The sequence below is a fragment of the Sorangium sp. So ce726 genome (assembly GCF_051521405.1).
In the GTDB taxonomy this organism is placed as follows: domain Bacteria; phylum Myxococcota_A; class Polyangia; order Polyangiales; family Polyangiaceae; genus Sorangium.
The window spans coordinates 12,059,657-12,174,999 of sequence record NZ_CP150349.1 but is presented as its reverse complement, the minus strand read 5'-3'; the positions used below and the strand labels follow the sequence as shown (position 1 = coordinate 12,174,999).

At 71.5% G+C, this 115,343-nt stretch carries 89 protein-coding genes, 1 tRNA gene and 1 pseudogene (2 of these 91 running past the window's edge); 46 read left to right on the top strand and 45 right to left on the bottom strand.

Annotated elements, in window-relative coordinates:
• Positions 1-535 carry the 5' portion of a type VI secretion system Vgr family protein gene (locus tag WME79_RS45410; RefSeq protein ID WP_437528420.1) on the bottom strand. Its footprint begins 1,643 nt before the window's first position, so 535 of the gene's 2,178 nt are visible here — the first part of the coding sequence; it begins with the start codon at positions 533-535; its stop codon lies beyond the left edge, outside the window.
• A gap of 196 nt (positions 536-731) precedes the next feature.
• On the opposite strand from WME79_RS45410, the gene WME79_RS45405 reads away from it, so the two are divergent.
• The 4 genes from WME79_RS45405 to WME79_RS45390 all read left to right on the top strand — a co-directional run bounded on the left by WME79_RS45405 (position 732) and on the right by WME79_RS45390 (position 7,043).
• Positions 732-2,204 (top strand): hypothetical protein, encoded by a 1,473-nt coding sequence (locus tag WME79_RS45405; RefSeq protein ID WP_437528419.1) that lies wholly within the window; start codon positions 732-734, stop codon positions 2,202-2,204.
• A gap of 278 nt (positions 2,205-2,482) precedes the next feature.
• The gene (locus WME79_RS45400) at positions 2,483-3,445 is read left to right on the top strand and encodes a hypothetical protein (RefSeq protein WP_437528418.1); all 963 of its coding nucleotides are present in this window, start codon (positions 2,483-2,485) and stop codon (positions 3,443-3,445) included.
• Positions 3,446-3,474: 29 nt separating this feature from the next.
• Positions 3,475-4,422 carry a glycosyltransferase family protein gene (locus WME79_RS45395; protein WP_437528417.1) on the top strand — a complete coding sequence of 316 codons (948 nt, stop codon included), beginning with the start codon at positions 3,475-3,477 and terminating at the stop codon, positions 4,420-4,422.
• Positions 4,423-4,643: 221 nt separating this feature from the next.
• Positions 4,644-7,043, top strand: coding sequence for a glycosyltransferase (locus WME79_RS45390; protein ID WP_437528416.1), 2,400 nt, complete (start codon positions 4,644-4,646; stop codon positions 7,041-7,043).
• Between the two features lie 181 nt (positions 7,044-7,224).
• On the opposite strand, the gene WME79_RS45385 is transcribed toward WME79_RS45390, so the two are convergent.
• Positions 7,225-8,229, bottom strand: a complete 1,005-nt coding sequence (locus tag WME79_RS45385) for a terpene synthase family protein (RefSeq protein ID WP_437528415.1) — start codon at positions 8,227-8,229, stop codon at positions 7,225-7,227.
• Between the two features lie 945 nt (positions 8,230-9,174).
• Between WME79_RS45385 and WME79_RS45380 the strand changes: the two genes are divergently transcribed.
• The gene (locus tag WME79_RS45380) at positions 9,175-10,065 is read left to right on the top strand and encodes a terpene synthase family protein (protein WP_437528414.1); all 891 of its coding nucleotides are present in this window, start codon (positions 9,175-9,177) and stop codon (positions 10,063-10,065) included.
• 46 nt (positions 10,066-10,111) lie between these two features.
• Complete coding sequence (locus tag WME79_RS45375; protein WP_437528413.1) at positions 10,112-11,299, top strand: cytochrome P450; 1,188 nt, start codon at positions 10,112-10,114, stop codon at positions 11,297-11,299.
• Between the two features lie 132 nt (positions 11,300-11,431).
• Here WME79_RS45375 and WME79_RS45370 read toward each other — a convergent pair whose 3' ends face one another.
• The gene (locus WME79_RS45370) at positions 11,432-12,340 is read right to left on the bottom strand and encodes a LysR substrate-binding domain-containing protein (protein WP_437528412.1); all 909 of its coding nucleotides are present in this window, start codon (positions 12,338-12,340) and stop codon (positions 11,432-11,434) included.
• A gap of 113 nt (positions 12,341-12,453) precedes the next feature.
• On the opposite strand from WME79_RS45370, the gene WME79_RS45365 reads away from it, so the two are divergent.
• Both WME79_RS45365 and WME79_RS45360 read left to right on the top strand, forming a co-directional pair.
• Positions 12,454-13,326 carry an alpha/beta hydrolase fold domain-containing protein gene (locus tag WME79_RS45365; RefSeq protein ID WP_437528411.1) on the top strand — a complete coding sequence of 291 codons (873 nt, stop codon included), beginning with the start codon at positions 12,454-12,456 and terminating at the stop codon, positions 13,324-13,326.
• Positions 13,327-14,131: 805 nt separating this feature from the next.
• On the top strand, positions 14,132-14,608 hold the full coding sequence (locus WME79_RS45360; RefSeq protein WP_437540068.1) for a glutathione peroxidase: 477 nt from the start codon (positions 14,132-14,134) through the stop codon (positions 14,606-14,608).
• Between the two features lie 40 nt (positions 14,609-14,648).
• Here the strand turns inward: WME79_RS45360 and WME79_RS45355 are convergent, their stop codons facing one another.
• Both WME79_RS45355 and WME79_RS45350 read right to left on the bottom strand, forming a co-directional pair.
• Positions 14,649-15,698 carry a hypothetical protein gene (locus tag WME79_RS45355; protein WP_437528410.1) on the bottom strand — a complete coding sequence of 350 codons (1,050 nt, stop codon included), beginning with the start codon at positions 15,696-15,698 and terminating at the stop codon, positions 14,649-14,651.
• A 362-nt stretch (positions 15,699-16,060) separates the two neighbouring features.
• Positions 16,061-17,155, bottom strand: a complete 1,095-nt coding sequence (locus WME79_RS45350; RefSeq protein ID WP_437528409.1) for an endonuclease/exonuclease/phosphatase family protein — start codon at positions 17,153-17,155, stop codon at positions 16,061-16,063.
• Positions 17,156-17,516: 361 nt separating this feature from the next.
• On the opposite strand from WME79_RS45350, the gene WME79_RS45345 reads away from it, so the two are divergent.
• Complete coding sequence (locus tag WME79_RS45345) at positions 17,517-18,338, top strand: aldo/keto reductase (protein ID WP_437528408.1); 822 nt, start codon at positions 17,517-17,519, stop codon at positions 18,336-18,338.
• 40 nt (positions 18,339-18,378) lie between these two features.
• Here the strand turns inward: WME79_RS45345 and WME79_RS45340 are convergent, their stop codons facing one another.
• Positions 18,379-19,383, bottom strand: a complete 1,005-nt coding sequence (locus WME79_RS45340; protein ID WP_437528407.1) for a hypothetical protein — start codon at positions 19,381-19,383, stop codon at positions 18,379-18,381.
• A 1,368-nt stretch (positions 19,384-20,751) separates the two neighbouring features.
• Here WME79_RS45340 and WME79_RS45335 point away from each other — a divergent pair.
• From WME79_RS45335 to WME79_RS45285, 11 genes are all read left to right on the top strand, one after another.
• Positions 20,752-21,264 (top strand): DUF2505 domain-containing protein, encoded by a 513-nt coding sequence (locus tag WME79_RS45335; protein WP_437528406.1) that lies wholly within the window; start codon positions 20,752-20,754, stop codon positions 21,262-21,264.
• Positions 21,261-23,957 carry a signal peptide peptidase SppA gene (gene sppA, locus WME79_RS45330; protein WP_437528405.1) on the top strand — a complete coding sequence of 899 codons (2,697 nt, stop codon included), beginning with the start codon at positions 21,261-21,263 and terminating at the stop codon, positions 23,955-23,957. Before WME79_RS45335 ends, sppA begins: the two co-directional genes overlap by 4 nt.
• Positions 23,958-23,961: 4 nt before the next feature.
• Positions 23,962-24,960, top strand: coding sequence for an ABC transporter ATP-binding protein (locus tag WME79_RS45325; protein ID WP_437528404.1), 999 nt, complete (start codon positions 23,962-23,964; stop codon positions 24,958-24,960).
• Positions 24,961-24,990: 30 nt separating this feature from the next.
• Positions 24,991-25,644 carry a hypothetical protein gene (locus WME79_RS45320; protein WP_437528403.1) on the top strand — a complete coding sequence of 218 codons (654 nt, stop codon included), beginning with the start codon at positions 24,991-24,993 and terminating at the stop codon, positions 25,642-25,644.
• Positions 25,637-26,800, top strand: coding sequence for a glutamate 5-kinase (gene proB / locus WME79_RS45315; protein ID WP_437326018.1), 1,164 nt, complete (start codon positions 25,637-25,639; stop codon positions 26,798-26,800). The genes WME79_RS45320 and proB overlap by 8 nt, the downstream gene beginning before the upstream one ends.
• A 223-nt stretch (positions 26,801-27,023) precedes the next feature.
• Positions 27,024-27,560, top strand: coding sequence for a hypothetical protein (locus tag WME79_RS45310; protein WP_437528402.1), 537 nt, complete (start codon positions 27,024-27,026; stop codon positions 27,558-27,560).
• Between the two features lie 301 nt (positions 27,561-27,861).
• A complete protein-coding gene (locus WME79_RS45305) occupies positions 27,862-28,689 on the top strand; it encodes a trypsin-like serine peptidase (protein WP_437528401.1) in 828 nt (275 codons plus the stop codon).
• Positions 28,690-28,761: 72 nt separating this feature from the next.
• A complete protein-coding gene (gene lepB, locus WME79_RS45300) occupies positions 28,762-29,400 on the top strand; it encodes a signal peptidase I (RefSeq protein ID WP_437528400.1) in 639 nt (212 codons plus the stop codon).
• A 224-nt stretch (positions 29,401-29,624) separates the two neighbouring features.
• Complete coding sequence (locus WME79_RS45295) at positions 29,625-30,683, top strand: FHA domain-containing protein (RefSeq protein ID WP_437326014.1); 1,059 nt, start codon at positions 29,625-29,627, stop codon at positions 30,681-30,683.
• A 34-nt stretch (positions 30,684-30,717) separates the two neighbouring features.
• On the top strand, positions 30,718-32,574 hold the full coding sequence (locus WME79_RS45290) for a DUF2169 family type VI secretion system accessory protein (protein WP_437528399.1): 1,857 nt from the start codon (positions 30,718-30,720) through the stop codon (positions 32,572-32,574).
• Positions 32,575-32,600: 26 nt separating this feature from the next.
• Positions 32,601-33,152: a DUF3540 domain-containing protein gene (locus WME79_RS45285; protein ID WP_437528398.1), complete on the top strand. Its 552-nt coding sequence runs from the start codon at positions 32,601-32,603 to the stop codon at positions 33,150-33,152.
• Between the two features lie 562 nt (positions 33,153-33,714).
• Here WME79_RS45285 and WME79_RS45280 read toward each other — a convergent pair.
• The 7 genes from WME79_RS45280 to WME79_RS45250 form a co-directional block, all read right to left on the bottom strand.
• Entirely contained in the window at positions 33,715-34,170 is a 456-nt protein-coding gene (locus WME79_RS45280) for a hypothetical protein (protein WP_437528397.1), read from the bottom strand.
• A 623-nt stretch (positions 34,171-34,793) separates the two neighbouring features.
• Positions 34,794-35,357 carry a hypothetical protein gene (locus WME79_RS45275; RefSeq protein ID WP_437528396.1) on the bottom strand — a complete coding sequence of 188 codons (564 nt, stop codon included), beginning with the start codon at positions 35,355-35,357 and terminating at the stop codon, positions 34,794-34,796.
• Entirely contained in the window at positions 35,347-35,664 is a 318-nt protein-coding gene (locus WME79_RS45270; protein ID WP_437528395.1) for a hypothetical protein, read from the bottom strand. The genes WME79_RS45275 and WME79_RS45270 overlap by 11 nt, the downstream gene beginning before the upstream one ends.
• 244 nt (positions 35,665-35,908) lie before the next feature.
• On the bottom strand, positions 35,909-36,868 hold the full coding sequence (locus WME79_RS45265) for a S41 family peptidase (RefSeq protein WP_437528394.1): 960 nt from the start codon (positions 36,866-36,868) through the stop codon (positions 35,909-35,911).
• Between the two features lie 20 nt (positions 36,869-36,888).
• Positions 36,889-38,628, bottom strand: a complete 1,740-nt coding sequence (locus WME79_RS45260; RefSeq protein WP_437528393.1) for a pentapeptide repeat-containing protein — start codon at positions 38,626-38,628, stop codon at positions 36,889-36,891.
• Complete coding sequence (locus tag WME79_RS45255) at positions 38,625-40,862, bottom strand: pentapeptide repeat-containing protein (protein WP_437528392.1); 2,238 nt, start codon at positions 40,860-40,862, stop codon at positions 38,625-38,627. The genes WME79_RS45260 and WME79_RS45255 overlap by 4 nt, the downstream gene beginning before the upstream one ends.
• A complete protein-coding gene (locus tag WME79_RS45250) occupies positions 40,862-42,061 on the bottom strand; it encodes a hypothetical protein (RefSeq protein ID WP_437528391.1) in 1,200 nt (399 codons plus the stop codon). Before WME79_RS45250 ends, WME79_RS45255 begins: the two co-directional genes overlap by 1 nt.
• A gap of 53 nt (positions 42,062-42,114) precedes the next feature.
• On the opposite strand from WME79_RS45250, the gene tssI reads away from it, so the two are divergent.
• Complete coding sequence (gene tssI, locus WME79_RS45245; RefSeq protein ID WP_437528390.1) at positions 42,115-44,151, top strand: type VI secretion system tip protein TssI/VgrG; 2,037 nt, start codon at positions 42,115-42,117, stop codon at positions 44,149-44,151.
• A gap of 12 nt (positions 44,152-44,163) precedes the next feature.
• Here tssI and WME79_RS45240 read toward each other — a convergent pair whose 3' ends face one another.
• From WME79_RS45240 to WME79_RS45220, 5 genes are all read right to left on the bottom strand, one after another.
• The gene (locus WME79_RS45240) at positions 44,164-44,862 is read right to left on the bottom strand and encodes a GbsR/MarR family transcriptional regulator (protein ID WP_437528389.1); all 699 of its coding nucleotides are present in this window, start codon (positions 44,860-44,862) and stop codon (positions 44,164-44,166) included.
• A 111-nt stretch (positions 44,863-44,973) separates the two neighbouring features.
• Positions 44,974-45,624 (bottom strand): TlpA family protein disulfide reductase, encoded by a 651-nt coding sequence (locus tag WME79_RS45235; RefSeq protein WP_437528388.1) that lies wholly within the window; start codon positions 45,622-45,624, stop codon positions 44,974-44,976.
• A gap of 76 nt (positions 45,625-45,700) precedes the next feature.
• The gene (locus tag WME79_RS45230; protein ID WP_272101817.1) at positions 45,701-45,949 is read right to left on the bottom strand and encodes a glutaredoxin family protein; all 249 of its coding nucleotides are present in this window, start codon (positions 45,947-45,949) and stop codon (positions 45,701-45,703) included.
• Positions 45,950-45,987: 38 nt separating this feature from the next.
• Positions 45,988-47,478, bottom strand: coding sequence for a B12-binding domain-containing radical SAM protein (locus tag WME79_RS45225; protein WP_437528387.1), 1,491 nt, complete (start codon positions 47,476-47,478; stop codon positions 45,988-45,990).
• 84 nt (positions 47,479-47,562) lie between these two features.
• Complete coding sequence (locus WME79_RS45220) at positions 47,563-50,112, bottom strand: DNA internalization-related competence protein ComEC/Rec2 (protein ID WP_437528386.1); 2,550 nt, start codon at positions 50,110-50,112, stop codon at positions 47,563-47,565.
• Between the two features lie 270 nt (positions 50,113-50,382).
• Here WME79_RS45220 and WME79_RS45215 point away from each other — a divergent pair, with 270 nt between their 5' ends.
• From WME79_RS45215 to WME79_RS45190, 6 genes are all read left to right on the top strand, one after another.
• Positions 50,383-51,552, top strand: a complete 1,170-nt coding sequence (locus WME79_RS45215) for a trypsin-like serine peptidase (RefSeq protein WP_437528385.1) — start codon at positions 50,383-50,385, stop codon at positions 51,550-51,552.
• Entirely contained in the window at positions 51,545-52,567 is a 1,023-nt protein-coding gene (locus tag WME79_RS45210) for an ABC transporter substrate-binding protein (protein ID WP_437528384.1), read from the top strand. The genes WME79_RS45215 and WME79_RS45210 overlap by 8 nt, the downstream gene beginning before the upstream one ends.
• Positions 52,564-53,310, top strand: coding sequence for a TlyA family RNA methyltransferase (locus WME79_RS45205; RefSeq protein ID WP_437528383.1), 747 nt, complete (start codon positions 52,564-52,566; stop codon positions 53,308-53,310). Before WME79_RS45210 ends, WME79_RS45205 begins: the two co-directional genes overlap by 4 nt.
• A gap of 330 nt (positions 53,311-53,640) precedes the next feature.
• Positions 53,641-54,837, top strand: a complete 1,197-nt coding sequence (locus WME79_RS45200; RefSeq protein WP_437528382.1) for an ABC transporter substrate-binding protein — start codon at positions 53,641-53,643, stop codon at positions 54,835-54,837.
• A gap of 85 nt (positions 54,838-54,922) precedes the next feature.
• Positions 54,923-55,807, top strand: a complete 885-nt coding sequence (locus WME79_RS45195; protein WP_437528381.1) for a branched-chain amino acid ABC transporter permease — start codon at positions 54,923-54,925, stop codon at positions 55,805-55,807.
• 111 nt (positions 55,808-55,918) lie between these two features.
• On the top strand, positions 55,919-56,485 hold the full coding sequence (locus WME79_RS45190) for a hypothetical protein (protein ID WP_437528380.1): 567 nt from the start codon (positions 55,919-55,921) through the stop codon (positions 56,483-56,485).
• A gap of 11 nt (positions 56,486-56,496) precedes the next feature.
• Here the strand turns inward: WME79_RS45190 and sdhB are convergent, their stop codons facing one another.
• Genes sdhB through WME79_RS45175 form a run of 3 tightly spaced genes read right to left on the bottom strand, consistent with a single transcriptional unit; the run spans position 56,497 to position 60,230 of the window.
• Complete coding sequence (sdhB, locus tag WME79_RS45185) at positions 56,497-57,318, bottom strand: succinate dehydrogenase iron-sulfur subunit (protein ID WP_437528379.1); 822 nt, start codon at positions 57,316-57,318, stop codon at positions 56,497-56,499.
• A gap of 1 nt (position 57,319) precedes the next feature.
• Complete coding sequence (gene sdhA, locus WME79_RS45180; RefSeq protein ID WP_437528378.1) at positions 57,320-59,353, bottom strand: succinate dehydrogenase flavoprotein subunit; 2,034 nt, start codon at positions 59,351-59,353, stop codon at positions 57,320-57,322.
• 55 nt (positions 59,354-59,408) lie between these two features.
• Positions 59,409-60,230 (bottom strand): succinate dehydrogenase, encoded by an 822-nt coding sequence (locus WME79_RS45175; RefSeq protein ID WP_437528377.1) that lies wholly within the window; start codon positions 60,228-60,230, stop codon positions 59,409-59,411.
• A gap of 176 nt (positions 60,231-60,406) precedes the next feature.
• Between WME79_RS45175 and WME79_RS45170 the strand changes: the two genes are divergently transcribed.
• The 5 genes from WME79_RS45170 (at position 60,407) to WME79_RS45150 (ending at position 65,930) form a co-directional block, all read left to right on the top strand.
• A complete protein-coding gene (locus tag WME79_RS45170) occupies positions 60,407-62,332 on the top strand; it encodes a hypothetical protein (protein ID WP_437528376.1) in 1,926 nt (641 codons plus the stop codon).
• A gap of 148 nt (positions 62,333-62,480) precedes the next feature.
• The gene (locus WME79_RS45165; RefSeq protein WP_437528375.1) at positions 62,481-63,620 is read left to right on the top strand and encodes a hypothetical protein; all 1,140 of its coding nucleotides are present in this window, start codon (positions 62,481-62,483) and stop codon (positions 63,618-63,620) included.
• 3 nt (positions 63,621-63,623) lie between these two features.
• Positions 63,624-64,175, top strand: a complete 552-nt coding sequence (gene tsaE, locus WME79_RS45160; RefSeq protein WP_437528374.1) for a tRNA (adenosine(37)-N6)-threonylcarbamoyltransferase complex ATPase subunit type 1 TsaE — start codon at positions 63,624-63,626, stop codon at positions 64,173-64,175.
• 175 nt (positions 64,176-64,350) lie between these two features.
• Complete coding sequence (locus WME79_RS45155; protein WP_437528373.1) at positions 64,351-65,151, top strand: MlaE family ABC transporter permease; 801 nt, start codon at positions 64,351-64,353, stop codon at positions 65,149-65,151.
• A gap of 89 nt (positions 65,152-65,240) precedes the next feature.
• Entirely contained in the window at positions 65,241-65,930 is a 690-nt protein-coding gene (locus WME79_RS45150) for a class I SAM-dependent methyltransferase (RefSeq protein WP_437528372.1), read from the top strand.
• Between the two features lie 105 nt (positions 65,931-66,035).
• Here the strand turns inward: WME79_RS45150 and WME79_RS45145 are convergent, their stop codons facing one another.
• Complete coding sequence (locus tag WME79_RS45145) at positions 66,036-66,944, bottom strand: hypothetical protein (protein ID WP_437528371.1); 909 nt, start codon at positions 66,942-66,944, stop codon at positions 66,036-66,038.
• Positions 66,945-67,107: 163 nt separating this feature from the next.
• Here WME79_RS45145 and WME79_RS45140 point away from each other — a divergent pair.
• Positions 67,108-68,128, top strand: a pseudogene (locus WME79_RS45140) (NADP-dependent oxidoreductase).
• A gap of 2 nt (positions 68,129-68,130) precedes the next feature.
• Here the strand turns inward: WME79_RS45140 and WME79_RS45135 are convergent.
• From WME79_RS45135 to WME79_RS45125, 3 genes are all read right to left on the bottom strand, one after another.
• Positions 68,131-69,231 carry an LLM class flavin-dependent oxidoreductase gene (locus WME79_RS45135; protein ID WP_437528370.1) on the bottom strand — a complete coding sequence of 367 codons (1,101 nt, stop codon included), beginning with the start codon at positions 69,229-69,231 and terminating at the stop codon, positions 68,131-68,133.
• A gap of 259 nt (positions 69,232-69,490) precedes the next feature.
• Entirely contained in the window at positions 69,491-70,699 is a 1,209-nt protein-coding gene (locus WME79_RS45130; protein ID WP_437528369.1) for a hypothetical protein, read from the bottom strand.
• A 9-nt stretch (positions 70,700-70,708) separates the two neighbouring features.
• Entirely contained in the window at positions 70,709-71,695 is a 987-nt protein-coding gene (locus tag WME79_RS45125) for an ArsA family ATPase (RefSeq protein WP_437528368.1), read from the bottom strand.
• Positions 71,696-71,773: 78 nt separating this feature from the next.
• Here WME79_RS45125 and WME79_RS45120 point away from each other — a divergent pair, with 78 nt between their 5' ends.
• The 3 genes from WME79_RS45120 (at position 71,774) to WME79_RS45110 (ending at position 74,989) form a co-directional block, all read left to right on the top strand.
• Positions 71,774-72,541 (top strand): phosphoadenylyl-sulfate reductase, encoded by a 768-nt coding sequence (locus tag WME79_RS45120; RefSeq protein WP_437528367.1) that lies wholly within the window; start codon positions 71,774-71,776, stop codon positions 72,539-72,541.
• Between the two features lie 129 nt (positions 72,542-72,670).
• On the top strand, positions 72,671-73,333 hold the full coding sequence (locus WME79_RS45115) for an HAD family hydrolase (protein WP_012240903.1): 663 nt from the start codon (positions 72,671-72,673) through the stop codon (positions 73,331-73,333).
• Between the two features lie 75 nt (positions 73,334-73,408).
• A complete protein-coding gene (locus WME79_RS45110) occupies positions 73,409-74,989 on the top strand; it encodes a lactate racemase domain-containing protein (protein WP_437528366.1) in 1,581 nt (526 codons plus the stop codon).
• Positions 74,990-75,074: 85 nt separating this feature from the next.
• Here WME79_RS45110 and WME79_RS45105 read toward each other — a convergent pair whose 3' ends face one another.
• Both WME79_RS45105 and purB read right to left on the bottom strand, forming a co-directional pair.
• Positions 75,075-76,871: a DUF885 domain-containing protein gene (locus WME79_RS45105; RefSeq protein WP_437528364.1), complete on the bottom strand. Its 1,797-nt coding sequence runs from the start codon at positions 76,869-76,871 to the stop codon at positions 75,075-75,077.
• Positions 76,872-76,918: 47 nt separating this feature from the next.
• Positions 76,919-78,217 carry an adenylosuccinate lyase gene (gene purB / locus WME79_RS45100; protein WP_437528362.1) on the bottom strand — a complete coding sequence of 433 codons (1,299 nt, stop codon included), beginning with the start codon at positions 78,215-78,217 and terminating at the stop codon, positions 76,919-76,921.
• A 182-nt stretch (positions 78,218-78,399) separates the two neighbouring features.
• Between purB and WME79_RS45095 the strand changes: the two genes are divergently transcribed.
• On the top strand, positions 78,400-79,146 hold the full coding sequence (locus WME79_RS45095) for a universal stress protein (RefSeq protein WP_437528360.1): 747 nt from the start codon (positions 78,400-78,402) through the stop codon (positions 79,144-79,146).
• Positions 79,147-79,210: 64 nt separating this feature from the next.
• Here WME79_RS45095 and ggt read toward each other — a convergent pair whose 3' ends face one another.
• From ggt to WME79_RS45075, 4 genes are all read right to left on the bottom strand, one after another.
• Complete coding sequence (gene ggt, locus WME79_RS45090) at positions 79,211-81,103, bottom strand: gamma-glutamyltransferase (RefSeq protein WP_437528358.1); 1,893 nt, start codon at positions 81,101-81,103, stop codon at positions 79,211-79,213.
• 155 nt (positions 81,104-81,258) lie between these two features.
• Positions 81,259-81,930, bottom strand: a complete 672-nt coding sequence (locus tag WME79_RS45085) for a hypothetical protein (RefSeq protein ID WP_437528356.1) — start codon at positions 81,928-81,930, stop codon at positions 81,259-81,261.
• Between the two features lie 379 nt (positions 81,931-82,309).
• Positions 82,310-83,338, bottom strand: a complete 1,029-nt coding sequence (locus WME79_RS45080; RefSeq protein WP_437528354.1) for a WD40/YVTN/BNR-like repeat-containing protein — start codon at positions 83,336-83,338, stop codon at positions 82,310-82,312.
• Positions 83,339-83,447: 109 nt separating this feature from the next.
• Positions 83,448-84,548 (bottom strand): hypothetical protein, encoded by a 1,101-nt coding sequence (locus tag WME79_RS45075; RefSeq protein ID WP_437528352.1) that lies wholly within the window; start codon positions 84,546-84,548, stop codon positions 83,448-83,450.
• Positions 84,549-84,705: 157 nt separating this feature from the next.
• Here WME79_RS45075 and WME79_RS45070 point away from each other — a divergent pair, with 157 nt between their 5' ends.
• A complete protein-coding gene (locus WME79_RS45070) occupies positions 84,706-84,927 on the top strand; it encodes a hypothetical protein (protein ID WP_437296083.1) in 222 nt (73 codons plus the stop codon).
• A gap of 91 nt (positions 84,928-85,018) precedes the next feature.
• A complete protein-coding gene (locus tag WME79_RS45065) occupies positions 85,019-86,224 on the top strand; it encodes a protein kinase domain-containing protein (RefSeq protein WP_437528350.1) in 1,206 nt (401 codons plus the stop codon).
• A 189-nt stretch (positions 86,225-86,413) separates the two neighbouring features.
• Here WME79_RS45065 and WME79_RS45060 read toward each other — a convergent pair whose 3' ends face one another.
• Entirely contained in the window at positions 86,414-87,715 is a 1,302-nt protein-coding gene (locus tag WME79_RS45060) for a citrate synthase (RefSeq protein ID WP_437528348.1), read from the bottom strand.
• A 76-nt stretch (positions 87,716-87,791) separates the two neighbouring features.
• Between WME79_RS45060 and WME79_RS45055 the strand changes: the two genes are divergently transcribed.
• Positions 87,792-88,463, top strand: coding sequence for a hypothetical protein (locus tag WME79_RS45055; RefSeq protein ID WP_437528346.1), 672 nt, complete (start codon positions 87,792-87,794; stop codon positions 88,461-88,463).
• A 78-nt stretch (positions 88,464-88,541) separates the two neighbouring features.
• On the opposite strand, the gene WME79_RS45050 is transcribed toward WME79_RS45055, so the two are convergent.
• The 6 genes from WME79_RS45050 to WME79_RS45025 form a co-directional block, all read right to left on the bottom strand.
• On the bottom strand, positions 88,542-89,972 hold the full coding sequence (locus WME79_RS45050) for an ABC1 kinase family protein (protein WP_437528344.1): 1,431 nt from the start codon (positions 89,970-89,972) through the stop codon (positions 88,542-88,544).
• Positions 89,973-90,118: 146 nt separating this feature from the next.
• Positions 90,119-90,454: an HU family DNA-binding protein gene (locus WME79_RS45045; protein ID WP_012240887.1), complete on the bottom strand. Its 336-nt coding sequence runs from the start codon at positions 90,452-90,454 to the stop codon at positions 90,119-90,121.
• 502 nt (positions 90,455-90,956) lie between these two features.
• Positions 90,957-91,904, bottom strand: coding sequence for an NAD(+)/NADH kinase (locus tag WME79_RS45040; protein WP_437528341.1), 948 nt, complete (start codon positions 91,902-91,904; stop codon positions 90,957-90,959).
• Complete coding sequence (locus tag WME79_RS45035) at positions 91,904-92,566, bottom strand: NUDIX hydrolase (RefSeq protein ID WP_437528339.1); 663 nt, start codon at positions 92,564-92,566, stop codon at positions 91,904-91,906. Before WME79_RS45035 ends, WME79_RS45040 begins: the two co-directional genes overlap by 1 nt.
• Positions 92,567-92,668: 102 nt before the next feature.
• Complete coding sequence (locus WME79_RS45030; RefSeq protein WP_437528337.1) at positions 92,669-93,409, bottom strand: CPBP family glutamic-type intramembrane protease; 741 nt, start codon at positions 93,407-93,409, stop codon at positions 92,669-92,671.
• The gene (locus tag WME79_RS45025) at positions 93,409-94,476 is read right to left on the bottom strand and encodes a decaprenyl-phosphate phosphoribosyltransferase (RefSeq protein ID WP_437528335.1); all 1,068 of its coding nucleotides are present in this window, start codon (positions 94,474-94,476) and stop codon (positions 93,409-93,411) included. Before WME79_RS45025 ends, WME79_RS45030 begins: the two co-directional genes overlap by 1 nt.
• A 372-nt stretch (positions 94,477-94,848) precedes the next feature.
• On the opposite strand from WME79_RS45025, the gene WME79_RS45020 reads away from it, so the two are divergent.
• Genes WME79_RS45020 through WME79_RS45010 form a run of 3 tightly spaced genes read left to right on the top strand, consistent with a single transcriptional unit; the run spans position 94,849 to position 99,216 of the window.
• A complete protein-coding gene (locus WME79_RS45020) occupies positions 94,849-95,814 on the top strand; it encodes an AAA family ATPase (RefSeq protein WP_044967114.1) in 966 nt (321 codons plus the stop codon).
• A gap of 10 nt (positions 95,815-95,824) precedes the next feature.
• A complete protein-coding gene (locus WME79_RS45015) occupies positions 95,825-97,045 on the top strand; it encodes a DUF58 domain-containing protein (RefSeq protein ID WP_437528332.1) in 1,221 nt (406 codons plus the stop codon).
• Positions 97,042-99,216, top strand: a complete 2,175-nt coding sequence (locus tag WME79_RS45010) for a transglutaminase TgpA family protein (RefSeq protein ID WP_437528331.1) — start codon at positions 97,042-97,044, stop codon at positions 99,214-99,216. Before WME79_RS45015 ends, WME79_RS45010 begins: the two co-directional genes overlap by 4 nt.
• A 109-nt stretch (positions 99,217-99,325) precedes the next feature.
• Here WME79_RS45010 and WME79_RS45005 read toward each other — a convergent pair whose 3' ends face one another.
• Entirely contained in the window at positions 99,326-101,371 is a 2,046-nt protein-coding gene (locus WME79_RS45005; RefSeq protein WP_437528329.1) for a hypothetical protein, read from the bottom strand.
• 155 nt (positions 101,372-101,526) lie between these two features.
• On the opposite strand from WME79_RS45005, the gene aspS reads away from it, so the two are divergent.
• Complete coding sequence (gene aspS / locus WME79_RS45000) at positions 101,527-103,476, top strand: aspartate--tRNA ligase (RefSeq protein ID WP_437528327.1); 1,950 nt, start codon at positions 101,527-101,529, stop codon at positions 103,474-103,476.
• Between the two features lie 210 nt (positions 103,477-103,686).
• Positions 103,687-105,072, top strand: coding sequence for a DUF4388 domain-containing protein (locus tag WME79_RS44995; protein WP_437528325.1), 1,386 nt, complete (start codon positions 103,687-103,689; stop codon positions 105,070-105,072).
• Between the two features lie 196 nt (positions 105,073-105,268).
• On the opposite strand, the gene WME79_RS44990 is transcribed toward WME79_RS44995, so the two are convergent.
• The 6 genes from WME79_RS44990 to mxcH all read right to left on the bottom strand — a co-directional run bounded on the left by WME79_RS44990 (position 105,269) and on the right by mxcH (position 111,937).
• Positions 105,269-105,355, bottom strand: a tRNA-Ser gene (locus WME79_RS44990).
• Positions 105,356-105,678: 323 nt separating this feature from the next.
• Positions 105,679-105,957, bottom strand: a complete 279-nt coding sequence (locus WME79_RS44985) for a hypothetical protein (RefSeq protein WP_437528323.1) — start codon at positions 105,955-105,957, stop codon at positions 105,679-105,681.
• Positions 105,950-106,297 carry a hypothetical protein gene (locus WME79_RS44980; protein ID WP_437528321.1) on the bottom strand — a complete coding sequence of 116 codons (348 nt, stop codon included), beginning with the start codon at positions 106,295-106,297 and terminating at the stop codon, positions 105,950-105,952. The genes WME79_RS44985 and WME79_RS44980 overlap by 8 nt, the downstream gene beginning before the upstream one ends.
• Positions 106,290-107,903 carry a PepSY-associated TM helix domain-containing protein gene (locus WME79_RS44975; protein WP_437528319.1) on the bottom strand — a complete coding sequence of 538 codons (1,614 nt, stop codon included), beginning with the start codon at positions 107,901-107,903 and terminating at the stop codon, positions 106,290-106,292. Before WME79_RS44975 ends, WME79_RS44980 begins: the two co-directional genes overlap by 8 nt.
• A gap of 48 nt (positions 107,904-107,951) precedes the next feature.
• Positions 107,952-109,250, bottom strand: coding sequence for a hypothetical protein (locus WME79_RS44970; protein ID WP_437528317.1), 1,299 nt, complete (start codon positions 109,248-109,250; stop codon positions 107,952-107,954).
• A gap of 53 nt (positions 109,251-109,303) precedes the next feature.
• Complete coding sequence (mxcH, locus tag WME79_RS44965; RefSeq protein ID WP_437528315.1) at positions 109,304-111,937, bottom strand: TonB-dependent siderophore myxochelin receptor MxcH; 2,634 nt, start codon at positions 111,935-111,937, stop codon at positions 109,304-109,306.
• 605 nt (positions 111,938-112,542) lie between these two features.
• On the opposite strand from mxcH, the gene WME79_RS44960 reads away from it, so the two are divergent.
• Positions 112,543-115,343, top strand: partial view of an amino acid adenylation domain-containing protein gene (locus WME79_RS44960; protein ID WP_437528313.1) — the 5' portion only. The gene runs 2,557 nt beyond the window's last position; only the first 2,801 of its 5,358 coding nucleotides appear in the window; the start codon lies at positions 112,543-112,545; its stop codon lies beyond the right edge, outside the window.

Genomic DNA, 115,343 nt, shown 5'->3' with positions numbered 1-115,343 from the left:
GCACGTGGTTGTCGGCCTTGTGCTCGAAGAAGCAGAACATGCCTGTCTCTTCCATCAGGCGGCTGATGAACGCCCAGTCGGTCTCGGCGTACTGCACGCTGTACTCTCGCCGATCGTGGGTCATCGCCGTCGAGATGCGGAAATCCTCGGAGGACAGGCCCGCCGCGCGGAGCACCTTGTCGATGATCTCCGGCGCCGTCGCCTCCTGGAAGATGCGGTAGTCGTGCCGGTGCTGCAGGCGCCACGCCCGCGGGACGACCGTCGCCAGGTACGTGGTGACCGAGCGCCCCTCCTCGTGCTGCTCGAAGCGCGCGACGATGCCGTGGATGTACCGAGTCGACGCGTCGTTCCGGATCGTGAGCAGGCACGTTTGCCCGACCAGCCCGTCGAACGCGAGCGCGGCGTCCGTCGACGCGAGGGTCACGCGGAAGTGGAACAGCCGCGATATGCCCTCATGACCTTCGATCCGCGCGACGCGCCACGGATCGGTCGCGCCTTCCACAGCGAAATCAAACTCGATCGCACCGTCCGTCATCGGCCGCCTCGCCTCGCCCGTCCCGGAGCCCGAGCCTTCGAGCCTACCATCGCTCGCCGACCGGGTGGGCACATTCACGCGGGTCTACGCTGTCGACATGCCGGCGCGCTGCCTGACGAACGGTTGACGCACGGCGAGGGCGGGCATAGTCAGATCGGGCGCCGGGGGAACAGCGCACAGCGGATCGCGCGGATTCATGGGCAACGTCTGGCAGGTCGTCGATGCGTACGGAGACGTCGGCTTCGTCCGCGCAGCCGGCGCGGTCCTGCCCGAGGGCGCGGAGCCGATCGAGCCTCACCTGGCCGCCCTCGAGGTGCCCGCGTGGTTCCCTTCGGAGGAGCCGGACCGCGACCGCGTCGATCTCCTGAGCGAGCTGTGCGCCGCGGGCGCCGGCATCGTGTCGCTCGACGCGGCGCGCGAGCTCGACCTGCTCCGCGAGCGCGTCGCCGAGCTGCTCCGGACGGGGTGCATCCTCGCCTTCCGCGGCCCGCCGCCGCGCGCCCCGGAGGCGCGCAGGCCGCTCGAGGTGCCGCCGCCGGTGCAGCCGTCGCCGAAGGCGCCCGACATCGTCCACGCGCTGGTCGGCGTGATCCAGGTCGACTTCACGGCGAACCACATGGTGGAGCGCGATTCCCTCGGGAACTTCGCCTCCCCTGAGTGGCTGAGCACGCGGCAGGCGGCAGATCAGTCCCCCGTCTGCTACGTCCGCGGCGCGCGCGTCCCGCTCGCCGTGGTGCTGCGCGTGCTCCGGCCGCCCACCGGGACCGAGTCCGTGCAGCTGCGCGGCCGCGCCATGGCCGGCGGCGCGACGCTCGAATGGACGTGCACGGTCAGCGTGTCGCCCGGGTCGGTCGACGTCTCCACGCCCTCGATGACGAGCAGCGCGCCGCTGCCGAACGTCGTCGCCTGCTACGATCGGCTGACGATCGCGTGGGAGGCGAACGCCGCCGGCACCGGCTGGGTCGGCGCGGGCACGACGACGCACCTCGTGTACGCGGTGCTCGGCGCGCCGGCCGGCACGGTCCACTGGACGCTCGTGGACATCTCGTGCCGCGCGGCCCAGGGCGAGACGATCGAGGGGCGCGTCGTGTCCCAGAGCTTCGCGCCCTTCGCGACGCGGGCGCTCACGCGCAAGCGCGACGGCGTGGGCCTCACGTACTGGAACCCGAACACGACCACCTGCACGAACACCCGCCTGCTCCTCGCGAGCGCCGACGGCAGCGGGCAGTGCGGCTCGTGGGCCGAGTTCTTCATCGACATGCTCAAGGTCCACGGCATCACCAGCGCCGACAAGGTGGTGGTCGTCGTCACCGTGACGGCGTGGACCTCGGGATCCCAGGGGTTCCTCGTGAAGAACTGGCAGTGGAACGCGGCCACGCGGCCCGCCCCGTGGACCCACCGCATGGGGACCGACGTGGTCAACCTGCCGGGGATCCCCGGCCAGCGGAACCCCGAGCCCCCGCCCGCGTTCTTCAACCATTTCATCGTCGTGCACGGCGGCCAGCTGTACGACCCCTCGTATGGCGGCGGGCCGTTCGCCGACGCGGCCACGTGGGAGACCGGCGCGATCGACGGGCTGTTCGCGGCCGCGCTCGCCGGCTATCCGAAATCGTCGAACCCGCAGGCCCTCGTGCAGCTGTGGAACATGCGCACGAACGCCCGCATCTAGAGCACCGACCAGCTTGGAAACCAGGGGAATGGACCGCCAAGGCGCCAAGGACGCCAAGAAGACAATAAAATCTTGGCGTCCTTGGCGCCTTGGCGGCTCAATTTCTTGCTGTTTGCATGCGATTTCAACCCGATTGTCGCGCTAGCGCGGCGCGGAGGTCGACCGGCATGCCCTCGCCCCGCTCGACCAGCACCCCCAGGAGGCCGCGCCGCGGGCCTCCCGCGCTCCTCGTCTGTCTCGCCGCCGCCGCGTGTCGCCCCGCCCCCGGATCTGCGCCCATGAACGAAACGCCCCCTCCGCCTCTCGCGCTCTCTCCCGCCGCGCTGCCCGACGCCCCGCTCGCGGACGCCTTGCGCCTCGTCGCGCTCGACGGGGCGCCGGTGCTGCTCGCGTCGTCGACGCACAGCGCGGCGCCGCCGCACCGCACCGACATCTGGGCCTTGCCGCTCGCGGGCCGCGGTCCGTCGGGCGCCGTCGCCACGATCCCGCAGCTCTTGCCCGCGCTGCCCCGCTGGGACGCCGCGGCGGCGGACGGCGGCGCGCTCTCGTTCGTGGTGGAGGTCGCCGGCGGCGCGATGAACGCGCTGGTCCGGCTCGACGGCGCCTCCGGTGTCCGCACCTCGCTCACGGCGCACCGGCCGTTCGCGAGCTTCAGCGGGCCTCGGTTCGTGCGCGGCGCGGGCGCCGGCTCGCTCCCCGCGCCCTCCCCGGGCGCCGTGTCCGCCGTTGTCGACAACGCGACAGGGGTCGTGCTGGAGGCCGCGCCGGCCGGCGGTGCCTCGGTGGAGCGCCCGCTCGGCGAGTGCATCGATGTCGTGGTCCTCGCCGGGTCGCCGGGCCCCACCGCGGTCTGCAAGCGCGTCGCCCCCGGCGCCTCGCGCGGCGGCGCGCTGCCCGGCACCGTGCGCGTCTCGGCCCGCGACGCGGCGTACGGCCCTGCCGGCGCCGAGGACGCGCCGTTCGGCGACCGCCGCGTCTTCGAGCTCGACGCCGACCGCGCGGCCGGCGGGCTCGTGATCGTCGCGACCTCCGCCGCCCATCTCCTCGTCGCGCACCGGCCGGCTCCTGGCGCCGCGTTCCGCGTGCTCCCCGTCGACGCTGGCGGCGCCGATCCAGCGACGTTCTCGGCGCCGTGCGTGCTGGTCACGGATCGCACCGTCACGATCGCGGTGCTCTCGAAGGCGCGCACGCCCGACGCGCGCGCGCTCGTGGCCACGTGGCCGCTGGACCCGCCGCCCTGACGGGCGCTGCCGTCGTGGCCCCCTCACCCATGCGCCGTCGCATCCTGTACATCGGCAATTTCGGCCCGTCGTTCTCGACCGAGAACCACGTCGGCGAGAGCCTGCGAGCGCTCGGCGTCGAGGTCGTCCAGGCCCAGGAGAACGCGTTCACCCTGCAGGAGCTCGACGGGATGGCGCGCGACGTCGATCTGCTGCTCTACACCCGCACCTGGGGCCTGCGCGGCGACGCGCTGCGCTGGATCACGCAGCTGCCCATCGCGACGGCCTCGTACCACCTCGACCTGTACGCCGGCCTCTCGCGCGGCCGCGATCTCCGGTTCGACCCGTTCTGGCGCACGCAGCACGTGTTCACGCCCGACGGCGGGAGCGAGGCGTTCTTCCGGGCGCAGGGGATACGCCACCATTACCTGAAGCCCGGCGTGTACGGCGCCGAGTGTTATCTCGCGGAGGTCGACCCCGGCGCCGCGGCCGACGTCTGCTTCGTGGGCTCGTACGATTATCATCCGGAGTGGCCTTATCGGAGGCGGCTCGTCGATTTCCTGTCGGAGACGTACGGCCGCCGCTTCGTGAAGCACGGCTCGCCGGAGAGCACCGTGCGCGGCGACGCCCTCAACCGCCTGTACGCCTCCTCGAAGGTCGTCGTGGGCGACAGCCTGTGTGTCGGCTTTGATCACCCGCATTACTGGTCCGATCGCATCTACGAGACGCTCGGCCGGGGAGGCTTCATGATCCACCCCTACATCTTCGGCCTGGAGGAGGAGTTCCGGGATCGCGAGCACGTGGTCTTCTATCCGTTCGGCGACTTCGCGGCCTTGCGGCGCCTCATCGACTATTATGTGAAGCACGACGACGAGCGCGAGGCGATCCGGCGGGCCGGGCACGCGCGCGTCAAGGCGAGCTTCACGTATGTGCACCGCATGCGCCAGATGCTCGGCATCCTCGGCGAGCACCACGCGGGGCTGAGGGGCTGGGTGTGACCCTGGCGTGGTGGAGGCCGCTCGCGGGGCCGGCCTGGCCGGACGATATCGGGCTGAGATGCGGATCATGACCAATCCCCTCATCATGACAGAGAATTAAACAGGGAGGCGGGGAGACGGGGAGATTGATGGGATTTCATTCCCCATCTGTCCTTCTCCCCGCCTCCCCGCCTCCCCGCCTCCCTGTGAATCTTCCCGAAAAATTCGACGGGATGCTTCCGATGCAGATCCACATCGTCACCAACATCGACAACGGCAAGGGGCTCGAGCGCGACTACCGCCTTCTCGGCAGCCTCCTGGAGAGCTGGGGTCACCGGGTCACCGGCGTTCACTTCCAGCGCTCCGAAGGCGTGGGTGGCGCCGATCTCGTCATCTTCCTCGAGGTCTACGAGCCGCGCCTCGCCGAGGGCACGCCGCGCCGGTGGCTGATCCCGAACGCCGAGTGGTGGCGGCCGGAAGCCCGGTCCGCGCTCGACGATTTCGAGCTCGTCCTGTGCAAGACCCGGGACGCGCTGTCGCACTTCGCCCCGCTCACGCCGCGGGCCCGCCAGCTCGGCTTCTTCTCGGAGGACCGCTGGGACCCGGCCGTGCCCCGGGCGCGGCGCTTCCTGCACGTCCCTGGCGGCTCCGACGCGAAGGGCACAGACTCCGTGCTTCTGGCCTGGGAGCGCCACCGCATCCCGTATCCGCTGACTGTCGTGTCCTCGCTTAGCTGGCCGCTCAGGCCGCGGAACGTCGAGTTCGCGGGGCGCGTCGACGAGCGGCGGCTGCGCTTTTACCAGAACGCGTCTCGATTTCACCTCTGTCCGTCCCGTTACGAGGGCTGGGGCCATGCGCTCCATGAGGGCCTCTCGGCCGGCGCCGCGGTCCTCGTGCCCGACACCGAGGCGATGAGCGAGATCGACGGCTGTGCGCTGCGCATGCCGGCCGCGCCGCACGGCGCGCAGGGCCTGGTGCGCACGCACGCGGTGGCTCCCGAGGACGTCCGCGATGCCGTCGAGCGCTGCATGGCGTTCACGGAGGCGGATCTCCGGCGCATCCAGGAAGCGGCGCGGGACGCGTACCTGAGCGAGCGCGAGCGGTGCCTCGCCAGCTTGTGGGAGGTGCTCGGCGAGCGGCCGGCGCTGAGGGGCGGCTCCGCTGCGGGTGCGGGCGTCAGAGGTGCGTCCGCGGGCGATGCGGCCGTCGGAGGCAGCGCCGCGCGCGACGCGCCCGGCGCGCCCGGCTCGGCTGTGGAGGCCCGCGCGACAAGCGCCGCTCCCCCGCGCATCGCCCTCGTGATCCCGTGCCAACCCTCGACCGCGCCCCTCCTGCGGCGCGCCGTGCTCGCGCTGCGCGCGCAGACCGCCGCCCCGTCGTCCTTCGAGGTCGTGGTCGTGTGCGACGGCGGCGACCCAGGCGGCGCGATCCGCGCCGCTGCGGAGCCGGGCTCTCACCCCTTCCGGGTCGAGATCATCGACAGCCCGCGCCCGCGCGGGCAGTTCCCGCACTGCAGCCATGCCAGGAACGCGGGCTTTCGCGCCGCCCGCGCGCCCTTGATCTGGTTCCTGGACGCCGATGTCCTGCTCCCGCGCGAGGCGGTCGAGCACGCGCTCTCGGAGCACGACGCGGCGCTCGCGCGCGGCGTGCCGGCCGTGCTCACGCCGGTGCTGGCCCGCGTCGCCTTGCCGCCGGCCCTGTGGATCGAGCGCTCGGCCGCGTGGGCGGCCTCGGGCGCCGTCGAGGGGCTCGCTCCGCTCCTCTCGGCCACGCCGCTCGACGGCGGCGTACCCGGCGCCCAGGGGGATCAGCTCCGCCCTGGCGCCCCGGGCTCCGAGTCGCTCTCCGACGTGCGCGACGGGCTACCCATCGTCTGGCGAGGCCTCGTCGATGCGCTCGGTGGCTTCGACGAGTGGTTCATCGGCGGTGGCGCCGAGAAGGGAGCCTTCGTCGATCTGCTGGAGGGCGTGCGGCGCGCGGACCTCATCGACATGCGCCTGCTCACGAGCGTTCGCGCCCTGCGCCAGCCGCAGAAGGCCGCCACGGAGGCGTTTCAGGTCCACGTCCATCGAGGGCGGGAAGAGCGCGAGCGCCGCGCCCGGGAGATCGGGTATGGCGCGCGGTGGTGGCGGGCGCGGCTCGCCGCGATCCGGGCGGCGCTGTCGTCGGCGGTCATGGCGGCTGCCCCGGACGCGCCGGCGGCGGAGCGCCTGCCGGACTGCTCGCCCGACGCGATCGAGGCGCGCGCGCGGCTCGTGCGCGGCGTCAGGGCGGTCGCCGCCCCCGCCTTGCGCGGGCTGTACGGCGGCGTCGTCGTGGTAGGCGAGGCGGCCGAGCTGCTCGCGCGCGACGTGGCGCAGGGTTGCGGCCTCGCGGCCCGCGTGGTGACGGCTGCCGGCCTCGCCGCGCTGCCGGCGAACCGCGCCTGCGGGGTCATCCTCAGCGGCGTCCTCGACGGCGCGACGGCGGAAGAGAGGGCGCGCGTGCTGGCTCAGGCCCGCCGCATCGTCAAGGCGACGGGGCCGCTCCTCATCGCGGAGATCGCGGGCGGCTCCGGGCCGCTCGGCGCCGCGCCGGAAGGTCAGGATGCAGCACCAGCGGCGGTCGAGGTCCGGGTGCGCGTCGAGCGCGTCGGCCTGTGAGCCACATGGCGCGGCTCTTCCTCCTCTATCGCTCGGGCCTCGCTCAGACACCGCAAACAGCGAGAAGTTGAGCCGCCAAGACGCCAAAAGACGCCAAGATTTTTATTATTTTCTTGGCGTCTTTTGGCGTCTTTTGGCGTCTTGGCGGCTCATTCCTCTGGTTTCCAAGCGGATCGGTGCTCTAGCTCTCGGCGCGGGAGACTTCAGGAAGTCCAAAGGAGATCATCCCAGCGCTCTCGGCGATCGCCCGGCGATAACGCAGCGCCGTCCACGACCAGTCCAGGTTGGCGCGCATCCAGTAGCGGAGGCAATCGACGTAACGGCCGAGCTCCGCGTCCACGTCGGGGTCAAAGCCCTCCAGCGCTGTCGCCTGCTCCACGAACGCTCGAACGGTCCCGTTGTGCACGCGCACGGCTTCGCGCACCGCCTCTTCGTCGCTCAGCCGATGCTCGTTCTTCAGGACGATCACCAGGTTGTGCACGTCCCCTTGCCTCGACTCCTTGTTCACCGAGAGGATGTCGTTGCACCAGCAGATGACACAATTGGCGAGCAGCGCCAGCCGCTGCACGCCCATGTGCTGGCGCACCCCGGCGGGGAGCCTGATACCGTCCGTGATCTGGGTCAGCTCGAAACAGGCGAACACGGCGCCGGTGTGCGCTCGCATCGCCTGGTAGTCCGACACGCTCGGGATGACGCCGCGGAGGCGGTTCTCGGCCTCCCAGCGGTTCGCCGTGAAGTACTCCTCGACCGCATGCGCGAAGCGGGATAACCACGACGAGGAGTCGCACTCGGCCATTCGCGTCCTCAGATCATGCAGTGAGCGCACGAGCTGATGATCGCTCGTGGACGGCGGCGCGCCTCGAAGGACGGCGAGCAGCCGCTCGTGCACGCGCATGAGCAGCGCGGGATCGGCGCCGACGCCCGTCTCGTCACACTCATCATCCATCAGAAACAGCCAGCTGACCCAGTCAGCCGCGATCTGGAGGCGCCCCCTCTCGGCTCTCGGGTAGGCGCGAGCGGCCAGCAGTCCGTACTCGAAGGACCGCGCGGAGCCCGAGGGTCGGCTCCGCTTGATCAGGTTGAACTTACGGGCCCACTCCCATGACCCGCGATCGACGTCAGCGGCGTGGGGGCTGATCTCGGCGCCGAACGGGCACCAGAGCTCGTGGTCGCTAGAGTGAACCATATGCGGACTGCGCTCCTGAGCATTTCAACGCAGGAAGTGGTGAGCATGTTCATGAGCCACACCCCAGGGACCGCCAGGAGACCCTGGCGACCCCGGTGGCCATGAACGCTTCGCGGACACCGGCCCGGCGTTGGTGGCGGGCAGCGGTCCGGAGGACGGCGCGACGCGCCCACAACGCCTGTCCGGACGGCGCACCTGTATCCCCACGTCCGGCGCATGCACCTCCGTGGGTCTCACTCTTCAAAGTAGCATGGCCCCCGCTCCACGGAAGTCGAAATCCGTCCACGAATGGAGTTTCACTGTGCCGTAACGACGCGGCCATCGTCCAGGATCGTTTGCGTTGATGAGCCTCGACGCCCTCCTTCATGAGAGCGCGCACACCGCCCTTTTCAAAAGGCGCCTCTCCGCCCCGCCACCGCATCGAGCGACATCGACATCAGAGCGCTCCGAAAGCGGCCCAGGACACGGCCATGGCCGAAACGTTACGACGTGACGACATCCGCCCCGGCTGTCAATCATTGGTTGTTCCGTCCGCCGGGCCGGTGCTACGATGAAGATGTCTCGGACGGTCCGAGCCAGGAGCGTCATCGCCGCACTCTCATGCCCAGGGTTCCTGGCGTATTCCAGGACTTTCCCTGCCGGAACTTCAGCCTCGTGCTCGCCGACCTACCGTGACGGCGCAGCCGGAGCACGCGTTCACGAGCGCGTCACGCCATCTGGCGTCGGAAGGTTTCGATCAGACAACAATGGCTTCGATCACCCAGACCGTCGCGATTTGCGCGCGATCTTACGCGGAGAGTGAGCTCGATGTTTCAAGGCGTAAGTGATGTCGAGGCCTTCTCGGCGGCCGGCGGCACGGGCGCCGCGCGGCTGTCCGCCTTGACTTGTCTCGGGAAGACGGCCGCCCTACGTCAAGATTGTGAGCGTGTCAGCGCGCAGACCAAGATGGTCCTCCTCGGTCTAGGCCTGCTGCACGAGGAACACCTACGGACGTACGACGCGGCGAACATCGTCTCGCTCTGCGCTCATGTGTACCCAGCTGCGTCTCTCGAGCAGCTGCAGGCATGCCACGACTGGAACATGTGGCTGTTCTGTTTCGACGACATGGTGGACAACATCCGCGGCCGCTATGCGGGCAGGCTCGACGAAATGAAGCGGGTGGCGATTGATTCGCTCATCTCGCTCCGCTATGGCGTCGAGCAGAAGGAGCCGCTGGCGAGGTACGCGCTCTACATCAGGCGCTCGCTCCTCGACCTGGTGAGCGAGCGGTGGCTGCTCCGCTTCAGCGACGCGGTCGAGGATTACCTCTTCAACGGCACGTTCAAGGCGGCTCAGAACAACCTGTACAGGCACGTCCCCGGCGTGCCGGAGTACGTCGCCATGCGCGTCAAGGACAGCGGTCTCGGGACCGTGATCCGCATGGCTGAGATGGCCTGCGGCGCCGAAATCCCTGACTGGCTGTGGCACGACCCCTACGTGCTCAGGATGAGAGCGCTGTGCGAGGAAGCGAGCAGCCTGCACAACGACCTCTTCTCCTATGAGAAAGAGGTGCTCTGGAACCGCAACCCCAACAACCTCGTGCACGTGGTGATGGTCAACCGCAGGGTCGGGTTCCAGGATGCCGTCCGGCTGTGCATCGACATGATCAACATGCGTCACGACGAGTTCTTGCGCATGGCCGCGAGCGTGCCTTCCTTCGGTCGCGAGATGGACGGAGCGCTGCAGCGGTTCATCGCGGGGATGACGAGCTGGATCGAGGGGAGCGCCGATTGGCAGGTGATGTCGGGCCGCTATTCATCGCCGACCTCGCCCTTCCTCGAGCTTCTGCGTCCGTGATCTCCTCTTTCATTTCTCTTGAATTGCGGCCGACAGGAGTCCTTGCATGTCATACCGCTTCAATCTCCTCGCGCCTGAGGTGCGGAACGATCCATACCCCATGTACGCGGAGATGCGCCGGAGCGCGCCGGTATGTCAGGTAGAGCCTGGCGGAATGTGGGCCGTCAGCCGCTACGCCGATGTCGCTGCTGTCCTGAGCAACAGCGAGGTGTTCTCGTCTGCAGGTCTGCGCGAGGCGACGAGGCCGTCATGGCTCGGGCACAACCCCGTGGCGGACTCGCTCGCGCTCCTGGACCCGCCGGTGCACACCAAGCTCCGCGCCCTGGTGAACAGGGCGTTCTCGATCCGCGTCGTCCCCCGCGTCGAGCCGCTGGTCCGCGCCGCCGCCCGGCGCTTCGCCGAGGGCATCGTCACCGGCCAGCCCATCGAGGTGCAAGAGCATTTCAGCAGTGAGCTCCCTGGGGTCGCCATCGCCGAGCTGCTCGGCCTGGACCCGGCGCTGCGCCGGCTCTTCTTCTCGTGGTCGGAGGCCCTCTTCAGCATTCATCCCGCCACCCCGCCGGAGCACCACGCGCGCATCCGCGCCGTCATCGCTGACATCGAGTCCTACCTGAGGGAGGTGCTGGCCGACCGGCGGCGCAGCCCGCGTGACGATCTGGTGAGCGATCTGCTCGACGCCGAGGTCGACGGCGAGCGGCTCAGCGAGGCGGAGCTCATCAGCTTCCTCGCCATCGTCCTCCAGGGCGGGCACGACACGGCCGCGAGCATGCTCGCCTCCTCGCTCCGCTGCCTCGCCGCACGCCCTGATCTGCTCGCCCGGCTGCGCGCCGAGCCGGCGGCGATCCCCTCCTTCGTCGAGGAGATCCTGCGCTTCGACCCGCCGCTGCAAGCGTCGACACGCCTGACCGTCTCCGACGCCGAGCTCTCCGGCGTGCCGCTGCCGCGGGGCTCCATCGTCCTCGCCTTGATCGGCTCCGCCAACCGCGACGATGGTCGCGTCGACGACCCCGACCGCGTCGACCTGAGTCGCAAGCGCAACGCTGGCCTGACCTTTGGCCTCGGCGCCCACTTCTGCATCGGCGCAGCGCTGTCGCTGGCGGAGGGGCGCCTCGGCCTCGAGGAGCTGCTCCCGCGCATCCAGGGGCTCCGCATGCACGAGCGGGGCTCCGCGTGGAGCACGTCGCTGTTCTCGCGCAACCAAGCCTACCTGTGGATGGAGTTCGACCGCGCGTAGGCGCTCAGCCGGGGAGGTGAGCGCGGACGGCGAGCCCGAGTCCGCGGTCGCGATGCGCGAACATCGAAATCGCGATCCCTCGATATCGCCGCCGGACGGCGGCTGCTCCCCGCGGTGAAGCCGGGGGCCGGCTCAGCGCCCCACGTGCAGCAGCGGCTCGCGCGCGAGCTCACGAAGCAGGAACTTCTCCACCACGCGCACGCGGTCCGGCGGTCGCTTCTGAGCCGGCCGCACGAAGAAGAGAGGAATGGGCTCGGGCTCGTGTCGCCGCAAGACGGCCCTCACGGCGCCGGTCGCGAGATCCTGCGCGACGAGCCACCCCGGCACCTGGGCGAGGCCGACGTCGGCGAGCACCGCCGCGCGGATGTCGTCCGCGTTGCTCGAGAGGAAGGTCACACGTGAAGGGTGGTGGCTCGTCGCCGCCGGCCGCCCGAATCGCCACGCGCGCCGCACGCCTCGAGTGAAGAACACGACGCACTCGTGCTCCTCGAGCTCGGGCAGCTCACACGGCTCGCCGTGGCGCGCCAGGTACGCCGCCGAGCCCACGGTGAGCAGCGGCGTCTCCCCCACGCGCCTCGCGACGTGCCCCGAGTCACCGAGCGCCCCAGCTCGAACGGCGAGGTCGATGTTGTCGGCCACGAGGTCCGCGAGCCGATCGGAGACCGCGAGCTCGACGGAGACGCCCGGGTGCTCGGCGCGGAGCGCCCGCAGGAGCGGCACGACACAGGCGCGGCCGAAGCCTGGGGCGACCGCGATACGCACGGTGCCGCTCGGCGCGCGATCGCCGCGCGCGAGCCGCGCGATGCGCTCATCGAGCGCTCGGACGAGCGGACCTACCTCGTCGACGAGGCGCTGCCCGGCCGGGGTCGCGCTCACGTGTCGCGTCGTGCGCCCGACCAGCCGGAGCCCGAGCTCTTCCTCCAGGCGCGCGATCGTCTTGCTCACGGCGGGCTGACCCACGCCGAGCTCGCGCGCCGGCACCGAGAAGCTCCTCGTCTCGACGACCCGAAGGAGGGTCTTGATCGCGTCCAGCCTGTCCATGCGCCGCTCCGGTTATTCCGACGAGGAATGGATCCTACCCTCCGCGACGCCGTTCTCAAGCCACGTGGGAGGTCCTATTCGTTCACGGCGTCACCCTTCTGCCGAGGTCCCCGATGCCGCAAATCCATCACCCGCTCTCTCCCGCCGACCGCGCCGCGATGACCGCGCTGCGCTCCCAGCTCGCGACGAGCCGCGCCGCTCCGACGCGAGCGTCGTTCGACCAGCTCATCGAGCTCACGCCGCCCGGCGCGGGCGTCGAGCACCGCGAGGCTCGCGTCGGTGGGGTGCCGGGCACCTGGTGTATTCCGCCGTCGCCGCGGCCCGGTCGAGCGATCCTCTACTTGCACGGCGGTGCGTTCATCCTCGGCAGCGCCCGCGCGTTCCGCCACTTCGCGGGCCAGCTCGCGGTCCGCGCAGGCATCTCCGCGTTCGTTGCCGACTATCGTCTGGCGCCGGAGCACCCTTTCCCTGCCGCGTGGGAGGATACGAGGGATGCGCACCTCGGCCTCGCCACCGAGCTCGGCGTGGAGCGGGTCGCCATCGCCGGAGACTCGGCGGGCGGCGGGCTCGCGCTCGCCCTGCTGGCCGCGCAGAGCAAGGCGCCCTGCGGCGTGCTCCTCTCGCCGTGGACCGATCTGGCCCTGAGCGGCGCGAGCATCGAAGCCAAGGCCCTTGAAGATCCGCTGCTCTCCCGTGCGGCGCTCGAGGCCGGCGCGCGTCACTACCTGTGCGGGCAAGACCCTCGCGATCCGCGCGCCTCCGCGCTGTACGGCGCGATGGAGCGCCTGCCGCCTGTGCAGGTTCACGTGGGCACGGCCGAGATCCTGCTCGACGACTCCGTTCGCCTCGATGCGCTCGCCGGCGCTGACGTCCACGTCTGGGAGGGCATGCCCCACGTGTTCCCGAGGAGCGTCGCGGCGTTCGAGGCCGCGCGCGACGCGCTCGACCTCGCGGGCGCGTTCTTGCGCCAGAGCGTCGACCGGTAAGAGCGGAGGACGGAGGCGAGAACGAGGTTCATCCTTTCACCATCTCGCAGCTGCGTTGGATACCCCCTCGCAAGCCTTCCGGAAGAGGTCGGCCGCGCGCACGTCGTCCTTGGGCGCGGCGCACGAGCTGGGTGTGCTCCCAGCCCGACGGGCGCAGCAGGATGGGCACCACCTGCGCGTCACCACGACGCCAGCGTTCGAGGGCCCGCCCCATCTCGCGATCGTGGCAGTCGTCGGACGCGAAGAAGGAGGCGCTGACGAGCAGAAGGATGAGCTGCGTCGAGCGGACCTGACCGTCTTGTCGCCGCAGTATGGAGAGGTGCTCCTCGAGCTCTCGCCGGAGCTCTGCGTCCTGAGGAGCATACGAGATGAACACGTCGATCGGTCCAGGCACGGTTTCAGCTCCCCGGCGACAGAGGCACAGCACCCCGCGCTCATGGTACGCCGCTGTTTTTCAGGCTGTCCAGCCCGAGCTGCGGGCACCTGAGCTCAGCCTTCAAGTCGACAGCGAGCGTCGTGCCCGTCCACCCTGCAAGGCCGTCGCGGTGGCCTCCCTACAGCGAGCTAGATCACCGAGCCGAACCGCCGGGTCGTTCACGCGGCGATGCGTCGGCGGAGGCGTTCCTGCTCGACGCGGCCCGGACGCGCGTCTATCCATGCCGCCATGGAACGCTCGCCGCGCGTGCTCCGGTGCGGACTCGCCCTGACCACCTCGCTCGCCCTCGCCTGCATTTCGGGCTGCGGAAAGGACGTCGAGCGCCCCTCGCCGGAGCACACGCCCGGCGCTGCTCAGGAAGGAAAGGCCATGTCGCTCTACGACTTCACCGTGAAGACCATCGACGGACAGGACCGCTCCCTCGGCGACTACCGAGGCAAGGTGCTGCTCGTGGTGAACACCGCTTCGGAGTGCGGCTATACGCCGCAGTACGCGGGGCTCGAGGAGCTCCATGATCGGCTCAAGGATCGCGGCTTCGCCGTCCTCGGATTCCCGTCGAACGATTTCGGCGCGCAGGAGCCGGGAACCGACGCCGAGATCGCCGCCTTCTGCTCCACGAAGTACGGCGTCAGCTTCCCGATGTTCTCGAAGATCCCGGTCAAGGGGGGCAGCAAGCACCCCCTCTATGCCTTCCTCACGCAAGCCGCACCTGCCGGTGAGGTGAAGTGGAACTTCACCAAGTTCCTGATCGGCAAGGACGGCTCGGTGATCGAGCGGTTCGAGTCGTCCGTGGCGCCGGGCGACCCGAAGCTCACGCAGGCGATCGACAGGGCGCTCGGCGGGTGAGCAAGGCGGCGCGCGAGCCACCGGCCAGACGAGACAGCCATCAATTGCAGTCGAGGCACCTCCACTCGACCTGTCCAGACGCCGAGACCCCGAACCGCTGAGCGGTGTACTTCTCGATATCGATCAGGTACCCCGACGGTTGCGCGTTCCGCGTGCAGCACCCGCTGCAATCGGAGTCGGCGCACATGTCATACACCTTGACGTCGATCTCCTTGCCGTTCTTTCGAAGGCGCAGGGTCTTGAGCTTGTACTTCTGAAAATCCTTGGAGTGCACCGCGGCGATGTTGTTCTCTCTGACCCAGCTCTCCGGCTGCTTTCCGTCGAGGGCCGCGAACTGACCGGCCCACGTGCACCCGTTGTACTCGATGCACTCCTCGCTGCCGGGGTCGGGGTAAGACTCGAACTCCGTCAGGCTGGCCGTCTGCCACACCACGCCAGAGCCGCCGCTACCGCCGCCGCCCGTTGTGCTGCCGCCGCCCGTGCCCGTGGTGCTGCCGCCGCCCGTGCCCGTGGTGCTGCCGCCGCCCGTGCCCGTGGTGCTGCCGCCGCCCGTGCCCGTGGTGCTGCCGCCGCCCGTCGTGCTGCCACCGCCCGTGCCTGTCGTGCTGCCGCCGCTCGTCGTGCTGCCGCTGCTGGAGCAGCTGGTGTCGCGGAGCTCGATGCGAGACGGGGTGAACGAGGACACGGAGTCGGTGGAAAAGTTGAGTGTGAATGACGCGTTGCGGGCGATCGACACGTTCGATGTCCTCGAATAGGTGCATCGGGAGCCGGCTTGTGTGTGGGTCCAGCCCGGCTCGTGATGATCGCACGTGACACCGCTCGGCACGTCGAAAGCCACGATCGGCTTCTTCAGCGCGCTCGCGCCCGTGTTCTTGACCTTGATGGTTCCCCAGTACTCCGGGGCTCCTTCGTACGAGTTCGTCGTGACCGCATACGAACAGGCTGCAAGATTCTGGTCCAGCTCGCCCATGTCTTCGGCCGTGGGGCCCGTGTCGGCCGAGCACGCTGCGAAGCAGAAGGCTGCTCCCGCAGACGCAGACGCGAACGCAAGCTGAGCTGCCCGCAGACCTCGGATTCGATTGATGCGCATACGGCGATCCTTTCCTGCGTGCATCGGCGACAGGTCATGATGTAATGACATGTCCTCCCCAACCCAGCGCCGGACACGTAAGATGGGTAGCACTGCCGCATTGAGCTGTCGAGACGAGGAGGTTGGTATTTGCAGCCAGGCGCCGCGTGAGCCCCTGAATACACGCGAATGTGACCTTCGCTCGTCATCCTCGCCGCGTCGTCGCGTGGAGGGGATCAACCCACGTTCTCTGCCATGCAGCCTGCGCCGCCAGCATCGGATCGCTCAATCGATCTGCCAGGGTTTATTTTATGTAGTCTCGCTGCACTCACATCGTTCGCCATCGCCGGTTCGCCCCCAACCCCCGGGGACGCGCTCCGGATTCAGGGCTGAAGGCGCAGCCTGGCGGTGACGGGGAAGTGATCCGACGGATAGAAGCCGTCGCGGTGTTCGCGGATGATCTGGGCCATCAGCACCTCCGTGACCGGCGCCGGCTGAGCGAAGATGAAATCGATCTTCTCTCCGTCCTCGTCTCCGCTGAACGAGTGGAATGTGCCGACCGGCGCCTCGTCCGGGTAGAGGACGCGAAACGTGTCCACGAATCCCGGAGGGGCCGGCACCGGCGCGGTCCCTTCGCTCGCGCGCGTCGCCTCTCCCTTGACATAGAGGACGGCTGGATTGCGCTCGCCCGCATTGAAATCGCCCGTGAGAAACACCGGGTCGGCGTGGGCACGCTTCGCGATCCTGTCGGCGATGAGCTCGACGCTCCGCGCGCGCGATGGCTGGGACTCGTGGTCCAGGTGTGTGTTGAAGAGATAGAAGGCGCGGCGGGAGCTCTTCTCGACGAACCTCGCCCATGTGCAGATCCGCACGACCACGTTCCCGAAGCTCGCCGACCCAGGCACCTCCGGGGTGTCGGATAGCCAGAATGTGCCGCTCTCATCCACATCGAATCGATCTGCGTTGTAGAGGATCGCCGAGTATTCACCCGCCTCGACGCCGTCATCCCTGCCTACCCCGATCTCCGAGTACGGGAGCGCGCCGCGGAGATCATCGAGCTGGGACCTGAGCGCCTCCTGAAGCCCGAGCACATCGGGGTGTGCGTCACGGATGACCTGATAGAGCATGTCGCGGCGATTCGGCCAGTAGTTGTCGCCGTCCGCGCGGTTTGCATAACGGATGTTGAACGTCATCAGGTCGAGCGTCATCGGCTGGGCCGCGACGGCGCCGCCCGCGCCGCCCATGCCGCCCGCTCCGCCTGCGCCGCCCGCGCCGCCCATGCCGCCCGCTCCGCCTGCGCCGCCCGTGCTGCCCGCTTCGCCTGCGCCGCCCGCTCCGCCCTGTCCACCCATGTCGTTCCTGCTGCCTGTGCTGCCCGTGGCGCTGGGCTGCTCCCCACCGCCAGGCTCGCTGCTACATCCGGATAGAAAGAGGAGTGCCCCCGTTGCGAGGAGTAGAGCTCCCTTCGATGTCGTCATTGCGCCCTCGTTGTAGAATATGTCCACCCGCCCGCGATCTGCGCCGAGGCGCGAACTAAAGCGCAAGCGCCGGCGCTCCTGTCAAGCTTTGTCGTGCGACAGGCATGTGTCAGCAAGGCGCCGGGGTTTTCGTCGGCGGAGTGGCACCGACCCGACGCTCACCTTTGAAGCCCATCATCTTCTGCACGACGCGCTCGATCTCTTCAGCGATATCGGCTTGCTCGCGCGCCCGGCCCGCACCGTCTTCACGTAATTTTTTCGCTCTTGCCGTCGACCTTCACCGTCACTAGCTTCTCGGCTTCGTCAGCAGACTCTTGCACTCGGCCATGCCGAGCGATGAACGAACTCAGGGGGCCCGCCAATGATCGAATCACCACGCCTGCAGATGATCGACGGTCGGCACATTCCGCAGCTCGGGCTCGGGGTGTATCAATCGGCGCCCGGCGAAGAGACCGAGGGCGCCGTCCTCGAAGCGCTGCGCCTCGGCTATCGCCACGTCGACACCGCCCAGTACTATGGCAACGAGGCGGACGTTGGCAGCGCGTTGCGCAAGAGCGGCCTCGGGCGCGACGCGGTGTTCATCACGACGAAGATCGCGAATTTTAACCAGGGGCGTGACACGACGCTGCGTTCGCTCGAGCGTTCACTCAAGGAAGCCGCGCTCGACGCCTACGATCTCGTGTTGATTCACTTCCCCGTCACCGGCAAGCGCAGCGACACCTGGCGCGCGCTCGTCGACGCGCAGAAGCAAGGCCTCGCCAGATCGATCGGCGTCAGCAACTACACCGTGCGACACCTCGAGGAGCTCCTCGGCGAGAGCGCGGTGGTGCCGGCGATCAACCAGGTCGAGCTCAGCCCGTTCCTCGGGCAGGCTGAGCTGCGCGCGTTCTGCGCGAAGCACCGGATCCTCGTGCAGGCGTACAGCCCGCTCACGCAGGGCGTGAAGCTTCGGCACAAAGACATCGTCTCCACGGCGACAAAGGCCGGGCGCACACCAGCGCAGGTGATGCTGCGCTGGGCCGTGCAGCATGGCTTGATCGTTCTGCCGAAGTCGGTCACGCCCGCGCGTATCGCCGAGAACGGCGCGATCTTCGACTTCGCGCTCGACGCCGACTCGATGCGCACGCTCGACGGGCTCGATGTCGGCTTCCGCGCGAGCTGGGACCCGACGGACGTCCCCTGATCCACACGGTCAGCGAAAGGCAGCAAGCGACGCTAGCCGCTCATGGACACGTCTTCGGGCGGACCACCGCATAGACGAAATCGTGGAATCCGGCGGCCATGAACCCACCGCCGGGGAGCGACGTGACCGCATTGAACCGGCCCGGCGTGCCAACATCACCTTCGAACTCCCAGCGCAACTCCCCGTCGGTGTCGACGGAGAGCAGCCAGGTCCGCGCCGTTCCTCCGTCCGTTCCCCGCGTCCTCCCGCCGAGGTGCAAGAGCCCTGTGCTCGGATCGTACGAGATGGCGTGAAGCTCGGTGTCGAGCTCAGGGTGATAGGTCCTGGCCCAGATCACCGTTCCGTCGGCGTCCAGCAGGATGACATGACTCTGACCGAGGCTGATCGCGGCGATCGCGATACGCCCATCGGGCAGGGCCGCGATATCCTGTGGCCACGCTTCGCCGACCTCCTCCAGCACACGGTCGAACACGGGGGCCGTCTGCTCGGTGCTGCGGACGACGCGCAGGTACCCTGCGTGCGCGGTCAGCTGAATCACGTCACCTCCGGGCAGCAGCGCGGCCCCACCCCGACTCCAGGACTGCGTGATCGCGGACTCGGGATCGATCGGCATGAACCGTTCGTGGACGATCTCGCCCGCGTCGTCCAGCCGCACCAGGCGCAGCCGAAACGCCACGTCCTGAGCCTCGCTGTCGTGGGTGGAGAGGACGTATCCCCCGGTCGGGTGCCGGAGCAGCTCGATGTCGACGTGCGCGCTGTAGGCCGATGGTCCGAGCAGACGGCTCTCGAGCAGCTGACCGGCTCCGTCGAGCCGACCGAGCCACACTCCCGTGCGGGTGGGAGACGTCGAATCATACACCTGGCCCGCGACCATGAGGCCCCCGTCCTCGGTCTTCGCGCCGGTCTTCAGAAATCCGTCGGGGAGGGGGACCGAGCTCCACGACACGTTGCCCGCCTCGTCGAGCTCCGCGACCCCCCCGTTCGCCGGTGCTCCAACCGCGATGAACCGTTCCCCACCGACCGGAAGAAGCCAGTCGGCGTCCATTCCCGAGGGCGCAAAGAACGAAACCTCCGTGCCTTCAACGCAGCTCTCGGGCTCGCTATCTACAGGGCCCGGTGGCTCGCTATCCACAGAGCCCGAGGACTCGGCATCTTCAGGGCCCGGTGGATCGACATCCTCGGAGTCCGGTGGATCGACATCCTCGGAGCTCGGTGGATCGACATCCTCGGAGCCCGGTGGATCGACATCCACAGAGGCCGGTAGTTCGACCGTGACTTTGCCACAGCCCGCAAGCATCGCGAGCGCGACGAAGGAACCCGCAGAGAAACCAATGCGTGCCGAGGTGGTCTTCATGAAGCGGCTCCTGCAACCAGCGTGCTCTACATTCAAGGATGGCGTGAGCTGTGAAGAGCTGGACTAGTGGATCAACGCAACCCCAGGTGAGCCGATCCAGTCCAGCGGGAAAGGGCGCCGCGGGGGGCGATCCGTGCTCCGCGCCGACCTGGGTGGAGCGTATCATGCGTTGCTGCGAGGAATGAGCCCCCGCGCCGCGGCGGATTGCTGCTGATCGGGGCCACCCCGCGAGCGGGTGAGGGAGCGGGCGAAGGGGCCGCGAGCGCGGGTGGACAGCGGCGGCTCTCGGCTGGGCTAGGCATCATCGGGACGTGGCGTCCGCAACGTTGCTCGTGCTGGCTCCCGCGCATGCCGACGGGGCGCCGCGCGTCCGCCGGATAGCTCGCGTGCTCGCCGGAAAGCTGCGCAATCTGCCGTGATGCGGGCCGCCATGCGATGTTCTCACGATGAAGCTGGACCTTACATCGCTCGCAGCGTCCATCGTGATGCTGATGAGCACGTTCATCTTGGGCTGCGGAGCTGACTGTAAGAGCAACTGCGAGAGAGCACAGGAATCAGGCTGCGGACATCTCTGGGTGAAGCGAGAGGCGCTCGACCCCGCTTCGCCGCCGCGGGCGACGGCCGTGGACTGCGGGAGCCTGTGCGAAGACCTCGAGGCAACGAGCGAGGCAGCCGAATGCACGAGCCGCTTCGACGAGTACTTCGGCTGTCTCGACGACCAGCGTAACGTCTGCGAGACCGGCTCGTGCGGCTCCGAACAGGGTCGTCTCGCCCTGTGCTTGTTCCCTTATTGCATGGAGCACTCGGGGGGAGCATGCCCGCGTTGAGCGAGGCTTGTCTGTAGCTTCGGCCGACGTGTCGGCGCCCTTCTCAGCAAGGCGCGCCTGGTTGCCGACGCAAGATCTGTTGAATTGGCGGCCAGCTATGTCCGGCATCTCCCGTCATGTCAACACCCGCTCCGATCCTCTCACGCTCGCGCCCGATCCTCCCGCGCCCGCGCTCGATCCTCCCACTCCTGCGTCCGATCCTCCCGCCCCGCGCCTGGTCCTCGGAGCGGGCGTGTTACAAGGCCGCGTGCACTTCACCATCTCGCACGAGCTCGACGCGCCCCTCGACGCCGTGGAGCTCGCCGTGCTCTCGCCGGACCTCGGGCCTCGGCTCGCCACGCGGGTCGCCTCCCTCGAGAGCGTCGTGACCGTCGAGCACGCGCTCCGCGACGGCGAGCTCCTCCGCATCCTGCGCTTCCAGGCGAGCGCGCCGCTGCCGATCTTCCGGGGCTACCCCGTGGCGAAGGACGCCATGTCCTGGGAGGAGCGCTCGACGTACCGCCTCTCGGACCACGCCTCCACGTGGCAGGTCAGCCCGAAGGAGCAGTGGCGCAGCTACTTCCGCTCGGCGGGTACGTACCGGCTCGAGCGCCTGCCGCAGGGCCGCACCCGCCGCCGGGTCGATGGCGACATCCAGATCCGACTGCACCTGCTCGGCCCGCTCGTCGAGCGCCTCGCCCTCGCCGAGGTCCAGCGGACGTACGACGCAGAAGCAGATACGCTCCGGGAGCTCATCCGCGCATGAACAACCTACCCCGCCCCCAAAGCCACGCCCGCTCCCCGCGTCCTGCCCGGCTGGGGCGGCTCGCCAGCATCACTCACCCCGCCGGCCCCGCTCGCCCAGCCAGCGCCGCTCGCCCCGCGAGCGTCACCGCCGCGCTGCTCGGCCTGTGCGCGGGCCTCTGCGCGACCGCCGCGCACGCCGCGCCGGCCGACGGCCCCTCGCAGCCGCTCCCCGATCCTGGCAAGCCCGTCGCCAGCAGCGACGACACCTCGGCCATCGCGGTGAACCCCGCGAACCTCTCCTTCCTCCCAGGCACCGAGCTCCGGTGGACCTGGGTCTCCATGGGCTCCGCCTCGCCGCTGCCCGCCCGTGGCCACTCGATCGCGCTCGCCGTGCCGCTCTGGTACGTGTCGACCGGCCTGCGCTTCGACTTCCTCGACCCGCCCGACGCCGCGCCGGCGCCGTTCGACAGCCCGTCGCGCTGGGTCCGCTGGGGGCTCGCGCTCGACACCGGCCCCACCTTCGCCTTCGGCACGACGCTCGGCTGGGGCAGCTCCGACGCGCCGGCGCTCGACGGGTACTTCTCGCTCACGAGCGGCGTGACGCTCCGGCCCGCCACCTGGCTCTCGCTGTCGGCCGTCGCGCGCGACTGGAACCGCCCCGAGAACCGCCTCCGCGAGGCCATCGAGCGCAGCTACGACTTCGGCGTCGCCGTGCGGCCCGCGGGCGGCAGGCGCGCGCTCGAGATCGGGCTCGAGACGTCCTACCTCGAGAACAGCGACCCCGACGAGAGCGGCACCTGGACGCCCCGGGCGACCCTCGGCCTGCGCGTGCCCTACGTGGGCACGCTCCGGGGCGACGTGACGCTGCGCGATCTCACGGCCGACGGCGGCCCGAAGATCGCCGCCATGGCCGGCCTCGACGTCAACGTCGACGAGCTGCAGGTCTCGGCCGGCGGCGTCTTCGGCAACGCCATCACGAAGAGCGGCACCGGCTTCTACGCCGGCGCCGCGCTCCGCAGCTTCTCCGAGCGGGGCGTCCAGCTGCCGGCCCGCGTCGTCCGCGTCCGCCTCGACTCGACGCCGGGCGTCCGCAGGCACACGCGGTTCCTCCAGCAGCTCTGGCGCCTCGCCGAGGACCCGGAGGTCTCCGGCGTCGCGCTCGTGCTCCGCGCGGAGCCCGCCAGCTCGCTCGCCCACGCCGAGGAGGTCTCCGACGCGATCCGCAACCTGAGGAACCACGGCAAGAAGGTCCTCTGCCACCTCGAGGACGCCGGCGGGCGCTCGCTCCACGTGTGCTCGAGCGCCGACGCCATCGCGATGAACCCCGCGGGCGGGCTGCGCTTCGCCGGCATGTCGTCGAGCTACTTCTACTTCGGCGGCCTCCTGAAGAAGCTCGGCGTGCAGGCCGATATCGTCCGCATCGGCGCGCACAAGCTCGCCGCCGAGCAGTTCGCGCGCGAGACCAGCACCCGGGTCGGCAAGGACGATCACCAGGCGCTGCTCGATCAGCTCAACGACGCCTTCCTCGCCGAGGTGAGCGCCGGGCGCCGCATCCCCGTCCCGGAGCTCGAGCGGCGGCTCGCGCGCGGGCCGTTCCTCGCCCAGGAGGCGCGGCAGAGCGGCCTCGTCGACCAGCTCGCCTACGACGACGAGCTCGGCCGCGTCGTCGACGAGGTCATGGGGCGCGCCTCCCGCGTCGTCGATGACGACCCGGGCGACGAGGCGCCCGAGCGCTGGGGCCGCTCGCCCAAGGTCGCGCTCGTCTACCTCGACGGCGACATGATCGACGGCGAGAGCCGATCGATCCCGTTCGTCGGCGTCAAGCTCGCCGGCTCGTACACGGTCGCGGGCGCGCTGCGCCGCGCGCGCGAGGACCGCAGCGTCCGCGCCGTCGTGCTCCGGGTCGAGACCGGCGGGGGCTCGACGCTCGCGGCGGACGTCATCCTGCGCGAGGCGATCCTCACGGCGCGCGTGAAGCCGCTCATCGTCTCGATGGGCTCGTCGGCCGCGAGCGGCGGCTATTATGCATCCGTCGCCGGCGCCCCGATCTTCGCGAGCCGCTCCTCGATCACCGGATCCATCGGCGTCTTCTACGGGAAGGTCGACGTCACGGGGCTCCTGCAGAAGCTCGGCGTCAGCATCGAGACGTTCCGCTCGTCGCCCCGCGCCGACGCCGAGTCGCTCTACAGGCCGTACACCGACGACGAGCGCGAGCAGCTCGGCGTCAAGGTGAAGCAGTTCTACGATCGGTTCGTCGCCCGCATCGTCGAGAACCGGCACATGAAGGCCGAGGAGGTCGACGCGCTCGGGCGCGGGCAGGTGTGGACCGGCGCCCAGGCCCTCGACCGCCGGCTCATCGATCGCCTCGGCGGGCTCCGGCAAGCGATCGACGAGGCGCGCCGGCTGGGCCAGCTGCCCGACGACGCGCCCGTCCTGTCGCTCCCCGAGGAGGACACGTCGCTCCTCGGCTACGCCCTCAGCCTGGTCGGCTTCTCCGCGCAGGCCCAGGGCGAGCTGGCGAGGGCGAGCATCCCGCCCGTGATGCTCGACGCCGCGCGCGCCCTCTCGCCGTTCTTCGTGTTCGGCGCGGACAGGCCGCTCGCGCGCAGCGAGTTCGCCGGCGAGATCTCGTTCGGCGCCCCCGCCACGGCCCGCGAGGACGAGCCCGGAGGATCCGCGCCGCCCGCGTCGCCTGCGTCGAAGGAACGCTGAGCGCATGGAGCAGCTCGAGCCCGCGTCGCCCAGGACCACCGAGCCCGTGGAGCAGGCCGGGCCCGCGGCGCCGCCGCTGCTCCACGCCCGCGCCGCGCGCATCGCGGTGGACGACGTTGTCGCCATCGACGCGCTCACCGCGGCGACGCGCGGCGAACGCGTGCTCTGCGCCGGCGACGCCGGCGCGCTCTTCGCGGCGCTCACGGGCGTCCCGTTCTCGTCCCTCCGGAGGCCGGCGCAGGCCGGCGCGGTGGACGACGCGCGCGGCGGGGCGCCCGGGGAGGCGCGCGTCGTGGCCGGGCGCCTCGAGGTCGCGGGGCGCGACGTGGCGCGCTCCGCGCACCGCGCGGCGAGCGGGGCGGCGCCGCTCGATCCGCCGCTGCCGCTCGCGTGGACCACGGACGCCTACGTCGCCTGGGGCGCGCGCCTCGCGGGGGCCTCGCCGCGCGCGGCCGCCGACATGGTGGCCCCCGCCCTGGCCCGGGTCGGCCTCGCGGCCTCGCGGAAGCGCACGCTGAGCGCGCTCGCGCTGCCCGAGCGCCGCGCGCTCGTCCTCGCCCAGGCGATCGTGACCGCGCCCGCCGTGCTGATCGCCGAGGATCCGCTCGTCGGCCTCGACGGCGCCGCGGCCGCCTTCGTCCTGGCCGCGCTCGCGGGCGCCACCGAGGGCCGCGGCGCGCTGCTCACGGCGGCGCGGCTCGACGTCGAGGGCCCGCGGGGCGCCCTGGTCCGCGGCGCCACCGACGTCCTGGTGCTCGCGGGCGGCGAGCTCGCCTTCTCGGGCACGTTCGCGGAGATCGCCGCCGGGAGCCGCCTCTACGCCGTCACCGTCCGCACCAACGCGGAGCTCCTCCGCGAGGAGCTCGCCGCCCGGGGGATCGCGCTGCGGGGCGGGCCGGTGCGCTTCGCCGCCGCGCTGCCCGAGGGCGCGACCACCCGCGACGTCGTCCTCGCCGCGACGCGCTGCCGCGCCGCGATCGTCGAGCTCACCCCCCTCTTCTGACCTGCCGTCCGCCGTAGTACCGTGCGCGCGATGTCATCCGAACCCGCCGCGAACAAGCCGACCGCCGCTCAGGTCACCCCGGGAGGCCCGCCTCCCGGAGGTCGACTCGCCGTGCTCACCGCCTTCGCGGTGGGCGCCTCGTGGATCCCGGTCCCGGTGCTCCCCGCGCGCATGCTGCTGCGCATCCGCGGGGCCATCGTGCAGGACACGGTCGCCCGCCACGGCCTCAGCCTCACCACCGACGCGCGCGCGCTCCTCGTCGAGCCCGGGTCGGAGCAGACCCCGCTCCGCAAGGCCGCGCAGCTCGTCACGAAGGAGGTCCTCCGGCGGCTCAACCCGGCCCTGGCCCTCGCTGCGGCCGCGCGCGGCCTGGAGGTCTACGCCCTCGGCCACCTCCTCGACCGCTACATCACGCGCTTCCGCCGGAGCACCGCCGTGCGCGTCCACGCCGAGGAGGCGCGCTGGGTCCGCGACGCCGTCGATCGCGCCGTGCGCCGCGCGCTGTCCCCCTCCCTCCAGGCGAGCTTCACCGTCCTGCCGAACGGCACCGAGGACCTGCGCGACGAGTTCACGCGCTGGATCGACGCCTTCCTGCTCGCGGGCGCCTCCGTCCCGGAGTACATCGAGCGCCGCCTCGACGCGGCGTTCGACGAGATCGCCGCCGCCGGCATCCCCCATGACTGACACCGAGGACCGCACCGCCACGAAGGGCGGCGCCGCGGGCCGCCCCGCGGCCGACGCCGCGCCGGAGCTCGATCCTCAGGCAGCGCGCGCCGCGCTCCGGCGCTGCCGCCGCATCATCGTCAAGATCGGCTCGAAGAGCCTCTCCGGCGACGCCTGGGACCGGCTCGCCGCCGAGGTGGCCGCGCTCCGCGGCCGCTCCGGCCGGAGCCTCGTCATCGTGTCGAGCGGCGCCATCGCCCTCGGGGTGGCGAAGCTCGGGCTGAAGTCGCGCCCGAAGGACATGGCCTGGCTCCAGGCCGCCGCCGCCGCGGGCCAGAGCGTGCTGATGCAGCGCTACGAGGAGGCCTTCGGCAAGGTCGGCCTGCTCGTCGCGCAGGTGCTCCTCACGCACGCGGATCTCGCGGACCGCACCCGCACGAACAACGCAAGGAACGCCCTGGCCGCGCTGCTCGAGGCGGGCGCCATCCCGATCATCAACGAGAACGACGCCGTCGCGGTCGAGGAGATCAAGTTCGGCGACAACGACCAGCTCGCGGCGATGGTGACCCCGCTCTGCGAGGCCGATCTCCTCATCCTCCTCTCGGACGTCGAGGGCCTGCTCGACGGCGACGGGCGCCGGGTGCCGTTCGTGCGCAGCGTCGCCCGCGAGGCGCGGCACCTCGCGGGCGCGTCGACGTCCGGCGTCGGCACCGGCGGCATGGCCAGCAAGGTGGAGGCCGCCCGGCGCGCGACGCTCGCGGGCTCGCACGTGGTCATCGGCGCCGCGCGCGAGGCGGGCATCATCACGCGCATCGTCTCGGGCGAGGACGTCGGCACCCTCTTCGCCGCCGTCCCGCAGCGGCTCAGCGCGCGCAAGCACTGGATCGCGTACACGCTGCGCCCGCGCGGCGCCATCCTCGTCGACCGGGGCGCCGCCGAGGCGATCGGCTCGAAGAACCGGAGCATCCTCGCCGTCGGCGTCCTCGGCGTGCGCGGCACCTTCCTCCCCGGCGACGCCGTGGCCGTCGTCGACCCGGACGGCACCGAGATCGCGCGCGGGCTCGCGCGGATGTCCGCGAGCGACGCCGCGCGCACCGCGCGGAAGAAGCGCGAGGAGGCCGGCGATGACGACGTCGTCGTCCACCGCGACGACCTGGTGGTGCTCCCGAGCGAGTAGCCCCGCGGCCCCGGCCGGCGCCTGTGGGTGCGCCGACCACCCGGCCAGTCCCCCGGCCAGCCATCGGGCCAACCCCTGATTGCGCACCGCTCGCGCTTCGCGGGAACCTTCGCGCCGCCCCGCTGTCGCTTGGGTTTACCGCATGTTGACCGCACGCGACTGCCCGTCACCGCCGGCTGCCGCCGACGGCCGGGGGTCCCTGCCGGTTCCTGGAGGTCGGGCGATGCGCTTCGGGTTGTTCGTCGCGAACGGCTTGGTTCTCGCGGGGGTCGTCTGGACGATCGGGCTCGGGCCGAGCGTCAGGGCGTCGCAGCTCCTGCCGCCGCGCGCCGCGGCGGGGGCCGACGAGCTCGCGGCGCTCGAGGCCCGCTACGCCGAGGGCAGGACGCCGGCCAGCGTCACCGCGCTCGCCGCGGCCTACCTGGAGCGCGATCAGCCCGGACTCGCCTCCTCGGCCCTCGACGCGGCGCCCGGCGAGGTGCGCGCGCTCCCGGAGGCGGCGCACCTCTCGGCGCGGGCGCTCCTCCACCGAGGCCGCGTCCGGGACGCCCTCGCCGCGGCCGAGCAGGCGTCGGCGGCCTGCGCGGCCCGCGCCTGCCCCGCGTGGCTCGCGGCGAAGTCCGAGCACCAGCGCGCCTTCCTCGAGCAGCTCGTCGCCGCGGGCGTCGAGGATCCGCAGGTCGACGCGGCCGCCGCCCGCGCCGCGCTCGACGCCTACTCGCGCAGCGCGAGCCAGGTGCGCCTCGTCGCGGTGCGCTAGCGCGACGCGAGGAACATCAACGCACGCGCGAACGTAAGCGCAGGCGTAAATGTACAAGGCGACTACAAGGCGGCGACACGCGCGATGTGATCTGCGATCGTCGAGGCCGTATCCAAGCTTGGAAACCCTGTCGTTGTCGAATGACGGTCACCGTCTTATGTCGTAGTCTTTGGCATTGCTCGGCGCGTTCGTACCGGGGGCGCTGTCCGAGAGAACAACCGGTTGCGCTTGGGAGGGTCTCCCTCAGGTGGAACAGCCGCAAGCTCGCACGCTGGGCGCCCTGGCGACCGCATGGACAGGGTTGTACCGACGCGGCGCCGCCGTAGCGGCCGCGCTCGCCCTCACCGTCGCCGCGGGCTGTGCGCGGCCGATCACCAACGCGGGGCTGCCGATCCCCGCGGCGAAGCCGGGCCTGGAGCAGCGTCCGTTCGAGCTGCGGCCGCCGTTCGAGCTGGCGACGAACGAGGACGCGATCGTCCGGATCGTCACCGACGTGACGTGCACGGGGACGCTCATCACCGAGGACCTGGTGCTCACCGCGCACCACTGCGTCGCGGCGCGGGACGACAACGGCAGGACGCTGCGCCGCGATCAGGATCCCGAGGCGATCTCGATCGAGCTCGGGGGCGACCACCTGCCGTGGGGCGACGTGAAGGTCCGCGCGGTGGTGTCGCCGGACTGCGGGTACACGTCGGGCGAGGGCGACATCGCCATCCTGGTGCTGTCGCGGCGCCTCGTCGGGATCCCGACGCTCCCGCCGCGGATCGAGGGTGGGCCGGTGTCCAAGGAGCAGGTGACGCCCTACGGCTTCGGCCGCTGCGCGCTCTCGCGCGACCCGATCCACCTCGCGCCGCGGCTGGGTGGCACGATCGACGCCGTGAGCCCGGGGAACTTCGTCGCGATCGCCTCGATCTGCCCCGGCGACTCGGGGGGGCCGGCGCGCAGCGATCGGGGGGGCGACGTCGTCGGCGTCATCTCGTCGAGCGTGATGGATGGTGACGAGCACACCACCGGGACCTCGTATTTCAGCCGCCTCGACGTGTGGCCCGAGCTCTTCTCCGCCGCCCGCGAGATCGCGGCGGGCGCGAGCCCGAGCGAGCTGCCGCCGTACCGGGGGTGCCTGCGTTGACGGCGCCGCGGCGTCAGCGAGCTTCGCTTGCCCGCCGCCTGCGACCGGAGCTGCGCTAGGCTGCGCTGCTGCATGCGGAAGCTGTTCAACGGGCTGCTCTGGATCGTGGGGACCCTGCTGTTGCTCGGCGTCGTGCTCCGCGCGCTCGTCCTCGACGTCTGGGTGGTGCCCAACGACCCGATGCTCGGCGCCGCGCTCGCGCCGAGCCTCGCCCCGGGCGACGCGGTCGTCGTGCTGACGCGGGGCACGCCCGGCTTCGGCGAGCTGGTGCGGTGCCCGGATCCCGAGGCCCCCGGCAGCTACATCGTCGGCCGGATCGCGGGCTTGCCGGGCGACACGGTCGACGTCGACCACAACGTCCTCCTCGTGAACGGGCAGCGCTACGACGCCGAGACGGCGTGCGCCGAGCCCAAGGTGACCATCACCGACCCGGCCACGGGCAACCCGGTGCAGGTCTCGTGCGAGATGGTGATGATGGGCCCCGGCCTCCACCCCCGGGCGACGGGGCGCAGGCCCCCGCTCGAGCGCCGCCACCACGTCGAGGTGCGGCCTGACACGGTCTTCCTGCTGAGCGACAACCGGAGCTACCACGACGACTCGCGCGACTTCGGCCTGCAGCCGCGCGCCGCGTGCAACCAGCGGATTGTCTTCCGGCTCTGGGGCGGCGCCGGCTGGAGCGACGACCGGCGCCGCTTCACCTTCGTGCGCTGAGCAGGGCCGGTCGTCGACCTGGCCGGAGCACCTCGAGCTTGACCCCTCCGCTCATCGACGTCTAGAACCGTGTCTCTCTCCACCCGGGTCGGGGATCGAGCGCCAGCAGCGGCCCGGGTTCCCCGTCCTGGCTCGCTTCATCGGTCGGAGGTCCGCCACGGCGGCCTTCCACTGGCGGGTCGGAGAACCGCGAGCCGCGGTCCTCCAATGCACCGAGGAGACGTTTGCACACCGAGCAGAACGAGATTGGCATCGTCTGTGGCCAGTGCGACCTGTGGAGCCCGATGGGCACCGCGCGTTGCCCTGAGTGCGCGAACGACTTGGCCCTGTTCACGCCGCGCCGGGCGAGCTCGACGACGACGCCGGCCCGGCGCTCCCCGACGCCCGCGGCCGGCAGCGCGGGCGCCCGGCTCGACCCGACGAGCGCGCGCGGTCAGGGCCGGGGCCCCAAGACCACCTCGTCCAAGAGCGAATTCGCCGAACTCTCCCAGGAGGAGCTGATGGAGCAAGCCCGTAACTACGTCTGCCGTTCCTGCTCGAGCGGTGTCCCCTCGGGCCACAAGTTCTGTGGGAGGTGCGGAACGGCGGTCCCGCCCGAGATCCTCAACGCGCAGACGCTGTTCTTCGGGGACATGCAGAACCCGGCGAAGGCGAAGCTGATCCTCATCCGCGGCGAGGGCATGGACGGCCTCTCGTTCCATCTCAAGGCGGAGCAGCACATCGTCGGCCGCAACGGGCAGCTCGTCTTCCCGGACGACCCGTTCGTCTCGCCGAAGCACGCGAACTTCTTCTACCGCGACGGCAAGCTGGTGGTGCGCGACGAGGGCTCGCTGAACGGCGTGTACATCCGCGTGCGCGGCACGATCGACATCACGCCGGGCGACACGTTCCTCGCGGGCGAGCAGCTCTTCCGGCTCGATCCGACGCCGCGCGCCTCCGACGGCCAGGATCCGGACGGGACCTTCTTCTACTCCTCGCCGAAGCACCCGAGCCCGTTCCGCCTCACGCAGGTGCTCCAGGGCGGCGCGGTCGGCATGACCGTCTGCGCGCGCGGCACCTCGCTGCAGATCGGGCGCGAGGGCGGCGATCTGAACTTCCCTGTCGACCTGTACATGTCGGGCTCGCACTGCCGCCTCGAGGAACACAACGGCAAGTTCACGCTGACCGATCTCAACAGCCGCAACGGGACCTACGTGCGCATCAAGAGCGAGCGCGAGCTCGCCCACGGCGACTACCTCTTCATCGGCCGCAAGCTCCTGCGCGTCGAGCTCAACACGAACTAGCGCTGGTCTGCAGGCGCGGCGGCGCCCCTCGCCCATGACCACCGCGCGTCTTGCCCTCGACGTCCTCCGCGCCGGCCCGGTCGCAGCGGGCGCGACGCTGTGGCGCAGCCGCGGCCAGCTCCATGTGACCCTCGTCGCCAAGGCGACGTTCGCGCTGGTCCCCGGCGGCGAGGTGCGGCGGATCGAGCCGCTGGAGCTGGTCCGGAGCGAGGTCTACACGCGGGGCAACCCGATGAAGCCGCTGCTCGCGGCGAGCGATCTCGCGCCCTGGCTAGCGCGCGCCGAGGTGGTGCTCACCGGGCACGCGTGGGCACAGGGCGGGGCGCCGGTCCGGGGAATGGCGGTGCGGCTCGCGATCCTGCGCGCGGGGGCGGCGCTCGTGGACAAGCGCATCGAGGTCGTGGGCGATCGGGCGGGCGGCGCAGCGGCGGGGGCGCTGCCTGAGCCGTTCGTGAGGATGCCGATCGAGTACCAGCGCGCGTATGGCGGCCCCGGGGAGCCGGAGAACCCGCTCGGCGTCGGCGCCGGTGAGGGCGGCGCGCTGCCCAACCTGCTGCCGCCCGGCGGGGGGCGCGCGCCGGTCGGCCTCGGGCCGATCCCGCCGATCGTGCCGAGCCGGACGCGGCTGCTGCGCGGGCTCGCGCGCGCCGAGCTGGAGGGGATCGCGTCGATCCCGGACGATTTCGACTGGTCGTACTTCCAGTCCGCGCCTGTAGATCAGCGGTTCGATCGGGTGCTCGGCGGTGAGGAGATCGTGCTGGAGGGCCTGAGCCAGCACCACCCGGCGCTGGCGACGCGCCTGCCGGCGCTGCGGGCGCTCGCGATGATCCTCCTGCCGAACGGCGCGGCGCGCTGGCTGCCGCTCCTGGGCGACACGCTGATCGTGCAGCCCGACGCCGAGCGCTGCGCGGTGGTCTTCCGCGGGAGCTTCCAGGTGGCCTCGGAGGAGGTGCTCTCGGCGCTGCGCGCCGCGGTGGGCGTGGAGGTCGGGGACGAGCCCGTGCCGTGGCCGGACCTCAGCGAGGCGCCCGCGGGCGCGGCGGGCGCGGCGGCGGATGCGGCCGCGGGGGAGGGCGTGAAGCGGACGGACTGGAGCTCCACGGTGCGGCTCGGCGAGGACGATGTTGTGGATGCGCCGGTGAGCGTCGCGGGCATCGCGGCCAGGCGAGCGCCGGTGCGTGAGGGGGCGCACCCGCTCGAAGGCACGTTCCCGCTCGATGACACGTTGCCCCCGTCGGGGAGCCAGCGGAGGCCGCGCGAGACGCAGGCAGCCCCGCTTCCCAGCGTGAGGGTCCGGGGCCCTGGCCAGGAGGACGCGGTGCAGGCGCCGTTTCCGATCGCGCCTGCGGGGGCGCGCGGCGAGCGGGAGGGCGGCGAGCGCCCGAGCGCGCCGTGGGCGGCGGGCGGCGCGGCGGCGGTCCCGGCAATCGCGTCGCCGCTGGAGGGCACGGTCGATCTGAGCAAGCCGGAGGGCGCGCCGGCGCCCGCGCAGACGGCATCATCATCCGCGCAGACGGCACCATCATCCGCGCAGGCGGCACCATCACCCGCGCACGCGGCACCATCACCCGCGCAGGCGGCACCATCATCCGGGCAGACAGCGCCATCACCTGCGCAAGACATCGCGCCTGGGCCCGTGGAGATCGCCACGCCTGCACCTGCGCCAACGCAAGACATCACGCCTGCACCTGCGCCAACGCAAGCCGCCGCGCCTGCGCCGGTCGCCACGCCCACGCCCTCGCGCGCGTCCGAGCCGCTGCCCGCGCCGGAGCGCGATCCGCAGGTCGAGCGTTCGCCCGAACCGCGCGCGCCGCTCCCCGCGCCGTCCGCGCCGAAGCGAGAGCGGCCCAATCTCCTCGGCAGCCTGTACAAGCGCTTTCGCAAGGACTGAGCCGGAGCGAGGATGGAGGGACCACCATGTCGGAGGGAGCCGTGGTTCGGGAGCGCACCACGTCCGTGCGCGCCGAGGAGTACCTGGGGCCGGCGCACGTGCTGGAAGCCCGCGGGCAGGCGGTGGTGGTCGAGCTGCCAGACGGGGAGAGCGCCGAGGCGACGATGGCGCTGGCCCTGCCCTATGCACCGGCGGTGGGCGACGTGCTCCTCGTGATCGGCCGGGGCGCGCGCCTCTATGTCATCGGCGTCCTGCACGGGACCGGCAAGGTGACGCTGGAGTTCCAGGGCGACGTCGACGTCCGGGCCGCGGGCGGGGCGCTCAGGCTGTCCGGGGATAGGGGCGTGGAGCTCCGGGGGCCGGAGGTGGACCTGCACGGCGACAAGGTGCGGGTGTTCGCGGGGGCGCTCGTGCAGAAGGCGGCGTCGCTCGTCCAGCGCGTGACCGACCTGTTCAGCCTGCACGCGCGCGAGAGCCACACGGTGGTGGACGGCTCGGCGACGACGAAGGCGAAGAGCGCGACGGTGCTGACCGAGGAGACGATGACGATCAACGGGAAGGAGATCCACCTCGGGTAACAGGGAGGGCGCGCGTGAAAAGGGTCAGGCGCCTGAGCGACAGCGGTCGCAAGCTGGGGTCCGACGCCGCGATCGAGAAGGAGGGCGGCGCGGTGACGCAACGCAATTCACAATCGATCCAGACGCACGCCGAGGCCCGGGCCGACGCCCTCGATGCGAACCAGATCGGCGGGACGAAGGACGAAGAGAGCGAGCCTGAGCCGCCGGACCGCGACAAGCCTAGCTCCGTGCTGTATCTGGCCCGGGACAAGACGGTCGAGGCGTACCACGCCTCGTCGAACAGCAGCGATACCGGGCTCGAGCTCCGGGCCGACCGGAGCGGCGCTCTCCGTGTTCGAGAAGGTCTCGGTCACGAAGGCGCCGCGCCCCGAACCGACCCCCGCCGGCGAGGCGAACGACGAGCACGACACGGAGGCAGACGACGATCACGGCAAGAAATGCGCCGTCTGCAGTGTCATACGAGAGCGCGGCGAAGCTGGCCGAAGAGATGATGACGGTCGATGGGGAGGAGCCCCACATCGGATAGCGTCCCGGGCGCCGATCGCCCTGGCCACGTGCAGCCTCAGGGGCCTCGGTAGTTCGGGTGGTGCTGGATGATGTGATCGGTGTGGCCAGAGTGCCTCTGGTCATCGTAGTAGTTCTGGAAGTCCGTCCAGGGGCGGTCCGGCCTCTCGAAGCCCGGCGCGAACCGGTTCAAGAGCGCGTAGCCGCGGTCCAGCTGCTCCATCTCCTTCATGATCTGGTAATGGCGCTGCGCCGCCTCCCACTCCGAGCGCTCGACCGCCCTCCCGTAGGCTTCGGGATCGACGAAACGGCTCATGTCGGGCTTCAGGCCCGTCGCGTCGGCCCATGCGTTGCACATCTCGAAGAGGATATCGGAGTCGGTGCGATGGTCGCCTCCGGGAAGATTGAGGCCGATGGAGATGATGCGTCGATTCCCGGCTCGATCGTAGAAAGACACATTGTCGTTGGTGATGATGTATTCGACGTCTCCGTCCTGGAGGACCCGGTCGACCATCGCCCGGAAGCTGGCTGAGCCACGGTAGACCGCGTCGAAGACGCCCTGAGGTCTGCCCGGCGGGATCGTGACGCGTCCGGGCCGCGGATTCGGCGGTGGCGGCAGCGACGGATTCGACGGTGGCGGCGGATTCGGAGACGGCGGCGGATTCGGAGACGGCGGCGGATTCGGAGGCGGCGGTGGCGGCGGCGACGGATTCGGCGGTGGCGGCGAATTCGGAGGCGGCGGTGACGGCTGAACGATCGGAGGATTGCTCGCGGTGCCATTGTGGTACTGGGCGACGAGCGCCGAGTCCACGCGTTGCCGATTGCGCTTCCGGTATCCAGGCTCCGGATCGGAGAAGCCGAACGTCTGTGCGAGCGGGGAACTGCGCCATGTGCCGTCCTCCGCCTTCGTCAACCGCTGGCGGCGTGCTGCGGGCCCGCCAGGCTGCGAGGCAGGCTGGGTGCTGGCGCGCTTCTTCGAGCTTCTGGTGACGGATAGCGTCTTGGTGCCAGACTTTCCCCGACCGCCGGTCGCGTTGTTCCGCGGTCTCGACGTACCCCCGGGGCTCTGCTGCTTCTTCTTCCTGTTCGTCACAGCTACCACCCGCGCCGACCGGCGCCGCGCCGACCTGTCGGATCCTACAGACCGCCTGGACGGGGGGGCACATAGCCTGTCCCCCCATGATCCCACCGGTACGTGTTGTCGGGCAGCTTGTCGCCCAGATCCACCACGTACGGCGTGACCGTTCCGTCCGGCTGCTGGACGTAGATGAACCCTATGCCGCGCGATCCGGTCGAGAGGTGCTGGTGCGACATCCTTCCCTCGGCGGCGCGATGGTGCCGATCGTTGAGCTGGCCGCGCTCGAGGTCTCGCAGGATCCGATCGCCCTCGGGTGACGCCCGGACATCGCCCTCGGTGATGCCGTTCAGGTACTGCACCGGGTTCATATCCCAGGTGTCGGAGTTATTCGGATCGAACCGCGCATGCCGGAGAGCGACGGCGTGAGCGCGCGCGTCCGCCGCGTTTTGCTGGTGCACGAGGTCGTTTCGCAGCTGCTCTAGCTCTCGCCTGGCAGTCGCCTGCTGCCCGGTACCCCAGAAGTAGGCGTTGGGAGCCTTGCTGAGGATGGCGAGCCTGCCCTTGGCCCATGCGCTCAGCGCGGGATCAGCGGATCGCGACGCCGACTCGAGCTCACGTTTCAAGTAGTTGGCCAATCCAACCAGCGCGTGATGCTCGACCTCTTCCGGCGACGGCGGCAGTGGCGCTGTTGTCGGCGGCGGCGGTGGCAGCGGGGCCGGCGCCGTCGTCGTCGACGGCGATGCCAGCGGAGGCGGCAGCGGGGCCGGTGCCGTCGTCGTCGGCGGAGGCGGCAGCGGGGCCGTCGGCGGAGGCGGCAGCGGGGCCGGCGCTGTCGTCGGCGGCCGTGGCAGCGGGGCCGTCGGCGGAGGCGGCAGCGGGGCCGGTGCCGTCGTCGTCGGCGGCTGAGAAGCCGCGCCTCCCCAATACCATCGGACCAATGCCCCGCCGACCCCGCCGGCCAGGATGCCCAGACCCGCGCCAACCGGGCCTGCAACCATCGCCCCCACGGTCGCCAGGACCGTCGCGGGGGCTCCCAGGGTTACCGCCGTCTGCGTGGTAGGGAGGTAAGCGGTGACTGAAAGCGTTCTGGTGGCAGCATTTCCCCCACCGGCTGTCGCGTCGTTGAGCGGTATCGATGTGCCGCCGGGCCTGTTCTGCTTCTTTTTCTTGTTCTTCACCCCGGCCACCCCCTGGCGGCCGTCTCGCCAGGATCCGGGTCCACACCCATCCCCTGCACCTCCGCACCACCCGGCAGCGTCACCCGCACCGCCGCCGCCATCCGCGCGCCCCCATCGCCCGCGCAGAGCGTCTGCCCCACGCCTTTGCCGTAAGTCCTCTCCCCCGCGATCCCCGCCCGCCCGTGCGCCTTCAGGCACCCCGCGAACAGCTCCGCCGCCGACGCGGTCCCGCGGTTCACCAGGATCGTCACCGGCGCCGTATACGGCTCCTCCTGCCGCGAGCGATAGACCACCTCGTCCCCATCGCCGTCCGTCACCGTCGCCACGACGCTCCCCGCCGGCAGGAAATCCCCCGCGAGCTCCACGAACGCCCGCAGCTCTCCTCCGGGGTTGTCCCGTAAATCGATGACCAGCTCCCGCATCCCCTCCGCCTCGAGCGCCCGTATCGCCCGGTACACCAAGGCCGGCACGTCCAGCGAGAACACCCGTATCCGGATCACCCCGATCCCATCGCGTAGCAGCGCATGCGCCACGTTCCCGGCGCCCGGGAGCACCTCCTCAGGCGCCGCCGCGCACGTGTAGAACACGTTCACCGCGCTCGGCACCAGCACCGCGCCCACCGCGTTGTTCCCGGCGTTCCCGGTCGTGGGACAGGTGAGGTTGATCGCCGGCAGCCCCTCGATGATCACCTTGGAATTGCCCGCCACATACGCGCCGAAATCCATGTAGAGCGGGTGCGCCACCCCGGGCTCCATCCCGAAGGTCATCGGGATGGTCGTGCCGAGGTTCAGCGCGTTCATCATCGATACCTTCACCTTCACCGAGAAATTCACCGCCATCGCGTTGAGCGCGAAGTTCGGGTACGGAATCGGCACCACCACCGGCCCCACAGGCGTCAGGCACACGTCCGGGAACCCGATGCTCATCCCGGCGCCGTTGTTGCTCGCAGGCAGCATTCCGTCCGCTCCTTCCGCTGTTATCGCGGCGGCCGCGGGGGCGTGTACGCCTCCGCCTCCAGCCGATCGACGTCCGTCTGGCGCGCGCCGAGCAGCCTCGCGCCGGAGAAGCGCGCGCCCTTGTCGTGGAGGGCGTGCAGGTTGGCGCCGCCGAGATCGGCCTCGCTGAAGTCGGCGTCCTCGACCCGCGCGTGCGACAGGTTGGCGCGCTCGAGGCGCGCCGAGAGGAAGAGCGCGCCGCGGGCCTCGGCCTGATCGAGCATGGCGTCCCGAAGATCGGCGGCGGCGAGGTTCGCGCCGTCGAGGTCCGCTCGGGTGAACGTGGCGTACCGGAGCATCGCCCGCGAGAGCTTCGCCCCGCGCAGCGAAGCGCCGCCGAAATAGGCGGCCTTCGCCGCGACGTTCGGCAGGCTCGCGCCGTCCAGCGCGGCCTCGCGGAGCCTGGCTTGCGTCAGGATGGATCCCTCGAAATCGGCGCCGCGCAGGTTCGCCTTCGAGAAATCGCTGCCCATGAAATCGCAGTCGCGGAGGCTCATCCGCTCGAGGTTTGCCTCCATGAAGGCGCAGCGGTGCACCGTGAGGCCGGCGAACGAGACAGCGCGCAGATCCACGCCGGTGAAATCGACGCGATCGAAGATCGTCTTGCCGAGCACGGCGCCCTCCAGCGCGGCCCCGCGGAGGAGCGCCTGCTGGAGCACCGCGCGCGTCAGGTTCGCGCGGGAGAGCCGCGCCCGGTCGAGGATGCAGCGGACGAGGCGCGCGGCCGTGAGATCGGCCCCCTCGAGATCGGCCTCGATGAGGATCACCGACTCCAGATCGCGGCCGGAGAGGTCCACGCCGCGGAGGATCGAGCGCGAGAGGTCGCAGCCGAGGAGGCTCGCGCCCCGGAGGTCCGCGCCCGTGAGATCGCAGTCCGAGAGGATCGAGCGCTCGAGGCGGGCGCCGCGGAGGCTCGCGCCGCGCAGGTCGGCGCCGCGCAGCGAACAGAGGGAGAGATCCGCGCCCGTGAGGTCGAGGGTGGAGAGATCCGCGCCCGTGAGATCGGTCCCAGCGAGGTCCTTGCCCGCGAGCTCGGGCCGGCCGAGCTTTGCCTCGTCGAGGACCACGCCGTGCATGCGCTTCGGGAAGCGGGCGCCGCGAAGGTCCGCCTTGACGAAGACCGCGCGATCGAGCTCCGCGCCGTCGAGGTCCGCGCCGCCGAGATCGGCCCCGACGAAGGCGCCGGCCTCGACGCGGGCGCGGGTGAGGCGCGCGCGGCGGAGGTTCGCGCGGGTGAACGAGGCGCGCGCGATGCGGGCCTCCGTGAGATCTGCGCCCTCGAGGTTCGCGAGGTCGAGGCGCGAGCCCTCGATCGTCGCGCCGGCGAGCCGGGCGCCGGACCAGTCCGAGCCCACCGCCTCGACCTCGGTGAGCGTCGCGCCGAAGAGATCGGCGCGGGCGAGGCGCTGGTAGGAGAGCTTGGCGCGGGTGAGCGTCGCGCCGGCAAGGCGCGCGCCCTCGAGGTTCGAGCCGAGCACGAGCGCGCCGTCCAGCGCGCAGCCCCCGAGGTCCGCGTCGCGCAGGTCGCACTCGACGAAGTGCGCGCCCGAGAGCGCGCTTCCCGCGAGCCGCGCGCCGCGCAGGCTGGTGCGGAGGAACTTGATGCGGGCGAGATCGAGGTTCGTGAGATCCCTGCCCGAGAGGTCGAGGCCGTCGAGGCGGGCGCCGTGGAGCGGCGCGCCGGCGCGGATGCGGTCGAGGAGCTCCTCGACGCTCTTCACGCGCCCTCCAGGCTGGAGCGACGCAGGTTCGCCCCCTTGAAATCGCAGCCGGCGGCGCTCGCGCCCTCGAGGCGGGCGCCGTACAGGCTCGCGCCGGCGAAGGAGGCGCCGTCGAGGCGCGCCTTGCAGAGGTCGGCGCCGAAGAGGTCGGCCTGCGCGAGGTCGGCGCGCTCCAGGGAGGCGCGGTAGAAGCGGCTCCCACGCAGGACCGCGCACGCGAAGCGCGCGCCCCGGGCCGAGGCCCAGGAGAGGTGCGCCCGCGGGAGGGACGCATACCGGAGGTCGGCGCCGTCGAGCTTCGCCCGGAGCAGCGCCGCGCCCTCGCCGCGCACTTCCACGAGCGTCGCGCGCTCGAGATCGGCGTCGGCGAAGCTCGTGCGCGGCAGGGACGCGCCCGTGAGATCCGCGTCCGTCGCGGAGGAGCCGGCGCACATGCACCCGACGAGCGCCGCGCCCCGCAAGGAGGCGCGATCGAGCTTCGCCCCCTGGAGGACGGCGCCGTCGAGGTGGAGCTCCTCCCCGTCGATCTCGCGGAGATCGGCCTCGTCGAGCAGCGCGCCGCGCCCCCGCGCCCTCGCCAGGCGGGCGCGGGCGAGATCGGCGCGGGTGAAGACGGCCTGGTCGAGCGTCGCGCCGCGCAGATCGGCGCCCGCAGCGCGCGCGCCGGTGAGGTTCGCCTGGGAGAGATCGGCGCCCGAGAGCGCGGCGCCCTCGAGGTTCGCCTCGAACAGCACGGCCCGCGAGAGATCCGCGTTCGAGAGGTTCGCCCCCGAGAGGTTCGCCCGCGAGAGGAGCGCGCCCGAGAGCTTCGCCCCGGAGAGGTCCCGGCCCGAGAGGTCCTGCCCGGAGAGATCGCGCCCCGAGAGATCGACGCCCGGGCCGGGCTCGGGCGGCGGCGCCGCGGCCTCGCCGGGGAGCCGGTAGCCGGGGACGATCTCGCGGAGGCGGGCATCGCGGAGCAGCGCGTCGAGGCGCTCGACGCCCTCGAGCTCCGTCCCGCGCGCGGCCGCGTCCCGCCGGAGCTTCTCGACGCGCGCGACGAGCGCGTCGAGCGCGCCGCCCATGGGGACGCGCGGCGTGCCCGCGGGCGCGGCCGGGAGGTACGCGGCCTGCCGCTGCGCCGGGAGCCGCGCGAGCGCCTGCGCGATCGTGCGCTCGAGGTCCACGCCCTCGGGGGTGCGCAGGGCCCGGAGCTTCGCAACGAGCTGCCGCACACGGTCCTGCTCCGGCGCGTGGAGGCCGCCGAGCCGCTCGGCGAGGAGCTTCGATACCGGATCTGCGTCGTCTGCGACGGCGCGCGGCGGCCGCGGCGCGCCGTCGCGGACGAGGTCGTAGGCGTCGCGCACCTCCGGCGGGAGATCCTCGAGGCCGCGCGGATCGCGGGCGAGCTGCGCGAGCTTCTCCCGGTAATCGTCGAGCGGCAGCGGCGCATCCGAGAGCGGCTCGGCGGCGATGACGACGGCGCGCACATCGGCGAGATCGTCCTCGGCCACCTCGGCGTGGCCGCGCCAGGTCAGGGTCACGAGGCCCGCGTCCGGCTCGACGAAGAGGGTGTCGAGGCTCATGCGCGCGTCCTGCACGCGGCCCTGGGCGTCCTCGACGACCGCGCGGATCCGGAGGCCGGGCAGGCGGAAGGAGGCGGTCTGCGCGGCGGGGTGGAGGTTCAAGAGCGTGACCTCCTCGTCGCCCCGCAGGTGGCCGGCGAGGCGCTGATCCGGCGGGGCGGCCTGGAAATAGGCCCAGTCGAAGTCCTCGGCGTACCACGGGGCGCGGGTCTTCCGGTACGAGGCGCCGTACTCCTTGCCGAGCATCCGGCGGTGCTCGGGTGAATCCGGGTGGATCGGTCCGAAGGGCGCGGGCACCTGGTGGCCCTCGCGCGGAGCCGGCACGAGCAGCGATTTCGACCAGCTCCCGACCGCAAACCCCACGGGGTGCTCGCGCTGCGGCTCGCCGGGGGGCGGGTGGCACGCGCCGCGGAGCAGGAGATCCGCGGCCGGCTTCCAGTCGGCGAAATCGCCTGGGTAGGTACGCTCGCCGTCGCGCTCGCCGTCGCCTCCCTCGAAGGTCTCGGCGGTCAGCGCTCCCTGCGCGAGCTGCCCTTCCAGCGGCGCGAGCGGCTCGCCGAGGCGGAGCGAGAACCGGCCGCGGACGACGAGGACCACCTCGGGCTGCGGCGGCCTCCGCGAGCAGACCTTGGCGCCGAAGGGGAAGGGCGTGAGGTTCCGGGTCTGCATCAGAACAGGTTGATGACGCCGGACATCACGTTGTACGCCCCGGTGCTCACCGACTCGGCCGACGAGACGCTCGAGCAGATGTTCTTCACGTTGGTGCGGAACTGGGAGAGCTCCTGCCGGTTGGTCAGGTTGAGCTCGGCCTTGGGGCCCATGTTGATCGAGACCCCGACCGTGAGCGAGACCTCGAGCATCGCCGCGATCGTCAGCTCGACCAGGCCGCCGATCGTGACCTCCTCGGTGGCGCCGACGGTGATCGACGCCGCATTGCCGATGGTGACGTCGCTTGTATTGCCGATGGTCACCGACTGGACCTCGCCGATGGTCGTATCCGACACGAGCGAGGCGGTCGTCGTGCTGGACACGGTGCTCGCGGCGGTCTCGTCGCTGATCGACGTGGCGCTCGTGGTGCTGGAGATGGTCTGCGCGGTGGTCTCGTCGCTGATCGCGGTCGCCGTCGTCTTGCTGGCGATCTGGTCGGCCCAGGTCTCGTCGAGGATCTGCGGCACAGGGCAGGCCGCCGAGCCGGTGTACGACTCGATCCGCTGCGCCCAGGTGGAGCTCAGGCAGGTGGGGTTCGGTCGCTCGGCCGTGGGGGCCTCGGAGCCGGTGATGCTGGTTTGCTTGTTGCCATAAAAGCGATCGAACGTGTCGCCGTGATAGGTGGTGTCGACGTCGCCCTTCTCGGTCTTCTCGGTGACCTTCCAGGTGCCGTTGTAGTTCTGGACCCATTCGATGGTGGTGGCGGCGGTCCAGAGATCGGTGGCGTCCTGGATATGGCCGCCGGACACGTCCCAGCCGGCGGTGTCTTCCTGCCGGCCGAGGACGAGCATGCGGTAATTGCCCTTGATGACCTCGACCTTGTCGCCGCGCGTGGTCGTGATGCGGTTGCCGTCGGAGTGGTCGCGCCAGCCGCCCTTGGTATGGAGCTTTGCGGTCTCGGCCTGCCGCTCGGCCTCGGGGAGGAAATCGGGGCAGCCGTCGCGCTTCCGGGTGTCGTCGATGAACGAGGTGACCCGGGCAGCGAGGTCCTCGCCGGTCGCCCTCGGCGCGCTCGGGCTGGCGGCGAGGCTCGGGTCCTTGACCGCGCCGAGGCGGAGATACGAGCCCATCGCCTCGGCGTCGGACGCCGCGTCGTTGAAATTCGGGACCTCGATGAGGAGGTATTTCCCGTTGATACCCTCACCCTCGCGCGTACCCATGCGTGCCTCCGCGTCGGGTACAGTACCAGGCGAGCCGCGGAGGAGGCGCGACGATGAACCGAGAGCCGACGGAACCCCTGAGGTGCAGCGAGCCGTCCCCACCCGCCGCCGCCCCGCCGTGCGGTGAGCCCACGGCCGCGACGGCGCACCGCGCGCCCAGCGCCGTGACGATGGCGACGGCGTCCGCCGCCGCGCGCATCCGCGAGGCCCCCGACGCAGGGCCCCCGTGCAGCGAGCCGATCGCGCGCGCGGCGTGCGCTGAAAGCCCGGAGGAGGCGGCCGGGCCGGAGGAGGAGGCGGCCGGGCCGGAGGAGGATGCCCCGCCAGCGCCGTCTCCTGACGACCGAGAGCTCCTCGAGGCGCCGGCGAGAGCGAGCGCCGGAGGGCCTCGCGATGTGCCGCTATCGCCACCGCGAGCGATCCTCGGAGGACCGCGGGAAGCGCCGCCGTTGCGCCAGGGGGCGAGCGCTGGAGGGCCGCGGGAGCTCCCGCCGTCCCAGGGCGGCCCAGGGGCGCCCGATCACCTGCCGTTCCGCCAGCCCGGCGCAGCGGAATCGATGCTCCGTGCCGCGCGCGAGGCGCCGATGGAAGCGCTTCAAGAGGCGAAGGCTGCGCTCCGGGACCGGGCACGGCAGGCGCCGATCCTGCGGCTCGACTCCAACGATTTCTCCTGCGACCTCGTCCGGGTGCGCGGGGTGCACGGCAAAGAGGCCATCGGCCAGCTCTTCTCGTACGACATCGATGTCGTGTGCAGCGACGGCGCCGAGCTCTCGATCGAACAGGTGCTGGGGGCGACGGCGTCGCTCGTGTTCGAGGTCCAGGGCGCGGACGAGCGGACCGTACACGGCATGATCGCCGAGGTGGAGGACCGGCACGAGACGGAGACCGCTCTCCGCTCCTACCGGCTCCGGCTCACGCCGCGGGCGTTCCGCGCGACGCTGGTGGAGCTCCAGCAGGTCTTCCTCGACATCAGCGTGCCAAAGCTCATCCAGGACAAGCTCGCGATGGTGGGGCTCGGGCCCGAAGACGTGGTGATGCGCCTCTACCGAGATCACCCCGAGCGGGAGATGATCGTCCAGTACAAGGAGACGGATCTGGCCTTCATCTCGCGGCTCGCCGAGCACCTCGGGATCTCGTTCTTCTTCGAGCACGAGTCGGGCCGCGACGTGATGGTGTTCACCGACGAGCCGACGGGCTTCCAGCCGCTGCCGGGGGGCGACGCGGTGGTGTTCCGGCCGCGGGGCGAGCGGCGCGACATGTTCGAGCTCAGGGAGCAGGCCAGGGCCTTCCCTGCGACGTACGTCATGCAGGAGTACAATTACCGGACGCCAAGGCTCGACATGACGGCAGCGCACGAGTCGCCGGCGGGCCTCGGGGGCGGCGTTGTCGAGTACGGCGCGCATCACAAGACGCCGGAGGAGGGCCAGCAGCTGGCGCAGATCCGCGCGGAGGAGCGGGCCTCGTCGAGCCGCTATTTCGAGTGCCAGAGCGACGAGCTCCGGCTGATCCCTGGGGCGGTCTTCGCGCTCGAGGGCCACCCGCGGCTCGACGGCGAGCGGTTCCTGGCCGTCGAGGTCGAGCACCGCGCGGTGCAGCCGGTGGCCATCGAGGGCGGGGCCGGCGGCGAGCAGGAGTACGTCAACCGCGCGCGCCTGGTGCGCGCCGCGCAGGCCTACCGCCCGCCGCGGACGGCGCCGCGGCCGAAGATCCACGGGGTGGTGACGGCGCTGGTGGAGCCGCTCCCGGACGGCGAGATCGGGGAGGTCTCGCCGATCGACGAGCAGGGGCGCTACCGGGTGCGCTTCCACTTCGACGCGGGGGATCCCGCGTCGCGCGCGTTCCCCTCGCGGCTCGTGCGGATGATCCAGCCGCACGCCGGGCCGAACTACGGCATCCATTTCCCGCTCAAGCCCGGCATCGAGGTGCTGATGGTCTTCCTCGACGGCGACCCCGACCGGCCGATGATCGTGGGCGCCGCGCCCAACCCGATCACGCCGTCCCCGGTGGCCCGGGAGGTGAACCTGATGCACCGGATCGAGACGTCGACCGGCATCCTCATCGAGATGCGGGACTGCCCGCCGCGCGGGTGACGCGGGCCGCCGCTACTTCTTGCGCCCCGCTCGGCCGCTCAGGCGGCTGATCGCGTCGCCCGCTGCCCATGCGACGCGGGCCGCCGCGTTCAGGGAGCGGACCATCGCCTCGGGCACCTGCGCGATCAGCCGCTCGAGATCGACCGGGCCGTCGATCGACGGCAGGAGCTGCTCCATCAGGTCGGCGAACAGGTCGTACTTGCGCGACAGGTCGTCGAGCCGCGAGCGCATCGCGTCGGCCTCCGCGCCCTGCGCGTCGCCGAGCAGCGAGAGCGCGCGCCGCGCGAGCGCGCGCTTGTCCTGCACCACGCGGCGCAGGCGGCCGAGGTACGCGCCGACGATCACGTCCGGGTACTTGCCGCGCAGCGCGAACGAGTCGTGCCGCGCGCCCGACTCCCGCCGGCGCTCGATGATCCCGGCCGCCTCGAGGCCGCGCAGGTTCGCGAAGATGTTGCTCTTGGAGCGGCCGAGCTCCTGGCTGAGCTCATCCATCGAGCGCGGCACGTCCGCCAGGTAGAGCGCCGCCACGACCTGCCCACCCAGCCGGGTGATGCCGGGGAACGACGCGGCGATCTCGGCGCCGACCCCCTCGAGCAGCGCTTGCCGCGCCGCCGCGACCCGCTCGTCCGAGGCGCTCCCGTCGCCCCCCTCACCCGTTGCGGGCGGCTGCGGCGGGTGCGCTGTCGGCGACGTCGGCCTCCGGGCGGTCATGATGGGTGACTCACATAACGATCTTTCACGAATGCGCCAAGCGGCGAGCGCGCCCCACACCCCCGTGCGCCCCGTACGCCTGGCCTGATTGCCCCCCGCGCGGGAGCCCGCTCAGGAATCGTCGGCGCAGACGTCGACGGATCCGGCGCGCGGCTTGCTCTTGTAGATATCGACCGGGCAGCTGCCCCAGCGCGAGACCATCTCGCCCACCTCGATGGCCAGGCTGCTCGACCAGTCCCGCGCGCCGTCGAAGCGGGCCCGGATGATCCCGTTCGGGTCGATGATCCACGTCTCCGGGTAGAGCTGCGTGCCGTACTGGTCCATCACGACCTTGGACTCGGGGTCGAACAGGACCGGGAACGGCGGGTCTCCGTTCAGGGCCACCTTGAGCGCGTCGCGCACGTCGTCCGGCCCCTCGTCGGTCGAGACCGTGAGGACGACGATGTCGTTCCGCGACTGCGCGATCCGGCCGAGCTCCGCGAGCGCCGGCATCTCCTGCAGGCACGGGGCGCAGGTCTTGGTCCAGAAGTTCAGGAAGACCGTCTTGCCCCGGAAGGACGACAGCCGGACGGGCTTGCCGTTCATGTCCGGCAGCTCGAAGTCCGGCGCGAGCCGGTTCCGGCCGGCATACGCGGGGCGCAGGGCGCAGATGGCCTCGCAGCCGGTGGTGCGTTGATCATTCTGCGCCGCGTGCACGAAGCCGTAGACCGTGACGGCAGCGACGAGGATGAAGGCGAGCTGCGCGATGGTCGTCCACTTCACGGGGATTCGCATAGCGTAGCGCGGCGCAGGGCGAAAGCGGGCCGAAACGCCCGCCGCCGCGCGTCGACGCGGTACTTCACTCCGGGCCGGAGAGCAGCCGCTCGAGCCGCCGCTCATCGACGCGGTACTTCATGATCTTCCGCCCATCGAGCTCGACCACCGGGACCTCCCAGTCGTACAGCGCTCGCTTCTCCGGGCCGGCCTCCCGGTCGAGGTCGACGACGGCGAGCTCGAACGGCAGCCGGGCGCGCACGCGCTCGAGCGCGGCGTGGGCCTCCTCGCAGAGGTGGCAGCGCTCGCGCGTGAAGAGGGTCAGCGTCTTCATCGCCACGTGGCGTCCTCCGGGCCGGGCTGCCGCCCCGCTCACCCCGCCGCGAGCAGCGGCAGGCTCTGCCGGCGCGGCGGCTCCGGCCGCTTGATCTTCTCGAACGCGCGCTCGTAGTCCCGGAACGAGCCGCCGGCGTGCACCGCCTGCAGGACGGCGCGCCCCTCGGCCTCGCCGCCGGCGGCGAGCACCGCCTCGACCCACGCCCAGCGCGCGCTCGTGGCCCGCACGTCCGCGCGGCCCCGCAGCCCGCGGCGGAGCCGGTCGAGCCGCTTGTTCACGACGTCGATCCCGGCGAAGCGCGCGCCGTGGAGCGGCGTGTTGCGCTTCGGGCAGAACGGCGCGATCCCGAGCGCGACCGGCACGATCCGGGACAGCTCCGAGACGAAGGCGACGCACTCGTCGACGTCGGCGTCGGTCTCGCCGGGGACGCCGACCATCAGGTACAGCTTGAGCCGATTCATCCCGTGCTGCCGCGCGAGCTCTGCGGCCCGCTGGAGGTGCCTGGGCCGGGCGCGCCGCTCGAGCGTCTCGCGGACCCGCTCGCTCGTGCCGTCCATCGCCGTCGTGAGCGTCTTGTAGCCCGCGAGCCGCAGCGCGCCGACGAACTCGTCGGTCAGCCGGTCCGGCCGGAGGCTGCTCAGGCCGACCTCGCAGCCCCGCTCGGCGAGCGTCCGGACCACCTCGACGATCTTCGGGTGATCGCTGACCGCGGCGCCGACGAGGCCGACGCGCCTCGCGTCCTCGGGGATGAGCTCGAGGAGGCGCTCCTTCGGGACGATGCGCATGCCGCCGTTGGTCGAGCGGCGCATCACGCAGTAGGTGCACCCGCGCGAGCAGCCCCGCTCCGCCTCGATGAGGAACATGTTCGAGAGCTCGGTCTCCTCGGCGCGGATCGGCGACCAGGCGGGGAGGAGCGCGTTATCGCACTGCGCGACCGGGGGCATCTCCGCGCCGTGGCGCGCGGGGACGAAGACGTGGGGGAGGGCCGCCAGCGCGTCGAGCGCCGCCTCGCGCGACGAGGCGTCCCGCAGCACGCGGAGCACCTCCACGGCCAGGCTGTCGGCCTCGCCCATGATGATCGCGTCGGCGAACACCGCGAGCGGCAGCGGGTTCGAGAACGTGAGCGGACCGCCCGCGAGGACGAACGGATCGCGAAAGGAGCGCTCCTCCCGGAGCGCCGGTATCCCCGCCAGCTCGAGGAGGCGGACGACCCCGGCGAGCTCGAGCTCGTAGGCCACCGAGAGCGCGATGACCGGGAAATCGGAGATGGGGCGGAGCCCCTCGTACGTGATCGGGGGGCCGTCCGTGCCCTGGCCCTCGTCGTCCGGGAGGAAGGCCCGCTCGCACGCCATCCCGGGCTCGGCCTGGATGGTCTTGTAGATCTGGAGGAAGCCGAGCGAGCTCATTCCGGCCCGGTACGGCGAGGGGTAAGACAGCGCGACGCGGAAGGGCGCCTGCTTGTCGATACGACCGATCTCGCCCGCCAGGCGGCGGCGGATCGTGGTCGTCATCGCGCTACGAGACATCGACCCAGCGTCCCTCAGGGGACGTCCAGGCGCAAGGATGGGGAGGCCAACTGACAGCCGTCCGGAGCGGCGATTTTTTCCAGCTTACGGCGCACCGTTCTCCGGGGCGTGTCCGGCGGCCTCCCCGCCGCGGGGACCGGGGGCCGGGCGCGGCGGCTCGCCCGGGCGGGACCAGAGGACGCGCTCGCCGTCGGTCTCCCAGGTCAGGGCGCCGCCGCGGTCCGTGCGCGCGATCGCGACGCCGCGGGCCGAGAGGCGGGAGAGCACCTCCGGGCTCGGGTGCCCGAAGCGGTTGCGGACGCCGCAGGACACGGCGGCGATCGAGGGGTCGACGGCCGCGAGGAGCGCCGCGCCGGTCGACGTCCGGCTGCCGTGGTGCCCCACCTTGAGCAGATCGGCGTGGAGCGCGGCGCCGTAGCGCGCCACGAGCGCGTCCTCGGCCTCGTGCTCGGCGTCGCCCACGAGCAGCGCGGAACGCGCCCCGTAACGGATGCGCAGGACGAAGGAGTTGTCGTTGGCGCCCCGGTCGGGGTGGAGCTCCGGGCACGGCGCGAGCACCTCGATCGTCGCCCCCGAGAGGACCCGCGGCCTGCCGCAGAGCGCGTCGGGCCGCACGATGGGCACGCCGCGCCGGCGCAGGTCGGACAGGAGCTTCCGGTAGACCGGGCCCGCGCCCTCGGCCTCGCCCTGGCCGGTGTCCCAGAGCTCGCCGACCTCGACGCCCTCCACGGTGGCGGGCAGGCCGCCGAAGTGATCGGGGTGCGGGTGCGAGAGGACGACGGCGTCGAGGCGCGCGCGGCGGCGCGATCGCAGGAGCGGCCGGAGCACGCGCGCGCCCGTATCGACGGGGCTGCCCACGAAGCCGCCCGCGTCGACGAGCATCGCGCCGCCCTCGGGGAGGTCGATCAGGATGGCGTCGCCCTGCCCCACGTCGAGCACGTTGACGCGCAGCACGCCGCGCGGCGCGCCCGCGCGCGTGGCGACGCCCTCGAGCAGCAGCCACGCGGCGGCGCCGGCGGCGAGCGCGGCGAGCCGGCGGCCGCGGCGCTCCGCGGCCCACGCGATCGCGATCGCGGCGGCGAGCGCGGCCAGCTGGGCAGGCGACGGCTCGGGCAGGCGCAGCACCATGCCGGTGTCCGCCGAGGCGCGGGCCACGGCGCGGACCGCGAGCAGCGCGCCCGACCCGACGAGCGCGCACCCGCGCTCGACCGGCGGCGCCCACGAGAGCACGGCGTGCGCGAGGCAGAACGGGAGCGCCGCCAGCTCGCCGATGGGCGCGGCGACCACGTTCGCCGCCACGCCGAGCAGCGGGAACGTCTCCCCGTTCATGAGCAGCAGCGGCGCGCACCCGAACATGGCGGCGAGCGTCGTCGCGAGGGGCGCGAGGACCTTGCGCGCGAGCTCCCGCGGCGACGACGCGCCCGGCCCGCCCTCGGCGCCGCCGTCGCCGCGCTCCCGCTCGCCGGGCACGAGCAGCGCGGCGAGCGGCCGCTGCAGCCAGAGCAGCCCGGCGGTCGCGGCCGCGGACAGGCCGAACGAGAGATCCCACGCGACGAGCGGATCCACGGCGGCGGCGCCCGCGAGCGACAGGGCGAAGCAGCGGACGCCCACCGGACGGAGGCCGAGGAGGCGGGCGCCCATCGCGCAGCTGAGCATCGCCGCGGCGCGCATCGCCGAGCCGCCGCCGCCGGCGAAGTCGGCGTAGAGCCACGCGGCCGGCACGCACAGCGCGGCGGTGATCCGGCCCGCGTCCCACCGGGCGGCGATCGGCCCGACGCGGACGAGGATCGCGCGGAGCGCCGCGGCGAAGCCCGCCACCGCGAGGACGAGGTGCGTCCCCGAGACCGCGAGCAGGTGCGCGAGGCCGCTCTCGCGGAAGGCCTCCTGGTCCTCGGGCGCGAGGTCGGTCTCGCCGAGCACGAGCGCGCGCCCGAGCGCCACCGCGTCGGGGTGGAACGTCGCCTCGATGCGCCCGCGCACGAAGGCCCGCGCGCGATCGACGGCCGCGCGCACGTCGATCGCGCGCCCCTCCGACGTCCGCTGCGCCTCGACGATCGTCCCGCTCGCGACGATCCCGCTCCGCGCGATCGCGGCGGTCGCGTCCCGGAGCCCCTCGTTCCGGAACAGGTGGATCGGCGAGAGGTCCACGGTGACCTCGAGCCGGTCGCCCCGCGCGAGATCCAGCGGCGCGCCGTAGAGGCGCGCCCGGAGCGGCCCCGGCAGCGCTCGCCCGCCGCACGTCCCGCCGGAGAGCTCCACGTCGATGCGCGAGGCCGGCGGCTCGTCCTCGCCGCTCGCCGCTGCGGAGCGCCGCTGCGCCGCCCCGACAACGACCGGCGAGCTGACGACGGCGCACGCCACCTCGCAGCGCGCCGGCGGCTGCAGCAGCGCGAGGGCGCCCTCGTAGGCGGCGCCCGCGCCGTCGAGCAGCGCGCGGGCGCGGAGGCCGCTCACGACGAGCGCCACCCCGGCGGCGGCGAGCGCGGCGCGGCTGGCCCGGCGGCGGAGCGCCGCCGCGGCGAGCGCGGCGCCGAGCGCCGTGGCCAGCGGAGAGAGGGCGAGCGGCGCGCCCGCGGCGAGCGCGAGGCCGAAGAGCAGGACGGGATCGATCACGGCCAGGCCGCCCCGCAACACCTGGGCCGCGCTCGTTCCCGCGGTATTTCACGGGGGAACGGCCGCCGCGCCCCTGGCGCCGCCATGGCGGCGCGCGGCGTCGACCGCGTCGACGCGCCGGACGATCCTGCAAGAGCTCTCTGTTGTGTGGGGGGAGCAACGAGCCGAGTCGGTCATCGCGCCCGGCGCGCGTGCGCGATCGCAACTTCGCCTCTAGAATCTTTTGCTCCTTGCGGCACCCACGGCGCGCGCAGACATTGCAGTATCTGGAGGCTTTCGATGTCGTTTTGCTTGCCCAGAGTCACCTGGATTCTCGCCCTGGGACTCGCTGCGACAGCGTGCAGCTCGGCCCTGGAGGCGCCCCCTGACGAGATCGGTGAGGCGCGGGATGCCATTCAGGACGGATATCTCGACGACGGCGACAGGGCTGTCGTGGGCATCTACAACGACGAGATCGGCGCGATCTGCACCGGCAGCTTGATCGCCCCGAACGTCGTGCTGACGGCCCGTCATTGTGTGTCGGACATGGCCAATGAGCTCGACGGCCAGATCACCTGTCGATCCACGAAGTTCACGGACACGCACCTCGCGCGCCGGATCTTCGTGACGACCGACGCGGAGATCGGCAGGTACGCGCGTTTCTACGGCGGCAGCGAGGTCGTGCTGCTCCCCGGCGAGGGGACGGACGCGTTCTGCGGCAACGATCAGGCGATCCTGATCCTGGACGAGCCGATCCCGGAGAGCGAGGCCGTGCCGCTCGTGCCGCGCGTCGACGTGCCCCTCGTCGAGGGCGAGGAGTACTACGCGGTCGGCTTCGGGGCGACGAACGACGAGAGCACGGGCGCGGGCCTCCGGCGGCGCCGCGACAGGCTGTTCATCGACTGCGTGGCTGACGGCTGCCCGTCGTCCCTGGTGAAGGCGACGGAGTGGGTCGGGGACACCGGCATCTGCGAGGGAGACTCGGGCGGACCCAGCCTCGATCTGATGCACCGCGTGATCGGCGTGACCTCGCGCGGGGCCGCGGGCTGCGAGTATCCGATCTACGGCTACGTGTACCGCTGGGCGGAATGGATTAAAGAGACGACCGTGCGCGCCGCCCGTGCCGGAGGATACAAAGAGCCCCCCTGGGCGACCGGCTACCCCACCGATCCCGCCTATTCGGCGGAGGTCGGCGCCACGTGCGAACAGCCGGAGCAGTGCCCTGCGAACGCGTGCCTCGACGGCTACTGCACGCGGCCCTGCAACGAGGCCGCTGCATGCCCTGACGGCTACAGCTGCAACGGCGAGCCCGGCTTCTGCGCGAAGGTCCCTGAAGCGTCCGCAGACGACGAATCGAGCGGGTCCTGCAGCGCCAAACCGCGGCCTGATCCGACGCAGCCGGTCCCCTGGGTGCTCGTGGCGGCGAGCCTGGGCGCTCTCGCGAGCCTGCGGCGGCGGCGCAGCCGGGAGCGGCTTGGCTGACGAGGGGCGCACCTCCACGCGGAACGCCGCCGCGCGGACCGCGCTCCTGCCGGGCGCGCCGGGCCCCGCGCTCTCGCGGCGGGCCGCGCTCGCCGGGCTCGCGGCGCTCGGGCTCGCGGCGTGCGAGCGCACCGCCCCGCCGCGCGCGGCGGGAGCGCGCGTCGTCTCGCTATCGCCCAGCACCACGGAGGCGGTCTGCGCCATCGGCGCCGGCGCGACGCTCGTAGGCCGGTCCCGCTACTGCGACCACCCGCCCGAGGTGCTCCGCCTGCCCAGCGTCGGCGGCTACGCCGATCCGAGCATCGAGGCGATCATCGCGCTCTCGCCGACCCTCGTCGTCGGCGCCCGCGGCCCCGCGGGGCCCGCGCTCGACGAGTCGCTGCGCGCGCACGGGATCGCGACGTGTTTCCCCGACACCGAGTCGCTCGCGCAGATCGAGGACATGCTCACGGAGCTCGGGCGGCGGCTCGACGCGGCGCCCGGCGCGGAGCAGGCGATCGGCCGGATCCGCGCCCGGCGCCGCGCGGTCGAGCAGGCCGTCGCCGCGAAAGGCGCCTCGCGCGTCCGGGCCGCCCTGCTGTTCGACACCTCGCCCCTCTTCGTCGCGGGCCCCGGCAGCTTCCCCGATGAGCTCATCCGTCTGGCCGGCGGCGAGAACGTGATCGCCCGCGGCGGCGCCTACCCGTCGATCAGCGTCGAGCAGCTGCTCGCGCTGGATCCCGATGTCCTGCTCGACGGCACGTCCAGCGACGCCGATGCGCAGGGCGCCTCCAGGCTGGCGGCGCTCAGGGACGCGCCAGGCTGGAGATCCCTGCGCGCCGTGCGCGAGGGGCGCCTGCGCCCGCTGAACACCGATATCGCGCTGCGCCCGGGCCCGCGCATCGGCGACGGCCTCGCCGCCGTCGCGCGGGCGCTCCACGGCGACACGCTGGCGCTCTCCGACGACGCGGCCATCCCTCCCTCCCCCGGCGGCGCAGGCCTCGCGGCGCCCCTGCCCAGGACGGAGGCGCCATGACCCGCGTGCGCGCCGACGCCCTGCTCGTCGCCCGGAAGCTCGTCGGCTCGCGGACCGAGGCGCAGGCGCTGATCATGGCCGGCAAGGTCACCTCGGGGCCGCGCCGCATCGACAAGCCGGGCACGCTGCTCCCGGAGGACGCCGAGGTCCACGTCGCCTCCGGCCCCCGGTTCGTCTCGCGCGGCGGCGACAAGCTCGAGCACGCGCTCGCGGCCTTCGCGGCGCACGGCCTCGATGTCGCCGGGAAGACGTGCGTCGACGTCGGCGCCTCGACCGGCGGCTTCACCGACTGCCTGCTCCAGCGCGGCGCGGCGCGGGTCTTCGCCGTCGACGTCGGCTACGGCCAGCTCGCCGCCAAGCTCCGCGCCGATGCGCGTGTCGAGGTGCGCGATCGGGTCAACGCCCGCGAGCTCCAGCGAGAGGACTTCGACGCCCCCATCGATCTCGTCGTGGTCGACGCGTCGTTCATCAGCATCTCGCGCCTCATCGACGCGATCGCCCGCCTGCTGCGCCCGTCGGGGGATCTCGTGGCGCTGATCAAGCCGCAGTTCGAGGCAGGCCGCGAGGCCGCCGCCCGCGGCCGCGGCGTCATCCGCGACGAGCCGACCCGCCTCGCGGCGATCGCCGAGGGGCGCCAGGCCATCGAGGCAGCGGGCTTCTCGGTCATCGGCCAGGTCGACAGCGCCGTGCGCGGACCGAAGGGAAACGTCGAGCACTTCGTCCATGCGCGCCGCATCGGATAGCCGCGGCGTCGATCGGCCGCCGCGTCGGCTAGCCGCCATGTGCACCCCGTTGACCAGCCGCCGCATCGGCTAGCCGCCATGCGCACCGCGTTGGCTGGCCGCGGCGCGCGACGCCGCGCGCCACGACGCCGGGCTCGGTCGGCGGAATCCGTGGAAAGTCGAACACTTAAGATGCTCCACGCCGACCGCACAGCGGCCCGACGGTGCTGACGTGTCGCGTAGACAATGGTAGACGCGGTGAGTACACGCGCTCTGAGCCGCTCCGTGGGCGGCCATGGCCACCGCGGGCGACCCCACGCGAGGCAGCCCGGCGACAGGGAGGACGACGACATGCTCGGACGACGGGGTTTGGTGAAGATGATCGCCGGGGCGCTCGCGCTCAGCGCGATGACGCTCGGTTGCGACAAGAAGGGCGAGGGGCCGGCCGGCAACGCGGCTGAGCACGCCAAGGACGACGCCGAGTGGAAGGTCGGCGCTTACTTCAGCCTCTCGGGCGAGGAGACGGCGTTCGGCGTCGACTCGAAGGAGGGTATCGATCTCGCGATCGATGAGATCAACAAGGCCGGTGGGGTCAAGGGCAAGCCGATCCACGTCCTCTACGAGGACAACAAGTCGAAGCCCGAGGAGGCGACCAACAAGGTCCTGCAGCTCATCGATCGGGATCACGTGCTGGCCCTCCTCGGCGAGGTCGCCTCGTCGCGGTCGCGCGCCGGCGGCATCGTCGCCAACAAGAAGAAGGTGCCGATGATCTCGCCGTCCTCGACGAACCCGGACGTGACGAAGGTCGGCCCGTTCGTGTTCCGCGCCTGCTTCACGGACGACGTGCAGGGCCAGATGGGCGCGCAGTTCATCGTGAACACGCTCGGCAAGAAGAAGGTCGGGCTCTTCTTCGCCTCCGACGACCTCTACTCGTCGGGCCTCGCCAAGGAGTTCCGCGACGAGGTGAAGCGCCTGGGCGGCGAGATCGTCATGGAGAAGAGCTTCCTCAAGAAGGAGACCAACTTCACGACGTACATCAACGAGCTCAAATCGGCGAACCCCGAGATGATCTACGCGCCGATCTATTACACGAGCATGGCCCCGGTCGCGCGGCAGGCCAAGGCCGCGGGCGTACCAGGGAGCATGTTCGTCGGCAGCGACGGGTGGGACGCGAACGAGCTCCTGCGCGACGCCGCCGAGGAGCTCGATGGAGCGTACTTCACGAACCACTACGCGCCGGACGTCCCCTGGCCCAACTCGCAGGCCTTCGTGCAGAAGTACAAGGACCGGTACAACCGCACGCCGTCGAGCATCGCGGCGCAGGGCTACGACGCGGCCAGGCTGCTCGCCGACGCGATGGGCCGCGCGAAGGCGATGACGCCGGACGACATCCGGGCGGCCATCCAGGACACCAAGGGGTTCCAGGGCGCGACGGGCGTCATCACCATCGATGCCGAGCGCAACGCGGACAAGCCGGTCGTCATCGTCCGGATCAAGGACAAGCAGTTTACCTACTACTCAACGGTCAACGAGAAGGCTGCGAAGTAATAGCGGTCGTTCCCGCGCGCTGGCTCGGACGTGAGCAGCGCGCGGGACGTGCGGAACGTGCGGAACGTGCGGTGAAGAGGTCTCCATGGAGAAGATCGTGAATGCCCTGATCACAGGGCTCGCCCAGGGGTCGATGATCGCGCTGGTCGCCCTCGGCTACACGATGGTTTACGGCATCCTCAAGCTCATCAACTTCGCTCATAGCGAGATCTTCATGATGGGCGCCTTCGCCGGGCTCTTCGGGATCGCGGCGTTCGGCGGCGACAGCGCGCCGCTGTTCGCGGGCGTGGCCGGCACCCTCTGCGCGATGGCCTTCGCGGGCGTCCTCGGGGTCATCGTCGAGAAGGTGGCTTACGCGCCGCTCCGCTCCCGGGGGCGGGGCCTCGCGAACACCCGGATCACGCCGCTGGTCACGGCGCTCGGGATGAGCGTCCTCCTCCAGAACCTGGCGCAGCTCCTCTTCACCGCCCGTTACCGCGGCTATCCGCAGCTCCTGCCGATCGAGCACACGCGGCAGGTGATCTTCGTCACCTCGATCCTCGTGATGATCGGCCTGGAGCTGCTCGTGCGGCGCACCTGGACGGGCAAGGCGATGCGCGCACTCAGCGTGAACGTCGAGGCCGCCCGGCTGATGGGCGTCCGCACGAGCCGCATCATCGCGCTCACCTTCCTCACGGGCTCGATGCTCGCGGCGGTGGGCGCGGTGCTGTACTGCCTCGATCAGTCGCAGGTGTACCCCACGATGGGCGTCGTGATCGGCAACCGCGCGTTCGTGGCGGCGGTCATCGGCGGCATCGGCAACATCACGGGCGCCATGCTCGGGGGCATGCTGATCGGGATCATCGGAGAGATGACGAAGCTCACGCCCTACTCCGGCTTGCAGGACGTCCTTGTGTTCGCGGTGCTGATCGGGGTGCTCCTTGTGAAGCCGACGGGGCTGCTCGGCACGACCGGGACCGAGAAGGTGTAGGGCCGCCCTGGCCCGCCGGCCCACGCGCCGCGCTTCCATCCTCCACAACAAGCAGGGCCGCCCTGGCCCCGCCGGCCCACGCGCCGCGCCTCCTTGCGGTATGCTCGGCGCATGCGACGCCTCGCTCTCGTCGTACCGCTCTCGCTGCTCGCGGCGTGCGCCCCGGTGCCCCCCGCCAACTGGGTGCGCGGCGGCGCGCTGCTCGACATCCCCCGCGCGCGCTGGGCGGTCGCCGACCTCACGGTCGACATCATGCCGGACGGCAAGATCCTCGTGAACGGCGAGCACCAGCTCAGCGTCGATCGCGGCGGGCGCGTGTTCGGCCTGGAGGCCGAGCCGGTGGCGCTGCTCGAGCCGGACGGCCGGGTCACGGGTCCGAACGACGATCCGCTGGGCCAGGTCGGCGTGCTGCACGCCTCGCTGCCGCGCCAGGCGAACGCCTGGATCACGGTCGCCGAGAGCGGCGCGGTGATCCGCTACGCCGAGGACGGCGAGCGGGAGCCGCTCGGCGCCTGGATGGGGTGCGAGGCGACGGCGCGGGCGCACCAGGCCTGCACGCTGATCACGCACGTCCTCGGGATGCGCATGGGCAAGCTGGCGCGGCCGCGCACGCCGGACGCGTTGCAGATGGGGCTCGGGAACGGGCTCGGGCTCGGGACGGGGTCGCTGTTTCCGTAGGTCGGGCGAGACTATTTCAGCAGCCAGCCGAACAGCATGCGCTTCGTCGTGTCGCGGGAGACGGACGCGAGCGAGTCGACGAGCGGGATCTCCTTCGGGCACACCTCGACGCAGTTCTGCGACTTGCCGCAATCGGTGATCCCACCCTCGCTCATCACCGACTCGAGGCGCTCGCCCTCGTGCATCGCCCCCGAAGGGTGCATGTTGTAGAGCCGCACCAGGTTGATGGCGAAGGCGCCGACGAACTTCGTCCCGTCGCTGTACTGCGGGCACGCCTCGACGCAGCAGCCGCACGTCATGCAGCGGGAGAGCGGATATCGCTCCTGCTGCCGCTCCGGCGACTCGCGCGGGCCCGGGCCGAGCTCGTGCGTGCCGTCGATGTCAATCCACGCCCGCACGCGCTTCATGTCCTCGAACATCCGGCTCCGGTCGACGAGCAGGTCGCGCACGAGCGGGAACTTGGACATCGGCTCCAGCGTGATCACCTCGCCCTTCGGCGCGATCTGGTCGATCAGCGCCGAGCAGGCCTGTCGGACTCGACCGTTGATCACCATCGTGCACGAGCCGCACACCTCCTCCAGACACACCGCCTCCCAGACGACAGGCGCCACCTCCTTGCCGTCCACGGTCCGCGGATCCTTCTGGATCTGCTGCAGCGCGCTGATCACGTTCATCTGCGGCAGGTAGGGGACCTTGAACTCCTCCCAGCGCCGCGACTCCGTCCGATCCACGGTGTCCTGCCGCCGCACGCGCAGGTGCACAAGCCGGCCCTCGCCCTTCGGCTGCGCCGGCGCCGCCGCCCCGTTCGCCTCGTCTCCGCTCGCCTTGGCCATCCTACACGCTCTTCTGCGACAGCTTCCCTGTCGCTTGCGCGCTCGCCGCGCTCGCCGCGCTCGCCGCGCCCGCCTGCTCGTACTTGCGCTCCCGCGGCGTCACGAGCGACGTGTCCACCGCGTCCGTCACATGGATCGACTGGCCGGCGCACGCGTAGTCGAACTCGCGGACGAACTTCACCGCGCCCTTCTCCTCGTGGCGCGCCAGCGTCGTGCGCATCCACGAGGCGTCGTTCCGCGCCGGGAACTCCGGCTTGTAGTGCGCCCCGCGCGACTCGTCGCGGTTCCTCGCGCCCTGCGCGATGACCCGAGCGAGCACCAGCATGTTCTCGAGGTGGCGCACGAACTGCGCCCCCTGGTTCACCCGCGGGGCCGTGTCCGTGCACTTGATCCGCTCCGCCCGCTCCTCGAGCTCGCCGAGCTTCTCGAGCACGCGGTCGAGCGTGGCGTTGTCGCGCTCGATCGTGCAGTCGCGCAGCATCGTCTCGCCGAGCTCCTGGTGCAGCCGGTACGCGTTCTCCGGCTGCTTCGCGTCCTGGTTCTGCGTCAGGATGCGCTGGTAGCTCGACTCCGCGCGCTTCTCGGCCTTGTCGAAGATCGAGCGCGGCAGGTCGAGCGCGCTCCGCTTGATGCTCCGCTGATAGGTCGCCACCGCCGGCCCGCACACCATGCCGCCGTAGATGCACGAGAGCAGCGAGTTGGCGCCGAGCCGGTTGGCCCCGTGGTACTGGTAGTCCACCTCGCCCACCGCGTAGAGGCCCGGGATGCTCGTCGCGTGGTTGCGCGGCGACCCGGCCTTGAGCGAGCCCCGCGCGTCCGCCTCGTAGTCGACCCACAGGCCGCCCATTGAATAATGGACCGCCGGGAAGACCTTCATCGGGTTCTTGTACGGGTCGGTGCCCGCGAACTTCTCGTAGATCTCGAGGATGCCCGCGAGCTTCGACCGGAGGAACTTCTCGTCCTTGTGGGTCAGGTCGAGGTAGACCTCGTTCTCGTTCCGGCCCGTCGCGGGGCTCCAGATGCCGCGCCCCTCGTGGAAGCACGTCTTGAAGATCGCGCGCGCGGCGATGTCGCGGGGGACGAGGTTGCCGTAGCCGGGGTACATCCGCTCGAGGAGGTAGTCGCGCTCCTTCTCGGGGATGTCCCGCGGGCTCCGCGCGTCGGTCTTGTCCTTCGGCACCCAGACGCGGCCGCCCTCGCCGCGCGCGCTCTCCGAGATGAGCCGCAGCTTGTCGGCGCCAGGGATCGCCGTCGGGTGCACCTGGATGAACTCGCCGTTCGCGTACACCGCGCCCTGCTGGTAGACCGCCGACGCCGCCGTCCCCGTGCAGATGACGCTCAGCGTGGAGCGGCCGAAGACGATGCCGCAGCCGCCCGTCGCGAGCACGACGGCGTCGCCCGTGAAGGCGCGGATCTGCATCGATTTCAGATCCTGCGCGACGCAGCCCACGCACGTGCCGGAGTCGTCGAGGATCGCCTCGAGGAAGTCCCAGAACTCGAACTTCCGGACCATCTTCTCGCCCGGGATCGCCACGCCGTGCTCGTCGGTCACGTCGGCGAGCTCGAACCGCCGCACCTGCTCGTCGAGCGCGTAGAGCAGCTGCTGCCCCGTCGTGGCGCCGGCGAACGCCGTGCGGTGGTACAGCGTGCCGCCGAAGCGGCGGAAGTCGAGCAGGCCCTCCGGCGTCCGGTTGAACGGCACGCCCATGCGATCGAGCATGTTCACGATGCCCGGCGCGGCCTCGGCCATGCCCTTGACGGGCGGCTGGTTCGCGAGGAAATCGCCGCCGTACGCCGTCTCCTCGAGGTGCACCTGGGGGCTGTCGCCCTCGCCCTTCGTGTTCACCGAGGCGTTGATGCCGCCCTGCGCGCACACCGAGTGCGAGCGCTTCACTGGCACGAGGGAGATCAGGTCGACAGGGACCTTCGCCTCGCACAGCTTGATCACCGTCATCAGGCCGGCGAGCCCGCCCCCGACGACGATCACGCGCCGAACCTTCCCCCCCTCGCTCCTCGTCGTGCTCTTCGCGGCCATGTTCGATCCCGATGCTCCCGCGCCGCTCCCCGGAAGGGCGCGGCCGATACGATGGTCAGTGCGAGGCCGGCGCGCCCACGCCGGCGCCGGCGCCGGCGCCGACAGCCGCGCGCGCGGGGGCGCCGGTGGAACCGGTCGACGACGACGCGATGTCCGCGCAGGTGCGGCCCCCCTCCGCGGACGGGCCCGGCGTCCCGGGGAACGGCGCGCCGGTGGCGAAATAGATCACCGTGTTGGCGCCGAACAGGAAGACCACGAGGCCCACCGCGCCGAAGACCACCGCGGCCATCCGCTGCGCCCGGCGCGAGACGGTGATCCCCCACGAGAAGCAGAAGCCCCAGAGGCCGTTGGCGAAGTGGAACACGCTCGCCGCGATGCCGAAGAGGTAGACGAGCGCGATCACCGGGACGCCGCCCACCGTCGACGCCATGTCGGCGCACAGCCGCGGGTAGAACTCCTCGGGCGCCATCCGGCCCAGCCACTTCTGCGCCCAGTACGACCAGAGGTGGAAGCCGATGAACGCGAAGGCGAGCACCCCCGTGACCCGCTGCAGCGTGTACATCCAGTTGCGCGAGAACGTGTAGCTGCCGACGTTCGGCTTGCCCTCGAGCACCAGCTTGACCCCGTAGAGGGCGTGGAACGCGAGCGGCAGCACGACGAGCCCGATCTCGAGCACGGGCAGGTACGGCATGTGCGAGATCTCGCCGACGGCTGCGTCGAACCGCTCCTGCCCCTGGAGCGCCTTCGCGTTCGTCCAGAAGTGGAACAGCAGGAAACCGCCCACGGGGAGGGCGCCGGTGAGAGAATGCAGCTTGCGCAGGAGAAAGGACCGGCGGCTCTCGTGAAAGAGCGATCTCGCGGGGGTTGCCTCGGACACGCTGACCTCGATGGAAGGCGGGCGCGGCGGGTGTATGGGATGCCCCGGGTGACGTCAAGGTGAACGCAGTCAACAGTTCCGGCCGGTTTTCCGCTGCCTTTGGCGCGTCGATCGGCGGCGCAGCGGCCCGCCCGCGCCGCCGCGCCGCCCGGCAACGTCGGCCACTTCACGCCCGCGTGGCCGCGATCGCGGCCGCGGCCCTGCTCGCGCTCGCCGCCGCGACCGCCGGCGCCGGCTGCGGCGCGCAGGGCGGAGAGCCGGTGAGCCCGGCGCTGGCCGGGTCGCCCGCGGCCCAGGCCGAGCTGCGCCCCCTCCTGACGCGCTTCGCGAACGGCGCGCGCGCGGAGCGCATCGCGCTCGAGCCGGAGCTCCTCGCCTTCCGGGGGCGCCACGCCTCCGACGACCTCGCGCGCGTCGCGAGCGTCCACCTCGCGTGGATCGCGCTGGAGCGGGGGGACCTCCGCCGCGCCGAGGCGCTCGCGGCCGAGGTCGAGGCGGCGGGGCGGAGCGCGATCGGAGATTTCGCGCGCGTGATCCGCGGCGCCGCGCTCCGGCGAGCCGGCAAGCCGAGGCCCGCCTTCGGGGTGCTGCGCCCGCTGGTGAGCAAGATGATCGACGGGTACGTGCGCGCGCTCCTCAACGAGGAGGTCACCGCAGCCGCGATGGAGGCGGGCGCGTGGACGCAGGCGATCGAGCTGATGAGCGTCTGGCTGCGCGAGGCCGACGACGACCGGCGCGCCGCCGTCCGGGCGCAGATCGGGGCGCAGCTGCGCGAGGTGCCGATCGATCACCTCGTCCGGGCGCTCCGCGCCGGGCGGGCGACCGGCGAGGTCGTGAGCCCGGAGGTCGATCTGCGCTCGCTGGTCGCCGAGCGCCTCGCGATCGTCGCCCGCGAGCGCCGCGACGTGGCGCTCGCGAAGGAGCTGCTCGATCGGGCCGACGCGGCGCTCGGCACCCAGCGCGACGCGATCTTCGAGCTCGTGGCCGGCGCGGGCGCTGCGCGCGTCGAGCCGCCCACGGTCGGCCTGCTGCTGTCGACGCGCACAGCCGCGTCGCGCCGCCGGGGCGTCGAGATCGCGGCCGGCGTGGCGCACGGGCTCGGGCTGCTCCGGCCGGGCTCGGACGCGCGGCTCGTGAGCCGCGACGACGGCGGCGAGGGCAGCGTGGACGAGGCGCTGAACAGCCTCACCGCCGAGGGCGCCGCGGTGCTCATCGCCGGCTCCGATCGGGAGCAGGCGACCGAGGCGGCGAAGTTCGCGCGGACGCACGCGATCCCGGTGCTGCTCGTCCACCCGCCGGAGCCGGCGGCGCTGGACGGCGCGTTCGTCTTCGTCGTGGGCGAGGAGCCCGCGCGGAGCATCGAGGTGCTCGCCGCCGCGCTCGCGGAGCGGGGCGCGAAGCCGGTGGCGCTCGTGGGCGGCGATGCCGAGGTCCGGAAGGACGCGGCCCCCGCGCCGGCGGGCGCCGCGGGGACCGCGACGGCGGGCGCTGCGGGGACCGCACCGCCGGGCGCCGCGGGGGCCGCGCCGCTGGCCGAGCACGGCATCGCGCTGGCGCTTCCCTGCGACGGGACCTTCGACGCGCGCGCTCTCCGGCCGCCGGCCATCCGCGGGATGGTCCTCGCCGGCGATGCGCGCTGCGCGGAGCAGGCGCTCCGTGCAGCTCCCCGCTCGGTGACGATCGCGCTCGCCTTTGAAACGGCCATCGCGCCGCCGCCGGGATCGCTCGTCGCGACGGCGGGGCTCTTCCCGCTCCTCGCGGCGCCCTCCGGCGCGCAGCCTCCGCCGGGCGCGGGCGATCCCAAGGCACCTCCCTCGGGCGCGGCGGCCGCGCTCGCGGCCTGGCTCGCCACCCATCCGGCACCGCCGAGCTTCTGGGCGGCGCTCGGGCGCGACGCCGGCGTGCTCGCATGGGCTGGCGTCCAGCGGCTGCCGAAGACGGGCACCGAGGACCCGGCGGAGGTGAAGGCGCGGCGCCTCGCTGCGGCGAGCGCCATGAGCACCGCGACGGCGGAGCTCTGGACGACGGCGGCGGGCGGCTTCGGCGGACGGCGCGTGCTGCCGCGGGTGATCGGCTACCGCGAGAGCGGGAAAGCGCGATGAGCGGGGTGAAAGCGCAGTGAACGAGGCGACTCACCTGGCCGTCGCTCGATCAGCGCAAGGGACAACGCGCGAGGGTGCGCGTGGAGACCGTGCCGGCGCGTCGCCCCGGGGCTGCTCCGGCCTGCCGGCGGGCGTAGCATGGCGCCGCATGATCCGCCGAGCCCTCTCCTGTGCTGCCGCCGCCGCGCTCCTGGCGATCGCCCCTGCCGCGTTCGCCGATCGGGTGGCGCTCCTGCCCGCGCGGGGGGGCACCGACGAGGCCGCCCGGAGCGCCGCCCAGGCCGACGTCGCGCGCGGGCTCGCCGCCCTCGGCCACACCACGGCGCCGGAGGACGCGGTCGCGGCCGCGCTCAAGGACGTCGCCGATGGCGTCGCCGACAGCGCGGACGAGTACCGCGCGGTGGGCGCGCGGACGGGCGCGGACTGGGTCCTGACCGGCACCGTCGATCCTGCGGTCACGACCACCCGGATCGAGCTCACCGCGTACCTCGCCTCGACGGGCCGAGTCGAGTCGGTCGCCAGGGAGGTCGACCGGGATCAAACGGTCCGGCAGACGCAGGAGATGCTGGCCGTCCTGCTCCGCCCGGAGGGCGTCGGCGTCGGCGAGCTCCCCTGGGAGCGCGCCGCGCGCTCCGCTCCGGCGAGCGCGCCCCCGCCTCCGTCCGCGGGAGGGGCGATCGTGCTGCCCCCGGTGCCCGCGCCGCCGCCCGCGCCGCCCGCGAAGGAGGTGCTGATGGCGTATCCCCTCGGGCCGGAGCGCGTGTGGCCCGCGTACACGGGCGGGCGCCGGGTCGCCCTGTCCGCGTCGCTCGGGCTGGCCGTCGCGGCGGCGCGCCTCCCGGGCGCGAGCGGCAGCGCGGCCTCGCTGGTCGGGGAGGCGCGCGTGGCCTATGCGCCCGGCGACCGCGGGCTCGAGCTGTTCGCCGGCGGCGGCGGCAACCTGGCCGGCCCGTTCGCCGGCTGGATCGAGGGCGGCGCGCGCCTGATGCTGACGCCCAGCCTGACGCCGCACGACGGGGCGTGGCGCGCGTTCCCGCTCCACCTCGGCCCGTCGCTCCGCGCGGGCGCGTTCTTCAGGTCCGGCGCCGGCGCCGTGGGCCCCGACCTCACGACGTACAGCGGCGATCTCCAGGTCCACCCGGTGCTCGGGGCGTCGCTCGACGTCGCGCTCGCCCTGAGCCCCTCGGTGCAGCTCGAGGCCCAGCTCGGCAACCTCCGGTGGGTTCCCACGGGGGGCGGCTCCCTGTTGCTGGTCGGCGCGACGCTCGGCGCCGGGGCCCGGTTCTGACGCATGCGCATCGAGCTGCCGAGCCGCCGCAGCACCATCCGCCTGGCGCGAGCGCTCGCCGGGCGCCTCGCGGGCGGCGATCTGGTCGTCCTCGCCGGCGATCTCGGCGCCGGGAAGACGTTCTTCGCCCGCGCCCTCTGCCGGGCGCTCGGCGTCCCGCCGGAGCTCCCGATCACCAGCCCGACGTTCACGCTGGTCCACGAGCACGAGGGCCGGGTCCCCATCGCGCACGCCGACGCCTACCGCCTCGGGGGCGCGTCCTCCGCGGAGGGCGCGCGCGACGACGCCGCCGCGGAGCTCGCCCAGCTCGGGCTGCGCGAGCGCCGCGCGGAGGGCGCGCTCGTCGTGGTGGAGTGGGGCGAGCCGTTCGTGGAGGCGCTCGGGGGCGACGCGCTCCTGATCCACCTCGCCGCCCCCGAGGACGCGGCCGCGTCCGGCCGCGCCGCCGAGATCCGGGCGACCGGCGCGCGGAGCGGCGAGGTGCTCGCCGCGCTGGAGGACGAGCTGCAGCGCGGCTCCGTCGGATCGCGGGGAGCCGGGCCGGGCGCTGCGTGAAGCGCGTCGAGCGGCCCAAGCCTGGCGAGGGCGAGCGGGGGACCGCTGCGCCTTCGGGCGGGCTCGACCAGCGGCTCGATCCACGCACCGGCGCGAAGCGCGGGCGAGCGGGCGCGCGGGGTCGTCGCGAGCCCGGCCCCGTGCGCGGCGGCGTTGCATGGTACAAGAGCGCACCGTGAAGGAAGGCGCTGAGACCAGCCGCGGCGAGCTGCTCAACAGGGCGCTGGAGCCGGTCCTCGCGTTCCTCGACAACATCGGCAACATCGTCACGCTCACCTTCCAGACGATCGTCTGGCTCGTGCGCCCGCCGTTCCGTCCCGCCCAGTTCCTCGCCGCGATGGACTTCATGGGCGCGCAGTCGGTCTTCATCGTCGGCCTGACCGGCGTCTTCAGCGGCATGGTCGTGACGCTGCAGACGTCCTACGCGCTGCGCGCGTTCAGCGCCGAGGGCCGCGTCGGCGGCCTCGTCGCGGTCTCGCTGGCCCGCGAGCTCGCGCCGGTCTTCTCCGCGATCATGGTCACCGCCCGCGCCGGCAGCGCGATGGCCGCGGAGCTCGGCAACATGCGCGTCACCGAGCAGATCGACGCGATCGCGACGATGGGCGTGAGCCCCGTGCAGTACCTGCTCTCGCCCCGCCTCTTCGCCGCGACGGTGATGCTGCCGCTGCTCTGCATCCTCTACACGAGCGTCGGCATGTGCGGCTCGTACCTCGTCGCCGTGCTCTGGCTCGGCGGCGACGCGGGCGCGTTCTTCCAGAGCATCCGCGACTTCGCCCTCCCCAAGGACATCTCCATGGGGCTCATCAAGGCGTGCGTCTTCGGCTTCATCGTCTCGTCGGTCTCGTGCCGCCACGGCTTCTACGCCTCGGGCGGCGCGCGCGGCGTCGGCGTCGCGACCACGCGCGCGGTCGTCGAGAGCTGCGTCACCGTGCTCGTCACGAACTACATCCTGACGCAGCTCCTGCTCGACATGTGAGCCGCAGCGGCGTCCTCCCGGCGCTGCCTGGGTCGCAAACGCTTGCCGCGACGCTGCGGCGCGGCGGCGAGGATGTTACGGTAGGCGGCGTGTCGCTCGAGCGCGCCTCCGAAGTCGAAAAGTTCGATCACTACGCCCCCACCTACCGCGAGGCGCACCAGCAGAGCGTGCGCCTGAGCGGGGAAGGGCCCGAGTACTTCGCCGAGCACAAGCTCGGGTGCCTGGCGCGGGCCGGCGTGTCCAGCGCGCACAGCGTGCTCGACTACGGCTGCGGCACCGGCAGCCTCACGCGCTTGCTCTGCGGTCGCTTCGCCTTCGTCGGCGCCTTCGATCCGTCGGCGGAGAGCGCCAAGCTTGCGCGCGAGCAGGCTCCGAGCGCGACCGTGTACGGCGAGGAGGCCGCCATCCCGAGCGAGCGGTTCGACGCGGCCGTGCTGTCGGGCGTGTTGCACCACGTTCCGCCGCCCGAGCGCTCCAGGCTGGTGCAGACGGTGGCGGCCAAGCTCAAGCCGGGTGGGCGCCTGTTCGTCTTCGAGCACAACCCGTACAACCCGCTCACGCGGCGAGCGGTGCGGCTGTGTCCGTTCGACGACGACGCCATCCTGCTTCCGCCGCGCGAGGTGCGCGCGCTGCTCGCTGGCGCGCTCGCCTCGGTGCGGCAGGACTACGTGCTGTTCTTCCCGCGACCGCTCGCCCCCTTGCGTCCGCTCGAGCCCTGGCTCGCGTGGTTCCCGCTCGGCGCGCAGACCATGACGGTCGGCGTGCGCGCCGGCGCTTGAGGCGCCCTCGCCGAGGCCCTGCCGCCCGTCCTCGCCGCTGCTCGGGGGACACGACGCGCCCGGTATCCGCTCTGGATCACGTCGACTGAACGCTGGTCTGCGAGCTCAACCCGCCACCAGCACCCACACGTCCTCGGCCGGCACCTCGATCAGGCGCGTCGGCCACGGCTCTTCACTCGGCGCGTCGAGCGGGTGAATCGTCCACACCTGCATCTCGAACGCGCGCATTCGCACGCGCCGCGCCGGCCCGTGCAGGGGGAGCGTCACCTCCTCTGCTCCGGCCGCCATCGCCGCGGCCGCGTCGAGCCCGGCGCGCGCGATCTCGTCCTCCACCATCTCCCCGCAATCCCACCCCGCCGCGCATCGCCGCCCGAAGAGCAGCCCTGGCTCGCTCACCGCCCCTCCGGTCAGCGCGCGGAGCGCCCGATCGGCCCAGCGCGTCTGGCAGAGGTCGAAGAAGCGGACGCGACCCATCCAGCCGGGCGGCTCCCCCGCGGCCTCCACGGCGCGACACTCCGTATCATGGCGGGATACCCATGCCTGGAATGGCGCGGCCCCACCGATCCGGTGCGCCCAGAGCGTGTCCGAGTGCCGCGTATACCCCGCGACCCAGAACGGCGCCCCGCGGGCCTCGAGCATGCGGCGCTGGGCCGCGTCGAGCGCTTGCAGCCGCGCGCGTCTCAACAGGGTGAGGGCGTCGAGCTCTCGGGGGTCGCTCAGCGGCGGGACGTCGAGCTCCGCCATCTCGCGATCGAGCGCCTCGATCTCCGCGAGGCGCTCCTCCGGCAGCAGGATCCCGGCCTCCGCCCGCAGCTGGGGCGCGAGGGCGCGCGCGTCGACGAGCGATATGTCGGACTTCCAGTCGTCGAGCTGCTGGAACTCCGGAAAGCCCGCGTCGGGCCCGAGCGCCACGTGGAGCGCGCCTCCGAACGAGAGGTTCGCCCGAGCGCGGACGCCGATGACCCCGGGGACGGCGAGGCGATCCACGACGAGCCGGATGGGGCGATCGTGCACGCGGGGATCCATCGGAGACGTCTCGACACGCTACGCGGGCCCAGCGCGGGCTCCAAGCGCCCGCCTTTCAGGAGCAGGACGCGCCGGGCACGTATCCGAGCTCGCCTTCCGCCGGGTCGGGTTGCACCTTCCGGTGAAGCCTCCGGGCGTCTAGCTTCGTGTGATGAGCACCTCGTCCCTCTCCAACCGCCACTACATCCTGAAGGCCCGCCCCGAGGGCCCGCCGGACCGCAGCCATTTCGAGCTCCGCGAGGCGCCGGTCCGTGAGCCTGGCGATGGCGAAGTCCTCGTCCGCACGCGCTACCTGTCCGTCGATCCGACGAACCGGATCTGGATGAGCGACATGAAGCAATACATGCCGCCCGTGAACCAGGGCGAGGTGATGCGCGCGCTCGGCGTCGGCGTCGTCGAGCGCTCCCGTCACCCCGACTATGGCGCGGGAGACCTCGTCTCCGGCCTCCTGGCAGGACTACAACGTCGCGGCGCCCGGCGACCTCGCCCTCACGCGCTTGCCCGCGCTGGACGTCCCGCTCGGCGCCTTCCTCAGCCCACTTCACGTGACCGGCGGCTTCACCGCCTACGTCGGCCTCTTCGATATCGCGCAGCCGAAGCCGGGCGAGACCATCGTCGTGTCCGCCGCCGCCGGCTCCGTGGGCTCCCTGGTCGGCCAGATGGGCAAGATCGCGGGCTGTCGCGTGGTGGGCATCGCGGGCAGCGACGCCGGGTGCCGCCATGTGACCGAGGAGCTCGGCTTCGACGCCTGCATCAATTACCGCACCGAGGACGTCGCGGCGGCGCTCGACCGCGCCTGTCCGAAGGGTGTCGATATCAATTTCGAGAACGCAGGCGGCGACATCCTCGACACCGTGCTCGACAAGATGAACCTCTTTGGCAGGGTCACGATCTGCGGGCTCATCTCGACGTACAACGACAAGGAGCCCCGCCCGGGCCCCGTGCGCTTCCCGCTCATCCTGATGCAACGGCTCCGGGTGCAGGGCTTCGTCGTCACCGATCATCAAGCGCGCTTCCCCGAGGCCTTCGAGAAGATCTACGCCTGGATCAAGGAGGGCAGGATCACCTGGCGCGAGCGCGTGGTGGAAGGCCTCGAGAACGCCCCGGATGCGCTCGGGATGCTCTTCCAGCCGAACAAGATCGGAAAGCTGCTGATCAAGGTCTCCGAGTAGTCTCAGCCAGGCCGGCGGACGCCCATGTCGACGAGGCGGGGCAGGACCTCATCCCTGAAGTACGGGAGCTCGGCAGCGTAGTCGATGAAGCAGAGGGCCAGGCCGCGGACCCCGATGTCGCGGATGCGCCGGAGCTCCTCGGCGACGTCGATCGGTGTGCCGACGATCGGGTAATGCCCGTGGCTCGCGGCGAACCGGCTCCGGAACATGGCGAGGAACTCCGGAGAGAACGAGCGGCAGTCGAGCCCCAGCAGCCGTAGTATGTTGTCGATGGCGGGCTCGTCGGCCATGTCACGCGAGATACGCTCGTAGTACTCCTCAGCTTCCTTCCGGCTCGGACGGCAGACGATGCACGCCGCTGTGTACACGTCCACGCGGCGACCCGCGCGCTGGGCGGCCTCCATGACCTTCCCTATCTCGTCGCGGCACGCCTCGAGGGAGACAAGGATCGTGAACAGCTGATCGCAGTGGTTGACCGCGAACGTCCGGCCGGCGGCCGACGCGCCCGCGCTCATCAGGGTGATCTTACCGCTTTGCGGTTTCGGGGCCCCAGTCGCCCCGCGCAGGTTGAAGAACCTGCCCTCGTGATGAAATGGCTTGTCCCTGGTCCACAGCTTGAGCATCACGTCGAGCCATTCCCTCGTGTACTCGTAGCGCTGATCGTGCTCGCGTTGCTCGATCCCGAACATCTCGGCCTCGTCGCTGCTCCATCCGCTGACGATGTTGATGCCGACGCGCCCCGGGCCGATGTGATCCAGCGACGCCATGTGCTTGGCCGCGACGATGGGGTGCGTGAAGGGCACATGGATGGTGGTGAAGAGCGTGATCCTCTTCGTCACCGCGAGGAGCCCGGCCGCCCAGGCGATGGGATCGAGGGTGACGCCCAGGGGGTCCGACTCGCCGCCGTACCCTTTCCAGCGCGCGAACGGGATGTGGAAATCGAGGCCTGCCGCCTCGGCCGCGAGCACGAGGTCGCGGTTGTTCTCCCACGTCGGGCGCCAGCGCTCTGGCGCCTTGGACAGCGCGGTGCTCGTCCCGTTGGCGCCGAACATCCCGAGCTCGAGGTGATGGGCCCTACCCGCAACACCGGTGATCTGCGTCATGTCTACCCCCGTCGTCTTTGCATCGATTCATAGACACCCGCGCGGAATCGCGCTCGCGCGGCGGCTCCTGGCGCAGGAGCCGTGGACGAGCATTTCACCCCGAGCGGGCGGTGAAGCACCAGCGCCAAGTTCCTGATGGGGATAGGCGCCGTAGCTGCGATTTGCGCGTTGATGGCCGGGACACCAATTCACACCTCCGGCGACGAGCTCCGTCCCTGCGGGCCGTTCAGCTCACCGAGATCTCAAGCTCACCGGGAAACTACCGCAGCAGCCCCGGCGGCTCCGGCTCCCGCAGCGCGATCAGCGCCGGCGAGAACTGCACCGGGTACCTCGCCGGCGCGCGCAGGTGCGCCACCGCGTCCGGCAGCAGCTGGCGCGCCGCCAGGGAGCGCTCGCGCCCGGCGCTCGCCGGCTCGGGCGACTCGAGCGCGCGCCCGCCACGCATCGCCGCGCGCGCGAGCGGGGCGAGCCTCGCGACCCCGAGCGCGCGCGGCGCCAGCATCCGCTCGTGCGCGAGGTGGATCACGTCGAAGGCCACGCGCCCCGCCTCGTCGTAGTAGCGCGCCACGATCTTCCGCCCCGCGATCACGTCGCCGCGATCGCTCGTGCCCTGCCGGAGCGCCCACGCGCCCGCCTCCTCGAGCGCCACGAGCTCGCAGCGCGCCGCCGGCAGCCCCTCGGCGGCCTCCACCAGCCCCGACGCGACCCAGCCGCCCGCGCTCGCGCCCACGCGCCTCGCCTCGAGGAGCAGCGCCTCCTCGTCGTCGCCCCCGAGATCGACCATCCGATCGGCGTACCAGGGCCAGCTGCCCTCGAGCGGGGACGGCGGCGGCGCGAGCTCGCCGAGGTCGATCCCCGCCTCGCAGCGGAACGGGATGCCGAGCGCCGTGGCCGCGAGCGCGCTCGTCGTCGCCACAGCGCCGCCCACGTGCGCGGCGCGGGCGAGCGCGAGCGCCTCGTCGGCGAACGGCACGCTCGCCGACGACCCGTCCACGATGTCGCCGCCGCCCGCCGCGATGTGGAGCCGCGCGGCCCGCGTCGCAGCGGCCGTGCCGCGGCGGAGCGCCGGAGCGAGCAGCGCGCCCACGAGCAGCGCCTCGATGAACGGCCCCTCCACCGAGGCGACCGGCGTCCCCGGGAAGGCGATCGTCCCGTCCGGCATCGCGTCGATGTCGACCGAGAGCGGCGCGCCGGCGAGCCGCTCCTCGAGCGCGTCGCTCAGGCCGCACGCCGCGCGCGCCGCGGAGACCGCCGCCGCGTCGAAGCGCGCTCCGTCCACCGCGAGCGCCTCGAGCGCCGCCTCGACCCCCGCGACCACGAGAAAACCCGTGTTGGGCGGCATCGCCGTGAAGGCGATCTCGAAGCTCGCGCGCCGATCGGCGACCCCCGCGTGGACGAGGCGATCGGCGTCGAGCAGCGCGCGTCCGTCGCGGAGCAGGGGGCTCGCTCGCAGCAGGGCCGCCGGCATCCGCCCTGCTCAGAGCCGCTCGGCCAGCATCCGCGTGCCGGCGACCGTCGAGGCCTCGTCGAAGAGGAACGGCAGCATCACGGTGGGCAGGTCGAGATCGCGGCGCAGGCGGGCCAGGCTCTCGCGCTGCACCGACTCGCGGATCGCCCGCCGCGCGCCGGCCACGAAGGCGCTCTCGACGGTGTCCGCGGCGCGCGCCGGCGCCTGGATGTCGAGCCGCCCCGGGTCGACCAGGAGCGCCCGCTGCTCCTCGGGCGAGAACAGCGTCGGCAGCACGCCGTTGATGATCACCCGGTGGACGGGCAGGCCAAGGTCGCCCCGGACCTCCGCCACGAGCTCGACGGTCTCGGTCGCCGGCATCTCCTCCGGGAGCGTCACGACGACGACCCCGCTCCGCGCGGGATCCCTGAACATCACCCACGCCGCCTCGGCGTCCCGGCGCAGGATGCCCGGCGGCGCCACATCGAGGATCACCTTCGGCACCCGCAGCATGTCCACCCCGTGCCCCGTCGCGGGCGCGTCGAGCAGGACCACGTCGAAGCGGTTCGAGCCGTCCGGGAGCAGCTCCGTCGTGTGGAACCACGCCTTGCCGAGCATCGCCCACTCGAACAGCCCGGGCACCGCGCGGAAGAAGGTGCGCGTGTACTTGTTGTCGAAGACGAGATCGGCCGCGGCGCGCATCTTCAGGACCATCTCGCCGTACTCCCGGAGGGCCCTGTCCGGCGCGATGTTCACCGCCGACACGCGCTCGGCGACCTGGATGACCTCCGGGCCGATCGGCTTTGAGCCGAGGATGGCGGAGAGCCGCTCCTTCGTGTGGCACATCGCGACGAGGACGCGCTTGCCGCGGGCGGCGAAGGCGAGGGCGAGGGCGCCGGAGATGGTCGTCTTCCCGACCCCTCCCTTGCCGGTCACGAACAGGAAGCGCCGGCGCTCGAGCTCCGGCAGGTCCTGGTCGAGCCCGCCCGCTTGTGAGGCTTGATGGGCGCTGGTCATTCCGCGATAGCGGAGTTAGGCGCAAGCTCAGGCGAAGGCAACCCGGATCAAGGAAACGGGCTCTGCTATGCCTCGCGTATGCGCATCACCGAGCGACACCTTGAACCGCTGAACCGACGCTTCCAGGGCGCGTCACCCGTCGAGCTCCTCCGCTTCGTCCGCGAGTCCTTCGGCCCGCGCGTGGCCATCATGAGCAGCATGCAGCGCGCCGGGACCGCGCTGTGCCACATGGCCGACCGCGCCGGTCTCTCGTTCGATGTGATCTTCGTCGACACCGGCGTGCTCCACGCCGAGACGCTGGCCACGCGCGACGAGCTCGCGCGGACCCACCCGAACCTGCGCGTCGTCACGCTCTCGCCCGAGCGCAGCTTCACGCAGCAGACGCGCGAGGAAGGGCTGCTCTACCTCTCGAAGGAGGGCCAGGAGCGCTGCTGCGACCTCCGCAAATCGGCCCCGCTGAGCGCCATCCGGGGCCGCTACGACGCGCTCGTCGCGGCGCTGCGGCGGGGCGAGGGCGGCGCCCGCGCCAAGGTCGCGCCGTTCGGCCTCGACCCCGCGAACAACACGCTCCGCGTTCACCCCTTCGCGTCGCTGACCGGCGAGGAGCTCGACGCGTACTTCGCCGCGCACAAGGACGCGCTCGAGAACCCGCTGCACGGGATGGGCTTCCGCACCATCGGCTGCTTCCCCTGCACGACGCCGGTGCTGCCCGACGAGCCCGAGCGCGCCGGGCGCTGGCGCCACCTGGCGAGCGTCGAGTACTGCGGGATCAACCCGGTGGACCGGGGAGACACCGACGGCGGCGTCGACCTCGACGACGGGTACGAGCGCCTGTTCGCGGCGTGACGGCTCGACGACCTGCACGAGCACGCCGACGCGGCGTGGCACCTCGACGCGGCGCGACGATCGCCTGCGAATACCGGTTCGCGGCAGCTCGATCTTGACTCAAACGGCATGCAGGGAGATTTGCCCCGCATGCCGGCGAGCTACTTCGACGTAGACGGCACCCTGGTCACGACCAACCTCGTGCACCCGACGGTGTTCTACATGCTGAACCAGCCGACGCCGATGCACAGCCTGGCGAAGCTCGGCCGCGCCATCGTGAAGGCGCCGTGGATGGCGATGGCGGAGCTCCAGGATCGGCGCCTCTTCAACGAGCTGCTCTTCAGCTCGTTCGAGGGCGTCTCCGAGGATCGCCTCGTGGCGCTCGCCGAGGAGGCGTTCGCGAAGGTGCTCAAGCCGGCGATCTACGCGAAGGCGCGGGACCTCGTGAAGTGCAGCCTCGACAAGGGGCACGACGTCGTCCTCGTCTCCGGCGCGCTGGATTTCCTGATGCAGCTGCTCGCCGATCACCTCGGCGCGACGGGCATCATCGCGAACCGCCTCGAGGTGAAGGATCGGTTCGCCACGGGCAAGCTCCTGCGCCCGGTGGTGGCGGGGCCCGAGAAGGCGCGGCTCATCCGCGAGCACGCCCACGCGCACGGGCACGACCTCGACGAGTGCTTCGCCTACTCGGACAGCTACTCGGACGTCCCGATGCTCTCGGTCGTCGGCTACCCGGCGGCGGTGAACCCGGACCGCAAGCTCAAGATGCTCGCGCAGGCGTACCACTGGCCGATCCTCCACCTCGCCGCATGACCTCGGCCTCCCCCGGACGGCGGCGGGAGGCCACCACCCAGCCCAACACGTCGCACCCCCTGCTCTGAAGGTCCCATGAGCCATCCTTGCGTCGTCACGCTAGACAGCCGCAGCGCCCCCCGGGTGCTCTTCTCAGGCGACCAGCTGGTCGAGGTCGACCTGCCCACCGGCACCCGGGTGCTCTACGCGAAGCCGCCCATCGAGCCGCTGAAGGACGTCGACGCCGCGATCCGCTACGCGATCAACCACCCGTACAACTCGGAGCCGCTCTACGCGAAGCTCCGCCCGGGGATGAAGGTCACGATCGCGGTGGACGACATCTCGCTGCCGCTGCCCCAGATGAAGCGCCCCGACATCCGCGAGCGGGTGCTCACGATCGTGCTCGACCTGCTCGCCGACTACGGCGTCGACGACGTGGAGATCATCATCGCCACGAGCGTCCACCGGCGGATGAAGGACTGGGAGGTCCGCCACATCGTCGGCGACCGGATCTTCAACGCCTACTGGCCGAAGCGGCTCTACAACCACGACGCCGAGAACGCCGCCAACATGAAGTACGTCGGCACGACCGACGTCGGCGAGGAGGTCGAGCTCAACAAGCGCGCGGTCGACAGCGACCTCGTGATCTACGTGAACCTCAACCTCGTGCCGATGGACGGCGGGCACAAGTCGGTCGCCGTCGGCCTGTGCGGGTACCGGAGCCTGCGCGCGCACCACAACCCGCGGGTGATGCGCGACTGCTACTCGTACATGGATCCGAAGAGCTCCGCGCTGCACACGAGCGTCGAGCGCATGGGCCGGCTGGCCAACAAGAAGCTCAACGTCTTCACGATCGAGACGACGATCAACAACCGCATGTTCGATCGCCCGCTCGAGTTCCTCGCGAAGAACGAGGACGACCTGAGCGCCGGCGAGAAGAGCGCGCTGCGCGCCCTCCGCTTCACGCTCTCCAAGGTGCCGCAGCCCGCGCGCCAGGCGATCTTCCAGCGCGTCCCCTCGCCGTTCGGGGTGACCGGGGTGTTCGCCGGCGAGACGGAGGCCGTCCACGAGCACACGCTGAAGCGCAGCTTCGACCAGTACCTCGTCCCGGTCACGGGCCAGGCCGACATCCTGATCACGGGCATCCCGTACATCAGCCCGTACAACGTGAACTCGTTCCTGAACCCGCTGCTCGTGCAGGTGATGGCGAACGGCTACCTGTTCAACCTCTACCGCGGCGCGCCGATGCTCAAGAAGGGGGGGACGATGATCATCCTCCACCCCTGCACCGACCTGTTCGACAACGAGCACCACGCCCCGTACATCGAGTTCGTGCACCGGCTCCTGCCGGAGACGCGGGACGCGATGGAGCTGCACAAGCGGTACGAGAAGAAGTTCTCCGAGAACCCCGCGTACATCGAGATGTACCGCTTCGGGCACGCGTACCACCCGACCCACCCGTTCTTCATGTGGTACTGGGGCGAGGCGGGGCGGCAGCACATCGGCCGGATGATCGTGGTCGGCGCCGACAACGAGTACATCCCGCAGCTGCTCGGCTGGGAGACGGCGCGCACGATGGACGAGGCGCTCCGGATGGCGAAGCAGTCGGCCCCGCCCGCGCCGGAGATCCTGGCCCTGCACACCCCGCCGATCTTCATGGCCGACGTGACGGCCTAGCGCGCCAGCGGGAAGAGCCCCCGTGCGGCGAAGGAGAAGGTCATCGACGAGCGGCCGGCGCGCTGGGCCCCCTAGAGCGCGGCCTTTATAAGGGCTGCTTCCTCAGCGACCGCTTGAGCTCTGCGAGCACGCGCTCGCGGACGAGCGGCAGCGGCGGCGAGCCGTGCGAGAGGAGCACGTCGTGGAAGCGGCGCAGCGAGAACGCCGGGCCCAGGGCCGCCTTCGCCTCCTCGCGGAGCTTCAGGATCTGGAGCTTGCCGAGCGTGTAGGCGAAGTAGCCGGGGTCGAACGTCGCGCGCACCGCCTGCTCCCGCGCCGTCGCGCGGTCCTGGAAGCAGTCGTCGACGAAGCGGCGCTCGGCCTCGTCGAGGCCCATGCCCTCGGCGTGCACCCCGAGCGACACGACCACCCGGCAGTTGCGCAGCAGCGCGTCCGCGAGCTGGCCGAGGCGATTCTGCGGGTCCTCCTTGCCGAACCCTTGCTCGATCATCATCTGCTCGACGTAGTGGGCCCAGCCCTCCACGAACGAGTAGCTCCCGAACATCTTCTGCGCGTCCGTCGGCGCCTGGTTCCCCCACAGGCCCTGGACGAAGTGCCCCGGGTAGACCTCGTGCACGGTCGTCGAGAGCAGCGTGCCCCGCAGCATCACGTACTCCTCCTGCTCCTTCCGGGACCAGGAGGGGTCCGGCTTCGTGATGTAATAGAACGCCTCGAGCCCCTTCCGATCGAACGGCCCCGGCGCGTCGAGGAAGGCGGCGTTCCAGCGCATGTAGGGCGGCGTCTCCTTCACGATCGCCCGCTCGTCGGACGGGAGGCTCACGATCTCCTTGTCGACGAGGAACTTGCGCGCCGACTCCATCATCCGCGTCGCCTCGGCGAGGAGCTGCTCCGCCTTCGGCCGGGAGGTCTTCACCTTCCTGGCGAGCTCCTGGTACGCCGCCTTGTTCGCCGCGAGGTCGTCCTCGCCCATCTTCTTGAACTCGGCGAGCGGCATCGAGAGCCCCTCCTGCGCGAGGAGGAGCTTCCGGTACCGCGCCTCCCCGAGCACGTGGCTCGCGTCGCCCTTCGGCAGCTCGACCTTCGCGAGGTGCTCGGCGAGCTTCTCCGCCGCGGCGGCGAGCGCGGCGTTCGTCTTCTCGAAATCGGCCTGGAACGCGGGGTCGCCCACGCCCTTGAGCAGCTTGACGACGTCGCCGCGCAGGTACTCGGCGTAGCCGCGGAAGATCTTCACGGCGACCTCGATCACCGGCTTCGGCATCGGGCTCGCGAGGTTCTCCAGGATGCGCGGCGCCTGGGCCAGCGCCGCCTTCTCGTGCTCGAGGAGGCGCCGCGCGCGCTCGGGCAGCGGCGCGTACGCGCGATCGAGGTAGTGGTTCACGCCGAACAGGTCCCCGTAGAACTGCGGCCGCCGGCGCCACTCCTCGAGGTCCCTCCCGCTCCAGATCTTGAGGTCGATCTGCTGGAGGAGCAGCGCGCGGTCGAGCGCCTCGTCCGAGGAGAGCGCCGCGGCGTCGACGGCGGCGAGCGCCGCGCGGTCGCGCTCGAGGCGCGCGAGCCGCCGCTCTATCGCCGCGGCGGCGTAGTCGGCGACCTTGCCGTCTTGCTCGTGCAGCCCGCGCGAGCGCGCGAAGGCCGGCTCGTCCGCGACCCACTCGCGCAGGATCCGATCGCGCAGCGCGGTGAACGGCTCGCGCGGCGCCTCCGCCGGCCGCGCGGGCTCGGCGCTCGCCACAGCCTGAGGGGGCGCCGCGGCTGGAGGGGGCGCCGCGCCGAGAGACGGAGGCGGCGGCGAGGCGCTCCCGCTGCAGGCGGCGAGCGCCGCGAGCGGGGCGAGCACCGCGAGCCGGCGCCAGCGCGAGCGGACAGGTGTGGGTGCAGCCATGACGGGCCGAGCCTGTCAAACCGGCCCGCGCAGGTCAACGCCGCAGGTCAGTCGCGGAGCGCGCGATCGATGATCGTGTCCACGTGCGAGAGCGCGTGGTCGAGGTCGAAGCAGCGCGCGATTTCGTCCGGGGCGAGCAGCGCCGCGACGTCGGCGTCGGCGGCGAGGTTGTCGCGGAAGCGACCCTCGCCCGCGATCGCGCGCATCGCGCAGCGCTGCACCAGCTCGTAGGCCGCCTGCCGCGGCCTGCCCTTCTGGACGAGCGCCAGGAGCACCGCCTCGCTGAAGAAGAGCTCGCCCGTGCTGTCGAGGTTCGCGCGCAGCTTCTCGGGGTAGACGACGAGCCCCTCCACGAGCCCGGCGGCGCGGTCGAGCATGAACCCGAGCGTCGAGGTCGCGTCGGGCGCGATCATCCGCTCGACCGACGAGTGCGAGATGTCGCGCTCGTGCCACAGCGGCACGTTCTCGAGCGCCGGGATCACGGCCGCGCGCACGATGCGCGCGAGGCCGCACAGGTTCTCGCTGAGGATGGGGTTGCGCTTGTGGGGCATCGCGCTCGATCCCTTCTGGCCCACGGTGAAGCGCTCCTCCGCCTCGCGGACCTCGGTGCGCTGCCAGTGCCGCACGTTGGTCGCGAGCCGCTCGATGCCCGCCGCGATGAGCGAGAGCGCCGTGAAGAGCTCGGCGTGGCGGTCGCGCGCGACGACCTGCGTCGAGACCGTCTCGGGGCGCAGGCCCAGGGCGGCGAGCGCGCGCTCCTCGATGCGCGGCGACAGGTGCGCGTACGTCCCGACGGCGCCGGCGATCTTCCCCACCGCGATCGCCTGGCGCGCCGCGAGCAGGCGCGCCCTGCCGCGCTTCATCTCCGCGAGGTGGCCGGCGAGCGCCAGGCCGAACGTGATCGGCTCGGCGGCGATGCCGTGGCTCCTGCCGATCATCGGGGTGCGCCGGTGCTCGTCCGCGCGCCGCGCGAGCGCGCCGCAGAGCTTGTCGAGCCGCGCCGAGAGCAGGTCGGCCGCGCGGACGAGCAGCACAGCGAGGCTCGTATCGAGCACGTCGCTCGAGGTCATCCCCCGGTGCAGCCACCGCGCGCCCTCGCCCGCGAGCTCCTCGACGTGCGTCAGGAAGGCGATGACGTCGTGCTTGACCGTGCGCTCGATCGCCTCGATCCGCGCGGGATCGAGCGAGAGCTGCTTCGCCCGGATCCCCTTCGCGATGCCGGCGGGCACGAGCCCTTCGGCCTCCATCGCCTCGCAGGCGGCGAGCTCCACCTCGAGCCAGGTCGAGAATCGGGTGGCGGGCGACCAGAGCTCTTCGAATTCAGCGGGAGTGTAGCGGGGGATCATGGGCGGGACGCTGCGAAGGTCTGGAGGGTGCGTCAAGGATGGAGTGGCCCAGGGAGGCCCGGGCGCGCGGGAGCCGGCTCGCGCTGCTCGCCTGCGCGCGTCATGCCACGCCGCGCCGCGCGCGACCCGCGCCGTCGGGCGGGGCGCTTGCGGACGTGCGGCGCGCGGCAAACGTTGGCGCGATGCCAACCGAAGCACCGGCGCCTGCGCGCGCCGATCAGGGCAGGTCGTTCGCCCGCACGCCGCACGCGGCGGGCGACGCGCCGCCAGAGACGCTGCCCGCAGGGGCGAGCGAGCCGAACGCCATCAGCCAGGCGCCGCTCCCCCCGCGGGCCGAGCCTGGACGCCGCGAGCCGGCGGGGCGCGCTGGCGGCGCGGCCGCCGCTGCGGGCGCGCCGGCTGTCGTGAACGAGCCGGCGCCCGTGAGCGAGCCGGCCCGCGCGAGCGTGCGCGGGGGTCGCCGGGTGAAGTCGTACATCGTGGTGGTCGCGATGGACCTGTCCGAGCCGGGCGGGCGGGCGTGGCGCTTCGCCTTCGATCTGGCGGCGCTCCGCGGCGAGACGGAGATCCACGCCGTGGTCATCGGCCCGCGGCAGGTCGCCCCTGCAGTGCGCGACGTGACGACGCCGGGCGCGTCGTCGCCGCCGTCGCTCCGCGTGCTCCAGCACCGGTTCGCGGACGGCCAGGCCCGGCTGATGGCGATGCACTTCCGCACGGGCCGGCCGGACCGGGCCATCGTCTCGCTCGCCCGGGAGCTCAGCGCCGATCTCATCGTCGTGGCCACGCACCCGCAGTCGCCTCTGCAGCGGCTCTTCGGCGGCTCGACGGCCGATCGGATCGCGCGGAACGCGCCGTGCCCGGTCGTCGTCGTGCGCCCCAAGGAGGACGACGACGCCGACGCGGCCAACTACGACCCCAGGCTGCGCTGACGCGGAGGCGCGCGGCGGACCACCGAGCGCTCGATCTGCGCGCTCGGTGTCGCTCGCGCGCGGGCTACCGCGCGCTCGACGATGACTGCGCGTCGGCCTGCGCCGCCGGGTCGAGCTTGTCGGGCGCGCTGACGCCCTCGGCCTTGCCCCCTTCCCGCGTGTCTGCGTAGCCCCACGCGACGCCGGCCGCATCGACGAGGAGGTTGTTCGCGTCGCCGATCGGCATCGGGTCCATCACGAGGACGTGCCCTCGCCGCGCGAGGTCGTCGAGGGCGGCCTGCGGCGGAGGCGTCAGCCGCTCGACGCGCACGCGATCCGGCATCCACTGGTGGTGGACGCGCGCGTGGCGGACCGCCTCGTCGATGGTCATCCCGTGATCGACCAGGTTGCGGAGGACCTGCGCGACGGTGTTCGGGATCGTGTCGCCGCCGGGAGATCCGAGGACGAGCGCGACCTTGTCGTCGCGGCTCACGAGGGTGGGCGTCATCGAGCTCGCCATGCGTTTGCCCGGCGCCACCGCGTTGATCCCCGTCTCGGAGAACGCGCCCATCGCGTTGGCGAGCAGGATGCCCGTGCCGGGGATCACGATCCTCGCGCCGAAGCTCGCCGACAGGGTGGTCGTGCACGACACCGCATTTCCCTGCGCGTCGATCACCGAGAAGTGCGTCGTCTGCGGGGACTCCTGCGCGACGGCGCCCAGCGGCGTCGCGATGTCGCCCGCCGGCGTGGCCCGCTCCGGGTCGACGGGCGGGCTGCGGCGCATCAGGTAGGCCCCGTCGAGGAGCTGCGTGAGCAGCTGCGCCGTCTCGGGCGCGACGAAATCGGGGTCGGCGCTCACCTTGCGCCGATCGGCGTACGCCCGCTTCGCCGCCTCGACGAACAGGTGCAGCGACAGCCCCGAGTCGACGGGCGCCTCGTGCGCCTTGAGCCGCTCGAGCGTGAGCATCATCTCCGCGAGCGCGACGCCGCCCATCGAGGGGGGCGGCATCGTGTCGACGGTGAAGCCGCGGTACGAGAACCGGAGGGGCGCGCGCCACTTCGCCTGGTAGGCGCGCAGGTCGCTCTCGCTGATGTGGCCGCCGTGCTCGCGCATCGCGCCGGCGATCTTCCGGGCGATGGCGCCCTCGTAGAACGCGCGCGGCCCCTCCGTGGCGAGCGTCTCCAGGGTGCGGGCGAGATCGAGCTGCCGCACCAGCTCGCCCTGGGCGACCGGCGCCTTGCCCCGCCCCCAGATGGCGCTCGCGGCCCGATCGGCCTTCAGCCGCGGCCACGCCCAGCGCAGCGTCAGCGCCTGCCGCGCGCCGAGGCGGTGCCCCTTGCGCGCGAGGGAGATCGCCGGGGCCAGGAGCTCGGCGAATGGGCGGGTGCCGAACCGCTCGTGGGCCAGGGCGAGGCCGGCGACCGAGCCCGGGACGCCGGCGGACGCATAGCCGTGCGCGCCTGCGCGCACCATCGCCATGTTCGACTCGGTGGTCACCGACGCGGGCGCGGCCTCGCGAAAGTCGATCGCCTGCGTCTCACCGTTCGCGAGGCGGACCAGCATGAAGCCGCCGCCGCCGATGTTGCCCGCGCTCGGGTGGGTCACCGCCAGCGCGAACGCCACGGCGACCGCGGCGTCGACCGCGTTGCCGCCGCGCCGCAGCACGTCCGCGCCCGCGCGCGTCGCGTGCTCCTCGACCGAGGTCACGAGCCCGGCGTCGCCGCGCACCGCCCGCGGGCCGCCCGAGGCGAGCGCGATCGGCGGCATCGGCGGCGTTGGCTCCGGCGCCGCGGCGTCGGCCGTGGGCGCCGCCGCAGCGCTCATGGCCGGCGGCGCGGCGCTCGCGCTGGCGACGGCCGGCGCGCCCGAGGTCGCGGGCGCCGCCGGGTGCGGCGCGGGCGGCGTGCGGGCCTCGCAGCCTGCGAGCAGCGCGAGGGCGAGCGCCCAGCGCGGCTTCGAACGACGGAGCAGGGTCATCAGGGTGCGCGCGAATCTACTACGGTGCCGGAGAGAGCCGGGCCGGGCCGCGCGGGGCGACCCGGCCTTGGGGATTCGTTCAGGACGCGAGGGTGCGCAGCCGGCGCGCGCCGGCTCCAACTCCGGCGCGCGCCGTCAGGAAGGCCGGGCCTCGCTCAGGACCGCTTGCGGCGGCGCGCGGCGGCCACACCCACGCCGGCGACGAGCGCCGCGAGACCCGTGCCCGCGAACGGCGCGGAGGAGGACCCCGGCGCGGCGGCGCAGGAGACGCTGGCCTCGGCCTCGGCGTGGGCGTTCACCTCGATCTCGAGCGTGCTCAGGTAATCCAGGCAATCCTGGAGGCTCCCGACGACGTCGACATACTGACCGTTGCAGAACAGGGCGCCTTCCGGCTCCGAGCACTTCGCCTCACACCCGCCCTGGAGATCGACCGTGCATTCCGCATTGCAGTCGATGTCGCAGTCGAAATTCGCCTCGGCCTTGCACTCGCCCTCGCAGCTCGCGTCGCATTTTGCCTGGCAATCCGCGCTCGGCGGCGTCACCTCGCAGCTCGCGCTGCACTCGCCGTCGCAGCTCGCCTTGCAGGCCCCCTCGCACTCCGCCTGCGAGCCGCTGGAGTTGGCGCTCGCCGAACACTTGCCGCTGCAGTCCGCCTTGCAGCTCGCCGAGCAGCTCGCCCTGCAGTCGAAGCTCCCGGGATCGACATCGCACTTGGCAGAGCAATCCGCGGAGCAGTCGACGTTGCAGTCGGCGCTCGCGCTGGCGTTGCACTCGCCCTCGCACCTCCCGGCGCATGCCGCCGTGAGGTTGACCGGCGTGCAGCTCACCTCGCAGCCGCCCGAGGTGCGAAATTCGCAGTTTGCGCTCGCTGCGAGCTGGATATTTCCACAAGCCTCCGGGCCGGGCGCCGCCGACGCCGACGAGGCGATGGCCAGAGGGATCGCAAAAGTAAACGCACTCACAAAAAGCTGAGCAATGGTCCGTCGCATGCCAATTCTCCTGGGTTCAGAGCGCGGGATCCGCGTGTGGTCTCCGCAGGTGTTGCAATCGGACGACCAGCGCCACCCTTTGAAGCATTTCCCAAGAAAAAAGTCTCGCTGGTCGTGACCGCTCGCCGACAGCGTATCTCCGCGTTCACGGTCCCATGATCCACCTTGCCACACGAAGGGCATGTCCGGGCAGGTGAGGACACCTGCGACGTGGTGATCAGCGGCTCACAGTGTCGGCGATTTGCCCTGTTCCATAACGCGCCACCACGCCCTTGCGGGCTCTGCCGGGAGTCGGCTGGCTAAGGAAGTCCCCGCCGACCGCCCAGAAGGCCCCTTCCCCGTCGGCCCAGACGGCGTGGAGATCGGCGTAGGGCTCCTCGGTGAACTCATCGATCCAGGTCCCGTCGACGAGGCGCTGCTTGAGTCCTCCATAACCGACGATCGCGACCTCCCCCGGGCGGCCGCAGGCGACGCCGTTCACGTCGTTGGTGAGCTCTATGTCGAGCCGGCGCCACGACGCGCCGTCCGAGCGGAGCACGTCTCTCCCGCCGACCGCGTATACCTCTTCACGGCTGCAGCCGGCGGCCGTGAACAGGGTCCCCTGCGCGATCGGCGGATCGGATTGCAATTCCCAGGTCGAGCCCGAGCGGTGCCAGATCACGCCGAACTCGCCGACGGCATAGAGATCGTCGGAAGATTCTCCCCATACCTTGTAGAGCGCCCGGCCGGTCGCCACCGGCAGCGGCTCTCGCGACCATGCGCTGCCGTCCCAGCGGAGGACGATGTCTTTCTCCGCATCCGCGCCGCTGCCAGGCATGCCGCCGACGGCCCAGGCATCGTCGGGAGAGAACGCGATCACCCCCCACAGCGTCGCCTCCGTCCCCGTCTCGTGCTCGGTGAACGTCGCGCCGTCCCACCGCGTGGCGCGGCCGCGCTCGCCGACCATCCAGACGTCCTGCGGACCGGAGCCGGCCACCCACCAGAAGGTCGCATCCCCGCCCGCCGGGAGCTCGCGCCACCTCGCCCCGTCGTAGTGCAGCGCGAGCGCACTGAGCCCCGTGTTGCCGAGCGGTCCCCCGACGGCGAACACGTCGTCGGGCGCCGTCCCCCAGATCGAAAGGACCGCGCGGTCGAGATCGTCTTCGTCGAGCAGCACGCGCCACGCCGGCGGCTCCTGCTCAGGCGGCCTCGCAGGATCGCCGGGGCAGCCGGCGAGGGCGACCGCGCCGAGCGCCGTCATAGCCATGGAGTGAAAGCAGGTGCGCATGGGAGTGAAGACCAGCCTGGAGAGGTCCTGCCGGCGCGCCGCCGATGTCGGCCCACGCGCCTCTACCTGGCGCGCCGCGATGGAGGGCTCAGTTGCAGAACACGTCAGTCTGCTTCGGATAGTAATAGACGAAGATGTTGCAGTGCTCGTTCTTCTCGACGATCGGCCCGAACGTGTAGCAGCAATCGAGCGACTCTTGGGCGGTCCCGTTCTTGGTCACGTCGTAGTCGTCGAGGCCCTTGCACCCCACGGACGGGTCCGGCTGCTGCCACTCGTAGGTGCATCCGTACCAGACGCCGCCGTTCGTCGGGAGCTCCCTGTCGAGCTCCGGCGAGATGAGCATCGGCGGGTCGTCCCACGCGTTCGATGTGTAGAAGCGATCCGAGTCCGGAGGTGTGCCGATGGTCTTGCCGTCCCATGCATACATGTCGAACCGCGTGCCTCGGCTGTGGAAATGGCCGTTGGCGCCGATGATCTTCACGGGAGAGGGGCTGTTGATCTGGCACGAGCCCTCGAACGTGGGCGTCGGGTTCGACTGGCAGACACGGATGGACTGCTTGGTAGCGAAGACGGTGCCCATCTCGGCCTTGACCTCGGCGGCGGGCAGCGCCCAGAAGTTCACCCGGACGCGGCCGACGGCCTCGGGGGTCTTCTGCGACGTCGCATTCACGTAATGCGTCTGCAGCATCAGCCACTCGTCGGGCGCAAGGACGTTCGCGACGCCCTCGGGGAACTCCCAGTCGACCTGGCCGTTCTGCTGGGAGTTCGCGATGAGCGGCCAGTCGGCCCAGTTGGGGCTCTTGAAGCACTCCCCCACCCCGTTCTGGTTCTTCTGGACGTGCCCGCCCTCCGGCCCCAGCCCCTTCACGGTCTTCACGCGGAAGATGTTCATGTGGTGCGAGCCGTCGCGCTGCGCGATCTGCACGCGGTGGAGGTTCACGGGCGCGGTCGGGTCCAGCCCGTTCGACGCGGCGAGCTCGCTGACCTTGAAGAAGTAGCAGTCCTGCTGCTCGACCCCCGCCGGCACCTCGGTCTCCTCGGTCTGCATCTGAAAGCCCTGGCCGACCGGCGGCACATCGAGCAGCGACTCGTCGACCGGCACGGGCTTCACGCCCTCGCCCCCGTCAACGCAGGCCACGGCCCCCAGCACGACGGGAAGCAAACCAAGCGTCAGGCATCGAACAGCCATGAGTCCCTCCAGGCCATCGCGTAGCGATGAAGAGAGATATACACGGCTGCACAATTTCAGGGCGTTCGTGCCACGGGGCGGGCATGGTTCCGTCGGGCACCGGGGTGTCGTGGCCGAGCGCTGGCCGGTGCTGCTAGGATGTGGGAGAGGTTCAACCATGGCGGCGCCCAAGAAATGCGGTCCACACACCGAGCTCGCCTCGAACGAGGCGACGCGCATTACCCGGTGCGGGTGTGGCACCGTTCACGTGACACTCATCGGCCCTGGCGTGACGTTTCGCATGCCAGCGGACGCGTTCCGGGGCGTCGCCTCCGGGCTCAAGGCAGCGGCCGAGCGGCTTGACGACGACCCCCGTTTCGGCACGACCTCCATCAATTAGCTTGCGCGCCCGCAGCGGAGCGGCCTACCAGTGGCTTCGCCGCTGAGATCTCTCTCCTCGGATGGCCGCTGGTCGAAAGAGGGCGCCTCTCGTGTACGACGACGACGCGGAGCACTGGGTCGGCAAGACGTTCGCCGGGACGTGGTGGATCGAGCGCGTGCTCGGCACCGGCGGCATGGGGAGCGTGCTGCTCGGGCGGGCGGCGGACGGCTCTCAGGTCGCGCTCAAGGTGCTGCACCCGGAGCTCAACGCGATCACGGAGGTGCGGAAGCGCTTCCTGCGCGAGGGGTTCATCGGCAACACGCTCGGCGGGGCGGACGCGGTGCCCGGCGTTGTGCGCGTGCTCGGCTCCGGCGAGACGCAGGAGGGCCTCGCCTACCTGACGATGGAGGTGCTCCAGGGCGAGACGCTCTTCGATCGGATGGCGCGCACCGGGACGATGCCGGCCGGCGAGGTGCTCGCGCTCGCGGACCAGGTGCTCGAGACGCTGGGGATCGCGCACGCGCGCGGCGTCGTGCACCGCGATCTCAAGCCCGAGAACATCCACCTCGGCAACGACGGGCGCGTGCGCATGCTCGACTTCGGCATCGCGCGCGTCGTCGACGGGCTCACCGGCCTGCCCGAGAAGACAGCGACCAAGACGGGCATGATCATGGGCACGGCGACGTACATGGCGCCGGAGCAAGCGACGGGGCTCATCCACGACATCGACGGGCGCACTGACCTCTTCGGGCTCGGAGCGACGATGTTCCGGCTGCTCTCGGGCCGACAGGTGCACGGCGAGGTGACGGAGGCCATGGAGGTCATCGCCGCCGCGACCGAGGCCGCGCCGCCGCTCGCCTCGATCGCGCCCGGGATCTCGCCCGCCGTCGCGGCCGTGGTTGATCGCTCGCTGGCGTTCATCAAGTTCCATCGCTACCCGAACGCCGAGACCATGCGTGCGGACGTCCGCGCTGTACGCGCGGGCGCTCTGCCCCCTTACGCGCAGGCCGTCATCGAGGGGCGGATCCGCGCCGGCCAGCCGATATCTCAGCCGGCGCCTCCGCTGCATGCCGGCGGCTCACCGAGCGCGCGCCCGCAGCCGACCGTGGTGGAGCCGGCCGCAGCCCCTGGCCATTCGCACTCGATGAGCCGACCGGAGCGAACGCTCGACGACAACCCGTCAGCACCCTCCCGCGCTGGCGCGTCGCTCTCGCAGCTGTCGACGGGCAAGCTGCTCCTGCTCGTCGGCGGCGCCTCGCTCGTCACGGGCGTCATCGTGGCGATGATCGTCGTCCTGCTGGTGTTCAGCCGCTGACGGGCCGCGAGCGCGCCGCGCTGGAGGGCGGTGCGCTCGTCGACGTGGAGCGAATCCGTCGACGACTCTGGTCGTCGTGCTGTTGCTGAGCCGCTGAGGGGCCGCGAGCGCGCCGCCAAGGGCGCGCTCGTCGAGGATGCGGGGATCGTCGGTGGGAGGTGCCGGCGGGGCCGCAGGGCCCCGCCGCGGTCACTCGCGCTCGTCGAGCGACGTGTAGTCGACGACGTTCTCGCCGGTGTAGATCTGCCGCGGACGGCCGATCTTGCCGGTCGGGTCGTCGTTCATCTCCTTCCAGTGGGCGATCCAGCCGGGGAGGCGCCCGAGCGCGAACATGACGGTGAACATGTTCGTGGGGAAGCCGAGCGCGCGGTAGATGATGCCGCTGTAGAAGTCGACGTTCGGGTAGAGCTTCCGCTCGACGAAGTACGGATCCTTCAGCGCTGTCTCCTCGAGGCGCTGCGCGATGTCGAGCAGCGGATCCTTGATGCCGAGCTTCGCCAGGATCTTGTCGGCGGCCGCCTTGATGAGGACCGCGCGCGGATCGTAGTTCTTGTACACGCGGTGGCCGAAGCCCATCAGGCGGAAGCCCGAGGTCTTGTCCTTCGCGAGCTTGACGAACTTCGAGACGTCGCCGCCGTCGGAGCGGATCGCCTCGAGCATCGTCACGACCTCCTGGTTCGCGCCGCCGTGGAGCGGGCCCCAGAGCGCGCAGATGCCAGCGGCGACCGAGGCGAAGAGGTTCGCCTTCGAGCTCCCGACGAGGCGCACCGTCGACGTCGAGCAGTTCTGCTCGTGATCGGCGTGCAGGATCAGGAGCAGGTTCAGCACCTTCACGATGTCCTCGTCGATCTCGTACGGCTCCGCCGGGACCGAGAACATCATGTTCAGGAAGTTCGCACAGTACGAGAGCGAGTTGTGCGGGTAGACGAACGGCTGGCCGATCGACTTCTTGTACGAGAACGCCGCGATCGTGCGCACCTTGGAGAGCAACCTCGCGATGGTGATGTCGAGGTGCTCGGTGTTCTTCACGTCGATCGCTTCCGGGTAGTAGCTCGACAGGGAGAGCACCATCGCGGAGAGGATCGCCATCGGGTGCGCGGTCGACGGGTAGCCGTCGAAGAAGCGCTTCATGTCCTCGTGGATCAGCGAGTGCCGGGTGAGCAGCGTGGAGAACCGGGACAGCTCGCTCTTGCTCGGCAGCTTGCCGTAGATCAGGAGGTACGAGGTCTCCACGAAGGTCGACTTCTCGCCGAGCTGCTCGATCGGGATGCCGCGATAGCGGAGGACGCCCTTCTCCCCATCGAGGAACGTGATGGAGCTCGTGGTCGAGGCCGTATTGACGAAGGCCGGGTCGATGCAAACGTACCCGGTCTTCGAGCGAAGGGACGCGACGTCGATCGCCTTCTCCCCCTCGGTGCCCGTGATCACAGGCAACTCGATCGTCTGCTCCCCACCGTTCTTCTTCAGCGTTAACTTCGCGGTCTCCTGCACGCCTCCTCCTTCCGCCGCAGCGCGGCGTAAGCTATCACGGGCCGAGGGAAGAATGCTTCCCCGAGAAAATGAGGTGATGCACTTGAGCGAGCCGGTCGTGCGGGGGGAGCTGGCCCACCACCCGGAGGCGCCTCGGTTTGCGGCCGAGGTGCGGCGAGTCCACGGGCGTTACGCCGACGAGGTTGTCGCTCGCTACCGGCTCTGCCCGTTCATGCGCGACGCCGCAACCGGATTCGGACGCTTTTACGTCCTGCTCGATCGCGAGCCCGTCCTGGAGACGGCGCTGGCGGCGATGGAGGAGGCCGACTCCGCGGTGGTGCACCTGGTTTTCCCGTGCATCCATACTCCGTCGCCCCAGTTCGAGCGCTTCGCGTCGCGCCTGGGTGAACAGCTGCGGCGGCGCTTCAGCCCCGCGCCGGTGCTGGCCGCGTTCCACCCCGAGATGGCGGGGGACGAGACGAACTCGCACCGGCTCGTCGGTCTCCTCCGACACGCGCCAGATCCGTTTGTACAAACGATTCCAGAGGGGCTGAACCATACTGGGACCGTCCTCGCAGGGGCAGGCGTCGAGCCTGCGGTCGACCCCGCCGAGGACAATTACCGACGCCTTGAAGGGTCAGGGATCGCCGCAGTCAAGATCAGGCTCGCGGAGATCATGGCAGATCGGGACTCGAGTTATGCACCCTTCCTCGCACAGCTCGGGCTGAGCCGCCCCGGCCCGCGCTTCAGCCCGCTCCCAACACGCTAGCGCACGGGCGAAGAGCGCAAACGAAACACCTGCGAAACGCGCGCGAAACGCGTGTTGCGCGTGTGGATGGGCCTCGGCTCAACCCGCAGGCGAGCGGCCCGGCGCCGGGTCCGATCCGTCGGACCCGGCCTTGGCCTCACGCTGCGCCATCAACGGCATCAGGTACGGGAAGCCGGCCGCCATCGTATCGAGGTGGGGATCGATCTGGGCGGCCAGCCAGAAGAGGAGCACGCAGGCTCGCTCGACATAGAACCAGTCCTCCGGGTACTCGAACGACCGCATCAGCTCCTGGAGCTCACCGCGCTCCAGCTCGGGATCCGCGAGCCGCTCCAGCTGCTCGGGGCGGGCGCGCATCAGCGCCGCCGGCGTGCGATCCCGGATCTTGAGCAGCTTCGCGAAGTAGGTCTTCACCGTCCTCTCGAGGAGCGCGTCGTTGCCCCCGGGCGCGACGAAGCCCATCCTCCGGAAGCCGCGCACGACCGCCGCGTCGTCCTGCGCGAAGATGCCCTTCAGGATGTCGAGCAGCCCGTCGATGAGCTCGTCCCGGGCCTCGCAGCTCGCGCCGAAGTCGAGGACGACGAGGCGAAAGCCGCCGCCCTCCTCCGCGCTCCGCGCGGCGACAAGGAAGTTCCCCGGGTGCGGATCGGCGTGGAAGAAGCGATCCGCGAAGAGCATCTTGTAGAAGGCCTGCACGAGCCTGAGCGCCACGTCCGAGGGCTCGACGCCCGCGCTCCGGAGCGCGTCGAGGCGGGTGATCTTGATGCCTTCCATGAAGGTCATCGTGAGCACGTCGCGCGTCGTGAGCTCGTGGATGACCTCCGGGAACGCGATGCCCGCGTCCCCCTCGAAGTTCTGCGCCATCCGCTCCATGCACGCGGCCTCGTGCAGGTAGTCGGTCTCCCGGCGGAGCAGATCGACCAGCGACTCGTGCACCCGCTCGATGTGCCCCACCGGGACGAACCGCTTGTAGACGAGGATCGCGAGGCGCAGGACGCGCAGGTCGACGGCGATGATCCCGCGGATGCCGGGGTAGAGGAACTTGACCGCGACCTTGCGGCCGTCGCGGAGGCGCGCGACGTGGACCTGCCCCAGCGACGCGGCCGCGAGCGGCGCGCGCTCGATCGACGCGAACAGCTCGCCCGCAGAGCGGCCGAAGCTCGCGCGCAGCGCGGCCTCGAGATCGCTGAACGGGTGCGGCGGCACCTGATCCTGGAGCTGCTCGAGCTCCTTGCCGTAAGCACGAGGCAAGAAGCCGCCCATGATGGACAGCACCTGGCCGAGCTTGATGAAGACGCCCCGCAGCTGGAGCATGACGCGCAGCAGGCGCCGGGCGTTGTTCTGATCGACGCGGGCGCGGCGCGCGACGAGCCAGCGAGGCGGCTCACCCGCAGGCGAGCCGCGCCCGAGGCGCCTCGCGAACACCCGTACGAGCCCCAGCTGAATGAGGTAGCTCGTCAGGATGACCGAGAACGCGAGCAGCGCGCGGAAGAGTCGGACGGCGAGCGTCATGTGCGGCAAAGCAGCCGCACCATGCTACCGCAGGGGCCGCGCGGGGCCAGCCGTGCTCGCCCTCGCCCTCCAGCGATGGGCGAATCCCGGCGAGGGGGCCGCCGCGGGCCTCCGCCACGCAGCGAAGCCCTCCCGCGAGCCGATGCTCAGGAGAGCGAGTCCTTGATCGCCTTGATGGGGCGGGCGCGGACCGACTTGCTGGCCGGCTTGGCCGCGAACGTCATCGGCTGCTTCGTGAAGGGGTTGATCCCCTCGCGCGCCTTGGTCGCGGGCTTCTTGACGACGCGGAACTTCGCGAAGCCGGGCATCGTGAAGATGCCGTTCTTCTTGAGCTCCTTGTACGCGATGTCGGTCAGCGACTCGAGGATCGCCTTGACCTGCTTGCGCGAGATCTCGTTCTCGTTCGCCTCGACCACCGCGTTGATCAGCGCGCTCTTGCTGAGCGACGTGCTCTTCTTCCCATCCGCCTTCTTGGCCGCCATGTTCATTCCTCCTGAGGTTTGTGCCCTCTTGCGGGCCAAAGGAACCACAACGGCCGCCGCAGATCCAGTGTCGAATCGTCGATCGGAGCTACAAAAGAAGGGGTTTCATGCCCCGGGGGGCGCGCCGCTCCGCCGGAAGGAGGGCCGGGGGGCCCTGGCGCGGGCGGTTAAAACCGCGGGAAAACAGCCCAAATAGCCCCTTCTTCAGGCCTCACGCGCCCGCCGCGAGGGAGGTCGGATGCCAGGCGCTCGACGTAGGAGATCACCCGAACCCCTTCCGTTGAAGGCGATCCTGGTCGCCCCGGCGCCCTCTCCGGGTCGAGCCTCCTCGGCCGACAGCCCTGCTCGGCTCACCCAGGCGCGTGATCGCGTGCGATCGCGCGCGTTCGCGCGTGATTGCGCGCGTTCGCAGCGCAGAGGCCCCGCTCGATCGAGGCCCACAACCCCGCGGCGCGCCTCGCGCCGGCGCGCGCACGCGGGACGGCCGCGCGATCCCCGAGCCCTAGCGGCGGCTCGCCGCCGAGCCCGCGCCCCACTTCCTCTTGGCGGAGAGGCCCAGGATCGTCAGCGACTGGGGCGCCTGCGTGAACTCCATGACGTCGCCGAAGCCGACGCTCACCGAGTGGATCGGCCCGTCGAAGAAGAGCTTCGCGTCGTGCGTCTTGCTGCGCACGACGAGCGAGGCGCCCGGCTGGATCAGGGCGTGACGGAGGCGGTACTCCTCGCCGTGGGGGGTGTAGGGCTCGCGGACGACGAGCTGGAGCCGCTTCGACGTGAGCGGCAGGACGCGCCCGCCCGCGGAGCGCTGCGCGGCCGTGGACCCGGCCGCAGGACCGATCCAGAAGCCGCTCGACTTCTGCTCCTCCTCGGCCCGGCCGAGCCGGAGCACGTAACGCGACGTGGCCGCGGGGGAGACGTGGCAGAAGAGCGCGTCGTTCAGGACGCGCCCCGTGGCGAGCTTGTCGTTCACCGTGACCTGCATGCGGGTGAGCACGGTGCTGCGGAGCGATCCGCTCAGCGCCCCCGCGATCGCGTCCGCTGCGTCGCGGCTCGTCGCGCCGCAGAAGAAGCCGACGGAGTGGCCCGGCGCGCTGTTGATGCCGAGGATCGGCACGTCACCGACGTTGTGGGACGCGCTGAGGAGCGTCCCGTCGCCGCCGACCGTGATCACGAGGTCGAGCTCGCCCGCGTCGAAGGACTGCGCCGCGCTGGCGACGACATCGATCTGGGCGCCGATGTCGTCGAGCGCCGCCTTGACCTCGCGCACGGTCTGCTCGTGCGCGTCGTGCGACGCCTTGAGGCGCGCGACCGCGGAGTCGCCGGCCTCGATGAGCCGCGTGATGCGCGGGTCCTTCCGCTCCTCGCGGTAAATCTTCCAGGCGGAGCGCTTCACGACGAGCGCGACGCGGGGCGGACGCCGCGGCGCGGGCGCGGGGGATCGTTCCGCCATCAGAGCTCCGCGAGGCGCCGGAGCGCCACCTCTGTCTTCGCGTCCTCGATCACGCCGCGCCGGGTGAGCTCGATCGCCGCGTCGAGCGGGACCGCCGCGATGGCCGCGAACCGCTCGAGGGGGGAGCCGTCTTCGAGCGGCGTCCCCTGGCGAGCCGGGTCGACCTCGACGTGAAAGTAGAAGTGCCGCTCGCCCACCATGCCCGGCGCCGGGAACGACGACGGGCCGAGCGGGTGGAGCGCCGACGGCGGCACGTCGAAGCCGACCTCCTCGAGCAGCTCGCGCGCGGCGGAGCGCTGCAGGCCCTCCGGGCTCCGCTCGTCGAGCTCGACGAGCCCGGCGGGCAGCTCCCAGATCGCGCCGAGCGTCGCCGCCTCCGGGATGGGCCACACCTCGGGCGGGCGGGTCGCGGCCGGAGGCCGGAACGCCGAGCGGAGGAAGACGTGACGGCGCCCGTCCGCGCCTCGGTAGTGTGGGGCGATCACCACCGCGTCGAGGCGCGCGCGATCGACGCTGTCGTAGGTGAACGGGTCGCTCAGCGAGCCGTCCGGGAACTCGACGCGGAACACCTGGCGTCGCACGTTGAGGAAACCAGGACCGTCCAGCGAAGGGATCGTCCGGACCAGCTTGAGCGCGAGCTTCGGGAAGGGAGGTAGCCGCATGCGTCGAGGCGCGAAGCATAGCTCCAAACGACCGCCGATCGCGATGCGCCTTGTTCCTGCGCCCGGCGCGCGCTCGCCCCGGCGCTCGGGGCGGCCTCGGGCTCAGCGGAGCACGAGGACCCAGACGTCGTAGAGCGCGTGGGTCCAGACGGCCGGCGCGAAGCCGCGGAAGACGTAGATCGCCGTGAGAACGAGCCCGCACACCATGCGGAACACGAAGGAGGGGAGGTTCCAGGGATCGCCCAGCGACCCGACATAGTGCCAGCCGGAGAAGACGGCGGCGGCCACGACCGCCCAGGCGACCATCAGCGCCACCCCCTGGACCCCCCTGCCAAAGAAGAACTTGATCCCGAGCGCGCCCAGCCCGTAGAGGCCGACGCGGAAGGCGATCTCCTCGTAGAAACCCGCGCCGAGCGACATCACGACCCCGGTGAAGATGTCGTTCGACGCGGCGGGCGGGCCGAGCCGGAGGGAGCCGACCACATAGGAGCCGGCGAAGCGCATCAGGATGGCGTAGAGCGCGCCCTCGGCGGCGAGCAGCGCGAAGCGCCTCGTCTGGAGGGCGTGGCCGCGGCCGAGGATGGAAAGGACGAGGACGAACGCGGCGCCGACCGCGACGGTGAGGCCCGCGTAGAGCGGGAGGCTGTGCTTGGCCAGCGCGCGGAGCTCGGCGGTGACCGGATCCGCCGCGTTGCGGATGGGGAGGAAGGCGACGCCGAGGTGATACAGGACGAAGATCGGCATCGTCAGCGCGAGATCGGTCAGCGCATCGCTCTTCGCGGTGGGCTTGTCGCCGGCAGGGGCCGCCCCCGGCCGGGCGAGCTCCGGTCCGGCGCCGAGCATCAGGACGGCCTCAGGCGGTACACGATCACCAGCACCTCGGCCGACCACATGACGACGTTCAGCACGAAGGGCGTGTCCCGGAGGATCTCCTGGGTGGGGCTCTCCGACTTCGCGCTGCCGGCCACGAGCTGGAGGAACCGGATCCCACCGAAAAGCGGGTGGATCGCCGTGAGCCAGAGGTACGGGTTCTGGAAGAACCGCTGCGTGTCGTGGTCGAGCGTGTACGCGAGGTAGGTGGCGAAGGTGGCGAGGCCCGTCACGGCGAGCGCCGCCGTCAGGGCGGAAGGCGAGTAGCCGTCGAGCGCCGCGCGCTGCTTCGAGGCGTTGACCGAGGCGAGCTCGTGGCGGCGCTTGCCAAAGCCGAGGAAGAGCGCGAGCAGCGCGGTGCAGGCGATCATGAAGCCGGAGAGCGGCGTCCTCGTCGCGAAGCCGCCGGCGAGCACCCGCAGCACGAAGAAGATCGCGATACAGCCGACGTCGAGGTACGCGATCTTCTTGAGCCGGAACGAGTAGGCGACGTTGAGGACGTAGTAGCTGGCCGCGACGACCGCGAAGAGCGGCGGGCCGAGCAGGCTCGCGCCGAGCGCGATGACCGCGAGGCCGACCGCCATCGCCTTGGCGACCGGGATGGGGACGCGGCCCGAGGCGATCGGCCGGAAGCGCTTGACCGGGTGGACCCGATCGGCCTCGACGTCGACGATGTCGTTCAGGATGTAGACGGCGCCGGCGAGCAGGCAGAAGATCGCGAACGCCCCGATCGCGCTCGTGATGATCGAGGGGTGGGTCAGGTGCTTGGCGAACACCACGGGGGCGAGGACGAAGAGGTTCTTCACCCACTGGTGGGGCCGCATCGCGCGGATCATCCCGCGCACACGCCAGAGCAGCGTCCCCTTCGGGGAGTCGGGCAACAGGGGCGGCTGCGCTATCAAGCCGCCCGAGGGGGGCCCGCTCTCCGGGGGACCGGAGCTCGGCACGCCAGCGCTCCGCGGAGGCGACGACGGAGGCTTGCCGGCGGGGACGGAGCTCACCGACGCGGGCGAGCCGCCCTGCTCGGCAGGCGCCTGCACGTCCGGCGCGCCCGCATCCGAGCGAGCATCGGCGCCGGGCGCCTCCTCAGCAGGGAAGCCTGCGGCACTGTTGCGAAAAAGGGGCCCCGAGGCGGTCACGGCGCGCGGAGCATACTCGGGCGCCCAGGTCCCGGCCATTCCGCGGCAAGTTAAAAGCACAGGGGGCGCTGGCGCCCCAATCTGAGCGCTGAGCGCCAGCAGCTCCGAAGCCCCTCCAGGCCACGAACCAGGAAGAACGTGGCGCAGCGCACCCGGGCCGGCGGCCACGCAGCGAGGTCGCGAATCTGGGTTCGCACCCGCCAGCCCGGCTCGTGGAACGCAAAATGCGCATCCCCGCAGGCGCGCCGTGACCTCGTGCTACCATCGCCCCCGATGACATCAGCGCTCTCGGTCGCGCGTGAAGCTTCGCCTCTTCTCCTGAAGCTTCGCTCTGCCGTGGAGCAGGCCCTCGAAGGGAAGCCAGAGGCGGTCGAGCTGGCGCTCATCGCGCTGCTCGCCCGGGGCCATGTCCTCATCGAGGACGTACCCGGCGTCGGCAAGACGACGCTGGCCCGAGCGCTGGCCAAGGCCGTGGGGGGCGAGCTCCGTCGCGTTCAGTTCACCAGCGATCTCCTGCCGAGCGATGTCCTCGGGGTCAGCGTCTTCGACCAGCGGCTAGGGCAGTTCGTCTTCCGGCAGGGGCCGATCTTCGCGAACGTGCTGCTCGCCGACGAGATCAACCGGGCGAGCCCTCGGACCCAGTCGGCGCTGCTCGAGGCGATGAACGAGGGGCAGGTGTCCATCGAGGGGACAGCGACGCCGCTGCCGTACCCCTTCTTCGTGCTCGCGACCCAGAACCCGCAGGATTTCGCGGGCACGTTCCCGCTGCCGGAGTCGCAGCTCGACCGGTTCATGGTGCGGATCCGGATCGGGTACCCGCCGCCCCAGGTGGAGATGCGGCTGCTGCTCCAGGGCGGCGAGCCCGACCGGGCGCGGAACGTGCCGCAGATCATCGATCCGGCCCAGCTCGTCGCGCTGCAGCGCGAGGTCGATCGCGTCGAGCTCGACTCGTCGCTCGCGACCTACCTGCAGGCGGTGCTCACGGCCACGCGATCGAGCCCGACCCTCTCGCTGGGCGCATCGCCGCGCGCCGGCATGAACCTGGCGCGCGCGGCCCGAGGGCGCGCGGTCCTCTACGGACGCTCGTACTGTATCGCGGACGACATCCACAACCTCGCGGTCGCCGTGCTGGCACACCGGGTCCGGCTCTCGGCCCACGCGGAGGGCTACATGCCGACCCGCGACGAGTGCGAGGCGGCGGTGCGCGACCTCGTGGCGCGGGTGCCGGTCCCCCTCTGAGGGGTGGGCGATGGGCGCAGAGGACAGGGAGCGGGGATCACTCAGCGGCAGCTCCCGCGGCGCTGACCGCGCAGGCGCAGCGGCGCGGAGCGCCATCCGGCCGAGCAAGCCGAGGCGCGACAGGCCGCTGGTCGAGCAGCGCCCGCTGCTGCCCCCGCGCGGGGACAAGGCGTCGTTGTGGACGAGGGCCCTGCTCTTCCTCAGGCCGCCTCGGAAGCTGAAGTTCACCCGGGAAGGAAAGTACTACCTCGGGATCACGCTGGGCGTCGGCTTCGCGGCGATCAACACGGGCAACAACCTCCTCTACCTGCTGCTCGGGATGCTGCTGTCGCTGATCGTCGTCTCCGGCGTGATGAGCGACCTGTCGCTGCAGCACCTCACGGTGACCCGGCGGCTCCCGGCCCGCGCCCAGGTGGGCCGGGCTCACCTCGTCGAGATCGAGGTCTACAACCACAAGAAGCGCGTGCCGTCGTACGCGATCGAGGTCGAGGATCTGCGCGCCGGCCAGCCGGCCGACAAGCGCTGCTTCTTCCTGAAGATCAGCCCCTCCAGCGCGCAGGTGGCCGCGTACCGGCGGACGCCAGCGAGGCGCGGCCGCGACCGGCACACCGGATTCCGCATCGCGACCCGCTTTCCCTTCGGGCTGTTCGAGAAATCGCGGGAGGTCGAGGCCGAGGGCGACCTCATCATCTACCCCGCGGTCGATCCGGTCCGGCTCCCGGTCGAGGACGCGGGCCGGCGCGAGGGCGGCGCGAGCCTCAGCGGGCGCGGGGGCGGCGACGAGACCTTCGGCCTCCGGCCGATGCGCGAAGGGGACGATCCGCGCGACATCTACTGGAAGAAGAGCACGATGCGCGACCAGCTGGTGCTGCGCGAGCGCACCCGCGAGACGCGGCCGGACGTGCAGATCGTCGTCGACACGGTGCGCCCCGCCGGGGAGGGCGACGCGTTCGCGCCGACCTTCGAGCGCAGGATCCGCGAGGCCGCGTCGCGCGCCGTTGCCCACATCAAGCGCGGCGACGCCGTGGTCGTCGCGACGACGCTGGGCGAGCGGGTGCGCGGCGATCGCAACATCGGCTCCGACGCGATCCTCCGCTTCCTGGCGCTGCTCGATGCGGTCGACGACGGCCGTGCGCCCGAGCGCGGCGCCCGCGCGTCGCTGCGCCAGGGATCGAGCCCGAGCCCGAGCAGCGGTGAGCGCCGCGCCGGCGCGCCGAGGGGCGCGTCATGAGATTCGGGATGGTGCACCGGGTCATGACCGACGCGCTCGCGGCGCTCGGCGTCATCGCCCTCGTCGCGAGCGGGCAGTTCAACCGCTACGTGAGCTGGGCGATCCTCATCAGCCTCGGGCTCGCGCTCGTCGTGCGCGAGTCGTGGCAGCGGCACCCGGCGCTCCGCCACCTCGACACGGGCATCCTGCTGGCCGTCATCGCCGTCCAGGTGGTCCGCATCGTCGCCACCGACGCGAGCGTGCTCGACGTGCTCGTGGAGTTCGCCGCCGCGCTGCAGATCATCCGGCTCGCGACGCGCAAAGGGGCGGCGCACGACCAGCAGGTCATCGTGCTCGCGCTGCTGCACCTCATCGCCGGGACCGTCCTCGGCGGCGGCATCGGCTACGGGCTGTGCTTCCTGGGGGTGCTCGTCGTCGCCCCAGGCGCGCTCGTGCTCAGCCACCTGCGGCGCGAGGTCGAGGGCAACTACCGGCAGGGGGCGCGCGACCGGACGGGGCTGCCCGTGGACGTGCCGCGCATCCTGCGCTCGAGGCGGGTCGTCGGGCGCTCGTTCCTGGCCGTCACCTGCCTGCTCTCGATCCCGATCTTCGTCTTCACGGCGCTCCTGTTCGTCATCTTCCCGCGCGTCGGCCTCTCGCTGCTCCTGCTCAACCGCGGCCACACAGGGCGGATGATCGGCTTCTCGGGCAAGGTCGACCTCGGCGCGGTCGGCGTGCTGCGCAGCGACCCCAAGCTGGCGATGCGGGTCGAGATCCCCGAGCTCCCGGAGCCACCGCCCCCGCGCCTCACCATGCACCTGCGCGGCACGGCGCTCGACGCGTACGACGGCCGCACCTGGACCCAGAGCGAGACCTTCAAGCGCCCCACGGAGAGCGACGCCGGGCTCGTGCCGATCGAGCGGTACCCGGACCCGGCGGTCGAGCCGGTGATGCGCATCGATCTCGAGCCGATCGATCCGCCCGTGATCTTCCTCCCGCCGAACGCGACGGGGCTCCGGCTCAAGCACCGCGGGCAGCTCGGGGTCGACGCGAACACGATGGCCTACCGCGGGCCGGAGGGGGAGCTCCGGTACCAGCCCACGGACGATCGCGGGCTTGTCTACGACGTCTTCCTGTCGCGGAAGCGGGCGCCGACCTTCCAGCGCCTCCCGGGCTCCGAGCGGAGGCGCTACCTGGACCTCCCGAAGGATCTGCCGTCGCGCGTCGTCGATCTCGCGCAACAGTGGACGCAAGGCGTGGATCGTCCGGCCGATCGGGCGCGGGCGATCCAGGAGCACCTGCGCACGGAGTACCGGTACGACCTTGCGTCGCCGTCGGGCGCGGACCCGCAGCCGCTCGATCATTTCCTGTTCGAGTCGAAGCGCGGGCACTGCGAGTTCTACTCGACCGCGATGGCCATCCTGCTGCGCGCGGTGGACGTCCCGACGCGCAACGTGACCGGCTTCGTCGGCGGCACCTACAACCGCTTCGGCCGGTTCTATGCGGTGCGCCAGGGCGACGCCCACTCGTGGGTCGAGGTGTACCTCGACGGCGAGGGGTGGATGACGTTCGACCCGACGCCGCCGGCCGACGCGGCGCCGAAGAGCGAGCTGGTCGGGGCCTGGGCGTACCTCCGCGATTTCATCGAGGCGACGAGCCAGCGCTGGGACAGGCACGTCGTCGGCTACGACCTGAACCAGCAGGTGGGCCTGCTCCAGACGCTGACGTCGCGCTACCGGAGGTCCGGATCGAGCAGCGACCTCTCGCTGTCGCGCCCGCGGATCCTCGCCGTCGCCGCCGTCGCGCTCGCGGTGGGCGGCGGCCTGCTCTACTGGCGCTTCCGCCGCACGCGCCGCGGGCGCGAGGAGCGCCGCGCGGACGCCGGGCGCACCCCGAGCGCGATCCTGGCGACCGCGCTCTACGAGAGCCTGGAGGCCGCCATGCTCGTCCAGGGCGTGCCGCGCCCGCCCAGCCTGCCGCCGCTGCGCCACGCCGAGGCGCTGGAGCTCGCGGAGCACCCGCTGGCGCGCGAGATCCTGACGCTCACGCAGCTCTACCTGCGCGCCCGCTTCGGCGGGGCGACGCTCACGGAGGACGACAGCCGCGACTTCGAGCGGCGGGTCAAGGCGCTGCGCGGGGCGGAGCGGCGAGCGCGCGCTGCGAGCGACAGCGGGCTCGCCGCGTCGACCTGATCGCGGCCGGGGATCGGGAAGACGAGCGGCGCGCCCGGAGCCGCGGCGCGCGGGCCACGCGGTCCACGCGGGTTGCGCCGCGCGCGCTGCTCCAGCCGCGCGGACCGCATCAACGGCGGCGCAAAGGCCGCTTCGCGATGAACGCCTGCCGGATGCCGGTGACGGCGCGGCGGCTCGGGCCGCCGGAGATGAACGGATCCGCGGGCGCGAGCTCGCCCAGCCGGTCGAGGAACGACTGCGCCACGACGCGCTCGCCCAGCAGGCTGACGACGTCCGACTGGCTTCGCATCGTGGACGCGAGGACGGCCGCCGTCGACGTGTCCGGCACCGCGGCGATCGAGAGCGACTCCAGCACGCGCCTGAGCGGCGCGATCGACTGCGCCGTCGCCAGCTTGCGATCCGAGGCGCCGAGCGGCTGCGGGGCGTACTCGAGCCAGATGCCGGCGACGTTCAGGTGGCCGAGCAGCTTCTTCGACCAGCGCGGATCGAGCTCCACGTGGAGCGGCCGGACGTCAGCCAGCGTGGAGAGGGCGAACTCGCCGGGCTCGCCCGCGAGCGCGAAGTCGCGCAGGAGCGGCGCGAGCTTGCGCTCGTCGGCGAGCAGGCGAGCGGCGACGTGGCCGCGATCGAGCAGCGGGATCGGGACCACGAGGACATCCGGCCGCTCGCCGCGCGTGATCCGCGCCGCCCACACCCGCCACGTGATCGCCGGGGATCGCACGAGCATCGCGGACCCGGGATCGAGGCTCCCGTACGCCTCGTCCGTCCAGACCTCGGCGGCCGTCTGCTCGCTCCGATCGGCGGCGAAGCCTGCCTCCTCGCTCGTCAGCGCGACAAGCGTCAGCTGGAAGACGACGAGCAGCGCCGCGCCGCTCCGCGAGAACGGCACGCGCGTGTGGAGCAGCGCCCGCACCGCGGCGTGCGCACCGAGCGCCGAGCCGACGGCGATCGCCGCGACCGCGAGCGAGCGCAGGGGGGTGAGCGGATCCGCGGAGAGCACGCCGGCAGCCCGCGCGGGCAGGAGGGTGTCGAGCGCGAGCAGGACGAGGAAGGGCGCGACGAGCCACCGCGCGCGCGGGCGCAGGAGCGAGAGCGCGAGCCCTGCCGCGGCGATGAGCAGCGAGACGACGCCGATCTCGAGGCTCCACGCGGCGAGCGCTGTGGTGCGGGCGCTCGCGACGTCGAGGGCGGCGAGGCTGCCGGCCGTGAGCGCGCGGCCGATGTCGGCCCAGGCGCGCGGCGCGAGCGGCCTGAGCACGAGCGGCGCGAGCAGGAGCGCGGCCGTGAGCGCCCCCGCGCCAACGGCGGCGCCCAGCATGCGCCGGGGCGGGCCGCCGGCCGAGGCCTCGGCGGGGCGCTCGCCCGCGTGCTGCGCGCCGCCGCGCGCGAGGAACATCGCGTACGACGCCGCGAGCGCGGCGAGGCCGGCGGGGGGGCTCTCGGCGAACGTGGCCCCGAGGAGCGCGCCGAGCGCGATCCACGTACGCCCGGCGTGCCGCGCCTGCTCCGCGCAGGTCGACGCGAGCGCGAGCGTCACGAGCGCGCAGCAGGTGGCGATCATGGCGCCGCCGCCGACCGTCGCCTCGCGCTGCCAGGTCGGCGACAGGGCCGCCGTGAGGACGGCGATCGCGGAGAGCACGGAGGCGAGCCGCGGGCTCACGGCGCCGCCGAGCACGTCCGGCGCGGCGGGCGCGGCGGGCGTGGATCGCGTGGATGGCGCGCCGGCGGCGGTCGCCTCCGCTGCGCCGCCGCGGAGCTTGCGCCAGAGCGCGAGCCCCGGGAGGGGCGCCGGCCGCGCGGACTCCAGGAGGAGGCGGCGGACCATCCCGTAGAGCAGGCGCGACGCGAGCGCGAGCGCGAGCGCCGATCCGAGGGCGGTGCGGAAGGTGCGAGAGCCCAGCGGGAGCAGGCTCAGCGCCTGCGAGAGCGCCGTCGACAGGCCGCCGCCCACGCCGACCGCGACGAGGCCGAGATCCCGGACGGCCGTGAGATCTTCCCGCCATTGCCCGGAAGAGGCGGCGCGGGCCAGCGACAGCCCGAAGGGCAGCGCGGCCGACAGCAAGGCGAGCGACCGATCGAGCCAGCAGCGTTTCTCTCCGGAGCCCACCGAGCGGCCATGCCAGATCGGCCGCGGCCGGGCCAAGTTCCGGCGCACCCCGGCGCAGCGCCTCGGTCGCGGCGCGCGGCGCGTGGCCCACGCCCTGCGCGCGCGGGGCCGATCCGCGCGCGCAGGGCGCGGAGGATACGGAGGGCGGTGAGCGGCGACCTGGGCTAGAGTCGCCCCTTCCACGGAAAATCGGAGGTCGGCTCGTGTCCCGTTTCATCGATGAGCTCAAGAGGACGCACCGCTGCGGCGATCTGCGCCAGGCAGACATTGGCAAGGAGGTCGTGCTGTTCGGCTGGATCGCGCGGCGCCGCGATCACGGCGGTTGCATCTTCATCGACCTCCGCGACCGCACCGGCGTGACGCAGATCGTCTTCGATCGCAGCTACCTCGAGGCGATCAGGAAGCACGGCCTGAAGACGGAGGAGAAGGATCTCCTCGACGCGCACGCCGCCGCCGAGCGGGCCCGGTCCGAGTGGGTCATCGGCATCCGGGGCGTCGTGGTCAGCCGAGAAGGCAACGTGAACGACAAGATCGACACGGGGGCCATCGAGGTCTGGGTCGCCGAGGCGACGATCTTCAACAGGGCGGAGACGCCGCCGTTCGAGATCGCGGACGAGATCGAGACGCGCGAGGAGATCCGCCTCCAGCACCGGTACCTCGACCTGCGCCGGGCCCCGCTCCAGCGGGCGCTGCGGATGCGCCACGAGATCAACCGCGCGACGCGGAACTACCTGTCGGACAAGGGCTGCCTCGAGCTCGAGACGCCCTTCCTCGTGAAGTACACGCCGGGCGGGGCGCGCAACTTCCTCGTCCCGTCGAGGATCTCGGCCGGCAAGTTCTACGCGCTCGCCGAGAGCCCGCAGCTCTACAAGCAGCTCTTCATGGTGGCGGGCTTCGACCGCTACTTCCAGATCGTGAAGTGCTTCCGGGACGAGGACCTGCGCATCGACCGGCAGCCGGAGTTCACCCAGATCGACGTCGAGCTGTCGTTCGTGAACCAGGACGACGTGTTCGGGCTGATGGAGGGGCTCGTCTTCGCGGTGTTCAAGGCCGCCCTCGGCAAGGACCTCACCGAGCTCTACCCGACGGGCCGCTTCCCGCGCATGCCGTACGCCGAGTCGATGCGCCGCTTCGGCAACGACAAGCCCGACCTCCGCTTCGGGATCGAGCACACCGACCTCACGGACCTCATCATCGAGCACAACGGCGGCGGGGTGCCGTTCTGGGTCGAGCTCGCCGAGAAGTTCAAGTCGGGCAAGCTGCGGCGCGACCTGCCGGCCGAGATCGTGAAGGGGCTCGTGATCCCGGCGAGCGCCAACCTGTCGCGCCAGCAGACCGAGGATCTCGAGCGCGGGCTCCGCGACGTGAAGGGCTTCCGCGGCCTCGCGCGCGCCAAGCTCGCCGAGGACGGCTCCTGGACGCAGTCGCCGCTCACGAAGTCGATCACGCCGGAGCTCCGGCAGAAGCTGAACGAGGTGCTCGGCGCCAAGCCGGGCGACGTCCTCTGCTTCCAGTTCGGCAAGGAAGCCGTTGTGCACACCGTGATGGCGAAGCTCCGCATCGACGTCGCGAAGAAGATGGGGCTCATCCCGGAGTACGGGCATGGTGACCAGTGGAGGTTCCTCTGGGTGACGAACCCACCTCTGTTCGAGTTCGACGAGGACACGGGGCGCTGGGCCGCCGCGCACCACGCGTTCACGCGGCCGATCGACGAGCACGTCCCGCTCCTCGAGAGCGATCCGGCGCGCGTCGAGTGTTACCGTTACGATCTCGTGCTGAACGGGTTCGAGATCGGCGGCGGCTCGATCCGGCTGCACGATCCCGAGGTGCAGGCGCGCGTCTTCAAGACGCTGGGCATCGACGAGAACGACGCGCGCGACAAGTTCGGGTTCCTCCTGGACGCGCTCCGCAGCGGCGCGCCCCCGCACGGCGGCATCGCGCTCGGCATGGACCGGCTCGCGATGCTGCTCAGCGGCGCGCCGACGCTCAGGGACGTCATCCCGTTCCCGAAGACCAACCAGGGCACTGATCAGATGACGGGCGCTCCCGTGGTCGTCGACGCCGCGCAGCTCGCCGAGCTTCACGTGAAGACGGCGGTCGCGGCCGCGGACACCCGGCAGGGCGCGACGGGCACCGGCAGCGCCGGCGCCTGATGCCAGCCCGGGGGCGCGCGCGGGATGGGATGATGCACCTCTGGCGGCGGCGGTAGTGCGGCGGCGCGGCGAGCCTCTCGCTTGTCGCGCGCTCCGCGCGGGAGGGTGGCGCGCTCGCTGTGCTCTGCCTCGCCGCGCGTGGCCGATCGCGTTGGCCTTTATGTTTGCAGGCCGCGCACTTCTGGTAGGGTAGGGCCTGTATTCTTCGCCATGGCCTCCCCGGCGCGAGTCCTCGTTGTCGATGACAGCCCGACCATCCTGAAGGTCGTCAGCGCCATCCTCGCTCGCAATGGGTTCGACCCGACCGTGGCGCGCGACGGGCTCGCGGGGATCGAGCTGGTCAAGAAGGGGCCGAAGTACGATCTCGTTCTCCTCGATTTCGTGATGCCGAGGATGAACGGCTACGCCTTCTGCCGGGAGCTCCGCTCGAACCCGTCGCACCGCAACGTGCCCGTCGTTCTGATGAGCGCCAAGGGCGACAAGCTCAGGGGGCAGTTCGTCCAGCAGACCGGCGCCGTCGACGCGATCACCAAGCCGTTCGACGCGCGCGCGCTGGTCGCGGTGATCGAGGGCGCGCTCTCGAAGGCGGCGGAGGGGCGCGCGCGGCCCGTGCCCGAGGGCGCGAAGATGCCCGACGAGGACACGATCGCCGAGAGCGTGCGGCCGAGCCTCCTCGCCAGGAGCATGCGCCAGCGCGCCGGCGCGGAGTTCGCGCAGCAGCTGTCGACGGTGATGACGCCGGCGATCATGAGCCTCTCGCCCGAGGCGCGGACCAACGAGGCCGCGGTGATGCAGGCGGTCGCCCGCGTGATGACGAGCGAGGTGGTCTCCAAGCTGACCCTGACGCTCCGCGACCTCGACGATACGCCCGCCGACGCGAAGGAGGTGATGAGCGGCGACGTCTCCGCGATCCCGCTCGCCGAGATCCTCCAGCTGCTCCAGATGCAGCGGCAGACGGGCGTGCTTCGGGTGACCACGAACCGCGCGTCGGTCACGATCTCGCTCCGCCAGGGGCTCATCGATCTGGTGCAGGCGCGCAACTCGTCGGACGAGTTCAAGCTGGGGCGCTACTTCATCGAGCGCGGGCTCCTGACGCGGGAGCGGCTCGAGGCGCTGCTGCGCGCGAAGCGGCCGCACGCCCTGCTCGGCCAGGTGCTCTTGGAGGCCGGCGTCGCGACGAACGACGATCTCATCGCCGTGCTGGAACGGCAGTCGAGCGAGCTCATCTACGAGGTGCTGCGCTGGCCCTACGGGCGCTTCTCGTTCACGCGCGAGCCGTTCCGCCCCGAGGTCGAGCAGGCGCACCTCGGCCTCCCGGTGTCTGCGCTGGTGCTCGAGGGGTTCCGGCGCGTCGACGAGTGGCGGCTCATGGAGGGGACGATCAACTTCGACCAGGTGGTGGTCGTGGATCAGGTCGCGCTCGACGGCGTGGGCTCCGGCAAGCTGACGCGCATCGAGCAGCTCGTGCTCGGCGCGGTCAACGGCTCGCGCACGGTGAACGAGGTGATCAAGGAGAGCGCGGTCGGCTCGTTCGACGCGATCAAGACGATCTACCAGTTCCTTCAGTCGCGGGTGCTGAGGACCAGGGCGGCCTGAGCGCCGCGGCCGCGAGGACCACGCGGTCCCGCGTGAGGCCGCGACCGCGCGATGATCACCCACGCGCTGCTCGTCGCAGCGGCGCGCTCAAGCGCGGCCCGCATCACCCGCGGGTCGTCTGTTTGTGTTCGCGTGTTCGCGTGTTCGCGGTGCTCAGGCCGCCGCACGATGGGCGTAGCGCTGAGCGTTCTCGCAGCGGAGAGGGCGGGATTCGAACCCGCGGATCAGTTTCCCGATCGCACGCTTAGCAAGCGTGTGCCTTCAGCCACTCGGCCACCTCTCCTGGTACCCAGGATGGTCCGCCCGCTCCGTGCTCAGCGCAGGAGCAGCGCGGACCTCGATGCATGAAGATAGAAAGAACGCTGGCTCGTCGGACGCTCGGCGCGGCGGCGAGGGAGCGGCAACATACCAAAGAGGTTGTCGCCGTGCACAAAAGATCGTGCAGGGGGATGCCGGTGGCGACGGATCCCGTGGGGGCGGGACGGACAGCCCTGGAAGCGGGCTACCGGGCTCGGGCATGGGCGCTCGGATCGGCCGATCACCGTCGAACGAACGAGGAGCGCTGAGGGCGCCGGGACAGCTCCGGTCGTCAGGATCGCGCGTCCGTCATTGCGGCACCACGTAGGCCAGGGCGAGCAACAAGGCGCCGAGCGCCGCGCAGGCCCCCCACGCGCGGGCCGCGCTGCGGGTCAGGAAGGCAAAGCACATCGCCGCGAGCCAGAGCGGAACCACGAGCGAAAAGCCGAGCGCGGACCGCGTGTCCTCGGCGAGCGGCGCGAATCGCGCGAGACACACGCTCGCCAGGACCGCAAGCGGGAGGGTCCCGACCAGCGCTGCGAGCACGCGCAGCGCGGAGTCGAGCCGGGCGAGACGGCGGCTAGCCATCGCGGGCTCCGAGGAGCGAGAGCGCGGCGATGGCCGGCGGACACAGGAGGGCGAGGCCCCAGACGGCGCGCGGCCAGACAGGCGCGAGCAGGACGAACGCGCTCGCGGCGCAGAGGAGCGCCGCGATGGGGACGAGGAACGCCGCCGGGCCGGCCTCGGCTCGGCTCCACAGCCACACCGACAGCGAGAAGAAGGCGATGGCCAGGACTCGGGCCGAGGCGCGCCACCCGCGCCTCGCGCGCAACCGCGCCGCGACGCCGAACGGCAGGCGCTCTGGCCGCGCCCCGTGGAGCAGCGCGAAGGCGAGATACGCCGAGAGGACCGACGCGGTCTCAACCATGGGTCGCCGTCTGCCTCCTGGCCACGAGCCCTGCCCGGCCGTGGGCCAACGAAGGCTGCGGCGCGTGGCGCGTCACAAGGAGCCGGGCCTCGGGTCGCGAGGTCGCCCGGCGAAGCGCCCATGCAGATGCGCAGAGCGCCGCGGCCGTGAGCAGGAGCGCAACGTCGACGGCGACGACGGCTCCGAGCTTCGGCCCTGGGCCGAAGAGCCCCGCCCCCGACCAGCGCGCCGCGAGCACGGGGACCGGCAGCAGCAAGAGCCCCGCGAGCCCGAGCTGGCGCGACCAGAGGCGCCCGCCGTCACGCGCGGCGAGCGCCCAGGCGATGCAGAACCCGAGCACCCCCAAGAACGTCATCTCCTCGGCCGCCGCGCGGCCGCTCCAGTCGAGCGGGAACGCACGGCTCGCCAGGAACAGCGCCGCGATCGCGACGACCGTCCCCGCGCCGAAGCCCACGGTGAGCCGCGCGAGGAGGCGGTTGCCGAGGCGCTCCTGCCGCGCCTCCCGTCGAGCGAGCCAGATCCAGTTGCCGGTGAGGATCGTCGCGCACGTCGCCAAGGCGAGCACGAAGAACAGGATGCGAAGCGTGGTGCCGCCGAAATCGGCGTAATGGAGGCCATAGATCCAGCGAAATACGTCGCTGCGCGCGCCCTCGGCGCCCGGCGCGTCGAGCGAGAGGACCGCTCCGTCGATCGCCCGCAGCCGCATACGCACGCTGCCACGCGTGAAGGGGACGCCCTCGAGCGATCCGCGAATATCGACGGTACCGCTGTCGAGGCCGAGGTGCCGGATACGTAATCTCTCGGGCACGAGCCGCGGCTCCGCGGCGCGCGCGCGGGCCATGAGCTCGTCCAGCGTCAGGCCGCGAGCGGGCGCCCCCTGCGCCGGCTCGTCCGCGAAGGACGCCCCCCAGGCCGCAAGGTCTGCCCGCGCGGCGTCGCCGCCGAACACGGGACCCGTGAACACCCCGACGAGCACCCCCAGGAACACGAGGAACGCGCCGGAGTAGGCGTACAGGAGCTGAAACGGCAGGCCTATCACGCCGAGCACCTTGTGCATGTCCGACCACAGGACACGGCGCGTCTTGTCCGGCCGGAACTGATGAAACTGCCGGACGATGTCCTTCAGGTGGATGAGCACTCCGGTCGCCAGCGCGAGCAGGAGCGCAATACACAGGAGACCGGCCACATAGAACAGCCACACTCCGGTCGCTCGGTGCCAGAGGTAGTGCAGGTCGTAGAGGAAGTCCGACAGCCGCTCTCGCTCGGGCACGAGCCCCTCGTGGACCCACGACGTGACCGCCTCGCCCTGCGAGAAGTAGAGGAGCCGCGCGGCGCCCAGCCCACCTTCCGGCACGTCGAACCAGAGCTGCTCCGGGGTCGTCCCCGCGGCGGCGAGCCCCTCATCGAGCGTGGCCTGGAGGCCCACCTGCTCGACGGAGGAGCGCTGCTGGGTCAGGGGCTCCTCCCACACCGCGAGCTGCCTGCGGAAGAGCGTGATCCCCCCCGACAGGAACATCACGTAGAGCAAGAGCCCACCGATCACGCCGGCCCATGCGTGCACGTTCCAGAAGGTCGTGAAGGCATGGCGGGAGAGCTTCTTGGCCATCGCGAGTCACCCTGTCCCCTCGCGCGGAGCGCCGCGCGCCGCGCGAGCTTATCTCACCTTCGCCAACCCGTGCAGGTACCCCGGCGTCTTCAGGCCGAGCTTCGGGCCGCCCTCGGCCGTGAGCTCGATCAGCGTGCTCTCCGTGGAGTCGCTCCCCTCATCGATCGTGAAGACCCGGCCGTCGACCTCGAAGAAGGAGACGTTCGCGGGCGAGGGATCCAGCTCCTCGATCGCCGCGGCCTCGTTCGTCGCGGTATCCCACCGCCACCAGTGCCACGCCGGCTGGCTCGTGACGCCAGACATCTTGGTCGCCTCGTCGATCGTGGCGAGCTCCTCGTCGAACACCCGGAGGAAGATGCTGTCCCCGCCCGCGGGGATGGGATCGCCCGCGATCGCGCCGTCCGTCAGCTCACTCAGGAGCAGGGCGAAGTCCGGATCGAAGGCGTCCGCGTCCTTCAGGACGCGCAGCGCGCAGGGCTCGGTCTCCAGGCGCTGGAGGTGATAGGCCGCCACCGCGAGCCCCGAGCTCACGAAGTAGGCGTCGCCAGAGGCCGTCTCGATGGGCTGCGTGATCCCGCCGCACCGGTCGTCGACGTCGAACCGCACGACGGTGTCCGTCTCGGTGTCGATCGCGATGAGCCCGGTCTCGGGGAGGATGGTGTCCGTCGTGGTCCAGTCGACCCACCCCACCGAGATGAGCAGTGTCTTGCCGCGCAGGATAGACCCGTATCCGTACAGCGCCAGGTAGCCCTCGCGGTGCGTGTCCGGCAGCGGGATCGTCCCTTCTACCTCCATCGTCGTGGGGTTCCACACGACGATCTGCTCGCCCGCGCGATCCGGATGATAGACCTTCGTCGGAGAGAGGAGGTAATTCGTGGGCCAGAGAGACTGCACGCCGAAGGGCTGGAAGCTGAGCGAGTCTCCCTTGACGAGCTTGTTGGAACCATCGAGCGTGTAACGCGAGATCGTCGGCGCCTGGCCCTCACCGAGGCCGAACCAGCCCAGCCCCTCGAACGCGAACAGCCGTGCCGATCCGGGGATCTCGAGCGCCTGGGACGGGTCGACCTCCGTGCCTGGCTCGATCGACGGCAGCACGTGAAAGTAAGAGTTGGTCGCGGTGTCGTCCCAGACGCGCGTGGCGACGATGAACGCGTCGCCGCCGTTCTGCCCGCCGCCACCGCCGCCCTGGCCGCCACCGCCCTGCCCGCCGCTGCCGCTCTGACCGGCGGGGTTCGACGTCTCGTCGTCGCCGCAGCCGCTGCCGAACACGCCGGTCAGGAGCACGAGCGCGAAGGCTGTCGCGCTGGTTCGGTTCGATGACCGCTGCTTCCGCTGAATCCCACTCATCTGTGTCTCCTTCTGTCGTGCGAGCGAAACGGCTCACCTCGACATCGTCGTCATCACATCTCCAGCGTCGCCTTGGAGAACAACGTCCGCCCGGGTCGCTGGACACCGTAGAAATCGAAGGCCAGCTCGTTGGTGAGGTTGTGAGCCTCGATGGTGAAGCTCACCGTGCGCGGCTCGTCGCGCGCGACGTAGGTGAGCGCGAGCGAGTGAAGGAGCTGCGAGGGCACCTTGGGCTTGGACTCGACCAACCCCCAGTTCGCGAAGCCAAGGTAGAACTCGCGCACGTAGCGCGTATCCCAGGTGAGCGAGATCGCGTCGCGCGGCGCGACGACCTCCTGGAGCTGCACGCGCGCCGAGCCGTTGGCGAAGAGCCACGGCCGGTTCGGCAGCCGTTCGCCCTCGGAGCCAGCGAAGTTCCCTTCGTCGGACGCCTTGCGAAAATCGTCATAGGTGATGTTGCCGTCGAGGGCGAGGTACTCCCCCGGCGACGTCCAGCCGGCGGCGGCCTCGATGCCCAGCGACCGTGCCCCCGAGACGTGGATGTACTGGATCGAGTCCGTGCGGTTGTTCAGCACGATGAGCCGCTCGATCGCGCGGACAAAGCCGTTCGCGTCGAGCCGCCACGCGCCCGACGCGGTGTCGCGCGCGTCGATCGTGAAGCCGACGTTTCCGTTGTGGCTCGTCTCGGGCTTGAGCGCGAGGTTGGGGACGATCATCGCCCCGTCGCCGAACACCTCGACGGGCCGCGGGAGCCGCGTCGTCCACTCGTACGACGCCTTGGCGTAGAGCCACTCCGAGAAGCGATAGCGGAGGCCATCGCCGAAGCCGAGGCGGTGGGTGTCGCGCTCCCGCTGGTCGAAGAACCCGTGGAGCCCCGGGAGGCGCCCCGTCATGCGGAGCAGCTGCACGTAGTCCTTCACGAAGAAGCTGTTCTCCAGGCGATCGTCGAACAGGTTGAGCTGATGCTCGACGCCGAGCACCAAGGTGAACAGGCTGTGCGCGCCCTTGAGCTGCTCGCGGGCGTCATTGTCCTGCCTGCGCTCTTCTGCCGTGCGCGTGATGAACGTCGGAGACACGGAGAGCTGCAGCGCGTGCTCCGGGTGGGGCCGATAGCGGAGGTTCAAGCGGCCGAGGACGCTGTGCTCCCGGAACACCCGATCCCGGGGGGACGTCTCGTCCTCGCCTGGATTGGGGCGCTTGCTGCGGCAGCGACCGAACCAGTCGTAGTTGCACTCGCTGACGTCGAGGAACGTGGCGCGCCCATACGTGTACCCGGCGAGCGCTTCGAGCGCGACGCCTCGGGCGAGCCCTTGCTCGTACTGGAGCGTCGCGCCCGGCGCGGTCTCGCCGTTCGTGACCTCGCCATAGGGCGTCTCCATGACGCCGAACTTGTGCTGATGCTCCTTGTCGTAATCGGTGACGAAGGCGCGCAGGAGCAGCCGCCGCGCCCAGGGCCGATTCACGAAGCCGACCTCGGCGCTCCCGCCCGCCGCCCGGTAGGCGTCGTGGAAGCGGCGGACGCGGGTGAACTCGGAGTCCTTGCGCCCGGTCTTGAAGTCCACCACCTGGACATCGACCGGATAGTCGTTCTTCGCGTAGTCGAAGAAGCCGCTCACGCGGGTGAAGAAGCCGCTCGGCTCGTCCAGGTGCCGCGCCGAGAGCGTGAGCCGGTGGGTGTCGTAGGAGCCGACTTCGTACGACGCCGCGCCATGGGTGCCGCGGACGTCCCGATCCGTGACCAGGTTGATGGCCCCGCCCAGCGCGTCGGCGCCGAAGCGCACCGGGACCACGCCGCGGTAGATCTCGACGCGCTCGACCAGGTTCACAGGCACGTTCGAGACGCCGAACGGGTACCCCGCGAGATCGAGCGGCACGCCGTCGATGAAGAAGCGTATCTGCTCGTCCGTGAGGCCGTTCAGCGAGAAGCGCGCCCAGGAGCCGAGCCCCGCGCTCTTCCTCACGCCGACGCCCTGGGTCCGGGCGAGCACCTCGCCCAGGTCGGCGGTCCTGCGCTGCGCCTCCTCGGTCTCGATGACCGTGATCGCCTGCGCGGATTGCCGGAGGCGCTCGGCCATCGCGGCGCCGCGCACGGTCACCTCGGCTGGCGCTGCGTTGTTCGCCGGGTCGGGCCCCTTCGCCGGCGGGAGAGCTGCGTTGTTCGCCGGATCGGGCCCCTTCGCCGGCGGGGGAATGGTCGTTGCCGCGCCCGTGACCGTGACCCCGCTTCCCGTCGCCGAGGGGGAGGGCTCGGCTTTCGGCTCCTCGGGGAGCCGGAACTCGTAGCTGTAGAGGATCCGTGCAGCGACCGGCGTGCCGTCCCGACGCGCCGGCGTGAAGCGGGACCGGAGCAGCGCGGCGCGGGCGGCCTCGTCGAACCCGTCACCGATTGGACCCGTGACCTCGGCCTCGGTCACGCGCCCCGCCGCGTCGATCAGGAGCTTCAACACGACCTTGCCCTCCCGTCGTGCCGCTCGGGCCGCCTGCGGGTACTCGGCCTCGGCGAGGTCGATCAGCTGCGGCGGCTCGATCCGGGGGCCTTCAGCGCTGGGCGGTGAGCGCTCCACGTCAGGCGAGCCGGTGGCAGGCGCGTCCACGCGCGGCTCACGGTCCTCCCCCGCGCGCTCGGGCGGGCCTCCGTCCTGAGCGTGCGCTGGTGCCTGCAGGCCGAGCAGCAGGAAGGTCAACACGCCTGCAAGCGGGCCTCGACGCGCGAGAGCACCTCGCGCCACCGCGTCCACCTTGAACCTGGCCCGCGGCTCGGAACGCGGCGGCTGAGGAACCGAACTGACAAACATGTCCAAAACTTCCGGTACCCAAGATGAAAACAGAATTCAATTTCATTTTTCGACAGGCTGCATCGTCCAGAACTCAAAATTCCATCTACAATGGATTCTCCGTGCGCCTATGGGCGGTCGCCTGGTCCCTCCGAGGTGGACCGGGAGCACCCCGCTGACCGGACCGGACCGCTCCGCCGTCCGTCCACGACCCGCCAGACCCCCTCAGCGCCCCCGGCCCCGTCCCGCCGCTCCGTTCGCCCTCGTCGCGCATCCTCGCGGACCGGTGTCGGTTTTTGCCTTGACAGCACTCGGATCTGTATTCCATAGAACCGCCGACCAGAAGTTGATCATCATTTTCAATTTCAACATTGCGTCAACAGGCGTGTGACGCGGTCGCTGAGGGAGCTGTCCAGCGTTTCGCGTTTACGACGCTTTGCGTCATCAGGCTCGGAGCCCAGAGCTTGGTAAGCGGGACTTCTTTTGTCGGGCTTTCTTCGTCGGGAGCTGAAGTGGCGATGGAGTCGAACCGATCCTCTGGGCCTGCAATCAGCGATCGCGGCGCGGCCGAGCCTGCGACGCTGGTCGCGCTGCTCCGGCGTCGCGCGGAGCAGCGCCCGTCAGGGCACGCAACCACCTTCCTGGTCGACGGGGAGGCGGACGCCCGCGCGATGACGTACGGCGAGCTCGATCGGCGGGCGCGCGCGCTCGCCGCGGAGCTCCAGGCCGGCGCGCAGGCGGGTGACCGCGCGCTCCTGCTGGTGCCGCCGGGGCTCGATTTCATCGCTGCCTTCTTCGGCTGCCTCTACGCGGGGCTCGTCGCGGTGCCGGTCCCGCTGCCGCAGCGCAAGAGCGGGTTGATGCGCGTGCTGGCCATCGTGCGCGACTGCCGGCCGAGCGTCGTGCTCACCACCGAGGCGTTCCTGGGCGCGGTGACGATGCTCCGCGACGACCCGAGCTTCGCCGAGCTGAGCCACCTGCGCTGCATGGCCGTCGACACGATCCGGGACGGCCAGGAAGACGCGTGGCGAGCGCCACGCGTGACGGCCGAGACCGTGGCGTTCCTCCAGTACACCTCGGGCTCCACCGGGACGCCCAAGGGCGTGGTGCTCACGCACGGCAACCTGCTGCGCAACGAGCTGATGATCCAGCGCGCGTTCGCGCACACCGAGGAGAGCGTGATCGTCGGGTGGCTGCCGCCGCACCACGACATGGGGCTCATCGGCAACATCCTCCAGCCGCTCTACGTGGGCGTGCCGTGCATCCAGCTCGCGCCCGAGCACTTCCTGATGAGGCCGCGGCGATGGCTGGAGGCCATCTCGCGTTACCGGGCCACGACGAGCGGCGGGCCGAACTTCGCCTACGAGCTGTGCATCCGGAAGATCCCGCCGGAGCAGCGGGAAGGGCTCGATCTCAGCTCATGGAAGGTGGCCTTCAACGGGGCCGAGCCGATCCGGGCGGCGACGCTCGACCGCTTCGCCGAGGCGTTCGCGCCTGCAGGGTTCCGGCGTGACGCGTTCTATCCCTGCTACGGGCTGGCCGAGGCGACGCTGCTCGTGACCGGCGGAGCGGCCGACGCGCCGCCCGTCGTGCGCGCCGTCGACCGCGCCGGTCTGGCCCAGGGACACGCGGTGTTCGAGCCGCGCAGGCCAGAGGACGGTGTCTCCCTCGTGGGCTGCGGGGGATCACCCGCAGGCGACGAGGTGCGGATCGTCGATCCAGAGACGCTCAGGCCCTGCAAGGACGAGCGCGTCGGGGAGATCTGGGTCGCCGGAGCGAGCGTGGCCCAGGGCTACTGGGAGCGGCCGGAGGAGACGGCGCTGACGTTCGAGGCCCGGCTCTCCACGGGAGGAGGGCCGTTCCTGCGGACCGGCGATCTCGGGTTCTTCTCGCGCGGCGAGCTGTATGTGACGGGCCGGCTCAAGGACCTGATCATCGTCCGCGGGCGCAACCTCTACCCGCAGGACATCGAGCTCACCGCGGAGGAGAGCCATCCGGGCCTCCGCGCCGGCGGCGGCGCGGCGTTCTCGGTGGACGTCGACGGCGAGGAGCGCGTCGTCATCGTCCAGGAGCTCGGGCGGCGCGCGCCCACGGCGGGGCCGGCTGAGCCGGCGGAGCTCGGGGCGGCGATCGAGCGCGCCGTGGCCGATCGGCACGAGGTCTCGGTCCACGCGGTGGTGCTCATCAAGCCGGGGAGCCTGCCGCGGACCACGAGCGGCAAGGTGCAGCGGAGGGCGTGCCGCGGGCGGTTCCTGGAGGGATCGCTGGACGCTGTGTGGCAGTCGGCGCCCGGGGCGCGCGCGGGCGTCGAGGCCGAGAGCGCGGAGCCGCCGCAAACGGCGCTGGAGACCACGCTGGCAGGCATCTGGGCCGAGGTGCTGGGGCGCGCGCGGGTCGGCCGGAGCGAGGAGTTCCTGAGCCTGGGCGGCGACTCGCTGCGAGCCATGCAGGTGAGCGGCCGGGTGAGCGAGGCCCTCGGCATCGACGTGGGGCCGGCGCAGCTCTTCGAGTCGACGACGGTCGCGGCGCTCGCGGCCTGGATCGAGGCGAAGCAGGCCGGCGCGCCCGCAGGCGGACCCGCGACGGGCGGGGGCGCGACGCTCGCGCCGGTGGAGCGGCCGGAGCGGCTGCCGCTGTCCCTCGTGCAGGAGCGCCTCTGGTTCCTGGAGCAGCTGGTCGCGGGGGCGCCGGTCTATCACATCGCGGCGGCCGTGCGGCTCACCGGGGCCCTCGACGCGGGGGCGCTCGAGAGGGCGGTGACGGAGCTCGTGGCCCGCCACGAGGCCCTCCGCACCAGCTTTCCCTCTGTCGAAGGAAGGCCCATTCAGAGGATCGCGCCGCCTGCACCGGTCGCGCTGCCGCTGGAGGACATGAGCGCTCTTTCAGAGGAAGCGCGGGAGTCCGCCGTGCAAGCGCGCCTGCGCGAGGAGGCGCGGCGCGCGTTCGACCTGGCCGAGGCGCCGCCCGTGCGCTGGACGCTCCTCCGCACGGGCGAGCGAGAGCACGTGCTCTCGATCACCTGCCATCACCTCATCGCGGACGGCTGGTCGATGAACGTGCTCCTGCGGGAGCTCTCGTTGCTCTACGGCGCGTTCGCCGCGGGGCGGTCCCCGGCGCTCGCGCCGCTCGCGCTGCAGCAGGCGGATCACGCGCTGTGGCAGCGCCAGAACGAACAGGCCGCGGCGCGCGAACGGGAGCTCTCGTACTGGCGCGATCGGCTGAAGGGGCCTGTGCCTCCCCTCGAGCTCCCCACCGATCGGCCGCGGCCCGCGGTCCAGACCTACGCGGGCGCGCGCGAGGATCTCGCGCTGCCGCCGGA

What these genes read in the sequence shown, in the direction of transcription:
- WME79_RS45405 (WP_437528419.1), top strand. Translation starts at nt 732, where the DNA reads ATGGGCAACGTCTGGCAGGTCGTCGATGCGTACGGAGACGTCGGCTTC.
- WME79_RS45400 (WP_437528418.1), top strand. Translation starts at nt 2,483, where the DNA reads ATGAACGAAACGCCCCCTCCGCCTCTCGCGCTCTCTCCCGCCGCGCTG.
- WME79_RS45395 (WP_437528417.1), top strand. Translation starts at nt 3,475, where the DNA reads ATGCGCCGTCGCATCCTGTACATCGGCAATTTCGGCCCGTCGTTCTCG.
- WME79_RS45390 (WP_437528416.1), top strand. Translation starts at nt 4,644, where the DNA reads ATGCAGATCCACATCGTCACCAACATCGACAACGGCAAGGGGCTCGAG.
- WME79_RS45385 (WP_437528415.1), bottom strand. Translation starts at nt 8,229, where the DNA reads ATGGTTCACTCTAGCGACCACGAGCTCTGGTGCCCGTTCGGCGCCGAG.
- WME79_RS45380 (WP_437528414.1), top strand. Translation starts at nt 9,175, where the DNA reads ATGGTCCTCCTCGGTCTAGGCCTGCTGCACGAGGAACACCTACGGACG.
- WME79_RS45375 (WP_437528413.1), top strand. Translation starts at nt 10,112, where the DNA reads ATGTCATACCGCTTCAATCTCCTCGCGCCTGAGGTGCGGAACGATCCA.
- WME79_RS45370 (WP_437528412.1), bottom strand. Translation starts at nt 12,340, where the DNA reads ATGGACAGGCTGGACGCGATCAAGACCCTCCTTCGGGTCGTCGAGACG.
- WME79_RS45365 (WP_437528411.1), top strand. Translation starts at nt 12,454, where the DNA reads ATGCCGCAAATCCATCACCCGCTCTCTCCCGCCGACCGCGCCGCGATG.
- WME79_RS45360 (WP_437540068.1), top strand. Translation starts at nt 14,132, where the DNA reads ATGTCGCTCTACGACTTCACCGTGAAGACCATCGACGGACAGGACCGC.
- WME79_RS45355 (WP_437528410.1), bottom strand. Translation starts at nt 15,698, where the DNA reads ATGCGCATCAATCGAATCCGAGGTCTGCGGGCAGCTCAGCTTGCGTTC.
- WME79_RS45350 (WP_437528409.1), bottom strand. Translation starts at nt 17,155, where the DNA reads ATGACGACATCGAAGGGAGCTCTACTCCTCGCAACGGGGGCACTCCTC.
- WME79_RS45345 (WP_437528408.1), top strand. Translation starts at nt 17,517, where the DNA reads ATGATCGAATCACCACGCCTGCAGATGATCGACGGTCGGCACATTCCG.
- WME79_RS45340 (WP_437528407.1), bottom strand. Translation starts at nt 19,383, where the DNA reads ATGGACGCCGACTGGCTTCTTCCGGTCGGTGGGGAACGGTTCATCGCG.
- sppA (WP_437528405.1), top strand. Translation starts at nt 21,261, where the DNA reads ATGAACAACCTACCCCGCCCCCAAAGCCACGCCCGCTCCCCGCGTCCT.
- WME79_RS45325 (WP_437528404.1), top strand. Translation starts at nt 23,962, where the DNA reads ATGGAGCAGCTCGAGCCCGCGTCGCCCAGGACCACCGAGCCCGTGGAG.
- WME79_RS45320 (WP_437528403.1), top strand. Translation starts at nt 24,991, where the DNA reads ATGTCATCCGAACCCGCCGCGAACAAGCCGACCGCCGCTCAGGTCACC.
- proB (WP_437326018.1), top strand. Translation starts at nt 25,637, where the DNA reads ATGACTGACACCGAGGACCGCACCGCCACGAAGGGCGGCGCCGCGGGC.
- WME79_RS45310 (WP_437528402.1), top strand. Translation starts at nt 27,024, where the DNA reads ATGCGCTTCGGGTTGTTCGTCGCGAACGGCTTGGTTCTCGCGGGGGTC.
- lepB (WP_437528400.1), top strand. Translation starts at nt 28,762, where the DNA reads ATGCGGAAGCTGTTCAACGGGCTGCTCTGGATCGTGGGGACCCTGCTG.
- WME79_RS45290 (WP_437528399.1), top strand. Translation starts at nt 30,718, where the DNA reads ATGACCACCGCGCGTCTTGCCCTCGACGTCCTCCGCGCCGGCCCGGTC.
- WME79_RS45285 (WP_437528398.1), top strand. Translation starts at nt 32,601, where the DNA reads ATGTCGGAGGGAGCCGTGGTTCGGGAGCGCACCACGTCCGTGCGCGCC.
- WME79_RS45280 (WP_437528397.1), bottom strand. Translation starts at nt 34,170, where the DNA reads ATGGTCGACCGGGTCCTCCAGGACGGAGACGTCGAATACATCATCACC.
- WME79_RS45270 (WP_437528395.1), bottom strand. Translation starts at nt 35,664, where the DNA reads ATGGTATTGGGGAGGCGCGGCTTCTCAGCCGCCGACGACGACGGCACC.
- WME79_RS45265 (WP_437528394.1), bottom strand. Translation starts at nt 36,868, where the DNA reads ATGCTGCCTGCGAGCAACAACGGCGCCGGGATGAGCATCGGGTTCCCG.
- WME79_RS45255 (WP_437528392.1), bottom strand. Translation starts at nt 40,862, where the DNA reads ATGCAGACCCGGAACCTCACGCCCTTCCCCTTCGGCGCCAAGGTCTGC.
- WME79_RS45250 (WP_437528391.1), bottom strand. Translation starts at nt 42,061, where the DNA reads ATGGGTACGCGCGAGGGTGAGGGTATCAACGGGAAATACCTCCTCATC.
- tssI (WP_437528390.1), top strand. Translation starts at nt 42,115, where the DNA reads ATGAACCGAGAGCCGACGGAACCCCTGAGGTGCAGCGAGCCGTCCCCA.
- WME79_RS45240 (WP_437528389.1), bottom strand. Translation starts at nt 44,862, where the DNA reads ATGACCGCCCGGAGGCCGACGTCGCCGACAGCGCACCCGCCGCAGCCG.
- WME79_RS45230 (WP_272101817.1), bottom strand. Translation starts at nt 45,949, where the DNA reads ATGAAGACGCTGACCCTCTTCACGCGCGAGCGCTGCCACCTCTGCGAG.
- WME79_RS45225 (WP_437528387.1), bottom strand. Translation starts at nt 47,478, where the DNA reads ATGTCTCGTAGCGCGATGACGACCACGATCCGCCGCCGCCTGGCGGGC.
- WME79_RS45205 (WP_437528383.1), top strand. Translation starts at nt 52,564, where the DNA reads ATGACCCGCGTGCGCGCCGACGCCCTGCTCGTCGCCCGGAAGCTCGTC.
- WME79_RS45200 (WP_437528382.1), top strand. Translation starts at nt 53,641, where the DNA reads ATGCTCGGACGACGGGGTTTGGTGAAGATGATCGCCGGGGCGCTCGCG.
- WME79_RS45195 (WP_437528381.1), top strand. Translation starts at nt 54,923, where the DNA reads ATGGAGAAGATCGTGAATGCCCTGATCACAGGGCTCGCCCAGGGGTCG.
- WME79_RS45190 (WP_437528380.1), top strand. Translation starts at nt 55,919, where the DNA reads ATGCGACGCCTCGCTCTCGTCGTACCGCTCTCGCTGCTCGCGGCGTGC.
- sdhB (WP_437528379.1), bottom strand. Translation starts at nt 57,318, where the DNA reads ATGGCCAAGGCGAGCGGAGACGAGGCGAACGGGGCGGCGGCGCCGGCG.
- sdhA (WP_437528378.1), bottom strand. Translation starts at nt 59,353, where the DNA reads ATGGCCGCGAAGAGCACGACGAGGAGCGAGGGGGGGAAGGTTCGGCGC.
- WME79_RS45165 (WP_437528375.1), top strand. Translation starts at nt 62,481, where the DNA reads ATGATCCGCCGAGCCCTCTCCTGTGCTGCCGCCGCCGCGCTCCTGGCG.
- tsaE (WP_437528374.1), top strand. Translation starts at nt 63,624, where the DNA reads ATGCGCATCGAGCTGCCGAGCCGCCGCAGCACCATCCGCCTGGCGCGA.
- WME79_RS45135 (WP_437528370.1), bottom strand. Translation starts at nt 69,231, where the DNA reads ATGACGCAGATCACCGGTGTTGCGGGTAGGGCCCATCACCTCGAGCTC.
- WME79_RS45130 (WP_437528369.1), bottom strand. Translation starts at nt 70,699, where the DNA reads ATGCCGGCGGCCCTGCTGCGAGCGAGCCCCCTGCTCCGCGACGGACGC.
- WME79_RS45125 (WP_437528368.1), bottom strand. Translation starts at nt 71,695, where the DNA reads ATGACCAGCGCCCATCAAGCCTCACAAGCGGGCGGGCTCGACCAGGAC.
- WME79_RS45120 (WP_437528367.1), top strand. Translation starts at nt 71,774, where the DNA reads ATGCGCATCACCGAGCGACACCTTGAACCGCTGAACCGACGCTTCCAG.
- WME79_RS45115 (WP_012240903.1), top strand. Translation starts at nt 72,671, where the DNA reads ATGCCGGCGAGCTACTTCGACGTAGACGGCACCCTGGTCACGACCAAC.
- WME79_RS45110 (WP_437528366.1), top strand. Translation starts at nt 73,409, where the DNA reads ATGAGCCATCCTTGCGTCGTCACGCTAGACAGCCGCAGCGCCCCCCGG.
- WME79_RS45105 (WP_437528364.1), bottom strand. Translation starts at nt 76,871, where the DNA reads ATGGCTGCACCCACACCTGTCCGCTCGCGCTGGCGCCGGCTCGCGGTG.
- purB (WP_437528362.1), bottom strand. Translation starts at nt 78,217, where the DNA reads ATGATCCCCCGCTACACTCCCGCTGAATTCGAAGAGCTCTGGTCGCCC.
- WME79_RS45095 (WP_437528360.1), top strand. Translation starts at nt 78,400, where the DNA reads ATGCCAACCGAAGCACCGGCGCCTGCGCGCGCCGATCAGGGCAGGTCG.
- ggt (WP_437528358.1), bottom strand. Translation starts at nt 81,103, where the DNA reads ATGACCCTGCTCCGTCGTTCGAAGCCGCGCTGGGCGCTCGCCCTCGCG.
- WME79_RS45080 (WP_437528354.1), bottom strand. Translation starts at nt 83,338, where the DNA reads ATGGCTATGACGGCGCTCGGCGCGGTCGCCCTCGCCGGCTGCCCCGGC.
- WME79_RS45075 (WP_437528352.1), bottom strand. Translation starts at nt 84,548, where the DNA reads ATGGCTGTTCGATGCCTGACGCTTGGTTTGCTTCCCGTCGTGCTGGGG.
- WME79_RS45070 (WP_437296083.1), top strand. Translation starts at nt 84,706, where the DNA reads ATGGCGGCGCCCAAGAAATGCGGTCCACACACCGAGCTCGCCTCGAAC.
- WME79_RS45055 (WP_437528346.1), top strand. Translation starts at nt 87,792, where the DNA reads ATGCACTTGAGCGAGCCGGTCGTGCGGGGGGAGCTGGCCCACCACCCG.
- WME79_RS45050 (WP_437528344.1), bottom strand. Translation starts at nt 89,972, where the DNA reads ATGACGCTCGCCGTCCGACTCTTCCGCGCGCTGCTCGCGTTCTCGGTC.
- WME79_RS45045 (WP_012240887.1), bottom strand. Translation starts at nt 90,454, where the DNA reads ATGGCGGCCAAGAAGGCGGATGGGAAGAAGAGCACGTCGCTCAGCAAG.
- WME79_RS45040 (WP_437528341.1), bottom strand. Translation starts at nt 91,904, where the DNA reads ATGGCGGAACGATCCCCCGCGCCCGCGCCGCGGCGTCCGCCCCGCGTC.
- WME79_RS45035 (WP_437528339.1), bottom strand. Translation starts at nt 92,566, where the DNA reads ATGCGGCTACCTCCCTTCCCGAAGCTCGCGCTCAAGCTGGTCCGGACG.
- WME79_RS45030 (WP_437528337.1), bottom strand. Translation starts at nt 93,409, where the DNA reads ATGCTCGGCGCCGGACCGGAGCTCGCCCGGCCGGGGGCGGCCCCTGCC.
- WME79_RS45020 (WP_044967114.1), top strand. Translation starts at nt 94,849, where the DNA reads ATGACATCAGCGCTCTCGGTCGCGCGTGAAGCTTCGCCTCTTCTCCTG.
- WME79_RS45015 (WP_437528332.1), top strand. Translation starts at nt 95,825, where the DNA reads ATGGGCGCAGAGGACAGGGAGCGGGGATCACTCAGCGGCAGCTCCCGC.
- WME79_RS45010 (WP_437528331.1), top strand. Translation starts at nt 97,042, where the DNA reads ATGAGATTCGGGATGGTGCACCGGGTCATGACCGACGCGCTCGCGGCG.
- WME79_RS44995 (WP_437528325.1), top strand. Translation starts at nt 103,687, where the DNA reads ATGGCCTCCCCGGCGCGAGTCCTCGTTGTCGATGACAGCCCGACCATC.
- WME79_RS44985 (WP_437528323.1), bottom strand. Translation starts at nt 105,957, where the DNA reads ATGGCTAGCCGCCGTCTCGCCCGGCTCGACTCCGCGCTGCGCGTGCTC.
- WME79_RS44980 (WP_437528321.1), bottom strand. Translation starts at nt 106,297, where the DNA reads ATGGTTGAGACCGCGTCGGTCCTCTCGGCGTATCTCGCCTTCGCGCTG.
- WME79_RS44975 (WP_437528319.1), bottom strand. Translation starts at nt 107,903, where the DNA reads ATGGCCAAGAAGCTCTCCCGCCATGCCTTCACGACCTTCTGGAACGTG.
- WME79_RS44970 (WP_437528317.1), bottom strand. Translation starts at nt 109,250, where the DNA reads ATGAGTGGGATTCAGCGGAAGCAGCGGTCATCGAACCGAACCAGCGCG.